This is a genomic window from Zeimonas sediminis, assembly GCF_023721795.1.
Classification (GTDB): domain Bacteria; phylum Pseudomonadota; class Gammaproteobacteria; order Burkholderiales; family Burkholderiaceae_E; genus Zeimonas; species Zeimonas sediminis.
In genome coordinates this window covers 501912-605679 of sequence record NZ_JAMQYE010000002.1, presented here as the reverse complement: position 1 = coordinate 605679, position 103768 = coordinate 501912, and the positions used below count along the sequence as shown (strand labels likewise).

At 70.7% G+C, this 103768-nt stretch carries 89 protein-coding genes and 1 pseudogene (1 of these 90 running past the window's edge); 50 read left to right on the top strand and 40 right to left on the bottom strand.

Translation table 11 applies throughout. The annotated features are described in order from the left end of the window. Positions 1-158: 158 nt before the first annotated feature. Complete coding sequence (locus M6I34_RS18185; RefSeq protein WP_272487217.1) at positions 159-1148, bottom strand: LysR family transcriptional regulator; 990 nt, start codon at positions 1146-1148, stop codon at positions 159-161. A 448-nt stretch (positions 1149-1596) separates the two neighbouring features. On the opposite strand from M6I34_RS18185, the gene M6I34_RS18180 reads away from it, so the two are divergent. Continuing rightward, the gene (locus M6I34_RS18180) at positions 1597-3714 is read left to right on the top strand and encodes an acetoacetate--CoA ligase (RefSeq protein WP_272487216.1); all 2118 of its coding nucleotides are present in this window, start codon (positions 1597-1599) and stop codon (positions 3712-3714) included. A 143-nt stretch (positions 3715-3857) separates the two neighbouring features. Here the strand turns inward: M6I34_RS18180 and M6I34_RS18175 are convergent, their stop codons facing one another. After that, positions 3858-5165, bottom strand: a complete 1308-nt coding sequence (locus tag M6I34_RS18175; RefSeq protein WP_272487215.1) for a D-amino acid dehydrogenase — start codon at positions 5163-5165, stop codon at positions 3858-3860. 211 nt (positions 5166-5376) lie between these two features. Between M6I34_RS18175 and M6I34_RS18170 the strand changes: the two genes are divergently transcribed. Together M6I34_RS18170 and M6I34_RS18165 are read left to right on the top strand one after the other, a co-directional pair. After that, complete coding sequence (locus tag M6I34_RS18170; protein WP_272487214.1) at positions 5377-5880, top strand: winged helix-turn-helix transcriptional regulator; 504 nt, start codon at positions 5377-5379, stop codon at positions 5878-5880. Between the two features lie 38 nt (positions 5881-5918). Continuing rightward, entirely contained in the window at positions 5919-7070 is a 1152-nt protein-coding gene (locus M6I34_RS18165) for an LD-carboxypeptidase (protein ID WP_272487213.1), read from the top strand. Between the two features lie 60 nt (positions 7071-7130). Here M6I34_RS18165 and M6I34_RS18160 read toward each other — a convergent pair whose 3' ends face one another. From M6I34_RS18160 to M6I34_RS18130, 7 genes are all read right to left on the bottom strand, one after another. After that, a complete protein-coding gene (locus tag M6I34_RS18160) occupies positions 7131-8189 on the bottom strand; it encodes an ABC transporter ATP-binding protein (RefSeq protein ID WP_272487212.1) in 1059 nt (352 codons plus the stop codon). Positions 8190-8205: 16 nt separating this feature from the next. Next, positions 8206-9192, bottom strand: a complete 987-nt coding sequence (locus M6I34_RS18155; protein WP_272487211.1) for an ABC transporter ATP-binding protein — start codon at positions 9190-9192, stop codon at positions 8206-8208. Next, on the bottom strand, positions 9189-10118 hold the full coding sequence (locus M6I34_RS18150; RefSeq protein ID WP_272487210.1) for an ABC transporter permease: 930 nt from the start codon (positions 10116-10118) through the stop codon (positions 9189-9191). The genes M6I34_RS18155 and M6I34_RS18150 overlap by 4 nt, the downstream gene beginning before the upstream one ends. Further along, a complete protein-coding gene (locus tag M6I34_RS18145) occupies positions 10115-11701 on the bottom strand; it encodes an ABC transporter substrate-binding protein (protein ID WP_272487209.1) in 1587 nt (528 codons plus the stop codon). Before M6I34_RS18145 ends, M6I34_RS18150 begins: the two co-directional genes overlap by 4 nt. 48 nt (positions 11702-11749) lie before the next feature. Further along, entirely contained in the window at positions 11750-13012 is a 1263-nt protein-coding gene (locus M6I34_RS18140; protein ID WP_272487208.1) for a M20 aminoacylase family protein, read from the bottom strand. Positions 13013-13080: 68 nt separating this feature from the next. Continuing rightward, positions 13081-14064, bottom strand: a complete 984-nt coding sequence (locus M6I34_RS18135; protein WP_272487207.1) for an ABC transporter permease — start codon at positions 14062-14064, stop codon at positions 13081-13083. 49 nt (positions 14065-14113) lie between these two features. Continuing rightward, complete coding sequence (locus M6I34_RS18130) at positions 14114-15304, bottom strand: M20 aminoacylase family protein (RefSeq protein WP_272487206.1); 1191 nt, start codon at positions 15302-15304, stop codon at positions 14114-14116. 113 nt (positions 15305-15417) lie between these two features. Between M6I34_RS18130 and M6I34_RS18125 the strand changes: the two genes are divergently transcribed. The 3 genes from M6I34_RS18125 to M6I34_RS18115 are packed head-to-tail and all read left to right on the top strand — an operon-like array spanning position 15418 to position 20418. Next, positions 15418-17556 carry a molybdopterin-containing oxidoreductase family protein gene (locus M6I34_RS18125; protein WP_272487205.1) on the top strand — a complete coding sequence of 713 codons (2139 nt, stop codon included), beginning with the start codon at positions 15418-15420 and terminating at the stop codon, positions 17554-17556. A 5-nt stretch (positions 17557-17561) separates the two neighbouring features. After that, a complete protein-coding gene (locus tag M6I34_RS18120; protein ID WP_272487204.1) occupies positions 17562-18686 on the top strand; it encodes an aminopeptidase in 1125 nt (374 codons plus the stop codon). 31 nt (positions 18687-18717) lie between these two features. Continuing rightward, a complete protein-coding gene (locus M6I34_RS18115; RefSeq protein ID WP_272487237.1) occupies positions 18718-20418 on the top strand; it encodes a long-chain fatty acid--CoA ligase in 1701 nt (566 codons plus the stop codon). A 42-nt stretch (positions 20419-20460) separates the two neighbouring features. Here M6I34_RS18115 and M6I34_RS18110 read toward each other — a convergent pair whose 3' ends face one another. The 3 genes from M6I34_RS18110 to M6I34_RS18100 form a co-directional block, all read right to left on the bottom strand. Further along, complete coding sequence (locus M6I34_RS18110) at positions 20461-21414, bottom strand: alpha/beta hydrolase (RefSeq protein ID WP_418953567.1); 954 nt, start codon at positions 21412-21414, stop codon at positions 20461-20463. Positions 21415-21709: 295 nt separating this feature from the next. After that, entirely contained in the window at positions 21710-22783 is a 1074-nt protein-coding gene (locus M6I34_RS18105) for a porin (RefSeq protein WP_272487203.1), read from the bottom strand. Positions 22784-23090: 307 nt separating this feature from the next. Then, positions 23091-24131, bottom strand: a complete 1041-nt coding sequence (locus M6I34_RS18100) for a porin (RefSeq protein WP_272487202.1) — start codon at positions 24129-24131, stop codon at positions 23091-23093. Between the two features lie 217 nt (positions 24132-24348). On the opposite strand from M6I34_RS18100, the gene coq7 reads away from it, so the two are divergent. Continuing rightward, complete coding sequence (gene coq7, locus M6I34_RS18095; RefSeq protein WP_272487201.1) at positions 24349-25011, top strand: 2-polyprenyl-3-methyl-6-methoxy-1,4-benzoquinone monooxygenase; 663 nt, start codon at positions 24349-24351, stop codon at positions 25009-25011. A gap of 50 nt (positions 25012-25061) precedes the next feature. On the opposite strand, the gene M6I34_RS18090 is transcribed toward coq7, so the two are convergent. Further along, positions 25062-25484 carry an OsmC family protein gene (locus M6I34_RS18090; protein ID WP_272487200.1) on the bottom strand — a complete coding sequence of 141 codons (423 nt, stop codon included), beginning with the start codon at positions 25482-25484 and terminating at the stop codon, positions 25062-25064. Positions 25485-26093: 609 nt separating this feature from the next. On the opposite strand from M6I34_RS18090, the gene rplM reads away from it, so the two are divergent. The 4 genes from rplM to erpA all read left to right on the top strand — a co-directional run bounded on the left by rplM (position 26094) and on the right by erpA (position 28593). Then, positions 26094-26522, top strand: a complete 429-nt coding sequence (gene rplM / locus M6I34_RS18085) for a 50S ribosomal protein L13 (protein ID WP_272487199.1) — start codon at positions 26094-26096, stop codon at positions 26520-26522. A gap of 4 nt (positions 26523-26526) precedes the next feature. Further along, positions 26527-26919, top strand: coding sequence for a 30S ribosomal protein S9 (rpsI, locus tag M6I34_RS18080; RefSeq protein WP_147704316.1), 393 nt, complete (start codon positions 26527-26529; stop codon positions 26917-26919). Between the two features lie 189 nt (positions 26920-27108). Next, positions 27109-28170 carry an N-acetyl-gamma-glutamyl-phosphate reductase gene (gene argC, locus M6I34_RS18075; protein WP_272487198.1) on the top strand — a complete coding sequence of 354 codons (1062 nt, stop codon included), beginning with the start codon at positions 27109-27111 and terminating at the stop codon, positions 28168-28170. A gap of 72 nt (positions 28171-28242) precedes the next feature. Next, positions 28243-28593 (top strand): iron-sulfur cluster insertion protein ErpA, encoded by a 351-nt coding sequence (gene erpA / locus M6I34_RS18070; RefSeq protein WP_272487197.1) that lies wholly within the window; start codon positions 28243-28245, stop codon positions 28591-28593. Here erpA and M6I34_RS18065 read toward each other — a convergent pair. Together M6I34_RS18065 and M6I34_RS18060 are read right to left on the bottom strand one after the other, a co-directional pair. After that, positions 28583-29746, bottom strand: a complete 1164-nt coding sequence (locus tag M6I34_RS18065; RefSeq protein ID WP_272487235.1) for an anhydro-N-acetylmuramic acid kinase — start codon at positions 29744-29746, stop codon at positions 28583-28585. The two genes, erpA and M6I34_RS18065, sit on opposite strands and share 11 nt — an antisense overlap. A gap of 29 nt (positions 29747-29775) precedes the next feature. Next, a complete protein-coding gene (locus M6I34_RS18060; RefSeq protein ID WP_272487196.1) occupies positions 29776-31086 on the bottom strand; it encodes a peptidoglycan DD-metalloendopeptidase family protein in 1311 nt (436 codons plus the stop codon). Positions 31087-31225: 139 nt separating this feature from the next. Here M6I34_RS18060 and tyrS point away from each other — a divergent pair, with 139 nt between their 5' ends. The 6 genes from tyrS to nrdR all read left to right on the top strand — a co-directional run bounded on the left by tyrS (position 31226) and on the right by nrdR (position 36230). Then, positions 31226-32509, top strand: coding sequence for a tyrosine--tRNA ligase (gene tyrS / locus M6I34_RS18055; RefSeq protein ID WP_272487195.1), 1284 nt, complete (start codon positions 31226-31228; stop codon positions 32507-32509). A 28-nt stretch (positions 32510-32537) separates the two neighbouring features. Continuing rightward, positions 32538-33002, top strand: coding sequence for a D-aminoacyl-tRNA deacylase (gene dtd / locus M6I34_RS18050; protein ID WP_272487194.1), 465 nt, complete (start codon positions 32538-32540; stop codon positions 33000-33002). An 81-nt stretch (positions 33003-33083) separates the two neighbouring features. Continuing rightward, positions 33084-33716, top strand: a complete 633-nt coding sequence (locus M6I34_RS18045; protein WP_272487193.1) for a YbhB/YbcL family Raf kinase inhibitor-like protein — start codon at positions 33084-33086, stop codon at positions 33714-33716. Then, positions 33713-34375: a histidine phosphatase family protein gene (locus M6I34_RS18040; RefSeq protein ID WP_272487192.1), complete on the top strand. Its 663-nt coding sequence runs from the start codon at positions 33713-33715 to the stop codon at positions 34373-34375. Before M6I34_RS18045 ends, M6I34_RS18040 begins: the two co-directional genes overlap by 4 nt. A gap of 66 nt (positions 34376-34441) precedes the next feature. Further along, positions 34442-35689, top strand: a complete 1248-nt coding sequence (gene glyA, locus M6I34_RS18035) for a serine hydroxymethyltransferase (protein WP_272487191.1) — start codon at positions 34442-34444, stop codon at positions 35687-35689. Positions 35690-35759: 70 nt separating this feature from the next. Then, on the top strand, positions 35760-36230 hold the full coding sequence (gene nrdR, locus M6I34_RS18030) for a transcriptional regulator NrdR (protein WP_272487190.1): 471 nt from the start codon (positions 35760-35762) through the stop codon (positions 36228-36230). Positions 36231-36457: 227 nt separating this feature from the next. Here the strand turns inward: nrdR and M6I34_RS18025 are convergent, their stop codons facing one another. Continuing rightward, the gene (locus tag M6I34_RS18025) at positions 36458-38164 is read right to left on the bottom strand and encodes a thiamine pyrophosphate-binding protein (RefSeq protein ID WP_272487189.1); all 1707 of its coding nucleotides are present in this window, start codon (positions 38162-38164) and stop codon (positions 36458-36460) included. A 138-nt stretch (positions 38165-38302) separates the two neighbouring features. Between M6I34_RS18025 and ribD the strand changes: the two genes are divergently transcribed. After that, on the top strand, positions 38303-39439 hold the full coding sequence (gene ribD / locus M6I34_RS18020; protein ID WP_272487188.1) for a bifunctional diaminohydroxyphosphoribosylaminopyrimidine deaminase/5-amino-6-(5-phosphoribosylamino)uracil reductase RibD: 1137 nt from the start codon (positions 38303-38305) through the stop codon (positions 39437-39439). A 13-nt stretch (positions 39440-39452) separates the two neighbouring features. Next, positions 39453-40070 (top strand): riboflavin synthase, encoded by a 618-nt coding sequence (locus M6I34_RS18015; protein WP_272487187.1) that lies wholly within the window; start codon positions 39453-39455, stop codon positions 40068-40070. A gap of 52 nt (positions 40071-40122) precedes the next feature. Here the strand turns inward: M6I34_RS18015 and M6I34_RS18010 are convergent, their stop codons facing one another. Beyond that, on the bottom strand, positions 40123-40620 hold the full coding sequence (locus tag M6I34_RS18010; protein WP_272487186.1) for a DUF7931 domain-containing protein: 498 nt from the start codon (positions 40618-40620) through the stop codon (positions 40123-40125). Between the two features lie 125 nt (positions 40621-40745). On the opposite strand from M6I34_RS18010, the gene ribBA reads away from it, so the two are divergent. The 16 genes and pseudogenes from ribBA (at position 40746) to M6I34_RS17935 (ending at position 54670) form a co-directional block, all read left to right on the top strand. Beyond that, a complete protein-coding gene (gene ribBA, locus M6I34_RS18005; RefSeq protein WP_272487185.1) occupies positions 40746-41879 on the top strand; it encodes a bifunctional 3,4-dihydroxy-2-butanone-4-phosphate synthase/GTP cyclohydrolase II in 1134 nt (377 codons plus the stop codon). Between the two features lie 2 nt (positions 41880-41881). Further along, positions 41882-42391, top strand: a pseudogene (gene ribH, locus M6I34_RS18000) (6,7-dimethyl-8-ribityllumazine synthase); the annotation flags it as partial. A gap of 83 nt (positions 42392-42474) precedes the next feature. Further along, the gene (nusB, locus tag M6I34_RS17995) at positions 42475-42954 is read left to right on the top strand and encodes a transcription antitermination factor NusB (RefSeq protein ID WP_272487184.1); all 480 of its coding nucleotides are present in this window, start codon (positions 42475-42477) and stop codon (positions 42952-42954) included. Then, on the top strand, positions 42951-43919 hold the full coding sequence (gene thiL / locus M6I34_RS17990; RefSeq protein ID WP_272487183.1) for a thiamine-phosphate kinase: 969 nt from the start codon (positions 42951-42953) through the stop codon (positions 43917-43919). The genes nusB and thiL overlap by 4 nt, the downstream gene beginning before the upstream one ends. Beyond that, positions 43897-44433, top strand: coding sequence for a phosphatidylglycerophosphatase A family protein (locus M6I34_RS17985; protein WP_272487182.1), 537 nt, complete (start codon positions 43897-43899; stop codon positions 44431-44433). Before thiL ends, M6I34_RS17985 begins: the two co-directional genes overlap by 23 nt. 21 nt (positions 44434-44454) lie before the next feature. Continuing rightward, positions 44455-45003, top strand: a complete 549-nt coding sequence (locus M6I34_RS17980; RefSeq protein ID WP_272487181.1) for a CinA family protein — start codon at positions 44455-44457, stop codon at positions 45001-45003. Positions 45004-45097: 94 nt separating this feature from the next. Next, complete coding sequence (gene recA, locus M6I34_RS17975) at positions 45098-46150, top strand: recombinase RecA (RefSeq protein ID WP_418953566.1); 1053 nt, start codon at positions 45098-45100, stop codon at positions 46148-46150. Positions 46151-46175: 25 nt separating this feature from the next. Next, the gene (gene recX, locus M6I34_RS17970; protein ID WP_272487180.1) at positions 46176-46703 is read left to right on the top strand and encodes a recombination regulator RecX; all 528 of its coding nucleotides are present in this window, start codon (positions 46176-46178) and stop codon (positions 46701-46703) included. A gap of 270 nt (positions 46704-46973) precedes the next feature. Then, positions 46974-48140, top strand: coding sequence for an ADP-forming succinate--CoA ligase subunit beta (sucC, locus tag M6I34_RS17965; RefSeq protein ID WP_272487179.1), 1167 nt, complete (start codon positions 46974-46976; stop codon positions 48138-48140). 16 nt (positions 48141-48156) lie between these two features. After that, positions 48157-49038, top strand: a complete 882-nt coding sequence (gene sucD, locus M6I34_RS17960; protein ID WP_272487178.1) for a succinate--CoA ligase subunit alpha — start codon at positions 48157-48159, stop codon at positions 49036-49038. A 19-nt stretch (positions 49039-49057) separates the two neighbouring features. Beyond that, entirely contained in the window at positions 49058-49774 is a 717-nt protein-coding gene (locus M6I34_RS17955) for a TerC family protein (protein WP_272487177.1), read from the top strand. A 133-nt stretch (positions 49775-49907) separates the two neighbouring features. Then, positions 49908-50699: an FHA domain-containing protein gene (locus M6I34_RS17950; protein ID WP_272487176.1), complete on the top strand. Its 792-nt coding sequence runs from the start codon at positions 49908-49910 to the stop codon at positions 50697-50699. Between the two features lie 13 nt (positions 50700-50712). After that, positions 50713-52809, top strand: a complete 2097-nt coding sequence (locus M6I34_RS17945) for a CHASE2 domain-containing protein (protein ID WP_272487175.1) — start codon at positions 50713-50715, stop codon at positions 52807-52809. 26 nt (positions 52810-52835) lie between these two features. Continuing rightward, entirely contained in the window at positions 52836-53600 is a 765-nt protein-coding gene (locus M6I34_RS17940; RefSeq protein WP_272487174.1) for a 3',5'-cyclic-nucleotide phosphodiesterase, read from the top strand. Positions 53601-53654: 54 nt separating this feature from the next. After that, the gene (locus tag M6I34_RS18295) at positions 53655-53981 is read left to right on the top strand and encodes a type II toxin-antitoxin system prevent-host-death family antitoxin (RefSeq protein WP_418953573.1); all 327 of its coding nucleotides are present in this window, start codon (positions 53655-53657) and stop codon (positions 53979-53981) included. A 251-nt stretch (positions 53982-54232) separates the two neighbouring features. After that, positions 54233-54670: a pilin gene (locus tag M6I34_RS17935; protein ID WP_418953565.1), complete on the top strand. Its 438-nt coding sequence runs from the start codon at positions 54233-54235 to the stop codon at positions 54668-54670. 177 nt (positions 54671-54847) lie between these two features. Here the strand turns inward: M6I34_RS17935 and thiE are convergent, their stop codons facing one another. Further along, positions 54848-55582, bottom strand: coding sequence for a thiamine phosphate synthase (gene thiE, locus M6I34_RS17930; RefSeq protein ID WP_272487173.1), 735 nt, complete (start codon positions 55580-55582; stop codon positions 54848-54850). Positions 55583-55775: 193 nt separating this feature from the next. Between thiE and M6I34_RS17925 the strand changes: the two genes are divergently transcribed. From M6I34_RS17925 to M6I34_RS17900, 6 genes are read left to right on the top strand one after another with little or no spacing between them, the layout of a single operon-like run. Beyond that, complete coding sequence (locus M6I34_RS17925; protein WP_272487172.1) at positions 55776-55964, top strand: rubredoxin; 189 nt, start codon at positions 55776-55778, stop codon at positions 55962-55964. 1 nt (position 55965) lies between these two features. Further along, positions 55966-56424 (top strand): response regulator, encoded by a 459-nt coding sequence (locus tag M6I34_RS17920; RefSeq protein ID WP_272487171.1) that lies wholly within the window; start codon positions 55966-55968, stop codon positions 56422-56424. A gap of 23 nt (positions 56425-56447) precedes the next feature. After that, a complete protein-coding gene (locus tag M6I34_RS17915) occupies positions 56448-56810 on the top strand; it encodes a response regulator (protein WP_272487170.1) in 363 nt (120 codons plus the stop codon). Positions 56811-56832: 22 nt separating this feature from the next. Continuing rightward, positions 56833-57381: a chemotaxis protein CheW gene (locus M6I34_RS17910; RefSeq protein WP_272487169.1), complete on the top strand. Its 549-nt coding sequence runs from the start codon at positions 56833-56835 to the stop codon at positions 57379-57381. Positions 57382-57400: 19 nt separating this feature from the next. After that, positions 57401-59632 carry a methyl-accepting chemotaxis protein gene (locus M6I34_RS17905; RefSeq protein ID WP_272487168.1) on the top strand — a complete coding sequence of 744 codons (2232 nt, stop codon included), beginning with the start codon at positions 57401-57403 and terminating at the stop codon, positions 59630-59632. 14 nt (positions 59633-59646) lie between these two features. Further along, on the top strand, positions 59647-65274 hold the full coding sequence (locus M6I34_RS17900) for an Hpt domain-containing protein (protein ID WP_272487167.1): 5628 nt from the start codon (positions 59647-59649) through the stop codon (positions 65272-65274). Positions 65275-65340: 66 nt separating this feature from the next. Here the strand turns inward: M6I34_RS17900 and M6I34_RS17895 are convergent, their stop codons facing one another. Then, positions 65341-66915, bottom strand: coding sequence for a cryptochrome/photolyase family protein (locus tag M6I34_RS17895; protein ID WP_272487166.1), 1575 nt, complete (start codon positions 66913-66915; stop codon positions 65341-65343). An 86-nt stretch (positions 66916-67001) separates the two neighbouring features. Between M6I34_RS17895 and M6I34_RS17890 the strand changes: the two genes are divergently transcribed. The 6 genes from M6I34_RS17890 to M6I34_RS17865 all read left to right on the top strand — a co-directional run bounded on the left by M6I34_RS17890 (position 67002) and on the right by M6I34_RS17865 (position 71683). Continuing rightward, positions 67002-67571, top strand: coding sequence for a YqgE/AlgH family protein (locus tag M6I34_RS17890; RefSeq protein WP_272487165.1), 570 nt, complete (start codon positions 67002-67004; stop codon positions 67569-67571). Then, positions 67564-67974 (top strand): Holliday junction resolvase RuvX, encoded by a 411-nt coding sequence (ruvX, locus tag M6I34_RS17885; RefSeq protein WP_272487164.1) that lies wholly within the window; start codon positions 67564-67566, stop codon positions 67972-67974. Before M6I34_RS17890 ends, ruvX begins: the two co-directional genes overlap by 8 nt. Positions 67975-68008: 34 nt before the next feature. Further along, positions 68009-68512 (top strand): bifunctional pyr operon transcriptional regulator/uracil phosphoribosyltransferase PyrR, encoded by a 504-nt coding sequence (gene pyrR, locus M6I34_RS17880; RefSeq protein ID WP_272487163.1) that lies wholly within the window; start codon positions 68009-68011, stop codon positions 68510-68512. 3 nt (positions 68513-68515) lie between these two features. Beyond that, positions 68516-69481, top strand: coding sequence for an aspartate carbamoyltransferase catalytic subunit (locus M6I34_RS17875; protein ID WP_272487162.1), 966 nt, complete (start codon positions 68516-68518; stop codon positions 69479-69481). Between the two features lie 63 nt (positions 69482-69544). After that, positions 69545-70858, top strand: a complete 1314-nt coding sequence (locus M6I34_RS17870) for a dihydroorotase (protein ID WP_272487161.1) — start codon at positions 69545-69547, stop codon at positions 70856-70858. Between the two features lie 15 nt (positions 70859-70873). Further along, complete coding sequence (locus M6I34_RS17865; protein WP_272487160.1) at positions 70874-71683, top strand: lysophospholipid acyltransferase family protein; 810 nt, start codon at positions 70874-70876, stop codon at positions 71681-71683. Between the two features lies 1 nt (position 71684). Here the strand turns inward: M6I34_RS17865 and M6I34_RS17860 are convergent, their stop codons facing one another. The 10 genes from M6I34_RS17860 to M6I34_RS17815 all read right to left on the bottom strand — a co-directional run bounded on the left by M6I34_RS17860 (position 71685) and on the right by M6I34_RS17815 (position 83989). Beyond that, positions 71685-72524, bottom strand: coding sequence for a symmetrical bis(5'-nucleosyl)-tetraphosphatase (locus tag M6I34_RS17860; protein WP_272487159.1), 840 nt, complete (start codon positions 72522-72524; stop codon positions 71685-71687). A gap of 19 nt (positions 72525-72543) precedes the next feature. Next, positions 72544-74454: a polysaccharide biosynthesis protein gene (locus tag M6I34_RS17855; RefSeq protein ID WP_272487158.1), complete on the bottom strand. Its 1911-nt coding sequence runs from the start codon at positions 74452-74454 to the stop codon at positions 72544-72546. 84 nt (positions 74455-74538) lie between these two features. Further along, on the bottom strand, positions 74539-75582 hold the full coding sequence (locus M6I34_RS17850; protein ID WP_272487157.1) for an MraY family glycosyltransferase: 1044 nt from the start codon (positions 75580-75582) through the stop codon (positions 74539-74541). Positions 75583-75608: 26 nt separating this feature from the next. After that, entirely contained in the window at positions 75609-76589 is a 981-nt protein-coding gene (locus M6I34_RS17845) for an NAD-dependent epimerase/dehydratase family protein (protein ID WP_272487156.1), read from the bottom strand. Continuing rightward, positions 76580-77419, bottom strand: coding sequence for a glycosyltransferase family protein (locus tag M6I34_RS17840; RefSeq protein ID WP_272487155.1), 840 nt, complete (start codon positions 77417-77419; stop codon positions 76580-76582). Before M6I34_RS17840 ends, M6I34_RS17845 begins: the two co-directional genes overlap by 10 nt. Positions 77420-77426: 7 nt before the next feature. Continuing rightward, entirely contained in the window at positions 77427-78347 is a 921-nt protein-coding gene (gene rfbD / locus M6I34_RS17835) for a dTDP-4-dehydrorhamnose reductase (RefSeq protein ID WP_272487154.1), read from the bottom strand. 19 nt (positions 78348-78366) lie between these two features. Further along, entirely contained in the window at positions 78367-79320 is a 954-nt protein-coding gene (locus M6I34_RS17830; RefSeq protein ID WP_272487153.1) for a glycosyltransferase family 2 protein, read from the bottom strand. Beyond that, on the bottom strand, positions 79307-80377 hold the full coding sequence (locus tag M6I34_RS17825) for a CgeB family protein (RefSeq protein ID WP_272487152.1): 1071 nt from the start codon (positions 80375-80377) through the stop codon (positions 79307-79309). Before M6I34_RS17825 ends, M6I34_RS17830 begins: the two co-directional genes overlap by 14 nt. Before the next feature lie 4 nt (positions 80378-80381). Continuing rightward, positions 80382-82892 carry a glycosyltransferase family protein gene (locus M6I34_RS17820; protein ID WP_272487151.1) on the bottom strand — a complete coding sequence of 837 codons (2511 nt, stop codon included), beginning with the start codon at positions 82890-82892 and terminating at the stop codon, positions 80382-80384. Beyond that, positions 82889-83989: a glycosyltransferase family 2 protein gene (locus M6I34_RS17815; protein ID WP_272487232.1), complete on the bottom strand. Its 1101-nt coding sequence runs from the start codon at positions 83987-83989 to the stop codon at positions 82889-82891. The genes M6I34_RS17820 and M6I34_RS17815 overlap by 4 nt, the downstream gene beginning before the upstream one ends. A 117-nt stretch (positions 83990-84106) precedes the next feature. Between M6I34_RS17815 and M6I34_RS17810 the strand changes: the two genes are divergently transcribed. Continuing rightward, positions 84107-85597, top strand: coding sequence for a glycosyltransferase family 2 protein (locus tag M6I34_RS17810; protein WP_272487150.1), 1491 nt, complete (start codon positions 84107-84109; stop codon positions 85595-85597). Here the strand turns inward: M6I34_RS17810 and M6I34_RS17805 are convergent. The 11 genes from M6I34_RS17805 to rfbB form a co-directional block, all read right to left on the bottom strand. Further along, positions 85592-85927 carry a hypothetical protein gene (locus M6I34_RS17805; RefSeq protein ID WP_272487149.1) on the bottom strand — a complete coding sequence of 112 codons (336 nt, stop codon included), beginning with the start codon at positions 85925-85927 and terminating at the stop codon, positions 85592-85594. The two genes, M6I34_RS17810 and M6I34_RS17805, sit on opposite strands and share 6 nt — an antisense overlap. Then, on the bottom strand, positions 85927-86958 hold the full coding sequence (locus M6I34_RS17800) for a glycosyltransferase (RefSeq protein WP_272487148.1): 1032 nt from the start codon (positions 86956-86958) through the stop codon (positions 85927-85929). Before M6I34_RS17800 ends, M6I34_RS17805 begins: the two co-directional genes overlap by 1 nt. Next, a complete protein-coding gene (locus M6I34_RS17795) occupies positions 86958-89099 on the bottom strand; it encodes a glycosyltransferase (RefSeq protein WP_272487147.1) in 2142 nt (713 codons plus the stop codon). Before M6I34_RS17795 ends, M6I34_RS17800 begins: the two co-directional genes overlap by 1 nt. 10 nt (positions 89100-89109) lie before the next feature. After that, positions 89110-90207: a non-hydrolyzing UDP-N-acetylglucosamine 2-epimerase gene (wecB, locus tag M6I34_RS17790; RefSeq protein WP_272487146.1), complete on the bottom strand. Its 1098-nt coding sequence runs from the start codon at positions 90205-90207 to the stop codon at positions 89110-89112. After that, positions 90204-93965, bottom strand: a complete 3762-nt coding sequence (locus M6I34_RS17785) for a glycosyltransferase (protein ID WP_272487145.1) — start codon at positions 93963-93965, stop codon at positions 90204-90206. Before M6I34_RS17785 ends, wecB begins: the two co-directional genes overlap by 4 nt. 52 nt (positions 93966-94017) lie before the next feature. Then, on the bottom strand, positions 94018-96324 hold the full coding sequence (locus M6I34_RS17780; RefSeq protein ID WP_272487144.1) for a methyltransferase domain-containing protein: 2307 nt from the start codon (positions 96322-96324) through the stop codon (positions 94018-94020). After that, entirely contained in the window at positions 96321-97808 is a 1488-nt protein-coding gene (locus tag M6I34_RS17775) for an ABC transporter ATP-binding protein (RefSeq protein ID WP_272487143.1), read from the bottom strand. The genes M6I34_RS17780 and M6I34_RS17775 overlap by 4 nt, the downstream gene beginning before the upstream one ends. Further along, a complete protein-coding gene (locus M6I34_RS17770) occupies positions 97798-98625 on the bottom strand; it encodes an ABC transporter permease (protein WP_272487142.1) in 828 nt (275 codons plus the stop codon). Before M6I34_RS17770 ends, M6I34_RS17775 begins: the two co-directional genes overlap by 11 nt. A 64-nt stretch (positions 98626-98689) precedes the next feature. Continuing rightward, the gene (gene rfbC, locus M6I34_RS17765; protein ID WP_272487141.1) at positions 98690-99238 is read right to left on the bottom strand and encodes a dTDP-4-dehydrorhamnose 3,5-epimerase; all 549 of its coding nucleotides are present in this window, start codon (positions 99236-99238) and stop codon (positions 98690-98692) included. Continuing rightward, a complete protein-coding gene (rfbA, locus tag M6I34_RS17760; protein ID WP_272487140.1) occupies positions 99235-100152 on the bottom strand; it encodes a glucose-1-phosphate thymidylyltransferase RfbA in 918 nt (305 codons plus the stop codon). The genes rfbC and rfbA overlap by 4 nt, the downstream gene beginning before the upstream one ends. Continuing rightward, a complete protein-coding gene (rfbB, locus tag M6I34_RS17755) occupies positions 100149-101231 on the bottom strand; it encodes a dTDP-glucose 4,6-dehydratase (RefSeq protein ID WP_272487139.1) in 1083 nt (360 codons plus the stop codon). The genes rfbA and rfbB overlap by 4 nt, the downstream gene beginning before the upstream one ends. 212 nt (positions 101232-101443) lie before the next feature. On the opposite strand from rfbB, the gene M6I34_RS17750 reads away from it, so the two are divergent. Together M6I34_RS17750 and waaC are read left to right on the top strand one after the other, a co-directional pair. Then, complete coding sequence (locus M6I34_RS17750; RefSeq protein ID WP_272487138.1) at positions 101444-102832, top strand: phosphomannomutase/phosphoglucomutase; 1389 nt, start codon at positions 101444-101446, stop codon at positions 102830-102832. Between the two features lie 8 nt (positions 102833-102840). Next, positions 102841-103768 carry the 5' portion of a lipopolysaccharide heptosyltransferase I gene (waaC, locus tag M6I34_RS17745; protein WP_272487137.1) on the top strand. Its footprint extends 50 nt past the window's final position, so 928 of the gene's 978 nt are visible here — the first part of the coding sequence; its start codon is at positions 102841-102843; its stop codon lies off the right edge, out of view.

The window sequence follows — 103768 nt, the reverse complement described above, 5'->3', positions numbered from 1 at the left end:
AGTAGGACATCGTCAGGCACTCCTCTCCGACGCAAAAAAGCCACCCCACAGGGTGGCTTTTTTGCTTTCCGGGCGCGGCAGGGCGTGGCGTCGTAGGCGGCGTCGGCGCGGGCAACGGGCCGATTGGGCCCCGAAGGGCCTCGGCCTGGCCCCTGTCGTCAGGTAGCGGCCGACACCCCGGGCTTCACCGCCGCGTAGGGGGGCGTGGTGCCTCGCGCCGCAGCGCGCCTGACCGACTCGCAGAGCCAGTCGTGCCCGGGGCGGGTCGCCCTGCGGCGATGCCAGAGCATGTCGACGTTCACTCGGGGCAACTGGAAGGGCACCGGACGGGTCTCGAACGCGTAGCCCATGCCGGTCGATGCCAGGAAGTGGGCGGGAAGCACCGTCAGGAGGTCCGAGTTCGCGACCACCATGCCGGCGGTGAAGAACTGGTTGACGGTGAGCACGACGCGGCGCCTCCGGTTCAACGCGGCGAGCGCTTCGTCGACGAAGCCGACCGGGCGACCCGAGAAGCTCACCAGCAGGTGGTGTGCGTCGCAGTAGGCGTCGAGCGTGAGCTCGACCGAGGCGAGCGGATGGTCGCGACGCATCACGCAGATGTAGTCGCTGCTGTAGAGCTGCTCGGTGCCGAACTGGGCGAGCGCCTCTTCCTGCGACTCCACGGAGCCGATGGAGGCGATCGCCGCCGGGAAATAGCCGATCGCCAGGTCGATGTCCTGGGTCTCCAGCAACTTGCGCGGGTCGCGAGTGGTGAGCGGCAGGACCCGAAGCGAAACGCCCGGTGCCTCGCTCTCGATGATCGAGACCATCGCCGGCACGAGGAGCGCGGCGGTCGCGTCTGCCATCGCGATCGTGAAGCTCGCGCGCGATTCCGCAGCGACGAACTCCCCCGGGGCGAAGGTGTTGCGCAACTGCGTGAGCGCCTCGCGCACTGCCGGCCACCACTGGCGCGCCGCGGGAGTCGGCTCTACGCCATGGCCGGAACGCACGACGAGTTCGTCGCCGAGCGCGTCACGCAGGCGGCGAAGCGCGTTGCTGACCGCAGGCTGGGTCATGGCGAGATTGTGGGCCGCCCGGGTCAGGTTCCGCTCGGCCATGATCTCGTCGAAGACCCGAAGCAGGTTCAGGTCGAGAGTCCGGAAGTTCATCGGTGGCCCCAAAACATTCACCGAGGGAATGAATTATATGCCAAACATCAATTGGAAATATGGCCGGGGATGCCGATAATAGCGTCATACCGCAGCGCAACATTTCGGTCTCCGGCGCGGAAAGCCCGGATAGATCGAAGCGCAGCGAAGGAATTCGAACGGCGGCCGAGCCGACGTTCACCCGGTGTCTCCTCCTCCACCTCCTCGGTGGATTAAGCCCGAACCCCGAAAGCGGTTCGGGCTTTCTTTTTGTGCGGCCGGAAAGTGCCGACGGCGCTCCGATGCACTCCCGTCGTCGGCGCGGTGGCCTGCGGGCGCCGGGGCCGCATCGGCGCGCGGGCGGCGCAGCAAATGGGGCAGGAGCGGGGGCAGGAGCGGGGGCAGGAGCGGGGGCAGTGGCGGAGGGCTCGGCTCCGCTATAGTCTCGTTTTGCGTCGGATCGACGAAAATGAAGGAGACTTCCGCGATGAACGCCCCCGAGCCGCTCTGGCGGCCGACAGCCGAACGGATCGAGAACGCCGGGATCACCCGCTATCTGAGGTGGCTCGAGGCCGAGCGCGGCCTGGAGTTCGCCGACTACGAGTCCCTGTGGCGCTGGTCGGTCACGGACCTCGAGGCGTTCTGGGACTCGATCCGCGAGTTCACTGGGATGATCCTGCACACGCCGGCCAGCAGGGTGCTGGTCGAGCGCAAGATGCCTGGCGCCGAGTGGTTCCCGGGGGCGACGCTGAACTACGCGGAGCATGCGCTGCGCTCGGCGACCCGGCCGGATGCCGGGGAGCGGGTCGCGATCGTGTTCGAGTCCGAGCTGCGGCCGCGCACCGAGATCACCTGGAGCCGTCTCGCGGGCGAGGTCGGTGCGATGATCGAGGCGCTGCGCGAGCTCGGCGTGCAGCCCGGCGACCGCTGCGTGGCCTACCTGCCGAACATTCCCCAGGCCGCGGTGGCTGCGCTCGCAACGATGAGCCTGGGCGGCATCTGGTCCAGCACCTCGCCGGAGATGGGGCCGGTCAGCGTGCTCGACCGCTTCCGCCAGATCGCGCCGAAGGTCCTGTTCGCGGTCGACGGCTACCGGTACGGGGGCAAGGACTTCGACCGGCGCGAAATCGTCCGCCAGCTGGTCGCGCAATTGCCGTCGGTCGAGGCGGTCGTCTTCGTTCCCTACCTCGATCCGGGAGCGGAGCTCGACCTCACCGGCATCGAAGACCAGGGCGGCGCGTCGCGCGCCGTCGCGCAGCGCCGCTACGACGAAATCGTGGCCACGCTGCGTCCGCCCGCCTTCACGCCGGTGCCGTTCTCGCACCCGCTGTGGATCGTCTACTCGTCGGGCACCACCGGCATGCCCAAGCCGATCGTGCACGGACACGGCGGCACCGTGATCGAGTCGCTGAAGGGCGCGACGCTGCACACCGACATCGACGCCGACGACCGCTTCTTCTGGTTCTCGTCGACGAACTGGATCATGTGGAATTTCTGGCTGTCCACATTGATGACCGGCGCGACGATGCTGCAGTTCGACGGCAATCCCGGCTACCCGGACCCGACCACGCTCTGGCGGCTGGCGGCCCGCGAGAAGCTGAGCTTCATGGGCATCTCGCCGGCCTTCATCGGGCTGTGCATGAAGGCCGGCCTGAAGCCGCGCGAGCAGTTCGACCTGTCGGCGCTGCGCACGATCGGCTCAACCGGTTCGCCGCTGACCGAGGACGCCTATCGCTGGCTCTACGAGAACGTCGGCGACGACCTGCTGATCGCCTCGATCTCCGGCGGCACCGACCCGGGCACCGCGTTCCTGACGGCCTGCCCGACGCTGCCGATCTATCCGGGCGAAATGCAGTGCCGCTGCCTGGGCTCGGCGGTCTACGCCTGGAGCGACGACGGCAAGCCGCTGATTGGCGAGGTCGGCGAACTGGTGTGTACCGAGTCGATGCCGTCGATGCCGCTCTACTTCTGGGGCGACGACGACGGCACCCGCTACTTCGAGAGCTACTTCGACACCTACCCGGGGCCGCCCAACGTGTGGCGCCACGGCGACTGGCTGAAGCTGATCGAGCGCCCGGAGTCGGTCACCGGCGTGATCTACGGCCGCTCGGACTCGACGATCAACCGCTACGGCATCCGGATGGGCACCAGCGAGCTGTACCGGGTGGTCGAGGAGTTCGGCGAGATCGCCGATTCGCTGGTGATCGACCTGGAGTATCTCGGTCGCGAGTCCTTCCTGGCGCTGTTCGTGGTGCTGCGCGAGCCGGGCAGCGGCATCGCCGGACCGGGCTCGAAGGGGCCGGCGCCCGACGGCGCGACCGCGGCGAGGGGCGACACCGGCGTGGCGCCCGATCTGCGCAAGCGCCTGCTCGACGCGATCCGCACCAAGCTGTCGGCGCGCCATGTCCCGAACGAGGTCTTCGCGATCCCCGAGGTGCCGCGAACGATGTCCGGCAAGAAGCTCGAGGTGCCGGTCAAGAAGATCCTGCTCGGCCACCCGGTCGAGAAGTCGGTCAACAAGGACTCGATGGCGAATCCCGGGTCGATCGACTGGTTCGTGGCGTTCGGGATGGCGCGCGGAGGCTGAACGGCGGCGGCGCGGAGGCCGAACTGCGGCGGCGCAGAGGCCGAACTGCGTCGCGGAGGTCGCCGCCGCGGCGGCCTTCCCGGCGTGTGCCGGTCGGCGGGCTGCCCTCGGTACGCTTTCAGCGAGCCAGCCCGGGTGCCCCTTCAGTGTGCCGGACGGGGGCGCCACGCGGGGCGACTGCCTGCGCGCCGCACGCCACGCGCATAGCGCTCCGGCCCCAGGCCTTCCGGGCTGATCTCCGGCCGCTTGCCGGCGATCTGGTCGGCCAGCAGGCTGCCCGAGCCGCAGGCCATCGTCCAGCCCAGCGTGCCGTGGCCGGTGTTCAGCCACAGGTTGCGTTGCGGGGCCCGGCCGACGATCGGGGTGCCGTCCGGTGTCATCGGCCGCAGGCCGGTCCAGAAGCTGGCGGCCGGCAGGTCGCCGGCACCTGCGAACAGGTCGCCGACGACCATCTCGAGGGTCGCGCGGCGCTTCGGGTTCAGCGACAGGTCGTAGCCGGCCACCTCGGCCATGCCGCCGACGCGGATCCGGTCCTCGAAGCGGGTGATCGCGATCTTGTAGGTCTCGTCCATCACGGTGGACACCGGCGCGCGTGTGGCGTCGACGATCGGCACGGTCAGCGAGTAGCCCTTCAGCGGGTAGACCGGGAGCGACAGCCCGACGTCGAGCGCCAGCCGGCGCGACCAGCTGCCCAGCGCCAGCACGTACTGGTCGGCCCTGCGCAGCGCGCCGTCGACCACGACGCCCTCGATGCGGTCGCCGCCGCCGACCAGCGACTCGATCGTGCGGCCGTACTCGAAGCGCACGCCGGCCTCGCGGCACATGTCGGCCAGCCGGGACGTGAACAGCTGGCAATCCCCGGTCTCGTCGCCGGGCAGCCGCAGCGCGCCGACCAGCCTGTCGCGAGCGGCCGCGAGTGCCGGTTCGGCGCCGGCGATGCCCTCGGCGTCGAGCAGCTCGAAGGGCACGCCAACCTCCCTGAGCACCTCGATGTCGCGCTGGGCGGCCTCGAGCTGGGCGGGCTTGCGGAACACCTGCAGCGTGCCGCGCTGCCGCCCTTCGTAGGCGATGCCGGTCTCGGAGCGCAGTGCGCGCAGGCAGTCGCGGCTGTACTCGGCCACGCGCAGCATTCGCTCCTTGTTGACCGCGTAGCGATCGGCGCTGCAGTTGGCAAGCATCTGCGCGAGCCACTGCAGCTGGAACAGCGATCCGTCGGGGCGAACGGCCAGCGGCGCGTGCTTCTCGAAGAGCCAGCGAAGCGCCTTCATCGGGATGCCTGGCGCCGCCCAGGGCGTCGAGTAGCCGGGCGAGATCTGGCCGGCGTTGGCGAAGCTGGTCTCGAGCGCGGCGTCCGGCTGGCGGTCGACGACCGTCACCTGCATGCCGGCCTTCGCCAGGTACCAGGCGCTGGTCACGCCGATCACGCCGCTGCCGAGAATCATCACCTGCATCGTCGACTCCATCAGTGCACGTTGCGCGGCCGGCGGGAGAGGGGATCGCCTCCAAGGGACAGAGGGCTGCCGCCTGGGGAGGGCTGCCCGCGTGGGGCGAAGGAAGCCGCGAGTGCTGGAAATTCTGCGGCATCGCCAGCAGAAAGAGTTAACGTATTTCCGGATCGCACTAGAATGTTTCAGGAATAAGCTCGAAAGACAGGAAAATTTCTTGCGAACGAGAACCCAGCTGGTCAAGGACCTGGACAGGATCGATCGCCGGATCCTGCGCCTGCTGCAGGCCGACGGCCGGATGTCGATGACCGAGCTGGCCGACAAGGTCGGTTTGTCGGTCACGCCGTGCAGCGAGCGGGTTCGCCGGCTCGAGCGCGACGGTTTCATCGCCGGTTATCACGCACGGCTGAATCCGCACTCGCTGGGCCAGCAGCTGCTGGTCTTCGTCGAGATCCGGCTGGCGGCCAAATCGGGCGCGATCTTCGACGAGTTCCGGCGCGAGGTCCGCAAGCTGCCCTGGGTGCTCGAGTGCCATCTGGTGTCGGGCGATTTCGACTACCTGATCAAGGCGCGCATTCCCGGCATGGACGCCTACCGTAAACTGCTCGGCGACATGCTGCTCGCGCTGCCCGGCGCCCGCGAATCCCGAAGCTACATCGTGATGGAAGAGATCAAGGAAAGCCTGGAGCTGCACCTGCCGGAGCCGGGGGCGAATCCGTGAGCGCGCCTCGAGCCGGGAGCGGGGCCGGGCGAGCGGCGGTGCCTGGCCTCGACCACGAGCCCTCCCGCGCCGCCCCGGCGCGGCGCCGCATCGACGTGATCGCGCCGTCGGGCGCGCTGCTTTCTCGCGCCGATTTCGAGGTCGGGATTACCCGGCTCGCCGGGCTGGGCTGCGAGCTTCGGAACCGTGTGCCCGATGCGCCCTGGCTGCGCTTTGCCGGAACCGACGAGGCGCGGCTCGCACAGATCCACGATGCCGCTCGCGATGAGGACGTCGACCTGGTCATGATCGCGCGCGGCGGCTACGGACTCTCGCGACTGCTCGACCGGATCGACTGGAACCTGGTGGCCGGGTCGGTTCGTCGCGGCACGCGCTGGGTCGGCTTCAGCGACTTCACCGCGTTCCAGCTGGCGCTGCTCGCGGAAACCGGCGCGCCGAGCTGGGCGGGCCCGTCGGTGTGCGGCGACTTCGGCGCGGCCGAGCCCGATCCGTGGATGCTCGGGCAGTTCGAGCAATTGCTGGGGGGCGAGGCGCCGGTGGTCGAGTGGCTGCCGGAGCCGGGGCCGGAGCCGGAGCCGGAGCCGGAGCCGGGGCAGCAGCAGGGGCAGCAGCAGGGGCAGCAGCAGGGGCAGGGGCAGGGGCAGGGGCAGGGGCAGGGGCAGGGGCAGGGGCAGGGGGCGGAGTCTGGGCAGGCGAAGGTCGGCGGCGTGACGGCAGGGCGCTCTGCGCTCGAAGGCACGCTGTGGGGCGGCAACCTGGCGATGATCGCGAGCCTGGCCGGTACCCGCTGGATGCCCGTCGTGGAAGGAGGCCTGCTGTTCGTCGAGGACGTGGCCGAGCACCCTTACCGCGTCGAGCGGATGCTGCTGCAACTGCTGCACGCTGGCGTGCTGGCCCGGCAGCGGGCGATCCTGTTCGGCCGCTTCACCGGCTGGAAGCCGGCGCCGCAGGACAACGGCTACGGGCTCGGCGAGGTCGCCCGGCTGATCGAGGAAAGGGCCGGCGTGCCGGTGGTGCGCGGCCTGCCCTTCGGTCACGTGCCGCGACGGGCGGTGCTGGGCGTGGGGCTGCGCTATCGGCTCGAGCGGCTCGCGACCGATCGCTGGCCCGCGCCGGAAGTCGGCTGCAGGCTGGTTCCGCTCGAGGGGCCGCCGGGCGGACGGGCGGGCGGACCGGCAGCGGGAGCATGAGCGGGAGAGCCGGCGCGGGGCGCGCAGCCTTCCGGCTGGCCCCGGGCCGGTTCCGGCTCCTCAGATCCGTCCTTCCTCCACCGCGTGGCAGGCCACCTGGCCGCCCTCGGCGGTGGCGAGCAGCTGCGGCGCCTCGCGGCGGCAGCGATCGTTCGCGTGCGGGCAGCGCGGATGGAAGGTGCAGCCCGACGGCGGATTCAGCGGGTTGGGCACCTCGCCGGCTACCGGCGTCCGGGCCCGGCCGGTCATGCCGATGTCGGGAATCGCGTCGAGCAGCATCCGGGTGTACGGATGGCGCGGCGTCTCGAACAACGTGCGCTTGGGCGCGAGTTCGACGATGCGGCCCAGGTACATCACGCCGACCCGGTCGGCCACGTGGTGGACCACCGCCAGGTTGTGCGAGATGAACAGGTAGGTCAGGCCGTCCTGCTTCTGTAGCTCGCGCATCAGGTTCAGCACCTGCGCCTGCACCGACACGTCCAGCGCCGACGTGGGCTCGTCGCAGACAAGGAACTCGGGCTGCGAGGCCAGCGCGCGGGCGATCGAGATGCGCTGGCGCTGGCCACCGGAGAACTGGTGGGGGAAGCGGGCCGCGTCGGCCGGCGACAGGCCGACGTGCCGCAGCAATTCGCCGACCCGCGCCGCGATCGCGGACTCGTCGTCGAGCAGCCGGTGCACCCGGATCGGCTCGGCGATGATCTCGGCGACCTTCCAGCGCGGGTTCAGGCTCGCGTACGGATCCTGGAAGATCATCTGGATCCGGCGGCGCAGCGCCTGGCCAGAGGGGCCCGACAGCTCGGCGAGGTCGTGCCCGTCGATCCTTACCGAACCGCGCGTGGGCCGGTAGAGCCCGACCAGCATCCGCGCCACGGTCGACTTGCCGCAGCCGGACTCGCCGACCAGCGCCAGCGTTTCGCCGCGCCGGATCGTGAACGACACGCCGTCGACCGCGTGCAGCAACAGCTTCGGCTTGCGCTCGAGCACCCGGTTCAGCCAGGGCGCCGAAACGTCGAAGACCTTGGCGATGCCGTCGACCTCGACCAGTGGGGGCTCGGACGGCGAGGGCCCGGCCCCCGGCGCGGTCGGGCCCTTCTCGACCAGTTTCTCGATCGTGTTCATTGCGCTCGCGCCGCCCTCATCGTGCATCCGCCAGCACGGCGGCATCGTGCAGCCAGCAGGCCGCCCGGGAGGCGCCGGTGTCGATCAGCTCCGGCCGGCGCTCGCGGCAGACCGGCATCGCGCTCTCGCAGCGCGGGTTGAACGCGCAGCCGAGGGGGATCGCGTTGAGCCGTGGCATCGCGCCGTCGATCTGGGCCAGGCGCGCCTTTTCCTCGCCGATGGACGGGATCGATCCCATCAGGCCCACCGTGTAGGGATGCTTCGGTCGGTGGATCACGTCGGCCACCGGGCCGATCTCGGCGATCCGGCCCGCGTACATGACCGCGACCCGGTCGGCGGTCTCGGCGATCACGCCCATGTCGTGCGTGACCAGCATCACCGCGGTGCCGTGCTCCCGGCAGAGCTTCTTCAGCAGCGTGATGATCTGCGCCTGGATCGACACGTCGAGCGCGGTCGTCGGTTCGTCGGCCACGACCAGCTTCGGGTCGGCGGCGAGCGCCAGCGCGATGACGACCCGCTGGCGCATGCCGCCGGAAAACTGGTGCGGATAGTGGTCGATCCGCGCCTCGGCCGCCGGGATGCCGGTGGCCTTGAGCAGGTCGATCGCCCGCGTGCGCGCCTGCGCGGCGGTGAGCGGCAGGTGGGTCTGGATCGTCTCGACCAGCTGGCGGCCCACCGTGTACAGCGGGTTCAGCGAGGTGAGCGGATCCTGGAAGATCGCGCCGATCTCGCGGCCGCGCACCTTGCGCATCTCGGCCGGCGGCAGGTTGTCGATGCGGCGACCCGACAGCAGGATCTCGCCGCCGGCGACGCGCCCGGGCGGCTCGAGCAGGCCGATGATCGCGGCGCCGGTCAGCGACTTGCCGGCGCCCGACTCGCCGACCACGCCGAGCACCTCGCCGGGCGCGATCGAGAACGAGATGTCGTCGAGCGCGAGCAGCGTGCCGCGGCGCGTCGGGAACTCGACGCGCAGGTTGCGAACTTCGAGAAGGGCTTCGCTCATTGCAGCTTGGGGTTCAGCGCGTCGCGCAGCCAGTCGCCGAGCAGGTTCACCGACATGCACAGCAGCACCAGCGCGAGGCCGGGGAACATCACCAGCCACCACTCGCCGGAATACAGGAAGTTGTTGCCGTTGTTGATCATCGTGCCGAGCGACGGCGAGGTCGGCGGCACGCCCACGCCCAGGAAGGACAGCGTGGCCTCGGTGATGATCGCCTGGGCCACGTTGATCGTGGCGATGACCAGCACCGGCCCGAGCACGTTGGGCAGCACGTGGCGGATCATGATCCGCCAGGGCTTCACGCCGATCACCCGGGCGGCCTGCACGTACTCCTTGCCCTGCTCGACCAGCGTGGAGCCGCGCACCGTGCGCGCGTACTGCACCCAGTTCGCCAGGCCGATCGAGCCGACCAGCACGCCGATCGCGAGCCAGTCGGTGTGAACGTCGCGCGGCAGCAGCGCGCGCGCCGAGCCGTCGATCAGCAGCGCGATCAGGATCGCCGGGAAGGACAGCTGCACGTCCGCCACGCGCATGATGAAGGCGTCGAGCCGGCCGCCCACGTAGCCGGACAGCAGGCCGAGGCTCACGCCCAGCACCATGGCCACGGCCACCGAGGCCAGGCCCACCAGCAGCGAGATCCGCGAACCGTAGAGGATCGTGGACAGCACGTCGCGGCCCTGGTCGTCGGTGCCCAGGAAGAAGCCCATCTGCCCCTCCTCCATCCAGGCCGGAGGGAGCAGCGAGTCCATCAGCGACAGCGTCGCCAGGTCGAAGGGCTGGTGCGGCGCCACCCAGGGCGCGAACAGCGCCCCGACGATCATGACCGCCGCGACCAGCGCCGCCCCGACCGCGACCGGGCTGGTACGGAAGCTGTACCAGAGGTCGCTGTCGAGGAAGCGCCGCAGCGCCGAAGGCGCCGCTGCCGTCACTTGATGACCACCCACTTGAACTGGTTGAAGTTGTCGGGCAGCTGGACCAGCGACACGTTCTTGCGCGTGCCCCAGGCGAGCGCCTGCTGGTGCAGCGGCAGGTGGCCGACGTCGTCCTGGTGGATCTTGAAGGCCTCGGAGATCATCGCGTTGCGCTTGGCCTCGTCGGTCTCGGACGCGATCTTCGCGGTCAGCTCATCGAGCTTCGGGTTGCTGTAGCTGCCCAGGTTGAACTGGCCCTGGCCGCCGGCGCCCGGCGTGGCCATCAGCGCGTTCAGCGGGTTGTGCGAGTCGTAGGTGCCGGGCGTCCAGCCGAGCAGGTAGAACGAGGTGTTGCGCGACAGGATCTTCGGGAAGTAGGTCGCCTTGCTCTCGGCCTCGAGGGTCACCTTGACCCCGACGCGCGCGAGCATGCCGGCCACCGCCTGGCAGATCTCGCCGTCGTTCACGTAGCGGTCGTTCGGGCAGTTCATCTTGACCTCGAAGCCGTTCGGGTAGCCGGCGTCGGCCAGCAGCTTCTTGGCGGCGTTCGGGTCGTAGGGCAGGCGCTTGTTCAGCGCCGGGTCGAAGCCCTTGATGCCCGGGGCGACCATCAGCGCGGTGGGCGTGGCCGCGCCGCGCATGATCCGGCTCTTGATCGCCTCGATGTCGATCGACTGGTAGAAGGCCTGCCGCACCCGCTTGTCCTTGAACGGGTTCTTGCCCTTGACGTTCGAGAAGAGCAGCTCGTCGCGCGCCTGGTCCATGCCCAGGAAGATCGTGCGCAGCTCGGGCCCCTGCATGATGTTCAGGTTGGGGTTCTGCTTGAGCCGGGCGACGTCCTGCACCGGCACCGGCTGCATCATGTCGATCTCGCCCGAGATCAGCGCGGCCACGCGGGTGGCGTCGCTGCCGATCGGCGTGAAGACGACCTCGTCGACGTTGGTCTCGACCTTGTCCCAGTAGTTCAGGTTGCGGACCAGCACGGTGCGCACGCCGGGGTCGCGCGAGCGCAGCCGGAACGGGCCGGTGCCGTTGGCGCGGAACGAGGCCGCGTTCTCGACGCCCTTGCGCTTGTCGACCGGCCGGGTCGCGTTGTTCTCCTCCGCCCACTTCTTGCTCATGATGTACACGAGCGAGATCACGTCGGGCAGGATCGGGAACGGCGACTTGGTGATGATCTCGATCGTGTGGCTGTCGATCTTCTTCACCTCGGCGATCGTGTTCGTGTACGAGCGCATGTCGGAGCCCTCGCCGGCCGCTCGCGCGAAGGTGAAGACCACGTCGTCGGCGGTGAAAGGCGTGCCGTCGTGGAAGGTCACGCCCTTGCGCAGGTCGAAGCGCCAGGTGGTCGGGTTGACCTGCTCCCACTTGGTGGCCAGCGCCGGCACCAGGCCGAGCTTCTTGTCGCGCCCGACCAGCGGCTCGTAGACGTTGCCGGTGAACGAGAGCTGCAGCGACTCGTTCAGCGAATGCGGGTCCATCGACAGCGCATCGCCCTGGTCGGCGATCCGGAAGGTCTTGGCGCCCGCCACGCCGGTCAGCGCGACGGTCAGCGCGAAGGCCAGCGCGCTCTTGCGCAGCATCGATTGCTTCTTCTGCATCATCGTTTCCTCTCTCCAGGGGGATGGCGTGCTCTTCGGGCCCGCCGGTCAGCGACTCCCGCCGAGCGGCATCGAGCGTTCGGCCAGCCGCGCGAACAACGCGGCGCCCAGCGGCAGGATCTCGTCGTTGAAGTCGTAAACGGTATTGTGCAGCAGCCGGCCGGCTTCGGCGCCGCCCTGGCCGATGCGGAAATAGGCGCCCGGCCGGGCCCGGAGCATGAACGAGAAGTCCTCGGCGCCCATGCTCGGCTCGAGATCGGTGACCGTGTTGTCGGCGCCGACCAGCTCCTCGGCCACGCGCTGGCCGAACAGTGCCTCGGCGCGGCTGTTGATCGTGGCCGGGTAGATCCGCTCGTAGTCCACGCGCGCCTGCGCGCCGAAGCCAGCGGCCACCGATGAGGCGAGCGCCGACAGCCGCTGCTCGATCATGTCCTGGGTCTCGGGCTTGAAGGTGCGAACGGTGCCGACGATCTTCGCCTCGCGCGGCATCACGCTCATCGCGCCGAGGTGACCGGCCTCGATCGCGCACAGGCTGACCACCGCCGAGTCGAGCGGGCGCACGTTGCGAGACACGATCGACTGCGTGGCGGTGATGATGTGCGCGGCGACCAGCACCGGGTCGATCGTCTGGTACGGATGCGCGCCGTGGCCGCCGCGGCCCTCGACGGTGATCGTGACCCGATCGGCTGCGGCCATCATCGGGCCGGGCCGCACCGCGATGCTGCCCGGCGGCAGGCCCGGCCAGTTGTGCATCGCGTAGACCGCGTCGCACGGAAAGCGCTCGAACAGGCCGTCCTCGATCATCACCCGCGCGCCGCCGAATCCTTCCTCGCCGGGCTGGAAGATCAGGTGCACGGTGCCGTCGAAGTCCCTGGTCTTCGCCAGGTAGCGCGCGGCGCCGAGCAGCATCGCGGTGTGGCCGTCGTGGCCGCAGCCGTGCATGCAGCCGGCCTTGCGCGAGCGGTGCGCGAAGTCGTTCTCCTCCTGCATCGGCAGCGCGTCCATGTCGGCCCGCAGGCCCACGGTTCGCGCGCTGTGCGTGTCGCGGCCGCGGATCACGCCGACCACGCCGGTGCGGCCGATGCCGCGGTGGATCTCGTCGACGCCCCAGCGCGCGAGCTGGCGCGCGACCAGCTCGGAGGTGAAGTGCTCCTCGAAGCCCAGCTCAGGGTTCGCGTGCAGCTCGCGGCGGATCGCGGTGAGCTCGCGGTGCCACGCGCGGATCGCGGCCACGGCTGGATGCCCGCCCAGCCAGGCTTCCCGGGCTTCGGGTTCGCCGGCAGGCGTGGCAAGGGTCTCGCGAACGTTCATCTGTGTTGGCTTGGGGTCGATCTCGACGGGGGCGTGCCGAGGCTGCGGGGTGCCGTCCGGGTGTCGCTTCAGTGCGCTGCGGCGGCGCGGTCCATCCGCAGCCGCGGGTCGACCGCGAAGTACAGCAGGTCGACGACCAGGTTGATGACCACGAAAACCAGCGCGATCAGGCACAGGTAGGCCGCCATCACCGGGATGTCGGCCGACTGCACCGCCTGGATGAACAGCAGCCCCATGCCCGGCCACTGGAACACGGTCTCGGTGACGATCGCGAACGCGATGATCGAGCCGAGCTGCAGGCCGGTGATCGTGATGACCGGGACCAGTGTGTTCTTCAGCGCGTGGCCGAAGTGGACCGCCTTGTCCGACAGCCCACGGGCGCGCGCGAACTTGATGTAGTCGGTGCGCAGCACCTCGAGCATCTCGGCGCGCACCAGCCGCATGATCAGCGTGAGCTGGAACAGGCACAGCGTGATCGCCGGCAGGATCAGGTGCTGCAGCCCCTTGGCGGTGAACAGCCCTGACGACCACCAGCCGATCATCACCGTGTCGCCGCGGCCGTACGAGGGCAGCCAGCCGAGCACGACCGCGAACAGCAGGATCAGGAAGATGCCGATCAGGAAGGTGGGCAGCGAAACGCCGATCAGCGACACCGCGAGGAAAAGGTTGGACAGGAAGCCCTTTCGCCGCAGCGCGGTGTACACGCCCAGCGGAATGCCGATCGCCAGCGCCAGCAGGCCGGCGGCCAGCGACAGCTCGAGCGTGGCCGGGAAGCGCTCGACGATCAGCGCGGACACCTTGCGCCCCTGCCGGTACGACAGGCCGAACTCGCCCTGCACCGCGTTGCCCAGGAAGTGGCCGAACTGCACGTAGAAGGGCCTGTCCAGGCCGAGCGAGCTGCGCAGCTGCTCGCGCTCCTCGGGCGTGGCGTCCTGGCCGACCATGGAGAGCACCGGGTCGCCGACGTACTGGAACAGCGAGAACGCGATGAACGCGACGACCAGCATGACCACGACGGCCTGGAACAGCCGCCGGACGACGAAAGCGAGCATCTGCTGGGGAACCCCTGGGTAGGCGCGCCGGTGGGCCTTGCGCCGCGGCTCAGCGGGCGGCCAGCCAGCGCTCGGCCAGCCTCACCCAGTAGCTGGCGCCGATCGGGATCAGGTCGTCGTTGAAGTCGTAGTTCGGGTTGTGCAGCACGCAGGGGCCCAGGCCGTGGCCGGCCTCGCGGTGCCCGCCCTCGCCGTTGCCGATGACCACGTAGCAGCCGGGCTTCTCGAGCAGGAAGTAGGAGAAGTCCTCGGAGCCGAGGGTGGGCTCGAACTCGAACACGTTGTCGGCGCCGACCACGTCCTTCATGACCTCGCGGCAGAAGTCGGTCTCGGCCGGGTGGTTGATCGTGGGCGGGTAGTTGCGCACGAACTCGAAATCGACGGTGCAGTCGAAGGCGGCCGCGGTGTGCTCGGCGATCGCCTTCATCCGCTGCTCGACCAGGTCGATCGCCTCGACCGTGAAGGTGCGCAGCGTGCCCTGGATCTCGGCGAAGTCGGGCACCACGTTGGTGGCCTCGCCGGCGTGGATCATCGTGACCGACAGCACCGCGGTCTCGATCGGGCGCTTGTTGCGGGTGATGATCGTCTGGAAGGCCTGCACCATCTGGCAGGCCACCGGCACCGGGTCCACGCCGGTGTGCGGCATCGCCGCGTGCGCGCCCTTGCCGTGGATGCGGATGCGGAACTCGTTGGACGAGCCCATGACCGGGCCGGCCTTCAGCGCGAACTGGCCGGCCTTCAGGCCCGGCCAGTTGTGCATGCCGAACACCGCTTCCATCGGGAACTTCTCGAAGATGCCGTCCTTGATCATCTCGCGGGCGCCGCCGCCGCCTTCCTCGGCCGGCTGGAAGATCAGGTAGACGGTGCCGTCGAAGTTGCGGTGCCTGGAGAAGTGCTTCGCGGCGGCCAGCAGCATCGCGGTGTGGCCGTCGTGGCCGCAGGCGTGCATCTTGCCCTCGTGCCGCGACGCGTGCGCGAACTTGTTGAACTCGGTCATCGGCAGCGCGTCCATGTCGGCGCGCAGGCCGATCGCCCGGTGCGACGAGCCGGCCTTGACGATGCCCACAACGCCGGTGCCGCCCAGGCCCCGCACGCAGGGGATGCCCCATTCCTCGAGCTTGCCGGCCACCAGGTCGGCGGTTCGGAACTCCTCGAACTTCAGTTCGGGATGGGCGTGGATGTCGCGACGCAGGGTGCGGATCTCGGCGTGCTGGGCGATGATTTCTTCGACGAGCTGCATGGCTTTGCGGAACCCCGGAAAATGGCCGAAACTCAGACAAATGCTTGGTCTGCTAGCTTAGCATCGAGAATTGTGCGAACGCGCGCCCGGAGGGCGCCTTCTGCGGGTATCCGATGGACATTTCACAGGCTTCCCTGACCTCGACGTCCGGCGCTCCGGGGCCGGCCCCCGGACCGGCCGCGGCCGACGCGGCCGAGACCGTCGTTCGCGGCGCCTGCCCGCACGACTGCCCCGACACCTGCGCGCTGCTGGTCACGGTGCGCGACGGCAAGGCGGTGAAGGTGGCAGGCGATCCCGATCACCCGGGCACCCACGGCGCGCTGTGCACCAAGGTGTCCCGCTACACCGAGCGCACCTATTCGCCCGACCGGATCCTCACGCCGATGCGCCGGGTCGGCCGCAAGGGCGAGGGGCGCTTCGAGCCGGCCACCTGGGACGAAGCGCTCTCCGACATCACGAGCAGGCTGAAGGCGATCGCCGCCCGCGACCCGCAGCGCATCCTGCCCTACAGCTACGCCGGCACCATGGGCTGGGTCCAGGGCGAGGGCATGGGCAGCCGCTTCTTCCACCGGCTGGGCGCCTCGCAGCTCGACCGCACGATCTGCTCGTCGCCGGGGATCGCCGGGCTCACCTACACGCTGGGCGGGGCGGTCGGCATGGACGTCGAGCGCTTTGCCGACTCGGGGCTGATCCTGATCTGGGGTTCGAACTCGATCACCTCGAACCTGCACTTCTGGACCTTCGCGCAGCAGGCCAAGCGGCGAGGCGCCAAGCTGGTCGCGATCGACCCATACCGAAGCGACACCGCGCTGAAGTGCCACCAGCACGTGGCGCTGATGCCAGGCACCGACGCGGCGCTGGCGCTCGGCATGATGAACCTGCTGATCGCCGAGGACCGGCTCGATCGCGACTACATCGAGCGCTACACGCTGGGCTTCGAGGCGCTCGCCGAGCGGGCCGCGCAGTACCCGCCCGAGCGGGTCGCCCAGATCTGCGGCATCACCGTGGAAGAGGTCGTCGGCCTGGCGCGCGACTACGCCACGACGCGGCCGGCCGCGATCCGGCTGAACTACGGGATGCAGCGCACCCACGGCGGCGCCAACGGGGTGCGCGCGATCGCGTCGCTGCCGGCGCTGATCGGCGCCTGGCGCGACCCGGCGGGCGGCATGCTGCTCAGCTCCAGCCACATGGTGCCGGTCACCCCGGGCCGGCAGGTCCGGCCCGAGCTGATGCCCGGCTGGCCCGAGAAGCCGCCGCGCACGATCAACATGGTGCAGATCGGCGACGCGCTGCTGTCGGCCGACCCGCCGATCGAGGCGGTCGTCGTCTACAACTCGAACCCGGTCGCGGTCGCGCCCGAGTCCGAGAAGGTGATCGCCGGATTCGCGCGCGAGGACCTGTTCACCGTGGTGCTCGAGCACTTCCAGACCGACACCGCCGACTACGCGGACTGGCTGCTGCCGGCCACCACCCAGCTCGAGCACTTCGACGTCCACAAGACCTACGGCCACTGGTACGTGCTGGCCAACAACCCGGCGATCGCGCCGCTCGGCCAGGCCCGCCCCAACAGCGACGTGTTCCGCGAGCTGGCGGCCCGGATGGGCTTCGACGAGCCCGCGCTGCGCGCCAGCGACGAGGAGATCGTCCGCGACTCGATGGACTGGAACTCGCCGCAGGTCGGCGCCTCGCTCGAGCAGCTCAGGCGCGAGGGCTGGACCAAGATGCGCCACGCGCCGGCGCCCTTCGCGCAGGGGGGCTTCCCCAGCCCCTCGGGCCGCTGCGAGTTCTACAGCCAGCGGCTGGCCGACCAGGGGCTCGATCCCTTGCCCGACTGGGTGCCGCCCTACGAGTCGGCGGCCTCCAACCCGGCGCTGGCCGCGCGCTACCCGCTGGCGATGATCTCGCCGCCGGCGCGCACCTTCCTGAACTCCAGCTTCGTGAACGTGCCCAGCCTGCGGGCTTCCGAGCGCGAGCCGGCCATCGAGATCCATCCCGAAGACGCCGCCGCGCGCGGCATCGCCGACGGCGACTTGGTCGAGGCGTTCAACGACCGCGGCCGCTTCCTGGCGAAGGCCAGCGTCAGCGACCGGGCCCGCACCGGCGTGGTCGTCGCCTGGGGCATCTGGTGGCACAAGCTCACCCAGGGCGGGCGCAACGTCAACGCGGTGACCAGCCAGGCGATCACCGACCTGGGGCGCGGCCCGACCTTCTACGACTGCCTGGTCGAGTTGCGGCGCGCGCCGGCGGGCTGACGGCCATGACGCGCGGGCGCTGGCTGCCCCTGCTGCTGGCGACGCTGCTGTCCGGCTGCGCCGCCTGGGACGACGGCCCGCGCTACTGGTGGCAGTCGGCGGCCGGCCATCTCGACCTGATCCGTCGCGCCGAGCCGGCGGCCGCGCTGATCGCCGACCCGGCCACCGACCAGCGACTGCGCGAGCGGCTGAGGCTCGCGCTCGAGATCCGCGCCTTCGCATCGCGCGAGCTCGCGCTGCCCGACAACGACAGCTACACCCGCTACGTGGCGCTCGACCGGCCCTTCGTGGTCTGGAACGTGTTCGCCGCGCCGCCGCTGTCGCTGAAGCTGCGTCAGTGGTGCTTCCCGGTGGCCGGCTGCGTCGCCTACCGCGGCTACTTCGACCAGGACGATGCCGAGGCCTTCGCCGAGCGCCTTCGGGCGGACGGCTACGAGGCCTTCGTGACCGGCGTGCCGGCCTACTCCACGCTGGGCTGGTTCTCCGATCCGCTGCTGAGCACCTTCGTGAACCGTCACGAGGTCGAGCTCGCCCGGCTGGTCTTCCACGAGCTTGCCCACCAGCGTGTGTACCTGAAGGGCGACTCGACCTTCAACGAGTCCTACGCCACCGCGGTCGAGCGGGCCGGCGTCGAGCGCTGGCTCGAGACACGGATCGCGGCGGGCGGCGATCCGGCGCTGCGCGAGGCCTGGCGGCAGCACTCGGCGCGCCGGGCCGATTTCCTGGCGCTGCTGCGCCGGCACCGCGAATCGCTGGAGCGCCTGTTCGCGTCGGCCCTGCCCGAGGCCGACAAGCGCGCCGGCCGCGACGCGGTCTTCGACGCCCTGCGGGCCGACTACGCGGCCCTGCGCGAGCGCTGGGGCGGCTTCGCGGGCTACGACCGCTGGTTCGCCCGTCCGCTGACCACCGCGCACCTGGCCTCGGTGGCGGCCTACAACGACCTGGTGCCCGCCTTCAGCGCGCTGCTCGCGCGCGAGGGCGGGAACCTCTCGCGCTTCCACGACGCGGCCTCGGCGCTGGCGAAGCTGTCGGCGCCCGAAAGGGCGCAGGCGCTGGCGGGGCTCGCCGGGGAACCGGGCGTCGCTCCGGGTAAGATTGCCGCGACCGCCGCGACGACGGCGGAACGATGACACGGAGACGACGACCAAAATGGACACGAAGATCGAGCGCTTCTGGCTCAAGAGCTACCCGAGCGCGGTGCCGGCCGACATCGACTGGAAACAGTACTCGTCGCTGGTCCACCTGATCGAGGAGGCCTTCGAGAAGTACCGCGACCGCAAGGCCTACGTGGGCTTCGGACGGGAGATCACCTTCGGCGAGGTCGACGAGAAGTCGAAGGCGCTGGCCGCCTTCCTGCAGGGCAAGGGCCTGCAGAAGGGCGACCGGGTGGCGATCATGATGCCCAACGTGCTCCAGTACCCGGTCGCGATCGCCGGCGTGCTGCGCGCCGGCCTGGTGGTCGTGAACGTGAATCCGCTGTACACGCCGCGCGAGCTCGAGCACCAGCTGAAGGACTCCGGCGCGAAGGCGATCGTCATCCTCGAGAACTTCGCCCACACGCTGCAGCAGGTCGTCGGCCACACGCAGGTCAAGGAGGTCGTGCTGGCCTCGATGGGCGACATGCTCGGCTTCGCGAAGGGCAACTTCATCAACTTCGCGGTGCGGCACCTGAAGAAGATCGTGCCGCCCTTCGAGCTGCACAACGTCACCCGTTTCAACGACGCGCTGGCCGAGGGCGAGCGCCAGGCCTTCCGCAAGGCCGAGATCGGTCACGACGATCCGGCCTTCCTGCAGTACACCGGCGGCACCACCGGGGTTTCCAAGGGCGCCACGCTGGTCCACCGCAACGTGATCGCCAACGTGCTGCAGTCCGAGGCCTGGATGCAGCCGGCGCTGCACGACCCGAAGCGGCCGGCGCCGCCCGAGCAGCTGGTCACCGTCTGCGCGCTGCCGCTGTATCACATCTTCGCGCTGACCGTCTGCTGCCTGCTCGGCATGCGCACCGGCGGCCTGAACGTCCTGATCCCGAATCCGCGCGACATCCCGGCGCTGATCAAGGAGATCCGGCCCTACAGGATCAACACCTTCCCGGCGGTCAACACGCTGTACAACGCGCTGGCGCACAACGAGGAGTTCGGGAAGCTCGACTTCTCGGGCCTGCGCGTGTCCAACGGCGGCGGCATGGCGGTGCAGAAGGCGGTGGCCGACCGCTGGCTCGAGATCACCGGCTGCCCGATCTGCGAGGGCTACGGCCTGTCGGAAACCTCGCCGTCGGCGGTCTGCAACCCGACCGACACCGACGAGTACTCGGGGACGATCGGACTGCCGCTGCCGTCGACCGAGATCGCGATCCTCGACGACGACGGCAACCTGGTGCCGCTCGGCGAGCGCGGCGAGATCGCGATCCGCGGCCCGCAGGTGATGGCCGGCTACTGGAACCGCCCCGAGGAAACCGCCAAGGTCATGACCGCAGACGGCTTCTTCAAGTCGGGCGACGTCGGGGTCATGGACGAGCGCGGCTACGTGAAGATCGTCGACCGCAAGAAGGACATGATCCTGGTCTCGGGCTTCAACGTGTACCCGAACGAGGTCGAGGAAGTCATCGCGATGCACCCCGGCGTGCTCGAGGCCGCGGTCGTCGGCGTGCCCGACGAGAACTCGGGCGAGGCGGTCAAGGCCTTCGTGGTCCGCAAGGACCCGGGGCTCACCGAGCGCGAGCTGATGCAGTTCTGCGCCGAGAACCTGACCGGCTACAAGAAGCCCAGGCACATCGAGTTCCGCACCGAGCTGCCGAAGACCAACGTCGGCAAGATCCTCCGGCGCGAGCTGCGCGACGAGGCGCTGAAGAAGAAGGCTGCCTGAGGCGCGCGCGTCGGGCCCGGTGGCTGGTTCCGGCCGCGGGCCTCACCCGCGGGCGGCAGGCGGGCGGCGCAGCAGCCCGCTCGCCGCCTCCACGAACTCCCGCACCGCGCGCTCGTAGGCCTCGCCGCCCGAGCGGCTCACGCCAGAGTGCGAGGCGCCCTCGACCTTCAGCAGTTGCTTCAGCCCGCCGCGCACGCCGTTGGCCGTGGCGTGCAGCCGGTCGCTCATCTCGTGCGGCACCACCCTGTCGCCGGTGCCGTGGATGAACAGCAGTGGTTCGTCCACTTTGGCGACACGGTCGAGCGAATCGAAGCGCTGCGTGACCAGCCATCCGAGGCCCGGCAGCCAGCCCCACTTCGTGCCCTTCGCGAGCTCCGCGATGCTGGTGAAGCTCGACTCGACGACCACGCCGGCCAAAGCGCCGGGTCCAGGCGAGACCGGGCCGGGCGACTCCCGATCCGCTTCGTAGGCGTCGCGCGACAGCAGGCGCCCGTTCTCGGCCGCCAGCCGGATCGCCAGGGCGCCGCCCAGGCTGTGGCCGTAGACGAAGCGCTTCGACGGGTCGGGCTGGCGGCGCTGCAGTTCGTCGAAGCCGGCCAGCACGTCCTCGAAGGCGCTGTCCTCGCTGGGCAGCAGCGGCGTGCTGTCGCCGAAGCCGCGGTAGTCGATCGCCAGCATGTTGAAGCCGAGCTCGTGCCAGCGGCGCAGCCGGAACACACTGTTGTGCAGGTTCCAGCGCGAGCCGTGCAGGTACAGCACGGTCGGCGCGCCATCGGGATCGGAGGCCGACGGCAGGTACCAGGCGTGGACCCGGTGGCCGTTCTCCAGCAGCAGGTCGAAGCGCTCGGTGCCGGGCGGCGGCTCGCTGTACCAGCGGGTCTGTGCGTGGCCGACCTGGAAGATCGCTTGCCGCTGCCAGTTGTCCAGCGTGGCGCAGCCGCCGGCCGCGGCCAGCAGGGCCAGCGCGACCGCCAGGCTTCGCCAGCGGCGGATCACGGCAGGCGGCGCGCCCGGTGACGGGGCGCGATGTCCGGCGAAGAACGGGTCTGCATGGGGAAGGCGGTCGCCCGGAAGGGGCAATCCTTTCCCGGAGGGGAGGCGCCCGGCGGACTGCGGGGACCGCTTTCGGGTCGGGACGGCTGTTTGCGGCGCAGGCTGGAACGGGCCTTTGCGACGCGGGCAGGCTCGTCCGCCGACAGACATGAAAAAAAGCGCCGGGTTGCCCCGGCGCTTTGACTCTTCGTCGGCCACCGCCGTCAGGCGGTGGCTGCAGGGCAGAGCCTGCGTCGACTCAGAAGAAGTGGCGGACGCCGACCGCGAAGGCGCTCGGGTCGCGATCCACGCCGCCGGCACCGACGACCGACTGCGAGTAACGCAGACCGAAGTTGGCGCCGTTCTTGTTGTCGAGCTGGCCGTACGTGGCGTACACGTTGGTGCGCTTCGACAGCGGGTACACGTAGCCGACGCCGATCGACGTGGCCTTCGGCGTGCCGGCGGTGTTGACTTCCTGCTGGATGTAGTTGACCAGCAGCTCGCCGCCGCCCAGCTTCACGCCGGCGCCCAGACCCATGCCCTCGTGCTCGACGCCGTCGTCACGCTTGGCCATGCCGTAATTGAACGCGACGCGGAACATGCCGGCCACGTACTGGGCACCCGCGCCGTACTGGTCGTCGTTGCCAGTGCCGTTGTCGGTCGACTGGAAGTAGGCCTGGACCGTCAGCGGGCCGCCTTTGTACACGCCGGCCAGACCGTACATGTCGCCAGTGTTGTTGCCGGTCGGATCTTCGCCGGTGGCGTACATCGCACGGAAGCTCAGACCGCCGCCGAACGCGCCGCACTCGGTCGGGGCCGGGGTGGCCGCGCACTTGGTGTTGCCGAAGGTCGGGCTGGTGTAGTGCAGACCGTTGCTGGCACGGGTCGTGATACCCAGGTTGCCGGCTTGGGCGGTGAAGGTCAGCCAGTTGCCGAACAGGCCATAGCCCATCACGTCGGTGGCGCCCGCCGCGCTAAAGCCGGGGGTGTAGTCGCGGCCGAGGCGCAGTTCGCCCCAGCTGCTGGCCACGCCGACGACGGCGCGACGCTGCCAGAACACGCTGTCGGCGGCACCGGTGTCCCAGTTCACGCCGGCTTCGATGTTGAACAGGGCCTTCAGGCCGCCGCCCAGATCTTCCGTGCCGCGGATGCCGAAGCGGCTGGTCGACTGGACGCCCGAGAAGACGTTGACGTACGAGTCGCCACCGACCGCGTCGTCGTCGATCATGCCGATGCCGGCGTCGGCGATACCGTACAGGGTGACGTTGGTCTGCGCAGCGGCGGCACCGGCGAAGGCGCCGAGCACGGCCAGAGCAAGCAGGGATTTCTTCATTGATCAATCTCCTAGGTTTCTGGAAATCGGCGGCCTCCACGCCACCGCACCCCCCCGGACCAGCCAGTGGCCATCCCCGGACAGAAGTTGGCTTATTCTCGCCAAATTCGGGGGGCAGGCAAACAGTCGCGGCCATCCGGTGACCGGATTCACGGATTTCTGTCGCGGGGGCGCAACAGCGGGGCGTCTGTCCCGGAACTCGATCTTGCGACCCTGTCGGAGTCCCTGGGCCGGGGCCGGCCGGCACACCGGATCCGGTGAGAGCCGCCGGCCTGGGCCTGGGCCGGCGGCCGCGCCCGGTCCGCGGTCAGAAGCGGTGACGCACGCCGACCGCGAAGGCCTTCGGCGTGGTGTCCGCCGCGCCGCCCACGCTGCCGCTGGCCTTGGCCAGTTCGAAGGCGGCGCCGCCCTCGTTCTTCAGCTGACCGTAGGTCGCGTACAGGTTCGTGCGCTTGGACAGCGGATGCACGTAGGCGATCGCGAAGGACTTCGCTTCGGGGTCGCCGGCCGCGTCGACTTCCTGCCGGATGTAGTTGAACAGAAGTTCGCCCGAGCCGAGCTTCGCGCCCAGGCCGAGACCGATCGCCTGGTGCTCGACACTGCCGCCGGCCGGCTGGTCGGTGTCCGCCATGCCGTAGTTCAGCGCCACGCGGATGCCGCCGAAGCGGTACTGCGCGCCCAGGCCGTACTCGTCCGCGCTATCGGTGCCACCGGTGCCGTTGTCGAACTCCCGGCTCTGGTAGTAGCCCTGCACCGTGAGCGGACCGCCTTCGTAGACGGCCGACACTCCGACCATGTCGCCGTCGCCCGAGGGTGTGCTCACGTTGTCGGCCTCGCCGCTCGCGTACATCGCCCGCAGCGTGACGCCGCCGAACTTGCCGGTGTAGTGCAGGCCGTTGCTCGCGCGGCTGGTGACGCCGCCGTTGTCGCTGAAGGTGAGCCAGTTGCCGAACAGGCCGAGGTCCATCACGTCGGTCTTGCCGATCACCGAGCGGCCCGGGGTGTAGTCGCGGCCGAGGCGGATCTCCCCGAAGCCGCCGGCCAGGCCGACGACCGCGCGGCGGCCCCAGAACCGGCTGCTGGCGGCGCCGGTGTCGTAGTTGACCGCGGCCTCGATGTTGAACACGGCCTTCAGGCCGTTGCCGAGGTCTTCCGAGCCGCGGATGCCGAGCCGGCTGCTCGACTGCACGCTGTCGAACACGTTGACCGCGCTGTCGCTGCCCGGCCCGTCGGTGTCGGCCATGCCGATGCCGACGTCGGCGATGCCGTACAGGGTCAGGTTGGCCTGGGCCGCGGCGCCGCCGGCGAAGGCGCCGAGGATCGCGAGGGCGAGGAGGGATTTCTTCATCTTGAGCTCCTGGATGCGCTGTAAACGCCGGCCGCGCGGATGCGGGCCGGCGTGGACTCAAGGTATGTTTGGACAATTGCAGATCGGTGACGTCCGCCCGCCGCGGATACGGTCTGCCCGCGCCGCGGCGGCTTTCGCCGCGCTTCGACGCTATGATGTCGCCACCACGCAACACTTCGAGCGCCCGCCCCCTTGGGCGCCTCACCCGGAGTCGGCCATGTCCGCGAACCCGTCGTCCGCCTTCCGCCGCGAATCCGCCCTGGATCGATCGCTGGCCGGCCTGGGCCGCGCCATGGCCACGCTGGCCGACGCAGTGCCGGCCACCCGGCCGAACCCGGCCGCCGGCCTTGCCGACGACGGACCGGCCAGTCCCGACGATCGCCGGCTATCGGGCGCGCTGATGCGGGTGAACCACGTCGGGGAGGTCTGCGCGCAGGCACTCTACGAGGGGCAGGCGGCCACCACGTCCGATCCGGCGCTCGCTCGCCAGTTCAGGCAGGCCGCGGTCGAGGAGGGCGATCACCTCGCCTGGACGCGCCAGCGGCTCGACGAGCTCGGCGCCCGGCCGTCGCTGCTCAATCCCCTCTGGTACGCGGGCGCCTTCGCGCTGGGGATGCTGGCCGGCCGCGCCGGCGACCGGGTCAGCCTCGGTTTCATGGCCGAGACCGAGCGGCAGGTCGAGGAGCACCTGGCCGGCCACATGGACAGGTTGCCTGCCGACGACCGGCGCTCCAGGCTGATCGTCGACCAGATGAAGGAAGACGAGGTGAGGCACGCCGAGGACGCGATGCGGCTCGGTGGCGCCGAGCTGCCGCTGCCGGTGCGGCTGGCCATGCGGATGGCCGCCAGGGTGATGACCGGCACCGCGCACTACCTCTAGAGGGAAGACTGGCGCGATCGCGGCCGGCGCATGCGGCGCCCGCCGACCGGTCAGTCCTCGACGATCTCCCAGTCCAGCGTCATCTCGGCGGTCTTGCCGATCATTGCCGACGCCGAACAGTACTTGTCGTGCGACAGCTTGATCGCCCGTTCGACCAGGTTCGGCTTCAGGCCGCGGCCGCGCACGACGAAATGGAAGTGGACCCGGGTGAAGACCTTCGGGTCCGTTTCAGCCCGCTCGGACTTCAGCTGGACCTCGCAGCCGCGGATGTCCTGTCCGCTCTTGCGCAGGATCACGACGACGTCGTAGGCGCTGCAGCCGCCGGTCCCGAGCAGCACCATCTCCATCGGCCGGGGGGCGAGGTTGCGGCCACCGCCCTCCGGGGCGCCGTCCATCACCACCGCATGGCCGCTGCCGGTTTCGGCGACGAAGCTCATGCCGCTCAGGCCGGTCCATCTGACCGTGCATTCCATTCTCGGGGCTCCTGTCGGGACGATTCGAACGATCGCGATTGTACGGGGGCGCCGCATCGCGACCGGCCCGCCGGCCGGCGTTCCGTTTTGCGACGCAATAAATCGCGCGGATTCCGGTTCCGCGCGTCGGTTTCCGTTTTCGAATTGTGGGAATCACGTAGGCGGCTGGCGGCGCCGCATCGCCGGGTGGTCTGTAATCTATTGAATATTTTCGAGTTTCTTGTATTCCGGGGCCGTTCGTCGGCCTCGGTCGGCCGGACAGTCGGGAGCCGGCTACCGATCTTGCATTGCACAATAAGCTTCGCTATAGTGCAGCCATCGGTCGTCGACGACGACCCCCGATGTCTCCTCCACCCTCCTCCTTTGGTGGATTGAGCCCGAACCCTAGAGTTCGGGCTTTTTTTTGGCTTCGCGCCACGTGCGGGGCGCGTCGACAGGGGCGCCACGGTTGCCCGAACGCAGGCCTTTGACGCGGCGGCCGGTTCGCCGCTATAATTTAAAGCTTTCCGCCGTCTGGGCGGCTGAATTCGACTCGCAGCGCGGCGGGTTCCGCGGGCACAAGCCCGGCGGGGCCCGGGGCGCGCCGGCGGGTTCCCCGAGAGAGAAGTCATGAAGACGTTTTCCGCCAAGCCGCATGAAGTGAAGCGCGACTGGTTCGTCATCGACGCCAGCGACAAGGTTCTCGGCCGCCTGGCCGCCGAGATCGCGCTCCGCCTGCGCGGCAAGCACAAGCCCGAGTACACGCCGCACGTCGACACCGGCGACTTCATCGTCGTCGTGAACGCCGGCAAGCTGCGCGTCACCGGCGCCAAGACCGAAGACAAGAAGTACTACCGCCACAGCGGCTACCCCGGCGGTATCACCGAAACCACGTTCGGCAAGATGCAGTCGCGCTTCCCGGGCCGCGCGCTCGAGAAGGCGGTCAAGGGCATGCTGCCGAAGGGCCCGCTCGGCTACGCGATGATCAAGAAGCTCAAGGTCTACGCCGAGCCCACCCATCCGCATACGGCTCAGCAGCCGAAGGTTCTGGAGGTTTGACGCGATGATCGGCGATTACTACTACGGCACCGGCCGCCGCAAGACCTCGGTCGCGCGGGTTTTCATCAAGAAGGGTTCGGGCAAGTTCGTCGTCAACGGCAAGCCGCTCGACGAATACTTCGCCCGCGAGACCGGCCGCATGGTCGTGCGCCAGCCGCTCGAGCTGACCGCCAACCTCGAGGCCTTCGACATCAAGGTCAACGTGCACGGTGGCGGCGAGTCCGGCCAGGCCGGTGCGGTGCGCCACGGCGTCACCCGCGCGCTGATCGACTACGACGAAACGCTGAAGCCCGCGCTTTCGGCTGCCGGCCTGGTCACGCGCGACGCGCGCGAGGTCGAGCGCAAGAAGGTCGGTCTGCACAAGGCGCGACGCCGCAAGCAGTTCTCGAAGCGCTGATCGGAGACTTCGGTCTCCGGAAGGGCCGGGCGCTTCGTTTTCGGAGGCGGCCGGTGCTTCGAAGGAAAGCCGCCTCGCTTCCGCAGGCGGCTTTTTTGTTTTCCGGGTGTTTCGTTTGTTGTCCGCTGGTTTCCGGGCGTAGCCATCTGGCCGGGTCTTCGCGGACAATCGACCGAAAAGGAGTCGGCGATGATCAAGGTCGGAATCGTAGGGGGCACCGGATACACCGGGGTCGAGCTGCTGCGCCTGCTCGCCCAGCATCCGCAGGTGGAGCTGGTGGCGATCACCTCGCGCAAGGAGACCGGAATGCCGGTCGCCGACATGTACCCGTCGCTGCGCGGCCGCGTGAAGCTGGCCTTCACCGATCCGGCCAGCGCGCCGCTCGCCGAGTGCGACGTGGTCTTCTTCGCCACCCCGCACGGCGTGGCGATGGCGCAGGCGCCGGAGCTGCTCGCCGCCGGGGTCAAGGTGATCGACCTGGCGGCCGACTTCCGCCTGAAGGACACGGCCGAGTTCGAGCGCTGGTACAAGATGCCGCACAGCTGTCCGGACATCCTGGCCGAGGCGGTCTACGGCCTGCCCGAGGTCAACCGCGACGCGATCCGCAAGGCGCGGGTCATCGGCCTGCCGGGCTGCTACCCGACATCGGTCCAGCTGGGCTGGCTGCCGGTGCTCGATCCGCAGGCGGTCGCCACGGCGGGCGGCGACATCGTCGATCGGAATTCGCTGATCGCCGACTGCAAGTCGGGCGTGTCGGGCGCGGGGCGAAAGGCAGAGGTCCACACGCTGCTGGCCGAGGCCTCGGACAACTTCAAGGCCTACGGCGTGACCGGGCACCGCCATTCGCCCGAGATCGCGCAGGGGCTGGCGGCGATCGCCGGCAAGCCGGTCGCCCTGCAGTTCACGCCGCACCTGGTGCCGATGATCCGGGGCATCCACTCGACGCTGTACGCGCGCCTCACGCCGGCCGGCGCGAAGCTCGACTTCCAGAGGCTCTACGAAGAGCGCTTCTCCGGCGAGCCCTTCGTCGACGTGATGCCTGCGGGCTCCACGCCGGAAACGCGTTCGGTGCGCGCCTCGAACATGGTCAGGATCGCGGTCCACCGGCCCGCGGGCACCGACCTGCTGATCGTGCTGGTCGTCGAGGACAACCTGGTCAAGGGTGCGTCGGGCCAGGGCGTGCAGGTGATGAACCTGATGTTCGGGCTGCCCGAGGACACCGGACTGACCCAGCTGCCCGTCCTGCCCTGAACGGCTGACCCACTTCGGTGGCGGGGTTATCGCGCCGCCACTACAATTTCCGACACTCACGGAGGTGATCGAATGAATGCTGTTGCCGAGATGCCGGCTCCCCTGTTGTTCACCGACAGCGCGGCCGACAAGGTCCGCCAGCTGATCGAGGAAGAAGGCAACGACAACCTGAAGCTGCGCGTGTTCGTGCAGGGCGGGGGCTGCTCGGGCTTCCAGTACGGTTTCACGTTCGACGAGGAAACCAACGACGACGACACCGTCATGCAGAAGAACGGCGTCACGCTGCTGATCGACGCGATGAGCTACCAGTACCTGGTCGGCGCCGAGATCGACTACAAGGAAGACCTCGAGGGCGCCCAGTTCGTCATCAAGAACCCGAACGCGACCACGACCTGCGGCTGCGGGTCTTCGTTCAGCGCCTGATCGGGTTCCCGCCGGCCGGCCACCGCGCCCCCAGCAGGCGAGGGCCGCCGGCCCCCGTCACGGAGGGCAGGTTCCCCGGCAACCCGGCAAGGTGCCGGTGCGCCAGCCACGCGAAGGCCATCGACTCGACGGCCTGGGGATCGATCCCCAGACGGCCGGTATCCGCCAGTGACACGCCCGGCAGCAGCGCGGCGAGCCGGCCCATCAGGTGCGCGTTGCGCGCGCCTCCTCCACACACCCAGACTTCCCTTGCCGCGAACTGCCGGCAAGGCTCGGCCACGGTGATCGCGGTCAGCTCGGCCAGCGTCGCCTGCACGTCGCGCGGCTCGGCGCCGCCCGCGCCCGACTCGGCCAGCTTGCGCTCGAGCCAGCGGGCATCGAAGAGGTCCCGCCCGGTGCTCTTGGGCGGCGCGATCCGGAAATAGGGCTCGTCGAGCAGACTCTCGAGCAGGCCGTCGAGTACCCGGCCGCCCGCTGCCCATTTCCCGTCGAGGTCGAAGGCCTGTCCGGTGTGCCGCTCGCACCACAGGTCGAGAAGCGTGTTCGCGGGGCCGGTGTCGAAGCCCAGCACCGGGGCAGCGGGCACGGACCCGGTGGTGTCGAGCCGGCCGTCGAAGACTTCCGACGCCTCGAGCAGGCTCACGTTGGCGATTCCGCCCAGGTTGACGATCGCCCTTCGAAGCCGGGGATGGGCGAACACCGTGGCATGGAAGGCCGGCGCCAGCGGCGCACCCTGTCCGCCGGCGGCCACGTCGGCGCTGCGCAGGTCGGCGACGACTGCGATGCCGGTCAGCTCGGCGAGGCGCGCCGGGCTCAGCAGCTGGATCGTGTAGCCCAGTTCCGGCCGGTGGCGGACCGTCTGGCCGTGCGCGCCGATCGCGGACACGTCGGAAGCGGCGGTGCCGGCCGCTTCGAGAAGGTCGCCGACGACCCCGGCATAGAGGTCGGCCAGCGCATTGGCTGCTAGCGCGGCGCGGCCCAGCTCGTCGTGGCCCGGTGCCTGCAGGGCCTGCAGCTGCCCGCGCAGTGGGGCGGGAAACGGGCGCGAACGGAAGGCGAGGGTACGCGGCAGGGCCGTGCCGGCTGCCACGGATGAATCGAGCGGGAACTCGACCAGCGCGCCATCGACCCCGTCGACGCTGGTCCCGGACATCAGCCCGGCGCAGAGCCGGACCGGCGGACTCACTCGAAGCGGGCTGCGATGCGAAGCGGATCGAGCTGGGCCAGCTGCACCGCCACCTGCTCCGCGTGGGAAGCGAAGCGCTCGCGCTCGGCAGCCTCGAGTGGCTCGGACTCGGGCATCGCGACCTTCATCGGGTCGACCTGCCGGCCGTCCACCATGAATTCGTAATGCAGGTGCGGACCGGTGGCCCAGCCGGTCATGCCGACGTAGCCGATCACCTCGCCCTGCTCGACCTTGTCGCCCTTGTTCAGGCCCGAGGCGAAGCCGCGCAGGTGCGCGTACAGCGTCTCGACGCCGTTGCGGTGACGCAGCACGACGACCTTGCCGTAGCCGTTCTGCCAGCCTGCGAAGTCCACGACCCCGGAGCCGGACGCGCGGACCGGCGTACCCGACGGCGCCGCGAAGTCGACGCCCTTGTGGGCGCGCACGCTGCCGAACACCGGGTGAAGGCGGCGATTGGTGAAGCCCGAGCTGACCCGGCTGAACTCGATCGGGTTGCGCAGGAAGGCCTTGCGCATGCCGCGGCCATCGAAGCCGAAGAACTCGCCCTTGCCGTCGTCGCGCTCGAACCAGACAGCCTCGTGGCGCTCGCCGTCGTTGAGCAGCTGCACCGCCAGCACGCGCGTGCCGACCGGGCCGTCGAGGCTGTCGGCCTCGCGCACGGTCTCGTACAGCACCCGCAGCTCGGCGCCGCGGCGCAGGTCGCGGCGGAAGTCGACCTCGCCGTCGAGGATGTCGGCGACCATCGAGGCCACGCGATCGGGGATGCCGGCCGCGTCGGTGGCGGCGAACAGCGAGGAATTGATCGTGACCGCGGCCATCGCGGTGTGGCGGTCCAGCGGCACCGGCTCGTCGACCGCGACGAAGCCTTCGCCCTCGCGCTTGATCGTGAGGCGGGTGGCGTTCTCCTGGCCGTCGATGACCAGGTTGCCGTAGCGGTACTGCAGCGACATCACGCGGCCCAGGCCGTCGATCTCGGCGGTGACCGAACGGCCGGCGTAGAGCTGGAGCAGCTTGCGCGCGGATTTGTCGCTGCTGGCGAACTGCAGGAAGTCGGCGTCTGCCGCGCCGAGCCGCTCGAGCAGCGAGGCGAGGGTCTCGCCGCGGCGGATTCGCTCGGTCTGGACGAAGCTGTCGGGGGTCTCGGCGATTTCGGGCTGGAAGACCAGCGACTCGACGACGGTTTCGGGGGCCGGGAGCTCGGCCTCCCGCAACGGGGCGACGCCGAAGGCGGTGACCGCGGCGAAGGTGAGCGTTGCGGCGACCGCGACGGCGACCTTGTTGAAGCGGGGATCGGAAATTCGGGTCATTGGGCCTGTTCGTTAGAATCCGAACCTTCGGGTCCGTCGACAAAAAACGGCACGAACGATCCCCGCACCGCTGCCCGGACTCGGCAAAGCGGAAATATTACAGGAAACATATCGAAAAATGGGCGACAAGGGCGCGGAAATGGCTCCTGAAAGGCATTCCCTTACGACGGACGGCGGAGAGCGACCGACCGGCAGTGCGGCGCAGGGGCGGCCGGCCGTCAGCGAAAGGGTGCTCGAGGCGCTCGCGGTCACCAGGCGCGGCTGCGACGAACTGCTGGTCGAGTCCGAATGGGTCGCCAAGCTGGCCCGAAGCGAAGCCGACGGCAGGCCGCTGCGGATCAAGCTCGGGCTCGATCCGACCGCGCCCGACCTGCACCTGGGCCACACCGTGGTCCTGAACAAGATGCGCCAGCTGCAGGACCTCGGGCACACGGTCATCTTCCTGATCGGCGACTTCACCGCGATGATCGGGGACCCGTCCGGCCGCAACGCGACCCGCCCGCCTCTGACCCGCGAGCAGATCGAGGAGAACGCGAAGACCTACTTCGAGCAGGCGGCGCTGGTGCTCGACCGCGAGAAGACCGAGATCCGCTACAACTCCGAGTGGTCGGATCCGCTGGGCGCGCGCGGCATGATCCAGCTCGCGGCGAAGTACACGGTGGCCCGCATGCTCGAGCGCGACGACTTCACCAAGCGCTTTCGCTCGGGCGTGCCGATCTCGGTCCACGAGCTGCTGTACCCGCTGATGCAGGGCTACGACTCGGTCGCGCTGAAGTCGGACATCGAGCTCGGCGGCACCGACCAGAAGTTCAACCTGCTGGTCGGGCGGGAGCTGCAGCGCGAGTACGGCCAGGAGCCGCAGTGCATCCTGACCATGCCGCTGCTCGAGGGGCTGGACGGCGTCGAGAAGATGTCGAAGTCCAAGGGCAACTACGTCGGCATCACCGAGGCGCCGGGCGAGATGTTCGGCAAGCTGATGTCGATCTCCGACGAGCTGATGTGGAAGTACTTCGAGCTGCTGTCGTTCCGGCCGATGAGCGAGATCGCCGCGCTGCGCGCCGAGTGCGCGGCCGGCCGCAATCCGCGCGACGCCAAGGTGATGCTCGGCCAGGAGATCGTGACCCGCTTCCACTCGAAGGCGGCGGCCGGGCAGGCGCTGGCCGACTTCGAGGCGCGCTTCCGGCAGGGCGCGCTGCCCGAGGACATGCCCGAGGTGCAGCTGTCGGGCGCGCCGCTGGGCGTCGCGCAGCTGCTCAAGCAGGCGGGGCTGGTGGCGTCGACCTCGGACGCGATGCGCAACATCGAGCAGGGCGGCGTGCGGATCGACGGCGAGCGCATCGAGGACAAGGGCCTGAAGCTGGCCGCCGGCACCTACGTGGTGCAGGTGGGCAAGCGGCGGTTCGCGCGGGTCGAGCTGGCGTAGTGCTCGATTCCGCAGGAGCGCTCGCCTGATGCTCGCGCTGATCCAACGCGTGAGCGAGGCCGCGGTTCGAATCGACGGCGAGACGGTCGGCGAGATCGGCCGCGGGCTGCTCGTGTTCTTCTGCGCCGAGCGTGGCGACGCCGACGCCGACCTCGACCGGTTCGCGGAGCGGCTGCTGAAGCTGCGCTGCTTCGCCGACGAGGCCGGCCGGATGAACCGCAGCGTGCAGGACGTCGCGGGCGGGCTGCTGGTCGTTTCTCAGTTCACGCTGGCGGCGGACACCGCGTCGGGCAACCGGCCCGGATTCTCCGGAGCGGCGGCGCCCGACGACGGGCGCAGGCTCTACGAGGCCTTCGTCGAGCGCCTCCGGTCGAGTCACGGTCCGGTGGCCGCTGGCCGGTTCGGCGCCGACATGAAGGTCTCGCTGGTCAACGATGGTCCGGTCACGCTGTGGTTGCGAAGCCCCGCGCGCGAGGCCGCGCGTGCGGCCTGAGGCCGGAACCCCTCGCCTTGACTGCCGGGAAGCGCTCGGCCTAGTCTGGCGCATCGATACCAACCTCCTGGAGCAGCCCCGATGAAACTGGTCAGCGAGTCCTTCGCAGACGGTGCACAGATCCCGGAAGAGTTCGCCTTCTGCAAGATCGATCCCAGGTCGCGCGTGGCGCTGTCGGCCAACCGCAATCCGCATCTCGCCTGGAGCGATGCGCCGGTGGGCACGCGCTCGTTCGCGATCGTCTGCCACGACTACGACGTGCCGAGCAGCCCCGAAGACGTCAACCAGGAAGACCGCGAGATTCCGTCCACGCTGAAGCGGGTCGACTTTTTCCACTGGGTGCTGGTCGACCTGCCGGTCGGCGTGACCTCGATCGCAGCCGGCGAGTTCTCGGACAAGGTCACGCCCAAGGGCAAGATGGGGCCCGCTGCCCGGCACGGCGCGCGCCAGGGCGTCAACGACTACACCGGATGGTTCGCCAGCGACCCCGACATGTCGGGCGACTACTTCGGCTACGACGGCCCGTGCCCGCCGTGGAACGACTCGATCGTCCATCACTACGTGTTCACCGTGTACGCGCTCGACGTGGCCCGCTTGCCGCTGATGGGCCGCTTCGGCGGTGCCGACGCGCGCAAGGTCATCGACCACCACAAGCTCGGCCAGGCCTCGATCACCGGCACCTACACGCTGAACCCGCGGCTGGCCGGCAAATGAGCGATCGCGGCACCACGATCGTCCTGGTCCGGCACGGCGTCACCGACTGGAACCGCGAGCGCCGCTTCCAGGGCCAGATCGACATCCCGCTGAACGAAGAGGGGCGCCGGCAGGCCGAGCTGACCGGCCGGCGCATCGCTTCCGATCCGCACCGGCACCGGATCGCGGCCGTGCACACCAGCGACCTGTCCCGCGCCGCGCAGACCGCCGAGCCGATCGCCCGGGCGCTGGGCCTGCCGATGCTGAGCGATCCTGCGCTGCGCGAGCGGCACTACGGCGCCTTCGAGGGCCGTACCCACGACGAGCTCGAGCGCGACCAGGCCGAGGCCTGGCAGCGCTGGCGCTCGCGCGAGCCCGATTTCGCGCTGCCGGGGGGCGGCGAATCGCTGCGCGAGTTCCACGCGCGGGTGGAGCGCGCGCTGCTCGGGCTGGCCGCGCGCTACCCGTCGGCCACGGTCGTGGCGGTCGCCCACGGCGGCGTGCTCGACTGCGCGTTCCGGATCGCGGCGGGCCTGCCGCTCGACGCACCGCGCGGCCACGACCTGCTGAACGCGAGCCTGAACCGGATCGCGTTCGACGGCGAGGGCTTTCGCCTGGTCGACTGGGCCGACGTGGCGCACCTGGAGGAGGCGCTCGACGACGTCGAGGCGCGGGGCTGATCGGGGCGATCGCGTAAAATTCCGGGTTTTGCGTCCTTCGGGACGACGCCTTCGAGGAATTCCGCCATGTTCGACCGCAACCACGGCATCGCGCAGACCGACCCCGAACTCTGGAACGCGATCCGGCTCGAGAACCAGCGCCAGGAAGCGCACATCGAGCTGATCGCCTCCGAGAACTACGCGAGCCCGGCGGTCATGGCCGCGCAGGGCTCGCAGCTCACCAACAAGTACGCCGAGGGCTATCCGGGCAAGCGTTACTACGGCGGCTGCGAGTTCGTCGACGTGGCGGAGCAGCTCGCGATCGACCGGATCAAGCGCCTGTTCGGCGCCGAGTGCGCGAACGTGCAGCCGCATTCGGGCGCGCAGGCCAACGAGGCGGTGTTCCTCGCCTTCCTGAAGCCCGGCGACACGATCATGGGCATGAGCCTGGCCGAGGGCGGACACCTCACGCACGGCATGGCGCTGAACATGTCGGGCAAGTGGTTCAACGTGGTGTCCTACGGCCTGAACGAGGCCGAGGAGATCGACTACGACGCGATGGAGCGCAAGGCGCACGAGACGAAGCCCAGGCTGATCATTGCCGGCGCCTCGGCCTACAGCCTGCGGATCGACTGGGCGCGCTTCGCGAAGGTCGCGAAGGACGTCGGCGCGCTGCTGATGGTCGACATGGCCCACTACTCGGGCCTGATCGCCGGCGGCGTCTACCCGAATCCGGTGCCGCACGCCGACATCGTCACGTCCACCACGCACAAGAGCCTGCGCGGCCCGCGCGGCGGCTTCATCCTGATGCCGCCGCAGCACGAGAAGCCGATCAACTCGGCGATCTTCCCCGGCCTGCAGGGCGGCCCGCTGATGCACGTGATCGCCGCCAAGGCGGTGGCCTTCCACGAGGCGCTGCAGCCGGCCTTCCGCGACTACGCGAAGCAGGTGGTGGCAAACGCCAACGTGCTGGCGCAGACGCTGACCGAGCGCGGCCTTCGCATCGTGTCGGGCCGCACCGAGTCGCACCTGATGCTGGTCGACCTGCGCGCCAAGAAGATCACCGGCAAGGAAGCCGAGAAGGTGCTGGGCGACGCGCACATCACCTGCAACAAGAACGCGATTCCGAACGACCCGGAAAAGCCGATGGTCACCAGCGGCATCCGGCTCGGCACGCCGGCGATGACCACGCGCGGCTTCCGCGAGGACGAGGTCGCGCAGGTCGGCCACCTGATCGCCGACGTGCTCGACAACCCGCAGGATTCCGACAAGCTGGCCCGGATCCGCGACAAGGTCGACCAGCTCACCGCGAAGTTCCCGGTCTACGGCGGCTGAGCGCCGGTCGGAAACGGGCAGCGGAAAGCCGTCGGCGACGAGTCCGGACAGGGACGACCGGTAAGCGGCGATGCGCTGCCCCTTCTGCGATCACCCCGACACGCAGGTCGTCGAGACCCGCGAGTCCGACGAGGGGGACAGCATTCGCCGGCGGCGGCGCTGCCTGCACTGCGAGAAGCGCTTCACCACCTACGAGCGGATCGAGCTGTCGCTGCCGGCAGTGGTCAAGCGCAACGGCACGCGCACCGAGTTCGACCGGCGCAAGCTGCGCGCGTCGATGTCGCTCGCGCTGCGCAAGCGCCCGGTCAGCGCCGAGGCGGTCGACGCCGCGATCCACCGGATCGAGGAAAAGCTGCTGAGCCTGGGCCTGCGAGAGGTGGACAGCGAGCAGATCGGCGAGCTGGTGATGCGCGAGCTGAAGAAGCTCGACAAGATCGCCTACGTGCGCTTCGCGTCGGTGTACCGGAAGTTCGAGGACGTCGACGAGTTCGCCGAGGCGGTGCTCGAGGTCAGGGCGCGGCGCAAGCGCGCAAGCGACTGAGTCGCTGGGGCCGGGGGCGGGGTTTCCTGCTCGCGGTCCGGGTGCTGCGGCCCCCGCTGCGCGGGGGCTTCCCTCGTCTTCCTCGTCCGCGGCGGCTCGGGCGCAACTCGCGATCCCTGCGGGATCGCTCGGACAGCGCCCTCGCTGATCGCCGGTCCCTTCGGAAGCACTCGGCTGGCACAAGGACCGCGAGCAGGAAACCCCGCCCCCGGCCCTCCCGTCACCGCTTATCGCTTCGCGCTCCGGATCGCGTCGAGCGTCGCGTTCGGCGTGATCGCCTGCGGGTCGACCTTCAGTTCGATGACCGCCGGGCGGCGCTTCTCCTTCGCGAAGGCCAGCGCGGCCTTCAGCGCGGGCTCGAACTCCTCGGTGCGCGCGACCTGCGCGCCGAAGCCGCCGAAGGCCTCGCCGTACTTGGCGAAATCGGGGTTGGCCAGTGCGGTGCCCAGCACGCGCGACGGGTACTCGCGTTCCTGGTGCATGCGGATCGTGCCGTACATGCCGTTGTTGAACACGATGACCACGAGCGCCCCGTCGTACTGGGCGGCGGTGGCCAGTTCCTGGCCGTTCATCAGGAAGTCGCCGTCGCCGGCGAAGCAGACCACGGTGCGCTCGGGCGCCGCGATGGCCGCGGCCACCGCGGCCGGCACGCCGTAGCCCATCGCGCCCGAGGTGGTCGACAGCTGGGTGCGCAGGCCGGCGTAGGGCCAGAAGCGATGGGCCCAGGTCGCGAAGTTGCCGGCGCCGTTCGTGACGATCGTGTCGGCGGGCGCGACGCGCTTGAGCACCTGCACCATCTCCCACAGGTTCAGCGCGGGCGGCTCCCCGGCCTGCGTGTAGATCGGCGGCTGGCGCTGCCAGGCCTCGTACTGCGCGCGGGCCTCGCCGACGCTGGCCGCCCACGCCGAGGACTCGACTTCGATGCCGCGCAGCGCCGCGGCGATCTCGGGCATGCCGGAGGCGATCATCAGGTCGGCCTGGTAGACGGTGCCGAGCTCGTCGGTGCCGGCGTGCACGTGGACCAGCTTCTGCGCGGGCCGCGGCACCGCGAGCAGCGTGTAGCCCGAGGTGGTCATCTCGCCGAGCCGCGGGCCGATCGCGATGACCAGGTCCGACTCCTTCACCCGGGCAGCGAGCTTCGGGTTGATGCCGATGCCGACGTCGCCCACGTAGTTCGGATGGCGATTGTCGAACAGGTCCTGGTAGCGGAAGGCGCAGGTGACCGGCAGGCGGTTGGCCTCGGCGAAGGCGCGGATGTCGTCGCAGGCCTCGCGGGTCCAGCCGGTGCCGCCCAGCATCAGCAGCGGGCGCTGCGCGGCAGCGAGCATCGTGCGGAAGGACTCGAGCTGCGCCGGCGCGGGCGCGGCGCGCACCGGGGAGTGCGGCCGCGCGTCGGCCACCGCGGCCTGCTGGACCAGCATGTCCTCGGGCAGCGCGAGCACCACCGGCCCCATCCGGCCGCTGGTCGCGACCTGGAAGGCGTGGGCCACGTATTCAGGGATGCGGTCGGCGCGGTCGATCTGGGCGACCCACTTGGCCATCTGGCCGAACATGCGCCGGTAGTCGACCTCCTGGAAGGCCTCGCGGTCCATGAAGTCGGTGCCGACCTGGCCGACGAACACGACCATCGGGACCGAGTCCTGGAAGGCCGCGTGGATGCCGATCGAGGCGTTGGTCGCGCCGGGTCCGCGCGTGACCATCAGCACGCCGGGCTTGCCGGTGAGCTTCGCGTAGGCGTCGGCCATGAACGCGGCGCCGCCCTCTTGCCGGCAGATCACGAAGCGGATGCTGTCGCGATGCGGGTACAGGCCGTCGAGCACGGCCAGGTAACTCTCGCCGGGCACGCCGAACACGGTGTCGACGCCGTGCACGGCGAGGGCGTCAGCGAGGATCTGGCCGCCGGGGCGGGCGCTGGGGGCGGTGGTCGCGGTCACTGGGGCTCCTGCGCGCAGGCTCTGCTGCGCCGATGTTCGATTGCCGGGATCGCCCCGATTCTAGCCTCGCCGGCAGGGGCATCGCCGCGACTGCGGCGATAATCCGGCATCGCAACGATCCATTCCGGGGCCTCGCGGATGTTCACCGAAGCCGATCACCAGCACATGTCGCGCGCGCTGGAGCTCGCCGCGCTCGGCATGTGGTCCACCACGCCGAACCCGCGGGTCGGCTGCGTGATCGTTCGCGACCGGCAGGTGGTCGGCGAGGGCTGGCACCGCCGCGCCGGCGAGCCCCACGCCGAGGTGCTCGCGCTGGCCCAGGCCAACGGCGCCGCCCGCGGCGCCACCGTCTACCTCACGCTGGAGCCCTGCAGCCATCACGGCCGCACGCCGCCCTGCGTGGACGCGCTGCTCGAGGCGCGCGTGGGCCGCGTCGTGGTGGCGATGGAGGACCCGAACCCGCTGGTCAGCGGCCGCGGCCTGGCGAAGCTGCGCGAGGCGGGCGTCGACGTGCGCTGCGGCCTGCTCGGGAACGAGGCGCGCGAGCTGAACATCGGCTTCGTGTCGCGGATGACCCGCCAGCGGCCGTGGGTGCGCATGAAGATCGCCGCCAGCCTCGACGGCCGGACCGCGCTGCCCGACGGCCGCAGTCAGTGGATCACCGGGCCGGCGGCCCGCGACGACGGCCACGCGTGGCGCGCGCGGGCCTGCGCGGTGCTGACCGGCATCGGCACGGTGAAGGACGACGACCCGCGGCTCACGGTGCGCGCGGTGGACACGCCGCGCCAGCCGCTGCGCGTGCTGGTCGACTCGCGGCTCGAGGTCGGCCTCGACGCGAACATCGTCCGCGGCGGCAACCTGCTGGTCGCCTGCGCGCGGTCGATCCCGGCCAAGGTCGACGAGCTGAAGGACCGCGGCTGCGAGGTCGTCGAGATCACCAACGCGCAGGGCAAGGTCGACCTGCCGGCACTGCTGCGCGAGCTCGCGGCGCGCGGCGTCAACGAGCTGCACGTCGAGGCCGGCCACCGGCTGAACGGTTCGCTGCTGCGCGAGGACTGCGTCGACGAGTTGCTCGTCTACCTGGCGCCGGTGCTGCTGGGCAACGCGACCGGCATGGCCGAACTGATGCCGCCGGCCGAGCTCGAAGCGGCGCGGCGCCTGGAGTTCCGCGCGGTCGACCGGGTCGGCGACGACGTCCGGCTGCTGGCGCGGCTGCCCGACCGCCTGCCGGCGGCCCCCACCGGCGGTGCGGCCGAGCTGCATCCCAATTCGTAGAGGAAGCGACAAGGTGTTCACCGGAATCGTCGCGGCGATCGGCCGCATCGAGAAGATCGAGCCGCTGGCCGGCGGCCCCCGGGCCGGCGTCAGGCTCACCGTCGATGCGGGGTCGCTCGACCTGTCCGACGTCGCGATCGGCGACTCGATCGCGATCCAGGGCGCCTGCATGACCGCGGTGGCGATCGAAGGCGGGCGCTTCGCCGTCGACGTTTCCCGCGAGAGCCTGTCGAAGACGGCGGGCCTGGACGCGCCCGGCGAGGTCAACCTGGAAAAGGCGCTGAGGCTGGCCGACCGGCTCGGCGGCCACCTGATGTCGGGCCACGTCGACGGACTCGGCGAGGTGGTGCGCTTCGAGCCGGTCGGCGAGTCGTGGCTGCTCGCGGTGCGCGCGCCGGCGGCCCTGGGCAAGTACCTCGCCTACAAGGGCTCGATCACGGTCAACGGCGTGAGCCTGACGGTCAACCGGGTCGAGGACACTGCCGAAGGCTGCGTCTTCGAGATCAACCTGATCCCGCACACGATCGAGGTCACCACGCTGAAGGCGCTCGCGCCGGGCGCGCGGGTGAACCTCGAGGTCGACCTGATCGCGCGCTACGTGGAACGGATGCTGTCGCAGGAGCGGCAGTAGGCGCGGCGAGCGGCTCGCCGCCCGGGGCGCGCGCCGTGCCGCGCGCTGCGCGTCAAAGGCCGGTCACGTTGACCGACAGGCTGGGGAGGGCGCCGTCGAGCAGCTCGTCGAGCAGTTTCCCGGCGGCCGCGACCTCGGCCTCGTCGAAGTCGAGGAAAGCGCGCGACCTGCCGAAGCTCGGCCGGCGCAGCACCACCGTGTCGTCGACGACGACGAAGCCGCGCTCATAGGCGCGCACCGCCGGGTCGGCCGGCGCGATCCGCAGCCGCGGCGCGTGCGTGCCGAGCAGCGCGAGCAGCCTCGGGCAGTGGCGCTCGACGAAGCCGGTGTCGTGCAGCACGATCGCCACCGAGGCGTCGCGGTCGCGATCCAGCAGCGCCTTCACCGCGTCGGCGAAGGCCTTTCGCTCCAGGCCCCAGAACTCTCCGTTGTCGTCGAAGATCCTGAGCGAGCGGCGCGCCCGCGCGAGGCAGCGGTCGAAGGCCTCGCGGGCCGGGCCGCGGGCCTCCAGCCGGCGGTAGCCTTGCAGGTCGATCGGGTCGATGTCCATCGTCGGGGCTCCCTCCTGCCGGGCGCAGGCCCGGAACGCGGGCAGTCTCGCCCGGCGGGCGCCGGCCGGTCGAACGCCGGCGGCCGGGCGGCGGCTGGGGCGGTCGGACGGCGTAAAATGCCGCCATGTCACTCGCCACCACCCCCGAGATCATCGCCGAGCTCAAGGCCGGCCGCATGGTCATCCTCGTCGACGAGGAGGACCGCGAGAACGAGGGCGACCTCGTCCTTGCCGCCGACTTCGTCACGCCCGAGGCGATCAATTTCATGGCGCGGTTCGGGCGCGGCCTGATCTGCCTGACGCTCACCGAGGAGCGCTGTCGGCAGCTCCGGCTCCCGCTGATGGTCTCGGCCAACGGCACGGTGCACGGCACCAACTTCACCGTTTCGATCGAGGCGGCCGAGGGCGTGACCACCGGCATCTCGGCGGCCGATCGCGCCCGCACGATCCAGGTCGCGGTGGCGCGCGATGCGAAGCCCGACGACATCGTCCAGCCCGGCCACATCTTCCCGCTCAAGGCCCAGCCGGGCGGCGTGCTGATGCGCGCCGGCCACACCGAGGCGGGCTGCGACCTGGCCCAGCTGGCCGGGCTCACGCCGGCCGCCGTCATCTGCGAGATCCTGAAAGACGACGGCACGATGGCGCGCCTGCCCGACCTGATCGAGTTCGGTCGCGAGCACGGCCTGAAGATCGGCACGATCGCCGACCTGATCCAGTACCGCAACGCGAACGAGAGCCTGGTCGAGCGGCTGTCGCAGCGGCCGATCGAGACGCCGTGGGGGGCCTTCACGCTGACGGCCTACCGCGACAAGCCGGGCGGCGCGCCCCATCTCGCGCTCAGCCTCGGCGAGATTTTTCCCGACCGCGAGACCCTGGTGAGGGTGCACGAGCCGCTGACCGTGCTCGACCTGCTCGACGCCGGGGCGCACGGGCACTCGTGGCCGCTGCCGCGCGCGATGCGCCGGATCGCCGACGAAGGCTGCGGCGCGGTCGTGCTGCTGAACTGCGCGCAGCCGGCCGACGTGCTGTTCGCCGAACTGGCGGCCGCCGCCCCGCAGGGCGAAGCGGAAACGGCCGCATCGACCCGGCGCAGGGTGGGCAAGGTCGACCTCAGAACCTACGGCATCGGCGCGCAGATCCTGAAGGACCTGGGCGTCGGGCGAATGCGGCTGCTCTCGCAGCCGCGCAAGATCCCCAGCATGGCCGGCTTCGACCTCGAGGTGGTCGGATTCGAGCCTGGGCCACAGGAGAATCGGTAATCATGGAAATCGGCGTGTTCCAGTCTGACCTAGACGGCGCGGGCCTGCGGATCGGCATCGTGCAGGCCCGCTTCAACGAGCCTGTCTGCAACGCTCTGCGCGACGCCTGCCTGCAGCAGCTGGTCGACCTCGGCGTCGACTCCGACGACATCTTCGTCTGCACCGTGCCGGGCGCGCTCGAGATTCCTCTCGTGCTGCAACAGCTGGCCGCCTCGGGCGGCTTCGACGCGCTGATCGCGCTCGGCGCCGTGATCCGCGGCGAGACCTACCACTTCGAGGTGGTGTCGAACGAGAGCGCGGCCGGCGTGAGCCGGGTGGCGCTCGACTTCAACCTGCCGATCGCAAACGCGATCCTCACCACCGAGAACGACGAGCAGGCCGAGGTCCGCGCCGCCGAGAAGGGCGCCGACGCGGCCCGGGTAGCGGTCGAGATGGCCAACATGTCGCTGTCGCTGTCCACGCTGGCGGGCGACGACGAGGACGACGAAGACGACGACTTCGACGAGGACGAGGTCGGGGAGGAGGACTTCGACGACCTCGACGACGATCTCGACGACGACGAAGAGGGCGGCGCCGGCAGCCGCAAGGCGCACTGATGGCCACCGGGCGCCCGGCGGCGCGCGGCGGGGCGGGCGGCACCGCGCCGAAGAACGCGCGGCGCCGTTCCCGCGAGCTCGCGGTGCAGGGCCTGTACCAGTGGCTGCTCTCGGGCGAGGACGCCGGCGCGATCGAGGCCCACGTGGCCGCCAGCAGCCCGGGCTTCGAGAAGGCCGACCAGGACCACTTCAAGCTGCTGCTGCACGGCACGATCGAGGCGGCCGCCGAGCTCGACGAGGCGATCGCGCCGCACCTCGACCGCAAGACGACCGAGCTGAGCCCGGTCGAGCACGCGGTGCTGCTGCTCGGCGCCTACGAGCTCGCGCGCACGCCCGAGGTGCCCTACCGGGTCGTCATCAACGAGGCCGTCGAGCTGGCCAAGACCTTCGGCGGCACCGACGGCTACAAGTACGTGAACGGCGTCCTCGACCGGGTGGCCGCGAAGCTCCGGCCGGTCGAGGCGGGCGCGCGGCAATGAGCCCGGCCGGCGGGCTGGGCGAGTTCGAGCTGATCGGCCGCTTCTTCGACCGCGGCCCGGCCCGCCATGCGCAGCTGGGCATCGGCGACGATTGCGCTCTGCTCGGCGCGCCGGCGCCCGGGGAGAGCCTGGCGATCGCCACCGACATGCTGGTCGGTGGCCGCCACGCCTTCGACGACGTCGCCCCGGCTGCGCTGGGCCACAAGGCGCTGGCGGTCAACCTCTCCGACCTGGCCGCGATGGGCGCGCAGCCGCTGGCCTTCACGCTCGCGCTGGCGCTGCCGAGCGCCGACGAGGCCTGGCTGGCCGAGTTCAGCCGCGGGATGTTCGCGCTGGCCGACCGCCACGACTGCGAACTGATCGGCGGCGACACCACGCGCGGGCCGCTGAACGTCTGCATCACGGTGATCGGCCGGGTGCCGGCGGGCGCGGCCTTGCGGCGCGACGGCGCGCAGCCCGGGCACGACCTGTGGGTGTCGGGCGAACTCGGCGCGGCGGCCTTCGCGGTCGAGGAGCGAAAGCAGGGCCGGCCGCTTGCGGAGGAGGATCCGGCGCGAATCCGCCTCGACCGCCCCGAGCCGCGGGTCGCGCTGGGGCTGGCGCTGCGCCACCTCGCCAGCGCGGCGATCGATCTTTCCGACGGGCTGGCCGGCGACCTCGGCCACGTCCTGGAGCGCTCGCGCGTCGGCGCGAAGCTGGTCTGGCCGCGCGTGCCGGTGTCCGGGCCCCTGCGGGCCTTGCCGCAGGAGCGGCGGATGCGGTTGGCGCTCGCCGGCGGCGACGACTACGAGCTGCTGTTCGCCGCCGCGCCCGAGAACCGGATCGCGATCGAGGCGCTCGGCGAGCGGCTCGGCCTGCGCCTGACCCGGATCGGCGAGTTCGACGCCGGCGACGCGGTCCGGATCCTCGACGAGCGCGACCGCCCGATCGCCTGGGCTGGCCATGGTTTCGACCATTTCGCCTGAGGGCGAGGCGCGGCAGCCGGTCCGCCCCTCCGCGCGCTTCATGCGGGCGCGGGCTTCGCGCTGGATCGCGCTGGGCTTCGGCAGCGGCCTTTCGCCGCGCGCGCCGGGCACGGTCGGCACCTTGTGGGCCTGGCTGGTCTTCGTGGCCTTCGACCCGCTGCTCTCGCCCGTGCTCTGGGCGGTCGTGCTGGCGCTGGCCTTCGCGGTCGGCGTGCCGGCCTGCGAGCGCACCGCGCGCGACCTCGGCGTGGCCGACCACGGCGCAATCGTGTGGGACGAGGTCGTCGCCTTCTGGCTGGTGCTGCTGTTCGTGCCGGCCGGCTGGCAGTCCCAGCTGGCGGCTTTCGTCCTCTTCCGCTTCTTCGACATCGTCAAGCCGCCGCCGATCAGGCATTACGATGCGAAGCTGAAAGGCGGGTTCGGGGTGATGCTCGACGACCTGCTCGCGGCGCTGTACACGCTGTTCGTGTTCGCGCTGTTCGATGCCTGGGTCGGCGGCGCCCCGGCCGGCTGAACCGATTCCCGGAGGAAACGGATGGAGGCAGCGCAAACGCGCGGCGAAGAGATCGCCGACCTGGAGCACGAGGTGGTCGAGGCGGCCGTGGCCCTTGGCCACGCGCTTCGCGACCGCGGCTGGACGATCGCCTGCGCCGAGTCCTGCACCGGCGGCCTGGTCAGCCGGGCGCTGACCGAGATCGGCGGCTCGAGCGACTGGTTCGAGCGCGGTTTCGTCACCTACAGCAACGCCGCCAAGGCCGACCTGCTCGGGGTCTCAGCCGACACGCTGAAGGCGCACGGCGCGGTCAGCGAGGAAGTCGCCCGGGAGATGGCCGACGGCGCGCTGGCGCGCAGCCGGGCCCAGCTGGCGCTGTCGATCACCGGCATCGCCGGCCCGGGCGGCGCGGTGCCCGGCAAACCGGTGGGCACCGTCTGCTTCGGCTGGTCGGCGCTCGATGCCGAGGCGCGCACCGAAACGGTCCGCTTCCCCGGCGACCGGAGCGCCGTGCGGGCCCGGGCGGCGCTGCACGCGCTCAGGCGCGCGCGCGAGCGGCTGATGGAGATCGGGCTGGACGCCGGCGCCTGAGCGGGCGGCCTAGGCCGAAAGACTGATTGTTTATACAGTATCGCTGTGCAATAATCCGGACCATCGAATCCCGATCCGGACGAGGGCCAGCACCATGGAAAAAGTCATCGACATGAACGACGCGAAATCCCGCACCGAGCGCGGCAAGGCACTCAGCGCCGCCCTGGCCCAGATCGAAAAGCAGTTCGGCAAGGGCGCGATCATGAAATTCTCCGACGCCGAGGTCGAGCGCGACATCCAGGTCGTCTCCACCGGCTCGCTCGGGCTGGACATCGCGCTGGGCGTCGGCGGCCTTCCGCGCGGCCGGGTCGTCGAGATCTACGGCCCCGAGTCCTCGGGCAAGACCACGCTCACGCTGCAGGTCATCGCCGAAATGCAGAAGCTGGGCGGCACCTGCGCCTTCATCGACGCCGAGCACGCACTGGACGTCCAGTACGCCTCCAAGCTGGGCGTGCAGCTCGAAGACCTGCTGATCTCCCAGCCCGACACCGGCGAGCAGGCACTGGAAATCGCCGACGCGCTGGTGCGTTCGGGCTCGGTCGACCTGATCGTCGTCGACTCTGTCGCGGCCCTCACCCCCAAGGCCGAGATCGAAGGCGAAATGGGCGACTCGCTGCCCGGCCTGCAGGCGCGGCTGATGTCGCAGGCGCTTCGCAAGCTGACCGCCACGATCAAGCGCACCAACTGCCTGGTCATCTTCATCAACCAGATCCGGATGAAGATCGGCGTGATGTTCGGCAATCCCGAAACCACCACCGGCGGCAATGCGCTGAAGTTCTATTCGTCGGTCCGCCTGGACATCCGGCGCACCGGCTCCATCAAGAAGGGCGACGAGGTCATCGGCAACGAGACCCGTGTCAAGGTCGTCAAGAACAAGGTGGCGCCGCCGTTCAAGCAGGCGGAGTTCGACATCCTCTACGGCGAAGGCATCTCGCGAGAGGGCGAGATAATCGACCTCGGCGTCAACTGCAACATCGTCGAGAAGAGCGGCGCCTGGTACAGCTACGGCGGCGAACGCATCGGGCAGGGCAAGGACAACGTGCGCGAGTACCTGCGCGAGCATGCTGAAATGGCCCTCGACATCGAGAACCGCATTCGCGAGCATTTCGGCGTCGCCGGTCGCGGTTCCGCCGAGCAGGCGGCCTGATCGGCGGCCGGTGCCGCGCCGGGCAGTGAGCGACGCGTCGGGCTCGCCGCAGCGAAGGCGTCCGCAGCTTTCGCTCAAGGGCCGGGCCTTGCGCTTCCTGTCGCGGCGCGAGCACAGCCGGCTCGAGCTGCAACGCAAGCTGGCGCCGCATGCCGAGTCGCCCGAGGCGCTCGAGCGGGTGCTCGACGAGCTCGAGGCTGCCAGGCTGCTGTCGAACCAGCGCTTCGCCGAGTCGCTGGTGCATCGAAAGGCCGAGCGCTTCGGCTCGGCGCTGATCCGGCACGAACTGCGCTCGCATGCGGTCGAGCCGGCGCTGGTCGAGCGGGAGGTGTCGGAGCTCGAGAAGAGCGAACTGTTTCGTGCGCGGGCCCTCTGGCAGCGCCGGTTCGGCGCGCCGCCCGACTCTCCGCAGGCCCGTGCCAGGCAAATCCGTTTCCTGATGTCGCGCGGATTTCGCGCAGACGTCGTCCGCCGCGTCGTCGGCGGTCGTTCCGATCCCGACGAGGCCGAGCCCTTCGACCCGGCGGACGACCCCTTCGATCCGGCCGGCTAGTTACGCTCGCGCAGACGCCGTCCGCAGGCTGCGGCGGGCCTTGCCGCACCGCAGCGCGCACCTGGTCGCGTGCTAAACTCCGAGGCTTTTCCGCCGGCCGTTCGGTCGGCTTCCCGAGGTCGAACCGATCGATGTCAGTCCTTGCCACACGCCGCTGCACAGCGGCGTGCGTCCGTGTGGCGAGGTGAATGTCTGCTATCAACCGTGTTGGCGTCGGCCTGCCGATGTCGTCCTTGCACAAGAAAACCGAGTCGAATTGGGGGAAGAGTCGTGAAGATCCATGAGTACCAGGGCAAGGAAATCCTGAAGAAGTACGGTGTCGCGGTGCCCCGCGGCATTCCCTGCTTCTCGGTCGACGAGGCGGTCAAGGCTGCCGAGGCCCTCGGCGGCCCGGTCTGGGTCGTCAAGGCGCAGATCCATGCGGGCGGTCGAGGCAAGGGCGGCGGCGTGAAGCTCGCCCGCTCGATCGACGAGGTCCGCAAGCTGTCGAACGAGATCCTCGGGATGCAGCTGGTCACGCACCAGACCGGCCCCGAGGGCCAGAAGGTCCGCCGCCTGCTGATCGAGGAAGGCGCCGACATCCGCAAGGAGCTCTACGTGGGCCTGGTCGTCGACCGCGTCACGCAGCGCGTCGCGCTGATGGCCTCCAGCGAAGGCGGCATGGACATCGAGGAGGTCGCCGAGAAGACCCCCGAGCTGCTGCACAAGGTCTTCATCGACCCGGCCGCCGGGCTCACCGACGCCGAGGCCGACGAGATCGCCACGAAGATCGGCATCCCGGCCGAAAGCCTGCCGCAGGCTCGCACCGTGCTGCACGGGCTGTACAAGGCCTTCTGGGACACCGACGCGTCGCTGGCGGAGATCAACCCGCTGATCCTCACCGGTGACGGCAAGGTCGTCGCGCTCGACGCGAAGCTGAACTTCGACTCGAACGCGCTGTTCCGTCACCCCGAGATCGTCGAGCTGCGCGACCTCGACGAGGAAGACCCGGCCGAGATCGAGGCCAGCAAGTTCGACCTGGCCTACATCCAGCTCGACGGCAACATCGGCTGCCTGGTCAACGGCGCCGGCCTGGCCATGGCCACGATGGACACGATCAAGCTGTTCGGCGGCGAGCCCGCGAACTTCCTCGACGTGGGCGGCGGCGCCACGACCGAGAAGGTCACCGAGGCCTTCAAGATCATGCTGCGCAACCCGAACCTGAAGGCGATCCTCGTCAACATCTTCGGCGGGATCATGCGCTGCGACGTCATCGCCGAGGGCGTGATCGCGGCCAGCAAGGCCGTCGGCCTGAAGGTGCCGCTGGTGGTCCGCATGAAGGGCACGAACGAGGACCTGGGCAAGAAGCTGCTGGCCGAATCGGGCCTGCCGATCATCTCGGCCGACACGATGGCCGAGGCCGCCCAGAAGGTCGTGGCCGCCGCGGCCGGCAACTGACAACGAGGATCACCCGATGAGCATCCTGATCGACAAGGACACCAAGGTCATCACGCAGGGAATCACCGGCAAGACCGGCCAGTTCCACACGCGGATGTGCCGCGAGTACGCCAACGGCAAGGCCGCCTTCGTGGCCGGCGTGAACCCGAAGAAGGCCGGCGAGGACTTCGAGGGCATCCCCATCTACGCCAGCGTCAAGGAAGCCAAGGCCGAGACCGGCGCGACCGTGTCGGTGATCTACGTGCCGCCGGCCGGCGCCGCCGCGGCCATCCAGGAGGCGGTGGACGCCGAGCTCGACCTGGTCATCTGCATCACCGAGGGCATCCCGGTGCGCGACATGATCGTGGTGCGCGACCGCATGCGCAAGGCGAACAGCAAGACCCTGCTGCTCGGCCCGAACTGCCCCGGCGTGATCACCCCCGACGAGCTGAAGATCGGCATCATGCCGGGCCACATCCACCGCAAGGGCCGCATCGGCGTCGTTTCGCGCTCGGGCACGCTGACCTACGAGGCGGTCGCGCAGCTCACCGAGCTGGGCCTGGGCCAGTCGTCGGCGGTCGGCATTGGCGGCGACCCGATCAACGGCCTCAAGCACATCGACGTGATGCGCATGTTCAACGACGATCCGGACACCGACGCGGTGATCATGATCGGCGAGATCGGCGGCCCCGACGAGGTCAACGCGGCGCGCTGGGTCAAGGACAACATGAAGAAGCCGGTGGTGGGCTTCATCGCCGGCGTCACCGCACCCCCGGGCAAGCGCATGGGCCATGCCGGCGCTCTGATTTCCGGCGGCGCCGACACCGCCGATGCCAAGCTCGAGGTCATGGAAGCCTGCGGCATCAAGGTCACGCGCAATCCGTCCGAGATGGCCCGCCTGCTCAAGAGCGTGCTCTGAGCCCGGAGGACCGCGCCCGATGGATTCCGCGATCGAGTTCCTCACCACGCTCCACTGGGGCGCGGTCTTCCAGATCATCCTGATCGACATCCTGCTCGGCGGCGACAACGCGGTCGTCATCGCGCTGGCCTGCCGCAACCTGCCGCAGCACCAGAAGATGAAGGGCATCCTCTGGGGCACGGCAGGCGCGATCGTCCTGCGGGTGATCCTGATCGCGTTCGCGGTCACCCTGCTGCAGGTGCCCTTCCTGAAACTGATCGGCGGCGCCCTGCTGATCTGGATCGGCATCAAGCTGGTGGCGCCGGGCGACGAAGACGGCCACGGCAACCTGGAAGGCGGCAGCACGCTGTTCGCGGCGATCAAGACGATCATCGTCGCCGACCTGGTGATGAGCTTCGACAACGTGATCGCGATCGCCGGCGCGGCCAACCAGGCCGATCCCGACCACCAGCTCGGCCTGGTGATCTTCGGCCTGCTGGTCAGCATCCCGCTGATCGTCTGGGGCAGCACCCTGGTGCTCAAGCTGATCGAGCGCTACCCGCTGGTGGTCACCGCCGGCGGCGCGCTGCTCGGCTGGATCGCGGGCGGGATGATGATCACCGACCCGGTCGCCGTCGGGCAGATCGGCGAGCCTTCGTCGGCGCTGAAGTACGGTGCCTCGATCGTCGGTGCCATCGTGGTGGTCGGCTGGGGCATGGCGATCGCCCGGCGTCGCCCGGCGGGGGCCGCGCACTGACCGGCGGCAGCGCGCAGCCGCCGCCCGGCGGCAGCGCGCGGCCGTTCATGACATAGTTCCTCCGGGCGGCCGGCGAGTGACGGTAGGCTTCGCGAATCGTCGAACTCCGATCTCCGTTTGCCGCAGGCGGCCCGTGTCTGACCAAGGAAACCCCGCTTCCGCCCCGCGCGGACTCGTCCCCACGCTGCGGCTCTACCTCGCCGCCGGCGCGGTGGAGCTGCGCACGGTCGCCATCGTCGCCAACATGCTGACGATAGGGCGGCGGCCGTACAACGACGTCCAGCTCGACGACCTCACGGTCAGCGGCGAGCACGCGCTGGTCCGCGTGCGCAACGGCGAGGTCGCGATCCACGACCTCGGCAGCCGCAACGGCACGATGGTCAACGGCCTGCCGATCAAGCAGCGCACCCTGGTCGACGGCGACATCGTCGACATCGGCATCTACCGCCTGCGCTTCGAGGCGGCCCGTTCGTCCGCCGCCGAGGCCGGCGGGTCCGCGCCCGGCCAGCAGGGCCGCAGCGACCTGGCGCACGCCGGCGCGCCGGCCGAGGGCGGGCTGCCCGACCTCGCAGCCGGCTCGGCCGTGCCCGATTCCCACGGCGCGTCGCGCGGTACGCAGTCCGCCGGCGATCCGCTCGCGGCGGCCGACGCCGAGCCCGTCCAGCCCGGCCGGGTCGAATACCTGAGCGGCACGCAGGCCGGGCAGTCCCAGCCGCTGGATCAGGCGATCTGCCGGGTCGGCGGGATCGCCGGCCAGGTGGCGGTGATCTCCCGGCGCCGCGGGGGCTATTTCATCACCCACCTCGAGGGCCTGACCTTCCCGCAGGTCAACGGCGAGCCGATCGGCCTGACCGCGCACCGGCTGGCCGACGGCGACCTGATCGAGCTGGCCGGCACGATGCTGCGCTTCAGGCTGGGCGCGTGAGCGGTCGCCCGCGATGACGGCGCTGCGGCGGATCCGCCTGCTCAGGGCCCTGAACGGGCTCGCCTACGTCCTCCTGCTCGCTGCCCACGACGCCGGCGTCCAGCCGGTATCGATGCTGACCGGCATCGACCGGCATGTCTACGACAGCCGCCAGCAAGCGGCGTCCCCGAAGCAGGATCCGCGCATCGTGATCGTCGACATCGACGAGCGCAGCCTGGCCGAGCGGGGCCGCTGGCCCTGGCCGCGCGAGACGGTCGCGGCGCTCAACGACGCGATCTTCGAGCGTGGCAAGCCGGCGGTCGTCGGCTACGACATCCTGTTCGGCGAGCCCCAGCGCGACGGCGGCGCCGGGGACGCGGCGTTCGCGCGCTCGCTGGCCGGACGCCCGACCGTCCTCGGCTACTACCTGACCAGCGACCGCAGCGGCAGAGCCAGCGGCATGCTTCCGGCGCCGGTCTTCGGGCGCGGCGCCGTGGCCGAGACCGGATTGCTGGACCTGATCGACGCCGACGGCTACGGCAGCAACCTGCCGCTGCTGGCCAGGGCGGCCGCGGCGCAGGGCTTCTTCAACCCCTTCATCGGCGCCGGGATCGACGTCGACGGCACGATCCGGGCCCTGCCGATGCTGGCCTCGTACGGCGAAGTGGTCCACGAGTCCTTCGCGCTGGCGGTGCTGCGACAGTACCTCGGCGCGGGCGCGGTCATCGTCGACGGAGACCTGCTGAGGCTGGCAGGCGAGCGGGGCGACGTCTCGATCCCGGTGTCGGTCGGCTACACGGCCATGGTCCCCTTCGCGGGGCGGGGCGGCGCCTCGGGCGGACGCTTCCGCTACGTCTCGGCCGCCGACGTGCTCGACGGCCGGGTCGACTGGTCGGTGATGCGCGACCGGATCGTCCTGGTCGGCACCAGCGCGCCCGGCCTCACCGACCTGCGCGCGACGCCCGTCAACGAGGTGTTTCCGGGCGTCGAGATCCACGCCTCGCTGCTGGCCGGGGCGCTCGACGACGCGGTCCCGCGCAGGCCTCTCGAGGCCGGCATCGGCGCGGCGCTGGTCACGTTGCTGGTCGGAGGGACGCTGGCAGTGCTGCTCCCGATGCTCGGCCCGATCGGCACCGTCGCCGCGAGCGGCGCCGCGCTGGTCCTGGTGGTGGGCGGCAATTCGGCGGCGTACTGGACCCTGGGCCTGGTGCTTCCGCTGGCCGGGCCGATGGTCGCGATCCTCGTGCTGGCGGTGTTCAACCTGCTGCTGGGCTACATGGCCGAGGGCCGGGCGCGGCGCGCGGTGGTGCGCCTGTTCGGGGAGTACCTGTCCCCGACGCTCGTCGAGCAGATGGCGCGGGATCCGGTGCGCTGGCGGGCGGGTGAGATCGAGAACCGCGAGATCACGATCCTGTTCGCCGACATCCGCGGCTTCACCCGGATGGCCGAGTCGATGGAGCCTGCGGCCCTTCGCGAGTACCTGAACACCGTGCTCACGGCGATGACGGACGTCGTGCACGAGCACGGGGGCACCGTCGACAAGTACATCGGCGACGCGGTCATGGCGTTCTGGGGCGCCCCGATGGAAGACCCGAATCACGCGGAGCACGCCGTCGCCGCGGCCCAGGCGATGCAGGAGGCGGCGCGCCGGCTCTCGGCGGACTTCATCATGCGCGGCCTGCCGGCGCTGTCGATCGGCGTCGGCGTGAACACCGGCTTCGCGCAGGTCGGCGACATGGGCTCCGCGGCGCGGCGCACCTACACGGCGATCGGCGACGCGGTGAACCTGGCGTCGCGCCTCGAGACCTTGACCAAGCACCATGAAGTGCCGATCATCGTCGGCGAAGCGACTGCAAGGGCCTGCACGGGCCGGCGGTTCGCGGAGCTCGGTCCGGTCCGGATCCAGGGGCGCTCCGACGCGGTGCGGCTCTTCGTTCCGCTGCCGGCTGGGCGGTCCGGGGTCCGAGCGGATGCCCCGGCGCTTGTGCAGCCCGAGGCCGGGCGGCTGGAAGGCGCGGCGGACCTTGCCGGCGATTCGCCGGCCTGGCCGGAGACGGCGGCAGGCGTCGAGCCGCCGCCGATCCGGGCGGGCCGCACGGAGTCGGCGCCGCTGGCTCAAGCCGACCGATGACAGATGCCGACGCCGAGGAGCGTTCGATGAAGGTACGGGTTCTCGGGTGTAGCGGCGGGATCGGCGCGCGCGCCCGGACGACCTCGTTCCTGGTCGACTCCGACATCCTTCTCGATGCCGGCACCGGGGTCGAGGACCTCACGGTCGAAGAGCTTGCCGCGATCGACCACGTCTTCCTCACGCACTCGCACCTGGACCACATCTGCGCGCTGCCGCTGCTGGTGGACTCGGTGGGCGGGCTGCGCAAGAAGCCGATCACCGTGCACGCGCTGCCCGAGACGATCGACGCGCTGCGCACTCACATCTTCAACTGGGTGATCTGGCCCGACTTCACCGAGATCCCGCACTACGACCGGCCGTGGATGAAGTTCGAGCCGCTGTCGATCGACCAGACTGTGCACGTGGGCACCCGCTCGGTGCGCAGCCTGGCCGCCACCCACACGGTGCCGGCGCTGGCCTTCCACGTGCACTCGCGCAACGGCTCCTTCGTGTTCTCCGGCGACACCGGCCCGAACGACGAGTTCTGGCGCCAGGTGAACGGCGTCGAGGACCTGCGCTTCCTGATCATCGAGACCGCCTTCGCCAACCGCGACCAGGACCTGGCCACCACCGCCAGGCATCTCTACCCGATCCAGCTCGGCGAGGAGCTCGCCAAGCTGCGCCGCGAGCCGCAGGTGCTGATCACGCACCTGAAGCCGAGCGACCGGGTGACGATCGAGCGCGAGATCGAGGCCTGGGCGGGAAGGTTCTCGCCGCGGGTGCTGGAGCGGGGAGAGGTGCTGGAGGTCTGAGCGGCGGCCCGGCATCTTCTTCCGTCACGAGGAAGGGGCACGAAGGCCGTCGGCATCGGACAACCGCAGAACGATCCGTCCGCGGTGCTCCGAATGGCGCGGACGGACTTCGTCGTCGTGACCCGCCGGAATCATCCCGATGCGGTGCTCGTGCACCTGGACGACGAAAAGATCCTCGATCGTTCTCGCCGACGCCAGCCCGCTGACTTCGCTGGCGGCGGTCGGCGGCCTCGAACGGGCTTCACCCTCCGTGCTGCGCCGTGTCTCGGCGGAACTGATTGGCGCGGCGCTCTAGGGGTGGGGCGAGCACCGAGCCCGGCGGTCGAAGGAGTGCGCCGGCTGGCGCCTAGATGCACCGGGGCAGGGACGCCGCGCAGTTGACGTACATCGTCACCCGAAGGTGACGCAACGCGTCACTCGCCAAGTGCCTCGCGTGACGCGATGCGTCGCTTGCGAGGCGGGTTCCTCGTCCTGCGGCCCTCGGCCGCGTGACCTTTTTCACGCTCTCGTTCGCCGCCGACCGTTCGTCGGCCGCCAGCCGCCGCAACCGGGTCCTGGCACACCCCCTGCACATACATCCGCGAGCCGACAGGGATCGGCCCGAACCCAGATTCTCAACAGGAGCAGATGAAATGATGAAGTTCCAGAAAGTTCGCAAGCAGGTCCAGAAAGGCTTCACGCTGATCGAACTGATGATCGTCGTGGCGATCATCGGCATCCTGGCGGCGGTGGCGCTGCCGGCGTACTCCGACTACTCGAACCGCGCGAAGGCCTCGGAGATCGTGCTGGCCGCCAGCAGCGCCCGCACCTGCGTGACCGAGATCGTTCAGTCGGCAGGCGCCGCCGGCGACCTGACGACCTGCGACGACAGCTTCACCGCCACCCAGTACGCGAAGAGCATCGTGGTCGACGCCCAGGGTGTGATCGAAGTGACCGGCGACATCGTGGCGGCTGGCGACACGGTCGTCACGCTGACCCCGACGTTCGACAACGCGGCGACCCCCACCGCCGTCGTTTCGTGGGCCTGCACCGGCACGCCGGCGCAGTGGATGCCCGGCAGCTGCAAGTAAGCTTGCGCTGAACTGGCAGGGCACGAAGCTGCCCTCGCCAGGGGAACCACCCGAAAGGGCCGCCTTGGCGGCCCTTTCGCTTTCGGGGCGTCGCGGAGCGTGGCATGCCGGAGGCGACATCGAAGCCCGGTCGGCCGGACGGGAGCGACGGTCCGACCGAATCATTGGCACGGAGCGTCATCGCGGAAGAACCGCCCGTACCGCTCGGGCCGCTTCCTCGATTGCCTCCGCGGCGCCTCGGCCAGTACCGAACACCGCGGTGATCACCGCCACGGCATCCGCTCCCGCCTCGATCGCCAGCCGCGCGTTCGAAGCATCCACCCCCCCGATCCCCACCACGTTCCACCCCCGCGCCCTTGCGCGGGTCAGCAGCTCGAGCGGCGCGCGCACCGCCCCCGGCTTCGTGCTCGACCCGAACAGGCTGCCGAAGGCCAGGTTGTCGGCCACTCCCGCATACTGCTCGGCCCGCTCGAACTCGTCGTAGCAGGACACGCCGACGATCGCGTCCGGCCCCAGTCGCCGGCGGGCGTCGAAGGGGTCGTCGTCGTCGCGGCCCAGGTGCACGCCGGCGGCGCCGGAGGCGATCGCCATGTCGACCGAGTCGTTGACGATCAGCGGCACGCCGCGCGCGTGGCACAGCTTCATGAGCATCCTCGCCTGGCGCAGCCGGGTCGTCGCGTCCGCGGTCTTGTTCCGGTACTGCACCGCGCTCGTGCCGCCTGCGATCGCGGCGGCCACCGCCGCGGCCAGCCATTCGTCGTCGTCGGTGTCGGGCGTCAGCACGTAGAGGCCGCGAATCGGCGCCTTGGGCGGCGGCGGGGGCAGGGCTTCGCCGGAATCGGTCGCGGCCGTGTGGGAACCCGGCGCAGCGGCGTTCACGACCGCCTCGCCGGCCTTGGATTCTTCGGGCAATTCGCGCTCCTGTGCGTTCGTCGCAACATCCTCGCCACTGGTCGGTGCCGGCCGGTGGCGCTTCGGGGCCGAGGTTAACATCGGCTCACAGGGAAGAGGCCCGCGCGGGCGAGGGCGGATCGCGGTCTGAACCGCGGCGTTGGATCCTCGCTCCGCGGGTCCCGATTCGAACCTTCAGCCAGGGAAAACGAGGATGAGCGACGCAGCGAACGCGGGTTTTCGTAGTTGGATGTGCCTGATCTGCGGCTGGATCTACAACGAGGAAGAAGGCCTGCCGGACGAGGGCATCCCTCCCGGCACGCGCTGGGAAGACATTCCGATCAACTGGACCTGTCCCGAATGCGGCGCCCGCAAGGAGGACTTCGAGATGGTGGAGATATGACATGAGCCAAGCCGGACTGTCGGGCCTGCGCGTCCTGGTGATCGACGACAGCAATACGATCCGCCGCAGCGCCGAGATCTTCCTGAAGCAGGCGGGCTGCGAGGTGCTGCTCGCCGAGGACGGTTTCGACGCGCTGGCCAAGGTCGCCGACCACGAGCCGCACCTGATCTTCTGCGACATCCTGATGCCGCGGCTCGACGGCTACCAGACCTGCGCGCTGATCAAGAAGAGCGTCCGCTATCGCGACATCCCGGTCATCATGCTCTCGAGCAAGGACGGCCTGTTCGACCGCGCCCGCGGCCGGATGGTGGGCTCGGACCAGTACCTGACCAAGCCCTTCACGAAGGACGGGCTGATCCGCACGGTAGGGGAGCACCTGAACCGGCACGCGACAGGCGCGACGGCGCACGCCGAGAGCGGTGCCCAGGAAGCCTCGTTCTCCTTCGCCCCGATCGTCTGAATCGTGATCGCAGTCCCCCGTCCATGAAGATCCTGGTCGTCGACGATTCCCCGACCGAGCGCTGGTTCCTGACCGACCTGCTGCTCAGGAACGGTTACCAGGTGGCCACCGCCTCGAACGGCGAGGAGGCCCTGAAGAAGGTGCAGCTCGAGCGTCCGCTTCTGGTCGTGCTCGACGTGGTGATGCCCGGGCAGAGCGGCTTCCAGATCGCCAGGGCGCTGTCGCGCGATCCGTCCACGAAGGACATCCCGATCATCCTGTGCTCGAGCAAGAGCGCCGAGACCGACCGGATCTGGGGCCTGCGCCAGGGCGCCAGCGATTACCTGACCAAGCCGGTGCGTCCGGAAGAGCTGCTGCAGCGGGTCGCGCAGCTCGCGCACGCCTGAGCGCCGCCGAACCGGAGAAGCCGTGGAAGCGCAGACCAGCACCGACCGCAAGAAGAACCTGCGCGAGTTCCAGGCGCGACTGTCCGAGCGCCTGCGCCAGGCGGCGTCGGGCGCCGCGCCCACCGCGCGGCTCGGCGTGCAGGTGGGTGCGCGCCGGCTGCTGGTCGAGCTGTCCGAGGCCGGCGAAGTCGTGCCGGTGCCGGCCACGATCGCCGCGGTGCCGCTCACGCGCGACTGGTTCCGCGGCCTGGTCAATCTCCGGGGATCGCTGTACGCGGTTTCGGACCTGGGGCGCTTCGTCGGCGATTCCTTCGCGCCGGCCGGCCGCGACGCGCGGCTGATCGCGTTCGCGCCGCGGCTGGGCCTGAACGCGGCGATCGTCGTCTCCCGGATGCTCGGGCTGCAGAACGTGGAGGCGATGACGCCGGCCGAAGCATCCGCCGAGGCAGCCACCGAGGCGCGCCCGGGCTGGCTGGGCGCCGACTGGCTCGATGCGGAAGGGCGCCTGTGGACCGAACTGAGCCTCGCGAGGCTCGCCGTCGACGACCGTTTCATGACGGTTGCCCGCTGACGCGAGGACCAAGAAGATCATGATGAAGATGTCCCTGAAGCTGCCCGGTTTCGCGACCCCGAAGGCGCACGCGCCGGCGGACGCCGCGCCGGACACCGCGCTGATCGAGACGCTGCTGCCCGACGACGACGGCGGGCCGACCGTCGACGAAGCGCGGGACGCCGCCGCCGCCGAGGCCTTCGCCGGGTCGTCGGCGCGTCGCCGCAAGCGCTTCACGATCCCCCTGGTCGGCCACCTGCCGATCCAGAAGCAGCTGCAGGTGTGGCTGCCTGTGCTGGTGCTGTCCGCGCTGCTCGGCGTGGCCTTTCTGTGGCTCGACGCGCGCCAGACCGCCGAGACCGCGCGCTCCACGCAACTGCTCGGCGACGCGTTGACCCACTCGCAGCGCCTGGCCAAGGCCGCGCCCAATGCGATCGCCGGCAACGTCGACGCGTTTCGGCAGCTCGCCGAGAGCCGCCAGGTCGTCGACCGCTCGCTCAGGCAACTGGTCGATGCCGGCGTGGCGGCACCGGCCGGCGTCGGCGCGCCCAGCGCGGTCGCGCTGCTCGAGGCCTGGCGCCCGAGCGACGCCGCGGCAGGGGCGCTGCTCGCGCAGCAGTCGCTGCTGGTGGCCCTGGCCGAGTTCCGCCAGCAGGTCGCGAAGACCAATCCCCAGTTGCTGGCCGCCACGCAGGTCGTGGCGACGCAGCGGCTGCAGGCGGGCGCGTCGTCGCGCGAGGTGGCCGCGGCCGGCGAGCTCGTGGCCCTGTCGCAGCGGATCGCCCGCGACGCCGGCACGCTCGGCATTGCCGACGTCGTCGACGTCGACGGCCTGCGCCAGGCGGTCGCGTCGTTGCGGCAACTGTCGGATGCGCTGCTCAACGGCAGCGACCGGATGCGGATCTCGCCGGTCGGCGACGGCGAGGCCAGGCGTTCGCTCGAGTGGCTGCGCCAGGCGAGCACCGCGACCGAAGCCTCGCTGGCTTCGGTGATGACCGGCATCCAGGGCCTGCAGCAGGCGCGCGCCGCCGAACGACGGATCTTCGCGGACAGCGAAACCGTGCGCGGCAGGCTCGAGTCGCTGCGCGATGCGTTGCGCGGCGGCGGCGGGCTGGCCATGTGGAACAAGTGGATCGCCGCGGGCTCGGGCTTCATCGCGCTGCTGGCGCTGTTCGGGTTGTTCCGCGCCTTCCTGTCCGACAGCGAGCAGCGCGCCGAGGAAGCCGAGCGCCAGCGCGCGGTCGCCGAGCGGCTCGAGCAGGAGGCCAAGCGCGCGAACGACCAGAACCAGTCGGCGATCCTGCGCCTGATGAACGAGCTGCAGGAAGTCGCCGACGGCGACCTGACGATCCAGGCCACCGTGTCCGAGGACATCACTGGCGCGATCGCCGACTCGGTCAACTACACGGTCGAGGAGCTGCGAAGCCTGGTGTCGCGGATCAACGCGACCGCCGAGATGGTCAACGAGGCCTCGTCCAAGGCGCAGATGACCGCGTCCAGCCTGCAGGCGGCCAGCGAGCAGCAGTCGCGCGAGATCCGCGAGACCGGCGAGGCGGTGCTGCGGATGGCGCAGCAGATCAACGAGGTGTCGGCGCGGGCCGCCGAATCGGTGCAGGTGGCCCGGCACTCGCTGGCGGCCTCCGAGGACGGTTCGCGGGCGGTGGACAACGCGATCAGCGGCATGAACGGGATTCGCGACCAGATCCAGGAGACTGCCAAGCGGATCAAGCGGCTCGGCGAGTCTTCGCAGGAGGTCGGCGAGATCGTCGAGCTGATCTCGGACATCACCGAGCAGACCAACGTGCTGGCGTTGAACGCGGCGATCCAGGCCGCGTCGGCCGGCGAGGCGGGCCGCGGTTTCACGATCGTCGCCGAGGAGGTCCAGCGGCTGGCCGAGCGTTCGGCCGAGGCGACCAAGCAGATCGCGGCGCTGATCCGCACGATCCAGACCGACACGCAGGACGCGGTCGCGGCGATGGAGCGCAGCACGCAGGGCGTGGTCGAGGGCACGCGGCTGTCCGACGAGGCCGGCCGCGCGCTGGGCGAGATCGGTCGCGTGTCCCGGCACCTGGCCGAGCTGATCGAGGACTTCTCGAACACCACCTCCAAGCAGGCCGCTTCGGCCGGCACCGTCGCGCAGTCGATCCAGCGCATCCTGCTCGTGACCGAGCAGACCAGCGAGGGCACGCTGCACACCGCCGGCTCGATCCGGCAGCTCTCCGAACTCGCGCAGGAACTGAAGAGCTCGGTGTCGCGCTTCAAGGTCGGCTGACGATGGGGGCGGCCATGGACGAAGTCCAGCAGTTCGACGCAGCGCCCGACCTTTCGGTGCTGTCCTGGTGCGCGGCCGAGATCCGGCAGTCGCTGCAGAATTCGGTCGACTCGCTTCGGCGCCAGCTGGCCGCCGGCCCCGACGACGCGAGCGCGCTGCGCGCCGCGCGCACCGGCGTGCACCAGGCGCACGGCGCGCTGGCGATCGTGGGCCTGTCGGGCGTTCCGGCGCTGACCGCCGAGGCCGAGCGCTTCATCGATGCGATCGAGCGCGGCGCGGCCTCGCTCGACGAGGCTGCGGTCGAGGCCTTCGCCGGCGCCTGCGGCGCGGTCGCGGAATACCTGGACGGCCTGCTCGCCGGCGATGCGCACCAGCCGCTCTACCTGTTTCCCTACTACCGCGACCTTCTGGCCGCGCGCGGCGAGAGCCGGATCCAGGCCTCCGACCTGTTCGTGGTGCCGGCGCCGGCCGGCCCGATCGTGGAGCCGCCGCCGATCCGCGTGACCGACGGCGGCCAGCTCGCCGCTGCCCGGGCGGACTTCGAGCGCGGCCTGCTCAAGCTGATGCGCGATCCGGCCGACCGCGCCGCCCTCGACGCGATGCGCGCGGCGGTCGACACGGTCCTGCACTCGGAGCGCGGCGCCAGGCAGGCGGTGTTCTGGCGGGCGGCGCTCGCCTGCTTCGAAGCCTGGGCCGGCGGCAGCCTGCCGCTGGACGTTGCGGCCAAGCGCTTGCTCGCGCGAATCAACCTGCAGATCCGGCAGACGGTCAGCGAGCTGCTGCCGGTCGGCGAGCGCCTGCTCGCCGAGACCCTGTTCCTGCTGGCGGGCGCCGGCGCCGGCTCGCAGCGGGTGGCCGAGGTCCGCGAGGCGTTCCGCCTCGACGGCGCGATACCGTCCGACTACGAGGTCCGGCGTTTCGGCGGCACCGACCCGGCTGCGCTCGACGCGGCGCGCGCCGCGCTCGCGACCGCCAGGCTGCGCTGGGACGCCGTCGGCGCGGGCGCCGCTGCCGCGCGGCTCGAGGCGTCCGAGGCCTTCGCCGATGCGGTGGGCAGGCTCCCGTCGGCCGGCCTGCAGCGCATGGCAGCCGGTCTGGTGGAGTGCGCGCGGGCTGCCTGCGCGCCGGAGCGGCAGGCCGAGGAGGCGCTCGCGCTCGAGGCCGCCAGCGGCCTGCTGTTCGCCGAGCAGTTCCTCGAAAGAGGCCCCGGCCGGACGGCCGACCTGGAGTCGCATGCCGCCGAGCTCGGCGAGCGCCTGAGCGTGGCCGCGAAGGCCGCCGGCGAACTGCCGCCGCTGCCCGACTGGATGCGCGCGCTGGGCCAGGCCGCCCAGGAGCGGGTCACGATGTCGGCGTTCGTGGCCGAAACGCGCGCGACGCTGAACCAGGTCGAGCAATCGCTCGACGCCTTCTTCCGCGATCCGGCGCAGCGCGAGGGCCTTCCCGGCGCGGTGCGACACTTGCGCCAGGTCGGCGGGGCGCTCAGGCTGCTCGGTCATGCGCAAGCCGGCGATGCCGCTGACGCGGTGGCCGGGCAGGTGGAGGGCTTCGCCGCCGCCGCGCTGCCGGCGACGGGCGAGGCCGCCGACGAGGCCGACACCCGCGTGCTCGAGGAGACGGTCGCCGTGCTCGATCCGGCGCGCTTCGAGGACGTGGCCGCGAGCCTGGGCGCGCTGGGATTCTTCGTCGACGGCCTGCTGGCGCCCGAACGTGCCGGCATCGGCGTCGTGTTCGATCCCGATACCGGGCGGATCGAGGCCTCTGTCCATGGAAGTTCCGACGCCGCCGGCCCGAGGCGGCAGGGGGTGTCGGCGGCATCGAAGGCGTCGGCGGTGTCGGCCGCGGCCGAGGCGGGCACTGGCGAGGCGCCTGCCGCGGGCCCTCGCGTCGACATGGCGCACGCCGCGGGCGGGGCGACGATCGTCGAAGCGACTTCATCGGGCGACGCGGCCGGCGTGCCGGCGGCGCCGCAGCCGCAAGCGACCGAATCGCCGGACCCGGAACTGCTCGAGATCTTCCTCGGCGAGGCCGCCGAGGTGCTCGACGCGATCGAGCAGGCGGTCGGCATGTCGCGCGAGGCGCCGTCGGACCCGGACGCGATGACCGCGATCCGTCGCGGCTTCCACACGCTGAAGGGCTCGGGCCGCATGGTCGGCCTGGTCGAGCTCGGCGAGGCGGCCTGGTCGCTGGAGCAGACGATGAACCTGTGGCTGGCCGAGTCGCGGGCCGCGACCCCCGAGCTGCAGGACCTGATCGAGCTGGCCGCGGCCCTTTTCCGCGGATGGATAGGCGCGCTGGCCGACGAGCCCGGCGCGAGGATGGATCCGACGCCGGTCGTCGAGGCGGCCGAGGCGATCCGCGACGGTCGACCGTCCGGCGAGTCGCTGGCCCGCCTGGTCGCCGCGGGCACCGGCTTGGCCATCGCTGCTGCCGACGAGTCGAACGCGCCCGATGCAGCCACCGATCGCCCGGAGCTCGGACTCGACGAGACAGTCGAGATCGAGGCCGCGATCGCCGTGCTCCCCGACGAGGGTGAAGGGGGATCGCAGGACGCGAGCGATTTCGTCGAGGTCCTGGACATCGGTGAGCCCATCGACGTCCGCGACGCCGACGAGGTCGTCGAGGAACCGGAAATCGTCGAGGTCGTCGAGGTGCCGGAAACCGTCGAGGTCGTCGAGGTGCCGGAAGCCGTCGACGCCGTCGAAGTCGTAGAGGCCGCGGATTTCGTCGCAATCGAGGAGGGCGACGCAACTGCTGCTTCGGCCACGCCGGATCTCCAGGCGGAGAGCGTGGCCCCGGTCGAGGTGCCGGCCGAAAGTGCCGCCCCGTCCGAGGCGGCCGACGAGGTCCGGATCGGCGCGCTGGTGCTGAGCCGTGCGCTGTACGAGATCTTCCTCAACGAGGCCGACTCGCTGATCGCGACGCTGCTGGCCGACGCGGACGCCTGGGCCGCGATGCCCGCGCGCGCGGCCACCGACGAGGCCCAGCGGGCCGTGCATTCGCTGAAGGGCAGCGCTGCGGTGGTGTCGCTGCGGCCGGTGCAGGCGATGGCCGACCGGCTCGAGGCCTTCCTGCTGGCCCAGCGCGCGAGCGGTCGCGCGGTCGGTCCCGAAGACATCGCCGATTACGCGCAGGCGATCGAGGCGATGCAGGCGATGCTCCGCCGGTTCGCGGCGGGCGCGATGCCCGGCGACGAGCCGGCTGCGCTCGCGCTCGCGCATCAGCTCGCGGCGCGCTGGGAGAGCTCGCGCGGCGCCCAGCGGCGATCCGGGACCGCCGAGTCCGGCGAGCTCGACGCCGACCTGTTGCCGCTGTTCATCGAGGAAGCGACCGACATCCTGCCGCAGATCGGCGAGAACCTGCGGCGCTGGCAGGCCCAGCCGGCCGATCGCGCGCTTCAGCAGCTGCTGATGCGCCAGCTGCACACGGTCAAGGGCAGCGCCCGGATGGCCGGCGCGATGGTGCTGGGCCAGCGCGTGCACGAGATGGAAACGCGGGTCGAAGCCGCCAGCGGCCTCACCGTGGTGCCGACCGCGCTGATCGACGAGCTCGTCGCCGAGCACGACGAGGTGGTCGGCATGTTCGAGGCGATCCGCGAGCGCGGTGTCGCCGCGCCGCCGGCCGCGGCGCCGGCTTCGTCTGCCGGCGAGGATTTGCCCGCTCCGGCAACCGGGGAGGGCGCGCAGCGCGACGACCTCGCCACCGGGAGTCGACTGCCCGAAGCGGCGCCGTTTTCCGAAGCCGAGCCGCCGGCCGCGCTTGCCTCGCCTGCGGCCGTGCCGGCACAGGCTGCTCAGGCCGGCGCCCAGGCGCCGGCCAGCGGCCTGGTGCGGGTGCGCGCCGATCTGCTGGATCGCCTGGTCAACGAGTCCGGCGAGGTGTCGATCGCGCGCTCGCGACTCGACAACGAGTTGTCGCAACTGCGACAGTCTCTGCAGGACCTGACCGAGAACGTCGGGCGGCTGCGCGGGCAGCTGCGCGAGATCGAGATCCAGGCCGAGTCGCAGATCCAGGCCCGCAACGCGCAGCGCCGCGACAGGGACAGCGAGTTCGACCCGCTCGAGTTCGATCGCTTCACGCGCTTCCAGGAGCTCACGCGGATGCTGGCCGAGTCGGTCAACGACGTGGCCACCGTGCAGCAGAACGCGATGCGCAGCCTGGATGGCGCCACCCAGGACATGCACCGGCAGGCCCAGGTGCTGCGCGAACTGCAGCAGAACCTGATGCGGATGCGGATGGTCCAGTTCGGATCGATCTCCGACCGTCTCTACCGGGTCGTCCGCCAGGCCGCGAAGGAGCTCGGCAAGCGGGTCAGCATGGACCTGCGCGGCGCCTCGGTCGAGATCGACCGCGGCGTGCTCGAACGAATGGCCGCGCCGATCGAGCACCTGCTGCGCAACGCCGTGGCCCACGGAATCGAGAAGCCGGCGGCGCGCGTCGCCTCGGGCAAGGCCGAGGCCGGCGAGATCCGGCTCGAGGTGCGCCAGGAAGGCAACGAGGTCGTCCTGGTGTTCGCCGACGACGGTGGGGGGCTGGACACGGCGCGCATCGTCGCCAAGGCCAGGGCGAGCGGCCTGCTTGCCGAGGGCCGGGATGTCTCCGACGCCGAGGCCCGCGAGCTGATCTTCCTGCCCGGTTTCAGCACCGCCGGTTCGGTCGACGAGATCAGCGGGCGCGGCGTCGGGCTAGACGTGGTGCGCACCGAAGTCGCGTCGCTCGGCGGCCGGATCGACATCGAGTCGGCGCCGGGCGCCGGCACGCGCTTCGTCGTCCACCTGCCGCTCACGCTGGCGATCGCGCAGGTCGTGCTGGTCACGGTGGGGCCGCTGAAGTACGCGATCCCGTCGTCGAGCGTCGAGCAGGTGCTGCAGCTCAGGCCTCAGGTGCTGGCCGACGCCTACGATTCGGGCAGCATCGACTGGCAAGGCGCGCGGGTGCCGATGCACTACCTGGGCACGCTGGTCGACGCGCGCGACCTGCAGCCGGTGGCCCAGCACCAGTCGCCGGTCGTCGTGATCCGCTCCGGCAACCAGCGTCTCGCGCTCCACGTCGACACGGTGAGCCCCACGCAGGAGGTCGTCGTGAAGAACGTGGGCCCGCAAGTGGCCCGGGTGCGCGGCATCGGCGGAGCCACGGTGCTCGGCAACGGCGAGATCGTGCTGATCCTCAATGCGGTGCGGCTCGCGCAGGCGGTGCTGGGAGATGCCTGGCTGGACCGCGGCGCCTCGGGCGGCACGAGCGCGTCGCTCGCAGAGGTGCCGCCGACCGTGATGGTGGTCGACGATTCGCTGACGGTGCGCAAGGTGACCCAGCGGCTGCTCGTGCGCGAGGGCTACGACGTGATGCTGGCCAAGGACGGCGTCGACGCGCTGCGCCAGCTGCAGGACCGCCGGCCCGACGTGATGCTGGTCGACATCGAGATGCCCCGGATGGACGGCTTCGACCTGACCCGCAACCTGCGCGGCGACGAGCGCTATCGCGACATCCCGATCGTGATGATCACTTCTCGCACCGCCGACAAGCACCGCAACTACGCGATGTCGCTCGGCGTGGACGTCTACCTCGGCAAGCCGTATCGCGACGACGAGCTGCTCGGCCACGTCGCAGCGTTCACGCGGGGGCGCGCGGCCCGGGCCGGCTGAGCCGGCCTGGCCCGGCCGGCGGGCAGGAGATCCAGGCGCGAGAACGCCGAGGCCTCGCGCCTGCCCTCAAGCCGCGCGCGCCGCCGCGAATCGCCCGAGCGTCGCCTCCCGCGCCGCCGCGTGGTCGACGATCGGCAACGGGTAGTCGACGCCGAGCCGCACGCCCGCCCTTTCCAGCTCGGCCGCCGGCGCCAGCCAGGGCGCGTGGATCGCCTTGTCGGAGAGATTTGCCAGCTGGGGCAGGTAGCGGCGGATGAACTTCCCTTGCGGGTCGAACTTCTGCGACTGCGTGACCGGGTTGAAGATCCTGAAGTACGGCTGCGCATCGCAGCCGGTGGAGGCTGCCCACTGCCAGCCGCCGTTGTTCGCGGCCAGGTCGTAGTCGTTGAGCTGGTCGGCGAACCAGCGCTCGCCGCGCCGCCAGTCGACGCCCAGGTCCTTGACCAGGAAGGAAGCCACGATCATCCGCAGCCGGTTGTGCATGTAGCCGCTTCGGCGAATCTGCGCGATCGCGGCGTCGACGATCGGATAGCCGGTGCGCGCCTCGCGCCAGGCGTCGAACAGCGCGTCGCCCGCGACGCCGTCGACCCAGCGGATCGCGTCGTACTCGGGCCGGAACGCGCGATCCACGACGTGCGGGTGGTGGTGCAGGATCTGGAAGTAGAAGTCGCGCCAGATCAGCTCGTTGAGCCAGGTCGATGCGCCCTCGGCGGCGCCCGGATCGGCGCGCATCGTCTGCAGCGCCAGCCGAGCGGCGGCGCGGATCGACAGCGTGCCGAAGCGCAGGTGAACCGACAGGTACGAGGGGCCGCGCACCGCGGGGAAGTCGCGCGCCTCGCGGTAGCGACCGATCCGGTCGGCGAAGTCGGACAGCGCGCGGCGGGCGCCGGCCTCGCCCGGCTCGATGCCGAGCGCGAGAAGGTTGGTCCCCGCGAAACCGAGCGATTCCAGCGCGGGCAGCGAGGGCGCGTGCGCGGCCGGCGCGAGCCGGGCCGCCAGGGCGACCGGCCGCTCGGCAAGGTCGATGTCGCTCAAGCGCTTCATCCATGCGTTGCGGTAGGGCGTGAAGACCGAGAACGGCTTGCCCTGGCCGGTCAGCACCTCGTCGCGTTCGAAGACCGCCTGGTCCTTGAAGGTCCGGAACTCCCGGCCGTCCGCGGCCAGTGCCGCGCGCACCGCTTCGTCGCGGGCGATCGCGGCCGGCTCGTAGTCGTGGTTCGCGTACACCGCCGCCACTTCCAGCCGCGCGGCGAGCGCGGGGATCGCCTGGCGCGGCCGGCCGTGGACCACGTGCAGCGCGCCGCCGAGCTCGCGCAGCCGCGCATCGATCTCGGCGATCGAGCGCCAGATGAACTCGACGCGGCGGTCGTGGCGCAGGTCGCCGTGGCCGCCGGCGGGCTGCGCGCTCGCCGGCGCGACCCCCTCTTGCGCCGGGCCGGCAGGCGTCGCCGACGGACCATCGGGCGGAAGCGCTTGTTCCTGTCCGGGCAGCGGGTCGAGGATGTCCCGGTCGAACATGAAGACCAGGTGGACACGCGAGAAATCGTCGAGGGCCGCCGACAGCGCGGCGTGGTCGCTCAGGCGAAGGTCGCGGCGCAGCCAGACGAGCGCCGTCTCGGAACCGGGAGGTGGGGTGGTCATGGGGTGTCGGGGGTGTCCGGAAGCGCGCCTCGGGGGCATTCAGCGGCCGATTGTGCCGGCGCTCGCGGCCCCTTTACAATGAAGCCATGCTTCCCGAGTCCGCTTCCAGCCTCGCCAACCACTTCCTGATCGCCATGCCCGACATGGGCGATCCGAACTTCGGCGGCGCCGTCGTGTTCCTGGCCGAGCACGGGCCCAAGGGCGCACTCGGCCTGGTGATCAACCGGCCGACCGACCTCGACCTCGGCACGCTGTTCGAGCGGATCGACCTGAGCCTGTCGGAGCCCGGGCAGGCGCGCGAGCCGGTCTACTACGGCGGTCCGGTCCAGCGCGATCGCGGCTTCGTGCTGCACCGGCCGGTCGGGCACTGGAATTCCACCGTCACGGTCTCCGACGAGATCGGCCTCACCTCGTCGAAGGACGTCCTCGAGGCGGTCGCCGAGGGCAGCGGCCCGGAAGGCATGCTGGTCACGCTCGGTTACTCGGGCTGGGGCCCGGGCCAGCTCGAGGACGAGATCGCCCGCAACGCCTGGCTCACCGTGCCGGCCACCGCCGAACTGATCTTCGACACGCCGGTCGACGAGCGCTTCCTCGGCGCGTTCCGGCTGCTGGGCATCGACCCGACCTTCCTGGCGTCTTCCGCCGGACATGCCTGAGAGCTCGCGCGCGGTGTTGCCGCGCGACGCGGTCCTGCTCGGCTTCGACTTCGGCACCCGCCGCATCGGCGTGGCGGTGGGCAATACGCTGACCGCCTCGGCACGGCCGCTGTGCATCGTCGCGGCCGAGCCGGTCGATGCGCGCTTCGCCCGGATCGGCGAGCTGATCCGCGAGTGGCAGCCGGCGGCGCTGGTGGTCGGGCGCCCGCTGCACGCCGACGGCAATCCCAATGACACCACGCCGAAGTGCGAGCGCTTCGCCCGCCAGCTCGGCGGGCGCTTCGGGCTGCCGGTGGCGATGGTCGACGAGCGCTACTCGAGCGTGGCCGGCGACGCCGGCGAGCCCGGAAACGACGCGGAAGCCGCCGCCACAATCCTGCGACAATACCTGTCCGGCGGCTGATCCCGGGCGCCGGACCGACTTCGACCGAAACGCCATGAAAACCCTAGACGCCGAGGCGATCTACGCCTCGCTGCTGACCGCGCTGCGCAGCGGCATCGCCGGGCGCGACGTCGCGCTGGTCGGCGTGCACAGCGGCGGCGCCTGGATCGCCGAACGTCTGCACCGCGACCTCGGCCTGGAAAGGCCCTGCGGCTTCCTGTCCAGCGCCTTCCACCGCGACGACTACGGCCGGCGAGGCCTGCCGGCCGAGATGAAGGCCACCGAACTGCCCTTCGACGTGAACGGCGCCGACATCGTGCTGGTCGACGACATCCTGTTCACCGGCCGCACCGTGCGGGCGTCGCTGAACGAGATCTTCGACTACGGCCGCCCGGCCCGCGTAGAGCTGGCGGTGCTGCTCGACCGCGGCGGGCGCGAGCTGCCGGTCGCGGCGAGCTACTGCGGCGCGGTGCATCCGCTGCCGGCCGAGCGCAATTTCGTGCTGTCGCGAGGCGAAGACGGGCGCTTCGACCTGAGAATCGAAGAAGGCGAGGGCTGACCGATGGCGGCGCGTCACCCGCAACTGAACGAGCACGGCGAGCTGCGGCACCTCCTCACGATCGAGGGGCTGTCCCGCGAGATGATCCATTACATCCTCGACACGGCGGCGACCTTCGTCGGCGTGTCGGATCGCGACGTGAAGAAGGTGCCGCTGCTGCGCGGCGTGTCGGTCTTCAACCTGTTCTTCGAGAGCTCGACCCGCACCCGCACCACCTTCGAGATCGCCGCCAAGCGGCTGTCGGCCGACGTGGTGAACCTGAACATCACCACCTCGTCGACCAGCAAGGGCGAGTCGCTGCTCGACACGATCGACAACCTGGTGGCGATGCACGCCGACATGTTCGTGGTGCGCCATGCCCAGAGCGGCGCGCCCTTCCTGATCGCCGAGCACGTGAACCGCACGCGCGGCTCCGACGTGCACGTGATCAACGCCGGCGACGGCAGGCACGCGCACCCCACGCAGGGGCTGCTCGACATGTACACGATCCGCCACTTCAAGCAGGACTTCACGAAGCTGCGGGTGGCGATCGTCGGCGACGTGCTGCACTCGCGGGTGGCCCGGTCGGACATTCACGCGCTGACCACGCTGGGCGTGCCCGAGCTTCGGGTGATCGGCCCGCACACGCTGCTGCCGGGCGGTCTCGAGCAGATGGGCGTGCGCGTGTTCACCGACATGCGCGAGGGCCTGCGCGACGTCGACGTGGTCATCATGCTGCGCCTGCAGAACGAGCGGATGCGCGGCGCGCTGCTGCCCTCGGCCCAGGAGTACTTCAAGCACTACGGCCTCACCGAGGAGAAGCTCGCGCTGGCGAAGCCCGACGCGATCGTCATGCACCCGGGGCCGATGAATCGCGGCGTGGAGATCGACTCGGCGGTGGCCGACGGCCCGCAGGCGGTGATCCTCGACCAGGTCACCTTCGGCATCGCGGTGCGGATGGCCGTGATGAGCATCCTGGCCAAGTCGTGAGCGGGCCCCGTACACGCCCTTCTCAAGAACGAACCTTCAGCGCCTGAACGGATGAACGCGCCGATGAAAGTCTCGATCCTCAACGGCAGGCTGGTCGATCCGGCCAGCGGCCTCGACCTGGCGGCGGGTGCCGCCTCGGCGCTGCACGTTGCCGACGGCCGCGTCGTCGCGATCGGCGATGCGCCTGCAGGCTTCGCCCCCGACCGCACGATCGACGCCGCCGGCTGCGTCGTGGCGCCCGGCCTGCTCGACCTGGCCGCGCGGCTTCGCGAGCCGGGCTACGAGTACAAGGCCACGCTGGAGTCCGAGATGCAGGCCGCGATCGCCGGCGGCATCACCGGCCTTGCGTGTCCGCCCGACACCGATCCCACGCTCGACGAGCCGGGCCTGGTCGAGATGCTCAAGTATCGTGCCCGCGGCATCGAGGGCACCCGGCTGTTCCCGGTCGGCTCGCTGACCACGGGGCTGAAGGGCGAGGTGATCACCGAGATGGCCGAGCTCGCCGAGGCCGGCTGCGTCGGCTTTTCGCAGGCGATGGCACCGATCACCGACACCCAGGTGCTGATGCGGGCGATGCAGTACGCGCGCACCTATGGTTTCACCGTTTGGCTGCATCCGCAGGACCCTTACCTTGCGCGCGGCGGCGTGGCCCACGCCGGCCCCTACGCGAGCCGTCTGGGCCTGCCCGGCGTGCCGGTGATCGCCGAGACCGTGGCGCTGAACACGATCTTCGACCTGGTGCGCGTCACCGGCTGCCGGGTGCACCTGTGCCGGCTGTCCTCGGCGGCCGGCCTGGAACTGGTGCGCCGCGCCCGGGCCGAGGGCCTGCCGGTCAGCTGCGACGTCGCCGCCCACCACATTCACCTGATCGACCTGGACATCGGCTTCTTCGACGCCAATTGCCGGGTCGACCCGCCGTTCCGCTCGCAGCGCGACCGCGACGCGATCCGCGCGGCGCTTGCCGACGGCACGATCGACGCGATCTGCTCCGACCACACGCCGGTCGACGACGACGCCAAGCAGTTGCCCTTCGGCGAGGCCGAGCCGGGCGTGACCGGCCTGGAGCTGCTGCTGCCGCTCACGCTGAAGTGGGCGAACGAGGCCGGCGTGCCGCTCGCCACCGCGCTGGCCAAGATCAGCAGCGGGCCTGCGGCGGTGCTCGGCGTGCCGGAGGCGACCGGCCGGCTCGAGGTCGGAGGGCCTGCCGACCTGTGCGTCTTCGACCCGCGCGAGGCCTGGACCGTGTCGCGGGCCACGCTGCTCAGCCAGGGGGCGCACACGCCGTACGTGGGCCGCGAGCTGGAAGGGCGGGTGCGGATGACGCTGGTCGGCGGGCGGGTCGCCTGGGAACGAACGGCCGGCGCTCGCTCGGCCTGACGCGCGCGGCCCTCGATGAATCGCATTGCGCGGACGCTCCGGATAGCGTTCCGGGCGCCGCTCGCGATCGCGTTGCTGATCGCCGGGCTGGCGATCGTCATCCTGGTGTTTCCGCGAATCGGCTACCCGAAGCGCGACCGGATCGTCGCGCGCTGGTCGGCACTGCTGTTGCGCGTGTGCGGCGTGCGGCTCTCCGAGCGGCCGGCGCCCGGGGCGGCGCCGCTCGGCCAGCTGCGCGGCGGCGCGCTGCTGCTGGCCAACCACATCAACTGGATCGACGTCTTCCTGGTGCTGTCGGTCTCCCCGTCGCACTTCGTCGCGAAGATGGAGGTGTCGCGCTGGCCGGTCGTCGGCGCGCTGGTGGCCGGCGTGGGCACGCTGTTCGTCGAGCGGGGGCGGCGCCGCGCGGTGCACCAGCTGAACGACCGGATCGAGAACATGCTGCGCGCCGAGCGGCGGGTGGCAGTGTTCCCCGAAGGCACCACCAGCGACGGGCAGCGCCTGCTGCAGTTCCACGGCAACCTGGTCGAGCCGGCGCTGCAGGTCGGCGTGCCGGTCGTGCCGGTGGGCGTGCGCTACACCGGGCTGCGCGGCGAGCCCACCGATGCGATGAATTTCGTCGGCGAGATGACCCTCGGCGAGTCGGTGTCGCGGCTTCTCGGGGCGCCAGGGGTGCTGGCCGAGCTGCATCCGTTGCCGCCGGTGACCGGCCACACGCGGCAGGAAGTCGTGGCGCGCGCGCGGCAGGCGATGGCCGAGCGGCTGGGCTTGCCGCTGGACGACGAGATGTCGGAAACGCTGAGGAAGGCGCGGGGGGGCGGCTGATTCACCAGGGCGCGAGCCCCTGCGGGCACTGCACCTGCATCACGGCCCGATCCGACAGCCGCACCGCGGTCAGCTTCCGGCCCCACAGGCAGCCGGTGTCGATCGCCAGCAGGTCGGGCCGGTCGATCAGCCCCAGCGCCGACCAGTGGCCGAACACGATCGGCGCGCCGGCGGTGGCGCGGCCCGGCACCTCGAACCACGGGTAGTGGCCTTCGGGCGCGCCGCCGACGCCCTCCTTGGTGGCGAACTCCATCTCGCCGTCGGCCGTGCAGAAGCGCAGCCGGGTCAGCGCGTTGACGATGACCCGCAGACGGTCGTGGCCGGTCAGCGAATCGCTCCAGCGGGCCGGCTGGTTGCCGTACATCTCGCGCAGGAAGTCCATCCAGCGCGGGCCGGCCAGCACCGCGCGCACCTCCTCGGCCAGCTCCAGCGTACGCGCCACCGACCACTGCGGCAGCACGCCTGCATGGACCATCAGCCACCCGCTTTCGAAGTGGGCCAGCGGCCGCGAGCGGACCCAGTCGATCAGCGCGTCGCGGTCTGGCGCGGCCAGGATGTCGGCCAGCGTGTCGGTGCGGTGGGCCTTGCGGATGCCGGCGGCCACCGCCAGCAGGTGAAGGTCGTGGTTGCCGAGCACGGTGACCAGGCGCTCGCCCTGGGCCATCGCCCAGCGAAGGCTGTCGAGCGAGCGGGGGCCGCGGTTGACGATGTCGCCGGTGAGCCAGACGCGGGCGGTGCGGGGGAGCCGGGCCTCGAGTTCGAGCAGGCTGTCGAGGCAGCCCTGGACGTCGCCGATGGCCCAGGTCTCGGGGGGGGCGGGGCGAGAGGTCGCAGTGAGCATGCCGAGAGCGCGGCGACTTTCAGGCCTTGCGGACTTCCTTGCCGAACGGGATGACGTTCGGGGCCGCCGTGGGGCGGGGCGCCTCGCCGCCGTAGGGCATGTACTCGGGAATGAAGCGGGCCAGGGCCGCGCGCACCTCGCCGTCGCTGCGCGGCTGGGTGCTCTCGAGCCAGTCCATCACCTCGCGCTCCCAGGCCTCGCCCGGCGCGGAGTTCGCAGACGAGATCCGCAGCTTCGGGTGCCGCGTCGGCAGCGTGGTCTCGGAATCGGCGAGCAGTTCCTCGTAGAGCTTCTCGCCCGGCCGCAGGCCGGTGAAGGCAATGGGAATCTGCTCTTCCGTGAAGCCGGACAGACGGATCAGGTCGCGGGCCAGATCGACGATCTTGACCGGCTCGCCCATGTCGAGCACGAACACCTCGCCGCCGTTGCCCATCATCGCGGCCTGCAGGACCAGCTGGGTGGCTTCCGGCACCGACATGAAGTAGCGCCGGATCTCGGGGTCGGTGACCGTGACCGGGCCGCCTCGCGCGATCTGCTCCTTGAACTTCGGCACGACGCTGCCGGTCGAGCCGAGGACGTTCCCGAATCGCACGGCGACCGTCTGGGTCGGCACTCGCCGGTTCCACTGCAGCAGCAGCAGTTCGGCCAGCCGCTTCGAGGCGCCCATCACGCTGGTCGGGTTGATCGCCTTGTCGGTCGAGATGAAGATCACCCGGCGAACCGGATGCCGCGCGATCGCCTGCATCAGCCGGACCGTGCCCAGCGCGTTGTTCTGCACCGTCTGCCAGGCGTTGGAATTCTCCATCAGCGGCACGTGCTTGTAGGCCGCGGCGTGGAAGACGACGTCCGGCGCGCAGCGCGCGAAGATCTCCTCGAGCCTGACGGCGTCCTTGACGTCGCCGATGAAGGGAATCAGCGAGACGCCGGGAAAGCGGTCGGCCATCTCCTCCGAGATCGTGTACAGCGCGTACTCGCTGCTGTCGAGGAGCACGATCTGCCGGGGCGCGAATCGCGCGATCTGCCGGCACAGCTCGGAGCCGATCGTGCCGCCCGCTCCGGTCACCAGCACCGTGCTGTTGGCGAGCATCTGGGTGAGCCCGGTGACGTCGAGCTGCACCGGATCGCGCCGCAGCAGGTCCTCCACCTGGAACTCCCGGATCGACGACACCCTGACCTGCCCGCCGATCAGCTCGTCGATGTCGGGCAGCACGAGAAGGCGAACGCCGGCCTTCTCGCAGAGATCGAAGGCACGCCGCCGGGTCGTGTGGTCGGTGCCGCGCGCGGCGAGGATCGCGTGCTGCGCGCCGGTGGAGGTGGCGATCGCGCCGATCTGGTTCCAGCGGCCGAGCACCGGGGAGCCGTAGACCTCCCGGCCGATCTTCCGGCCGTCGTCGTCGAGCAGCCCCACGACCGACCACGCTTCGCTGCGAGACAGCTGCATCACCAGCTTGTAGCCCGCGTCGCCTGCCCCGAGGATCAGCACCGGCTTGCCGAGGTGGCGGATGCGCTCGTAAGGGCGATGCTCCTTCCACCAGCGGTAGAAGATCCGCCCGCCGATCATGAAGAAGAGCAGCAGCAGCGGGTTCAGCACCAGCGCGGAGCGCGGCGTGAGCTCGGCGCGGCTCCACATGAACAGGACCGAGGTCACGACGAGCGAGGAGATGATGACCGCGCCGGCGATCTGGCGGAAGTCGTGGAAGCTCGCATAGCGCCAGATGCCGCGATAGAGCCGGAAGGCGACGAACGCCCCGACGTGCACGGCGAGCACCACCGGCAGGGTGGTCCACAGCACGCGCCAGGCATCGGGCAGCACCGCGAAGCCGTAGCCGAGCAGGAAGCTGGTGACCCACGCGAGTCCGGTGGCGATCGTGTCGTAGGCGATGGCGATCGCCTTCCGGAGGTCGACGAGGAAGCGGTCTTGGATCGACACTAGGGGAAAACCTTGACGGCGAATTGCAGGATTATCCCCGAAACCGCCCTTGCCGGGCGGGCGGGGCACGGACTGTTGCCGACCTTACGCCTTGTCCGACCCGGCGTCGGGGCGGCCGGCGCCGAGCGCCAGCGCGAGCGCCGACAAGGGGCCCAGCGCCGCCGCGGCGACCGGCAGCGACCACCCCGGGAAGCGGGCGGCGAGCCACGCGAGCGGAAGCAGCCACAGCAGGTCGATGGCGATCACGGCGACCGTGACCGGGCGGTGGCCGCCGAAGCGGCGAGCCGCACGCTGGTAGGCGTGGCTGCGATGGGCCTCGTGTATCCGATCCCCCCGCAGCAGTCGCACCAGCAGGGTGGCGGTAGCGTCGGACAGGAAGACCCCCAGCAGGACGATCGCGGCGCCGATCGGCAGGTCGCCGGCCGCCTGCTGGGCCAGCAGCAGGCCGGCGAGCGCCAGGCCCAGGAAGCCGCTGCCGACGTCGCCCATGAAGATCCTGGCCGGCGGCCAGTTGAAGACGAGGAAGCCGGCGCTCGCGGCGGCCAGCGCCAGCAGCGGCACGAAGGCGGCCGAGCCGGGGCCGCCGAGCATCGCGGCGGCGAGCGCCACGAACACCGCCTCCGAGGCGGCGATGCCGTCGATGCCGTCCATGAAGTTGTAGAGGTTCAGGCACCAGACCGTGCCGACGATCGCCAGCGCCGTGCCCGCGGCGCCCAGGTAAAGGGGGCCTGCGGGCAGGGGTATCGCGGGCAGGCCGCCCAGCATGCCCACCGCCCAGGCCGCCGCAACGAAGTGGGCCAGCAGCCGGAGCCGGGCCGAAAGGGGGCGGTGATCGTCGACGAAGCCCACGCAGGCGACCAGCAGCGCGGGCGGCACCAGCGCGAGCCAGAGCTCGCCGGCCCGGGCGTCTCCGCTCGCCAGCGTCCAGCCCGTTGCGGCCAGGGCGAAGCCGGCGACGATCGCGATGCCGCCGCCGCGCGGCGTGGGAACGGTGTGCGAGCTGCGCTCGTTCGGACGGTCGAGCAGCTCGCGGCGCAAGGCGTATCCGCGCATCGCCCAGGTTCCGAGCAGGCCGACCAGCCCCGCGAGCGCCACCGTCGCGATGAGCGCGATCTGCCCTTCAGGCATCGCTCCGACGGATGCAGCCGCCGCGCTCATCGGTCCTCGGTGCCCCCGGCGCTCGGCCGGCGTCGGTACCAGTCGGCAGTGGCGGCCAGCCCCTCGACCGACGAGAACGGCGGGCGCCAGCCGAGCAGCGTCGTGGCCGCGCTCGGGTCGACCTGCAGCGACCCGAGCAGCCGGTCCGCAGCGGCCCGCCGGCCGAGCAGCGCCGCAGCGGCCCGCAGCAGGGCGGGGGGGCAGCGCCACAGCCTGGGTTCGACGCCCAGCGCGAAGGCGATCCGCGAGATCAGGGCCGGCGTCGAGAGATCCTCGCCGTCGCTCGCCACGAAAGTGCGGCCCGCGGCCGCGGGATGGTCGACGCAGCGGACGACGAGGTCCGCGAGGTTGCCCACGTAGACGAGGCTGCGCCGGTTCCGCACCGATGCGAGCGGCAGCGGAACGCCGCGCTCGACCAGCCCGAGCAGTCGCAGGAAGTTCGCGCCGACCCCGGGCCCGTAGACGAGGGGCGGACGCACGATCGCGACCTGCATCGCCGACCCGGCCTCGATCTCCCGCAGCGCCTGCTCCGCGGCCAGTTTCGACTCGGCGTAGGCGTCCGAGGGCGCCGGGGTGCAGTCGGCATCGAACGGCAGGTTCGTCGTGGCTTCGCCGCAGACCTTGATCGTGCTGACGAAGACCAGCCGGGCGACGCCGGCATCGGCGGCGGCGCGGGCCAGCGCGAGCGTCGCGTCGCGATTCTCGCGCAGATAGGCCGAGCGGGCAGCCTGCGGGTCCTCCGCTAGGCGATGCACGCGCGCGGCAAGGTGGATCACCGCGTCGTGGCCGGCGACGATCCGCTGCCAGTCGGCCGCCTCGATCGGGCCTGTCGGACGCAGGGTGGCGCCCGGCACCGTCCGGCGGTCGGCGCTGCGCACCCCGGCGGTGACCGCGCGGCCGTCCTCGATCAGGCGGGCGCAGACGGCCCTTCCGACGAAGCCGCTGGCGCCGGTGACGAGGATGCGCTTCAGAACCATCGCCAGCCGTGCTTCGAGAAGAACGCGCGCGCCGATCTCGCAAAGAGCCCGATGTGGCGGAACCCCTTTCTCGCCGCGTGGCCGCCGTGGTGGACGATGCGCACCGAGGGAAGGTAGGCCAGCCGGGTGATCCGGCCCGCGCGCAGGCTCAGGTCGAAGTCCTCGAAGTACAGGAAGAAGCGCGGGTCGAAGCCGCCGAGCCGGCGGAAGACGTCGCCCCGGAACAGCATGAAGCAGCCGGAGGCGATGGGCGGGTCCCAGACCACGCCGTCGCCGATCAGGTCGCGCATTTCGTAGCGATCGAGCCTCGCCGCGAAGGCACGGCGCAGGAACTGCGGTGCGAAGCCGCGCAGGAGCAAATCCAGCACCGTGGGATACCGCTTGCACAGGAACTGGCGCTGGCCGTCGTCGCCGAAGGCCGACGGGGAGACGAGGCCGCACTCGGGGTGGGCGTCCATGAAGTCGAGGGCCTCGGCCAGCGCTTCCTCGTGGATCTCCACGTCAGGGTTCAGCACCAGGTGGTAGCGTCCGAGGCGCTCGAGAAGCCGATTGTGGCCCGCGCCGAAGCCGGGATTCGACGGGTCGGGCACGACGCGGACCGGCTCGCCGAACCAGCGAGCGGCTTCCCGTTCCAGCTGCGCGGCGCGCTCGCCGCCGGCGTCCGGCGAGTGGTCGACCAGTGTCAGCGACGCAGCCGCCCCGCCCCGCATGGCGCGGGCGGCCCGCCCGAGGGAGGCGATGGTCGCCTCGAGCATGCGCGGATCGGACCGGTACAGGACGATGGCGGCGCTCAGCGACGCCGGCTCCCGGTCGCCTTGCGGCAGAGCCATCTTCCGGTCAGGCCATGGCCGGCGCAACGCGCCGCACGCAGGCCTCGACGTCCTCGCGCCAGTCGGGAAAGCGGAAGCCGAACTCCCGCTCGAAACGCGACGTGTCGAGCAGCGAGTTCAGCGGGCGCGCGGCCGGCGTCGGGTATTCGGCGGTCGGGATCGGCTCGATCCTGTCGGCGCTGACCCGGAGGCGCTCCCGTACTCCCGGGATCGTGGCGGCGGTCTCGACGACCGCCCGCGCGTAGTCGCACCAGTTCGTCTGTCCCGCAGCGCAGGCGTGGTACAGCCCGCCCTTGCTCTCGAACCAGGCGAGAGGATCGGGCTGCCCGTCGGCCAGATCGACGATGTGCCGCACCGCCTCGGCGAGCCGGCCCGCCCAGGTCGGCGCCCCGCGCTGGTCGCAGACGACCCGCAGGCGCTCGCGCTCCATCGACAGCCTGAGCATCGTCTTCAGGAAGTTGCCGCCGTGGTCACCGTAGACCCAGGTGGTCCTGAGCACCAGTGCCGCCGCGCCCGACTCCATCACCGCGCGTTCCCCGGCGAGCTTCGAGGCGCCGTAGACGTTCAGGGGATGCGGCTCGTCGGACTCGACGTAGCGCCCGGGCTTCGCGCCGTCGAACACGTAGTCGGTGGAGAAATGGATGAGCGCCGCGCCGATCTCGCGGCAGACTCGGGCGATCGCGGCGGGGGCGTCGGCATTGACGCGGAAGGCGGCGTCGCGCTCGGTCTCGGCGCGGTCGACGGCGGTGTAGGCGGCAGCGTTGACGACCACCGCCGGACGAAGGCCGCGCAGCGTCTTCTCGATGGCGTGCGGCTCCGCGAGGTCGAGCGCATCGCGGTCCAGCATGACCACCCGATCGGCGGCCCGCATGCGCCTCGCGAGCTCGTAGCCGAGTTGCCCGGACTTCCCGGTGACGACGATGTCCATGGGAACCCTCGGCTCCCGCTCAGGCCAGCCGGCCCGAGCGGTTGCGCAGCCCGTGGCCGATGCCCTTGGCGATCATCGCGAGCCGCGCGAGCCGTCGGGGCGCGAACAGCATGAACACGAGAAAGGACGCCGAGAGCCTGAAGAGATTGTTGGCACGCCAGGCAGCCGGCGGATAGGGGCGTTTCATCAGCAGCACGCTGTTTCGGAAGACGTAGTAGTGCCTGAGCGGCGAGTGTACCGGGATGTTCCGGTTGCCGAGCAGAGGGAGCCGGATCGTCTCATTCCCCAGGCTGTGCCGCATCTCCGCGGCGCAGACCCCGAAGGACGAGAAACCGAGCGAGCGGGCACGCAGGAACCACTCGGTGTCGACGTGGTCGATGAAGAGGGCCTCGTCCATGCCGCCGATCGCGTCGAGGGCGTCGATCGAAATCAGGGCGCCCGACGAGATCAGGAAGTCGGTCTCTATCAGGCGCTCGCTCCCGTCGCAGAAGATTCGCCGGAAAGTGAGCAGGCCGAAGCGCACGAAGTAGGAGGAGAACCCGCGCTCGCGGTCGACGTAGCGGGGGCCGACGGCGGAGACGCGCCGCCGCCGGCTGGCCTCGACGTGGGCCTCGAGGAGCGACTGCACCATGCCGGGGGCCGGCTCGCTGTCCTGGTCGAGCAGAAGCACGTAGCCGAACCCCTGCCGTCGCGCCCAATCGATGCCCCGGTTGTGAGCGGCGGCGACCCCGAAGTTGTCGCCCAGCGCGAGCACGGTGCGCCGCCCGGCCCCCGGGAGACGGTCGATGGCTGCAACACCCGCTGCGGTCGAACCGTTGTCGACGACCACGACCCGCGAGACCTGCGGGGCGAGCGCTGCGAGCGCGCACTCGAGCACTGCGAGGTCAGGATGGAAGGTGACCACCACCGCGCAGACTTCCCGCGTTGCGTCGGGCGCGCGCGGCGCTGCGAGATGCGTGTCAGGCGCCGGCATCGACGCTCGCGGCGGGCCGGTCGGCGCCGCCGGCGTCGGGTTCGAAGCCGAGACAGGTCCGCAGGATCCGCTCGGCGCGTCTGGCGTAGGTGTGGTCCCTCAGTGTCCTGCGCTGGGCGGCAAGCCCGACCGCGGCCGCCCGGTCGGGCTCGGCGAGCAGGGAGTCGAGGAGGCTGGCGAAGTCGCGGGGGGAGTCGAACAGGAAGACCTCGGAACCGGGTTCGTAGTACTCGCAGATCTCCAGCCCGGTCGCGAAGTAGGCCTGGGCCGCGCCGGCCATCGCGGCTTCGAAGGTGCGCGGGCCGGGCGTCGAGGGGTCGAGGCGGTAGCGGTCGTTGGCGAAGTGCAGGCTGCGCCCCAGGTTCAGCACCAGCAGCGAGGCGGCGCACCCGTCCGCGACCTCCTCGTTCGAAAGGTGGCGGTCCTGAGCGAAGGGCAGGGACTTCGTCGGCCAGTCGCTGCCGGTGACCAAGGTGTTCACGCGCCGCAGGGTCTCGGCGAGGTCCGAGACGACATGCTTGCGGTTCTCGAAGGCGACTCCGCAGAAGAAGACGTCGAATCGGCGGCGTGCGGGCCGCTGCCTGAAGTGGGCGGTCGGGCTCGCTGCCAGCGGCAGGTGCGCCGCGCGGGGATGGTCCATGTGGAGCGCCGCCCAGCGGTCGTTCGAGAAGAGGAAGTCGGCCACGCGTGCCGCTCGGTAGTGGAAGTCGAACTCGTAGGGATCGTCGTGCAGCCAGAACGCGAGGATCGCGCCGGTCCGGTCGCACGCGCGCCGCAGCGCCGAATAGTCGCTCTCGTCGGGCATGCAGGAGCCGAACGAGACGACGAGGTCCGGTCGCCACTGCTCCACGGCCCGCGCGGCGAGTTCGACGCGCGCCTCGCGGGCGTTCTCGCGACCCAGCACTTCGGCGAAACCCTCCACGACGAAGCTTCGCAGCACCGCATTCCGGTTCAGCCGGTCCGGCGACGCGCCGGCGACGAGCACCCTCGGGGCCGTGCCTCGCGGCGCGCGCGGCGCGGGCTCGGACCGCGCTCCGGTGGAGGGCAGATCGTGCATTGCGTCAGCGCGCCCTTCCGGCACGAAGCCGTCTGATCTCGTGACCGATGCGCGCCGCCGTCCGGCGGAACCCGTGAAGGCGGTAGAACCTCAGCGCCTTTTCCAGGGCGCCGCCCATGGCCACGGGCGCCGGCAGCGCAACGAAGTGCGGACGGGCGTCTTCCCCCGCCCAGCGCGGATTGGCGAGCGTGACGCCGCAGGCCCACGCCGACAGCCCCTTTTCGCGGGCGGCGTCGGCAGGCTTGCGCGCGATCGCCGCCTTGGCCAGCGACGCATAGAGCTCGCCCATGTCCGCAAGATGCTCGGCGAAGCCCCGGCGCGGCGACGCCGCGGCACCCGTCCGCAGGCGGGCGAGCAAGTCGGGCGAATCGGCCAAGGCGCGCAACGCTCGCACCAGCTCACCGGGATCGTCGCGGCGGATCTTGAGGCCGTCGACGCCGTCGGCCACTCGCTCGCCGAGCGCGCCGATGTCCGAGACGACTGGCACCAGCCCCGCCTGCCAGGCTTCCGAGAGCGCGAGACAGAAGGTTTCGGGCCAGATCGACGCGTGGACCGAGACGTCGAAGCCGCGAATCAGGGAGCTGGCCATCCCGGCCTCGTACGGGCCGGCGATCTCGAGATTCCGGAGCGACGCGCGCGCGAGCCGCGAGCCGAAGGGCTCGTCGACCCTGCCGAAGACCGTGAAGTCCATCGGCTCGTCGCGCAGCAGTTCCAGGGCCCCGAGGATCGTTTCCGCCCCTTTCTGCGCGGTGAAGTTGCCCAGGATCGCGACCTTGAGCCGCCGAGGGCGGCCGCCGGCGCCGCTCGCCGCTTCGGGCGCCTGCGGCTCGGGCAAGGCATCCGGCGTCGCGGGCGTGGCGACCGGCGACAGGAAGGGGGGCCTGTCTTCGAACAGCCCGGGAAAGACCGACTCCGCGATGCCGGCGGTGCCCCTGGTGGACGCGTGCACCACGTCGACGCTCTCGAGCACGGCTCGCATGAAGGCGCGGCGACGCGCCTGGCTTCCCGGCAGGAATCCGTGCGACTCCCTGAGGCAGACGTCGCAGTACTCGAGCGACCGGGTCGGGGCGTCGCAGTAGTCGCCGCGGTGCCCGACCAGGGTGAATTTCTCGCAGACGGTGTAGTAGTCGTGCAGCGTGAGGACCGACCGGACGCCCAGCGCACGCGCGACCATCGGCAGCGACAGCGGATGGCCGAGCAGGTGCTGGAAGTGAACGATGCTCGTCCCGGTCCGGTCGAGAAGCCTGGCGAACGCCTCCTCGCGGCGCGGCTCGCTGGCCGTCTGCGGCGGCAGGTCGTCCGGGAACTCGAGCGTTTCGACCACGCGGCGGGAAACGTCCTGCAGCTCGTAGCGTCTGCCCGGTGCCGCCTTGCGGGAGGGCACGAAGAAGAGGTGTTCGAAGCGATCGTCGAGGTGGCGCGCGATGGCGTCCTGGTAGATCTCGACGCCGCCGAACGGCGGGACCCCGGCGACGTTGTGCGTGACGTGCAGGATGAGGGGTCTCGATGGGCTCGCGTGTCCGGCCGCGAGCAGGGGCGGTCGGCGGGCAGCGGGGGCGATCGCCGTCATTTCGTCGAGCAGGCGGGCGACCCGGTGCGAATAGGTGTGCTCGCGCAGTGCGCGGTCCTGGGCCCCCTGCGCGAGCGTGGCGCGCAGGCCCGGGTCGGCGAGCAGGGCGCCGATCCGTGCGACGCACTCGTCCTCGCTGCGGAAGCCGGCGATCTCGGTTCCCTCGTCGAAGCAGTCGAGCACCTCCGGAAGGCCCAGATCGACGACTTGCGCGGTGCCGGCCAAGGCCGCCTCGAATACGCGTGGGCCCGGCGTGCGGGCCGACGGCGCGTTCCCCGACGACGAGAACGTTCGATGCAGGCCGAGCACGACACGGCTGGCGTTGCAGAACCTGACGAAATCGGCGTTGTTCGTGCGCCATGCATAGGCGCTGCGCGCCACCGGAAGATCGGGTTCCGGAAGGAAGGGGTTCGACGCGAGCGCGACCTTGATCCTCGCGCCGGGGAAGGCGGTCAGGACGCGCCTGAGCAGAGGAACACGGTTCGGCCACGGCGTGCCGGCGAAGAAGAGGTCGTAGCGAAGGTCGGCGTCCTCGCGGACGTCGAGGCGGTGAAGCAGGGGGCTGCCCGCCAGAGGCAGGTGCCTTCCCTTGGCGCCATACGCGGCCACCGAGCCCGAATCGTTGGTGAACACCAGATCGAAGCCGTCCGCGTTGGCGACGTTCGCCGAGACCTCGTAGGGATCCTCGGTGACCCACAGCGCCGCGTGTCCGCAGAGCGAGGCCAGCCGCGAACAGACCGCGGGAACGAGTTCCTCGCCGTCGAACGCGATCAGGAGGTTGGCGCCGATCCGCCTGGCCGTGTCGATCGCGTTGCCGTAGTGCACCCGCTCGGCCGCCTCGACTCGCGCGTCCGCGCGCAGGGCGTCCAGCACGCCCAGGACCAGATAGTGGTTCGGGTTGCTCGGCTTGGTGTCGAGCAGGACGACGCGCCAGCTTGGGCTCATGCGCCGAGCAGGCGTTTCAGCCAGCGGAAGGGGGCGCGCGAGGAGATCGCCCTGGCGCGCTCGACGGCCTCGCGAAGCGGCGCCACCTGCACTTCGATCCTGGCGATCTCCTGGCGGATCTCGGCAAGGGCCTTCAACTGCGCCTCGGCGCGGGCCGCGCCCGACTGCTCGATCAGGCCCCGCAGGTGCTCGAGCTGCGCTGCGTTGGACCGCTCGATCAGCGCCCTCGCGTAGTCGATCTGCTCCGCGCTGGCGAACAGGCGGCCCGTCGACGTATCGGGATCGCCCATCGCCCGGCGGATCGCGCGGTTCACGATCAGCGAGCGGATCCGATCGTGGGGGCGGTCGGGGCCCTGGAACGAGTTGTCGAGCTCGCTGCCGACCGCGGATTCGCGGTGGTGCCAGCAGGCGAGAATCTCGGGCAGCACCTCGATGTCGAAGCCGCGCGCGAACCGAAGGTTGAAGTCCCAGTCCCCGAGCACCGGCAACGACTCGTCGAAGGGGCCCGCGCGCTCGTATGCCCGGCGGGAGAACAGGAAGGAGATCGGCGGGAAGAGGTTGCCGCTCGCGAGCCGCGCAAGGCTGATGGTGGCCAGTTCGGGATTGAACGGTCTGCGTCCGATCTCGACGATGCGATCGCCGTCGATGACTTCGGTCACGATTTCCGAGTGGCAGACGGCGCCCTGTACGGTCGGCGCGCCCGCTTCGCCGAGCCGCGCCAGGAGCCGCTCGAGGAAGGCCGGATGCCAGCTGTCGTCGTCGTCGTGGATCGCGATGAATCGCGAATCGCAGGCCAGGATTCCCGCGTTCGACGCGGCCTCCATGCCCAGGCAGCGTTCGTGGTGAACGACGATCGCCCGCCCGGCGTAGCGATCGGCGTGTTCGGCGACCAGCGAATCGATCGGGGCCGGGTCCCCCCCATCGTTGACCAGCACGTGCACCCAGTCTTCGGCCGTCTGGCCGAGCACGCTGGCGATCGCCCGCCGCAGCAGCATCGGCCGGTTCTTCGTCCGGGTGATGACGGCAACCGAGGGGACTGTCACTGACGGGCGGGACAATGTGGTGGAGTCTGCAGGTCGGCGGGCCGGCGAAGGCATCGCCGTGGGGCTCATCGAGACTAAGATCGGGGAGTTTCCCGGTCGACGGCGGCGGCATCGGCAATCCGCGGTGCACGCTCTCCGACCTGATTTTCAAGTGGGCGGATTTTACGACAAATGTCTCGAGGCATCGAACCGGCCGAACCCCTCCGACTGACCGTCGTCATGAACGGCCACCGGGAAGGGCGCCTCGCCCACAAGACCCTGCGCAGCGTGGTGCGCGCTGCCGACGCAGCGCTGGCCAGGGGCGTCGCCTGCGAACTCGTCGTCGTTCTCGATCGGCCTGACCGGGCCACCGCCGAGTTTTTCGAGGAGCAGTCCGAGCTCGTGGATCGCATCGAGACGGTCGACTTCGGCGATCCCGCCCCTGCCCGCAATCATGGCGCTCGCGTGGCAAGCGGCGGGCTCCTCGCGTTCATCGACTGCGACGACCTCGTGTCCGGGAACTGGCTTGCCGAGGCGGTGCGGGCGAGATCGGAGCTCGATCCCGGGGCGCCGGTGGTCCTTCATCCGGAGTGGAACGTGGTCTTCGACGCGGCGCACGTGCTGTCGCGGCACGTGTCGCCCGACGATCCCTGCTGGCGTGCCGAGAACTTCGTCGAGCACAACTACTGGACCGCACCGGTCGTCGTGGACCGCGAGACGATGCTGAGGTTTCCGTACCGCCCGCACGCCGAGGGCTCGGGTTTCGGATTCGAGGACTGGGACTGGAACCTGGTCACGCTCGCGTCGGGTGTCCGGCACCGCGTCGTGGCCGGGACGAGGGTCTACATCCGCCGCAAGCACAGCGGCTCCAGGATGCTGCGCGAGATCGCCGACTCGGCGATCGTGCGGCCCTCGGCCGGATTCGATTGGATCGCCGATCGCGTGGCAGCCGCCGCGGGAGGGGCGGACCGCGTCTGTCCGCCCCCGCTGGACGATGCGGCGTATCTGGACCAGGCGTTCTCGGATCCGGCCTTCCTCGGGGACATGACTGCCGTGGCCTCGATCGAGCCGCTCCTGGAGCCCACCGCGCAGCGCGTGCGAGAGTTCGTGCCCTGGGACTGGGCCCGCGTCTTCTCCCCGCTTGGGCGGGCCTTCTGCGAAGCGCTCGCCCGCTGGCCGGCCGGCGTTCCGCAAGTCGTCGTCTGCGACGCGGATCCGGCTGCGCCGGGGGCGGCACGGGCCGCGCGCGCGTACGCGGCCTTGCGCGAGAAGGGCGCGGCCGCGATCGTGCTGGGCGTGAGCGCGACCGGCGCCAGCTGGCCGCTGCGCCTGAACCAGGGCGGCGAGGAGCGTCGGTGGGCGATCGAGGTCGGCGACGTCGACGCCTGGCGCCGGCCGCTCCTGGTCGCGCGCCTGCTGCTTCAGAGGCCGCCGGCGATCGTGCACCTCTTCGGCGGCGGCCTCGTCCTGGACGTGCTGGCCAGGCACGGCGTCGCGCTCGCCTCCGGGGCGCGCCTGTTCCTGCACGCCGACGGAACGGACCTTGCCGAGGCGCTTGCGCTCGCCGAGAGACTCCCGCAGGGAACGCTCCGCGTGCTCAGCGAGGAGCCGGGCAGCGAGGGCATTGCGCAGCCGCCGGCGGACGCCCTGCGGGCCGTCTCCGGCCCTCGTGGCCTTTCATGAGCGGCCCGCGAGCCGCCTGATGGCGGTCGTCGCCGCGCGAAGCGGTTGCGTCAGCCACGATCGGCTCGCTCGCATCGCCTCGAGTTCGCTTCGCAGGGTCGAGACCTCCGCCTCCAGTCGCCCGACCCGTTGCCCGAGCTCCGCTTCGGCCGCGCGAGCCCGGGCGGTCGCGCCCAGCTCCCGCGCCACGAGCTCCCCGTTCGCGAGCTCGGCCCGTTCCAGGGACTCCTGGCAGCGGCGCAGCGCGGCGGCGAGCCGCTCGCGCGCCGGCGAACTCGCCTCGGGCTGCCCTTCCTCGCCGTCTTCCGGCGGTTCTCCTGCGGAATTCATCAATAGACCTCGACCAGTCTGGGATCGTTCGGCGCCGCCTGCCCGGGAAAGACCGGAAGCCGGCCCGCGCAGAGTGGGGCGGCGCTCGATCCGCGCGGCGCTTCGATCAGCCGTCGATCGGGCAGCAGCGCGCGCAGCGGATCGATCGCGTCGGCCGGCAGGAGCCAGGAAGCCGGGCGATGCTTCCAGATGCGCGTGGCTGCCAGCCCGGCCCCGATCGCATCGACGCCCAGGGCCCGCCCCAGCGCGCGCACGTTGCCCGGGCAGTCCGCCAGGCCGGTGTGGGCGCGAAGCGCGTCGAGCGTCGCCTGCGTGGCAGCGGCCTGGGCCTGCGCGTGCACGCTGGACACCGAGCCCGCGCTCACGCGGTACTCGTACAGGCATTCTTCGATCATGGCAGGTTCGAAGAAGCGGATCCAGCGCGCCCACAGGTCGAAGTCCTCGGCGTGACGCACCGCTGCCGAGTGCGAATACCCGCCCAGCGCGAGGTAGACGTCCCGCCGGGCGAGCACGCTGCCGTGCGGGAAAGGGCAGCCGCGCTCGACGGCGAAGCGGAGTATCTCCGGCCAGCCGTCCCGACGGATGTCGTCGAAGGGCGGTGCGCCCGAGTCGAACACGACGCGCATTCCCGTGGCGACCAGCGTCAGGTCGGGGTTGCGCGCGAAGCGGGCGAGCTGGCGAGCGACCTTCCCGGGCATCCAGGCGTCGTCGGCGTCCAGCCGCGCGACGAGGTCGAAGCGGGCGTTCGCGAGGCCCGCGTTCAGCGCGTGGACCAGGCCGCAATTGGCCGCCATCCTAACCGTCCGCAGCCGCGGGTGCCGCCCGGCGGGCGCCCCTGAGAGCAGGTCCCGGACCGGCACGGGACTGCCGTCGTCGACCAGGACGATCTCCCACTCGGACGGATAGTCCTGCTCGATCGCGGAGTCCAGCGCGCGCAGCAGCAGTCGCAGGTCGCGTGCGTCCGGGCCGCCAAGGTAGACGGGCAGCACGACCGACACCGTGGGTTCCAGCGGGCTTGCCGGCCGGCGCATCAGCGGGCTCCGAGGGCCGGCGCGAGCGAGGCCTTCAGCTTCCCGGCCAGCCGCTCGGCGTCCGGACCGTCGATCTCCTGGAGCGGTGCATCGAGCATGTGGCGGCAGACCGCGTCGAGGCCCATTGCGCGCGCGGCCTCGACGGCCGCGGGCCCGAGGGCGTCTGCGCCCGAGTCCCCGCCGCTCGCTGCCTCGCCACCGTCCGCCCAGCTCTCGGAGAGCGTGTCGGAAAGGAAGAGGAAGCGGCGATCGGCCGCCAGCAGGCCGAGCAGCAGCCCCCTCGGCGAGCGCCCGTCATCGCCGCGCCGCGCGGTGTCGAGCTGCTTCAGGGCTGCCAGGCGGATGCAGGGCGCGGTGGGCGGTGTGCACTCGCGCAGCAGCATCAGGGCGCTCGGGAAGGTCGACGCTCCCGCCTGGGCGTGCCGGCCCTCGCGCCGGGTGTTGCCGCGGGCGCAGATCACGTCGGCGTCGGTGGCCGCGAGCGCCTCGGCCATCGCCGCCCCGAAGCCGGGGTACAGCACGTCTCCGCAGCGCAGCGGCACGATCCCCGTGGCCTCAGGCAGCGCGCCCGCGACCCGCGCGTCCGAAAGGGCAGCGAGCCACGCGGCGTCCGCCGGCATGTCCGGCGCGGCAACGAGTCGAACAGCGCCGGCGAGCTCCGCTGCAAGGTCGCGGCGCACCGCCTCGAGCGCCGGTTCGCCGCCGGCCACGACCACGACGCACTCGAGTCCCGACCACTGCAGGAGGGCGGACGACACCGAGCGCCGCAGGCCGGCGGCGTCGCTGCCGTCGGTCGCCACGATCGCGAAGATCCGGCACGCGGCGACTTCGCCATCCGCGGCGCCAGCCGCGGCGCCGGGTGCGGCCTGCGGCGGCGTGGCTGCAGGACTCGCGACGCCCCCCGCCGCGCGTTGCAGGAAGAATCGTTGCAGGATCACCTCCGTGGTGAGCTCCTGGCGAAGGTTCTGCGAGACCGATTGCGTCCGCGAATGCCAGCGATAGGCGTAGAGAAAGTCGGGCAGGAAGAGGAGTTCCTCCCGCTCGGACATTCTCAGGGCCAGCTCGTAGTCCTGGCACCCGTCGACGCCTTCGAGGAAGCGGTACTCGCGCAGCGCGTCGGTGCGGATAGCCTTGAGATGACCCGCCGTCATGCCGAGCGAGAGCAGGCTCTCCGGGCCGACGGTCCGGCGCCGGTAGCGGAACACGTGGCCGTGCTCGTCGATGTCGATCATCGCCGAACTCAGGTATCGCGCCGTCGGCTCGCGCGCGATCCGGTCGCCGAGGACCTCGAGCGCGTGCGGCATGACCAGGTCGTCGCAGTCGAGGAAGACCGTCCATTCGCCCGCAACCAGGTCGATGGCCTGGTTGTGCCGGCGGGCGATGCCCAGGTTTCGGCCGTCGGAAACCAGGCGCGCGCGAGGGCGCAGCCGGGCAGGGATCCGGGACAGCAGTTCCCCGGGCGAAACCCCGGGGTCGTCGTTGACGACGAGCCACTCGGCGAAGGCGTCCGGGCTGCGGGCGGCCAGCAGGTCGACCGAGCCCGCGCAGGCCTCGAAGTGCCCGAGGTGCCGGAAGAACAGCGTGAGGATCGAGAATCGCGGGCTGGCCGACGAGGCGGCCGCGCCCGTCTCGAGCGGGCCCTCGCGCCAGGGCGCGTCCTGGCAGGCGAAGGCACGCGCCCGAGTGACCCGGGGCAGCTTCGGCAGCGTTTGTCCGAGGTAGGCGACGAAGCGCGCGTCGTCGACCGCCTCGAAAGCGTCGGCTTCCGGACCGGCCGCAGCGAACCAGGCGGCCGCCCGCGCCGCCTTCGACAGGCTGCGCCGTCCCGGCTGGGGGCACAACGCGGCGCCGAGCCGCGCGCGATGGCGCGCATACGCCGCCCAGGGGATCTCCCCCCGCTCGGGAGACGGGAAGCCGGCCAGCGAGGCGTCCAGCGCCTGCCGTCGCGGCCGCAGGCCGAGCAGGGTCTCGACGTTCTCGCGGGCGAGCCACCAGTTCCGGTACATCCGGATGGCCGGCAGAGGCGCCGGCAGGGCCGAGAAGACCGCGGACTTCAGGCGCCACTTCAGCGCTGCGGGCAGCGGCAGCGCCCGTGCGGCACCAGCGATCGCCCGAGCCAGCGCGAGGGTCGGCGCCCGCATCGGAACCCGGTCAGCCGAGGTGCTCGCGCAGCACGCCGACGATCCGTCCGGCGGCGTGCCCGTCGCCGTATGGCGACACGCCGCGCGCCATCGCCGCGTAGGCCGCCGGATCGTCGAGAAGCCGCTGGGCTTCGCCGACGATCCGGTCGAAGTCGTGCCCGACGAGCCGGACGACGCCGGCCTCGACGGCCTCGGGCCGCTCGGTCTCCTGCCGCAGCACGAGCACCGGCTTGCCCAGCGCCGGCGCCTCTTCCTGGACGCCGCCGGAGTCGCTGAGGATCAGGTAGGCGCGCTGCATCGCGCCGACGAAGGGCAGGTAGTCGAGCGGCGGGCAGAGCACGATCCGGGGATGGTCGCCGAGCGTCCGGTGGGCCACGGTCTGCACGTTCGGATTCGGATGCACCGGGTAGAGGACCTGCACGTCCTCGTTGCGGTCGGCGATCTCCCGGACCGCGCGACAGATCGATTCGAAGGGGGCACCGAAATTCTCGCGCCGGTGCGAGGTGACGAGGACCAGGCGCTTCGAGTCGTCGATCGGCAGCCCGGTGTCCGGCTGCATGTCCGCCACCGACACCAGCGCGTCGATCACGGTGTTTCCGGTGACCCAGACTTGCGAATCACTGACGCCTTCCCGCAGCAGGTTCTGTCGGGCGCTCTCGGTGGGCGCGAAATGCCAGCGCGCGAGCCTGCCTGCCACGACGCGGTTCATTTCCTCCGGGAACGGGTTCGACAGGTCGCCGGTTCGCAGGCCCGCCTCGACGTGGCCGAACGGGATCCGGTGGTAGAAGCACGCGAGCGCAGCCGTCATGACCGTGGTGGTGTCTCCCTGCGCGAGCACGACGTCGGGCTTCTCCGCGAGGAGCACGCCGTCGAGCTCGAGCAGCAGTCGCGCAGTCAGCGTCGCGAGACCCTGGTTCGGACGCATGATGTCCAGGTCGATGTCGGGCTCGATGCCGAAGACCCTGAGCACCTGATCGAGCATCTGCCGGTGCTGGGCGGTGGCGAGCACGCGCACGTCGAATCTCGGCTCGGCCGCGAGCGCGCGGATGACGGGAGCCATCTTGATGGCCTCCGGGCGGGTGCCGACGATGCAGATTACCTTGGTCATTCTCTGTATTCCGCGAGCCGGACGGGCCAGCCCTGGCGCACGGACGCGCCGGGCGTCTCGCGTCCCGCGAGGAAGGCGTCCACCAGCTCGATGTACATGCGGTACGCGTTTCGCCGGTCGAAGCTTTCAATGACGTCCTCCGGCAGGTCCGGACGCTGCCTCTCCCGCCATACCCTGACCATTGCGGCGGCCGTCATCGATTCGGTCTCGGGCGAGGCGCGCATCTGCGTGATGTGCCCGCGGTAGGCGAAGACGTCCAGGTGTGGCGGCACCAGGTGGATGCCCCGCAGGCCCCTGAAGTGGCCCGCGAGGCCGGTCTCGACGGCCACGACCGGGAGGTTCGCGGCAATGGCTTCCAGAAGCGCGAGGGGGCCGCCCTCGAAGAACGCCGAGTGAACGAAGGCGTCCGCCATCGAGTAGTACTCGGCGGGCCTGGCCACGCCCCCGGGAAAGAAGACGCGGTCGGAGATGCCGTTGGACGCCAGGTAGGCCGTCATCTCGTCGAGGAGCGCCTTCTCGTGCACCGGGCCGAGAACCACCAGCCGGGCGTCCGGGCACTCGCGCAGGCAGGCGCGGAACGCGCGGACCGTGGAAAGGTGGTTCTTCTGGTGGTTGACCGAGCCGACGCTCAGGAAGACGAAATCGGTGCTGCCGAGCCCGAGTGCGGCGCGAAGCCGCTCGCGGTCCGACGAAGCGCCGGACGCCGCGAACTGGCCCGTATCGATCCCGTTCGGGATCACCACGCACTTCTCGTCGGGCATGCCGAGACGCTGCACGCTATAGCGCCTGGCAAAGTCGGACACGGCGACGAAGCACGCCGTGTGCTCGGCAGCTCGCGCGAAGTCCGCGCGCTGCGCGTCGTCGAGCCACATGTAGACGTTGTGGATGACCTGCACCAGCGGAATCCGCGACTCGCCGCACGCGGCGGCGCCCTCGGTCGAGTAGTGGCTCATGACGAGGCGCGGCGCCGCGGTCCGAAGCCAGTGACGGTAGGCAGCGTCGGAATACGAGGCAACGCACACCGGCACGCCCTGTGCCCGAGCCGCTTCGACGGCCGCTCCGGCCTCGCCCAGCACGAGCAGGCTGACCCGGTGGCCTGCATCGCGGAGCGCCAGGTTGAGGTCGAGCACGACGTTCTCGAGGCCGCCGCCGGTGAAGTTGCCCACCTGGACGAGCACGTCGCAGGGTGCGAGCTCGGTGGGGCTGGCGGCAGCCGTCTCGGCCGCCGGTGCCGGCCTGGCGCCGGGCGCGCCGCGAAGCGTTCTCCACAGCCGGCGCGCCGCCCGGCCCCGGATCGTGCCGGCGGGCAGCAGCGACCGGGCTAGCCCGGCCGCCGCCGCCCTCGCCCGACCGAGTCCGGCCCCGTCGGCGAGCACCTGCCTGAGCCTCGCGGCCCCCGACTCGCGCTGCGCCCGAAGGCGCTCGTAGACGTCGAAGTTCTCACTGGCCATCCCTGCGCGGGTCGCCTCGTCGGGTATCCGGCCCGCGACGAAATCCGCCAGCCGAACGAACCGCATGCCGAGTTCCCTGAAATCGCCGATGTCCTCGCAGTCGACGATCGGCACGATGCCCATCGCGAGGTACTCGATCAGCTTCGTCGGGCACGCGACGTGGTTGACGACGATGTCGTCGCGCAGGATGAAGCCGTAGTGGCACTCGGCATAGCGGCGCAGCAGCTCCTCGTGGGACTTGCTTTCGACGGTCACCGAGCCGGAGTCGCGCGCCGCGTCCGGGATCATCCGGAGCACGGCCGCCGGGTCCGGGCAGTAGAACCGGTGCAGGCAGGATCGGTAGGTGCGGCCGATGGCGTCGACCATCTTGGGCACCTGCTGCCACTTGTGCAGCCCGCCGGCGTAGACGACGACGGGCTTGCCGTCGACGTAGGGACGCGCCTCGCGGAACGGCGCCAGGCCCGGGAAGATCGGCAGCGCGATCGCCTCGCCGCGGAAGGCGTCACGGTACTTCTGGCGCAGGTAGCGGTTCATCGCCTCCGTGACCACGATGACGCAGTCGGCCTTCCGAACCGCCAGGCGCTCGTGGGCCTCGAACAGGACCGCGCTGTAGAAGTCGTTGTAGAGACGGAACTCCTCCGGCACCACGCCGTGCACGTCGATCACCTTCCTGATGCCGGGCCACCGCATCAGGCGCCCGAACCGGGATTCCTCCATGCGCAGCACGCTGTGGAAGTAGATCGCGCGGCAGCGAAGCGCGCACAGCATGACCAGCGCCTTCACGAACAGGCGGCGCTTTCGCCCGCCGGTCATCCTCAGCACGAGAGTCCGCGGGGCAGGGAGGTCGAACCACAGGTTCTGCCCCTCGAGGGGATGCGAATCGACGTAGATCCGCCACCGGTCGTCGAACAGTCGGTCGATCGCGCGGATCCGCTGGAAGTACCCGTCGTTCTCCCGTTCGGGATAGGGATAGCCGCCGAAGAACACGATGCCCCGGAGCTTCAGCAGGAAGGGAAGGCCGTTGCGCAGCAGCCAGAGAGCCTTGCGCAATCGGCCCGGCGGCCGGCCCGTGAGGGCCGCCGGCGCCTGCGGCTGGGCGGAAAGATGGGCGTGCATCGCCAGGTTGCAGCTCGCGAGGCGGTGCACGCCGTCGGCGAGGGCGTCCATGCGACGGCCGACCGACTCCCGCAGGGCCGGGGGGCAGGGCGCGGAGGCCAGCCCCGCGCCGACGTCGTCGAGCACGCTTCGCCACAGGCTGCCGAGCTCCGCGTGCCCCTCGACCGCGGCGATCTCGCGCGCGAGGTCCTCGGCCGGCGCGACGCCGCTGCGGGCGATGGCGGCGCTCATCCTCGCGAACTCGTCGCGATGGTGGGCGAGCAGACGATCGAGGCTCTCCGTGTAGAGGGCCACGAAGCCGGGCTGGAGCGACCGGTCGCCGCCCCCCGCGAGCGCGTGGGCGACGTCCTGCGCGAACGACACGAAGGGCTTCTCCGGTCGGCGCTTCCAGGTGAATCCGTGCTTCTGCTCGAGATAGCGCTTGTTGCGCGCGGCGTTCTCGCTGAAGTACTCGTAACGCAGTTGCCCGAACGACGCGGAACCCCAGTGGTGGATGAAGACGTCGCGGGCAAGGTGCACCGGAATGCCCGCCGCGCGCGCCCGCGCGCAGTAGTCGTCGTCCTCGAACCCGCCCGGAAAGAAGGTCTCGTCGAGCAGCCCGATCCGCTCGATCGCGCGGCGGCTCAGCAGGACGCAGAAGAAGGTCGCGTCGCAGTCGAGGAGATTCCCCCGCCAGGCCCGGTGCCAGCGCTGCGAGAAGTCGTCGACCGTCTCGAAGACGCCGGCGGCCAGCGATTCGTTCGGCTCGTCGAGGCAGCGATCGAGCCCGATCGCGTAGTCGACCGGCACGCACTGCTCGCTGTCCGCCTTGTTGGTGACCGCGCTGACGATGTCCTTGCCCGCTGCCACGAGCCGGTCGAGCCAGCGGTCGGAAACGATGACGTCGCTGTTCAGCAGGCACACGTGCGTGACCGCCGGGTCTTCGAGGAAGGCGCGGATGCCGACGTTGTTCCCGCCGGAGAAGCCGAGGTTCCTGGGCTCCTGCAGGTAGCGCCACGGCAGCCCCGCCTCCGAGGCATGCCGCTCGAGCGCACCTCGGAGCCTGGGGCGCTCATCGTCGCGCGATGCGTTGTCGACGAGGATCACTTCGCTGGCGACTTCGTTCTTCGCCCGGCGCAGGCTCGCCAGGGTCGAACGGACCGCGGGCGACGCGTTGTAGGAAACGATGACGATGCCGATCTTTTCTTTCATTGTCCGATCTCGAATGGCCGACGAGCCATCGGGCGCCTGCCCGCCGCGCCGGTCATTTTCCCGCGCCGCGAAGCATTCGGCGCAGGCGCCGGACGAGCGCGCCGGCGGCCGTGCGCGGATCGCGAAGGCGCGACGCCAGCCTGGCGGCCGCGGTCGCGAGCGGGGCCGCCATCGCGTCGCGCCGCTGGATCTCGCGGGCGAGCGACTGTGCGTGCGCGTCCTGCCGGACCACTTCGGCGGCCAGCTCGTGGGTGCGCGCTTCCTTGGCGATCAGCTCCCGCGCGAGCTCGTCGATCCTGGCCGTCAGGCGGGACACTTCGCGCACCAGGGCCTCGTTGCCCTCTCGCAGCGCGGCCAGGTCGGCGTCCTTGAAAGCGAGGAGCCGCTCGTGGAAGCCTTGCGCTTCCGCGGCGAACACGGCCGGCCGGGTCGCGCCGGAATCCAGCGCGGCGAGCGCGTAGGCTGCCCGGCTCGCCTTGTCCAGGAGCTGCGAGAGCTCGGCCAGCCCGAACGGCAGCGGCCGGTCCGGGGCGCCTCGCACGTTGAGCCACGACCCGGAGCAGAGGCGCTCGGCCTCCGACACGCTCCGGGCGAGGAGCGCGCGCGCCCGGAGCGCATCGCCGTCGTCCATCGCGAACGCGGCGAGCCGAAACAGCGCGTCCAGGGTCCGGTTGCCCAGCAGCGGGCTGTAGGCCGACGTGTCGATGGCGGCGCACCGCTCGTAGAGTTCGCGCGCCGTCGCCCGGTCGCCTCGCTTGCGCGCGAGTTCGCCGCCTGCGAAGAGCAGGGAAACCTGCCAGCGCAGCCGGTGGGGGCCGGAATCGGGCAGCGCAGCGTACGCCCGTATCCGCTCCAGGGCCTCGAGCGCGGCCGATGCCTCGACGAAAGGCTCGGCCAGGAGCGAATAGACGTGGCCGCACAAGGCTGCGCCGTGATCCACGGAATCCGGCGGCTCCGTCCGCATCACTTCGGCCTGCATCGCGCGCAGGACTTGCGGCGACTCGCAGCGCGAGCCGAGCGCGACCATGCCCTTGACGAGCCACGGGTTGCGGTAGTCGCGCGCGAAGGCCGAGACATGGAAGTCGGCATCAGTCGGGACCGGCCACGTGCTCTCCACGTACGGGACGTCGGCGCCGGCCAGGGGGTCCGACATGGCGAGCAGGATGATCCACTCGGCTTCCCGTTCCAGCGGCGCCAGAGGCACCTCGGCCCAGGCCCTCGGCGAGTGGTGGCACTTCATCGCCCCGCCGGCGGTCTGGACGAATCCCTTCTCGAGCAGGAAGCGCGCCCCGACCTCGTCCCTCAGCCGGTCCCAGGTGTAGACGTGCAGGTGATGCGGGTTCGGATCCCTGCCGGTCTCGTCGGTCCAGTCGTTCGGCGCGCAGATCATCAGGCGCCCGGAAGGCTTGAGAACGCGCTGGAGTTCGTCCAGGTAGGCGTCCGGATCGGGCAGGTGCTCGATCGTCTCGAAGCTTGCGATGAAGTCGACGCTGCGGTCCGCCAGCGTCGAGAGATCCTGCGCGTTGCCGCATTCGAAACGGACCGCGCCCTCCAGACCGTAGTTCGCTTGCGCGTACGCGATGCCGGACTCGCTGAGGTCGATGCCCAGCACCGATCGGGCGAGCGAGTTCTGGAAGAGGATGTGGCTTCCGTAGCCGTAGCCGCAGGCCAGGTCCAGCACGACATCGCCGGGGCGTATCCAGGCGGCGGCCATGTGGTACCGGATGCAATGGGCGTCGGCCCGCCTGCCGGGTTCCCGCAGCATGTCCATGTGCAACAGGCGCTCGTCCTCGAGCGCCGACAGCGGGTAGCTCGCCAGGGTCTCGGGCCGAACCTTCTCGAGCGGGATCAGCGCGTGGTCGCCGTCGTCGTTGAGCGCAGCGTACGGATTGACCCTGTAGTAGGCGGCGTGCTTGCGGAAGCCGGCCTCGAAGCACCGCTTCTCCCACCAGGCCCGGTCGCGGGGCGGCCCGGCAGGATCGGGGGCGTGCGGCGACTGCATCGGAACGCGCAGAAAGACGTACCGGGCGCAGGCGCGGTACATCTCGGCCAGCGCGATCGGGACCTCCTCGTCGGCCAGCCCCTCGATCCATCCGGCGCTGACCACGGTGTCGAACTCGCCGTCGCCGCAGGGAAGCGGCAGGCCCGCGTGCCGACGAAAGCGCCCGGGAAAGCGGGCATTGCCGGCCGCGACCGCCATCTGCGAATCGTCGAGGCCGAATGCGTCCCCACCTTGTGCGAGCAGCGCGCCCACGAGCGCGCCATCGCCCGCGCCGATCTGCAGGACTCTCCGCGTACCGCAGGCGGCGAGCACCTTGCGGGCGAACGCCGCTCGGTCGAAGACGTTCGATCCGCTCATTCCGCCTCCCGCCAGCTGGCCTTCATGCGCAGGTCGGCGATGCCGCCGAAGAAGTACTCGGTCTGCCGCATCGCGACCTGGAAGAATGCCGCTTCGTCTCGCCAGTGCAGGAGCCGCTGCGCGGTGTAATCGGGCTTTGCCTCGTAGGCGACGGAGGCCTGGATCTCGTACAGGTTCGGGCCGAGGGGGCAGTCGCATTCGAGCCAGACGTCGAAGCGCTCGCCCGCCTTGACCGGGCGCTCCCAGAAGACCGGAGCCTGCGCCCGGCCGGCGAGCACTTGCATGTCCTGGTTCAGGGTGCCCCATGAGTAGATCTTCACGCCTTCCTTGTTGCGTATGCGGACGCCTACGTTGAGGTGATCGGTATCGACTTCCGACAGGCAGGTGATGCGTATCCGGAGCGCGTCCCCCGGGTAGAAGACGGAGCAGGGCTCGCCGGCCGCGTCGCAGGTCTGCACGTCGGCGATCGTCACGCCCCCGTCGCCGAAGGACATCGCCGCCGAGCGCCCGGCCGGCTGCAAGCCGGCACCGACGGGTTCGGCGGGCGGCGCCGCCGGCGGTGTCGCGGCTTCCGCCATCGGGGGGCCGGCTTCGGCCACGTTTTCGGTGCCGACCTCGGCCTCCGCCCGGACCGGCGCGGCCGCGGCGGGCTGCTCGGGTTGCCCGGCGCCGCCCTTGGACTTCAGCCGGCGCGTCACCTCGGCGAAGTACGCGGACTCCTCGTCGTGCAGCAGCTTCCTGTAGGCGAGGATCACCTCGGAAGAGCTCGCGCAGAGCACCGGGCCGCCGTTCTTCAGGAGCAGCGAGCGGCGAGTGAGCGTGCGCACCGATTCCTGGTCGTGCGACACGAACATGAGGGTCACGCCGTCCGACAGGAGCCGCTCGATCCGCTCGTAGCATCGCTTCTGGAAGAGAGCGTCGCCGACCGCGAGTGCCTCGTCGACGATCAGGATGTCCGGCTGCATCTGGACCTGCACGGCGAAGGCGAGGCGCACGATCATTCCGCTCGAGTAGGTCTTGATCGGCTGGTCGATGTGCTCGCCTATGTCGGCGAAGGCCGCGATCTCGTCGAACCGGTCCTCGATCTCGCGCCTCGTGAGGCCGAGGACCATGCCGTTCAGGAAGACGTTCTCGCGCCCGGTGAACTCCGGATTGAAGCCGGAGCCGAGTTCCAGCAGCGCCGCGATGCGTCCCTGCGTGAGCACCGACCCGGTGGTCGGCGACAGGGTCCCGGTGATCAACTGCAGGAGCGTGCTCTTGCCGCTGCCGTTGCGGCCCACGACGCCGAACGCCTCCCCCTTCCGGATCTCGAAGGAAACGTCGCGAAGCGCCCAGAACTCGCGGTAGAACTGCCGCGGCGCCATGCCCAGCGCGCCGCGAAGGCGCGGAACCACGAACTGCTTGAGCCGGTCCCGCGGGCTGTCGTAGATCTCGTAGCGCTTGCCGAGGCCTTCGACGCGAATCGCAATTTCGTCAGATGACATCCGCGAAGCCTTTGCGGGTCTTCTGGAAGAAGCTGAATCCAAGCCAGGCGACGAGCGCTGCGATCAGCGTGAACGCGGCCCATGCACCCGGGTCCAGCGGGCGGCCCCAGATCATCACGTCCCGGATCTGCTCGACGGTGAGCGTCAGCGGACTCGCGAGCATGGCCGGCCGGATGGCCGGCGGCAGGGCGTCGACCTGGTAGAAGATCGGCGACATGAACATCAGCACGGTGGTGAGCACGCCGACGATCTGGGTGACGTCCCGGAGGAACACGCCGAGCGAGGCGAGGAACCAGCACAGGCCGAGCGTCAGCAGCGCGAAGGGAAAGATGACCAGGGGCAGCAGCAGCAGCGTGGGCTGCGGAAGTCCCATCGTCACGACGTAGAAGATCACCCAGACGCCCAGGCTCACGAGCATGTGGAACATCGCCGAGCCGAGGGTGACGACAGGCAGGATCTCGAGCGGGAAGACGACCTTCTTCACGTAGTTCACGTTGCCGAGGACCAGGGCCGGCGAGCGATTGACGCACTCGGCGAACAGGTTGAATACCAGCAGTCCGGCGAACAGGACGAGCGCGAACTCGGTCTTGGAGCCGGTTCCCCCGATCCAACGCGACTTGAAGACGAAGCTGAACACGAAGGTGTAGACGGCCAGCATGAGGATGGGGTTGAACAGCGACCACAGGATCCCGAGCATCGAGCCTCGGTAGCGGCCGACCACCTCTCTCTTGACGAGCGTCGCGATCAGGCCGCGGTTCGCGACCAGGGACGCGACCAGGGCCCGGGGCGACGCGCTGGGCGGCGTGTGGGGCGTCATGCGAGCTCCGGCGGTTGCCGCCGCGCGCCGCCGGCGGACCTCGCGCGCGCCATCGTGCTGCGGATCATGGATAGGTCTCTGCCCGCTCCAGCGTCGGCGCAGCCGCATCCTTGGCCGACAGCGACGGCGGCACGCCACCCAGCGGCCAGTCGACGGCGATGGCCGGGTCGTCCCAACGAACGCAGCGTTCGTGGGCAGGAGCGTAGTAGTCGGTCGTCTTGTAGAGGAAGTCCGCGCTGTCCGACAGGGTCAGGAACCCGTGGCCGAAGCCGGGCGGAACCCAGAGCATGCGCTTGTTCTCCTCGGAGAGCCGGGTTCCGAACCACTTGCCGAAGTGCGGCGACGACCTGCGCAGGTCGACCGCGACGTCGAAGACCTCGCCGGCGACGACGCGCACGAGCTTGCCCTGAGCCTGCCGGATCTGGTAGTGGATGCCGCGAAGCACGCCCTTGCTCGAGCGGGAGTGATTGTCCTGGACGAAGGGCTCGCGCACGCCGGTCGCTTCGGCGAAGTCCCTCGCGTTGAAGCTCTCCATGAAGAAGCCCCGCTCGTCCCCGAATACCTTCGGCTCGATCAGCAGGACGCCCGGGAGCGTGGTCTCGACGACTCTCATCGGGATCCCCCGGCCGGATTCGAGGGCAGCACTCGCTCGCCCAGTATGCGCAACAGATACTGCCCGTACTCGTTCTTCGCGAGCGGCCCGGCCAGCCTCTCGACCTGTGCGGCGTCGATCCAGCCGCAGCGGTAGGCGATTTCCTCGGGGCACGCCACCTTGAGCCCCTGCCGCTTCTCGATCGTGTGGATGAAGGACGACGCCTCGAGGAGGGATTCGTGGGTGCCGGTGTCGAGCCAGGCCATGCCGCGACCCATGATCTCGACCGACAGCGCGCCCTGCCGGAGGTATTCGCGGTTGACGTCGGTGATCTCTAGCTCGCCGCGCGCCGAAGGGCGGATCCCGCGCGCGATCTCGACGACGCGGTTGTCGTAGAAGTACAGGCCCGTGACGGCGTAGTTCGAGCGCGGCCGCGCCGGCTTCTCCTCGAGGCTCACCGCGCGGCCTGCCGGGTCGAACTCGACGACGCCATAGCGCTCCGGGTCGTGCACGTGGTAGGCGAACACGGTGGCGCCCTCGGCGCGCGCGTTGGCGCGCTGCAACTGCAGGGCGAGGTCGTGGCCGTGGAAGATGTTGTCGCCGAGGATCAGCGCCGCCGGGTCGCTGCCCACGAACTCGCGGCCGATGATGAAGGCCTGCGCGAGTCCCTCCGGCGCCGGCTGCACCGCGTACCGGATGGAGATGCCCCACTGCGAGCCGTCGCCGAGCAGCTCGGCGAAGCGGGGCGTGTCCTGCGGCGTGGAGATGAGCAGCACGTCGCGGATGCCGGCGAGCATCAGCGTGGTGAGGGGGTAGTAGACCATCGGCTTGTCGTAGACCGGCAGGAGCTGCTTCGACACGGCCTGCGTGACCGGGTACAGCCGGGTGCCGGAGCCGCCGGCCAGCACGATGCCCTTGCGCCCGGGCGCGCTCATCGGTCAGCCCCTTCCGCCGCCGCGCGCCGGCCGTACTGGCGATCGATCCACTCGCGGTAGCGTCCGTCGCGCACCCGCGCGATCCATTCGGCGTTGTCCAGGTACCAGCGAACGGTCTTGCGGATGCCGGTCTCGAAGGTCTCCGCCGGCTGCCAGCCGAGCTCCGACTCGATGCGCGTGGGGTCGATCGCGTAGCGGTGGTCGTGGCCGGGCCGGTCCTTCACGAAGGTGATGAGCCGCTCGTGGCTGCCCGCCGGGTCGGGCCGGAGCTCGTCGAGGATCGCGCAGAGCGTGCGGACCACGTCGATGTTGCGGATCTCGTTCTTGCCGCCCACGTTGTAGGTTCGGCCAGGCCGTCCGAGCTCCAGCACGCGCTCGATCGCCCGGCAGTGGTCCTCGACGTGAAGCCAGTCGCGGACGTTCGAGCCATCGCCGTACACGGGCAAGGGCTTGCCGTCGAGAGCGTTCAGGATGACGAGCGGAATCAGTTTCTCGGGGAACTGGTACGGGCCGTAGTTGTTGCTGCAGTTCGTCGTCAGCGTCGGCAGCCCGTAGGTGTGATGCCAGGCGCTCACCAGGTGGTCGGAAGCGGCCTTCGAGGCAGAGTACGGGCTGCGCGGCGAGTAGGGTGTCGTCTCGCTGAATGCGGGGGCGCCGTCGTCGAGCGAGCCATAGACCTCGTCGGTGGACACGTGCAGGAACCGGAAGGCATCTCGCTCGACCGGGGGCAGCGACGACCAGTATGCGCGCGTCGCTTCCAGAAGCTCGTAGGTGCCCTGCACGTTGGTGCGGATGAACTCCCCCGGGCCGTCGATCGAGCGGTCGACGTGGCTCTCGGCGGCAAAGTGCAGGATGGCCCGGGGGCGATGGGTAGCGATAGCGCGCGCGACCTCCGACCGGTCGCAGATGTCGATCCGCTCGAACGAGAAGTCGGGCCGCTGGGCGACCGAGGCCAGGTTGTCCAGATTGCCCGCGTAGGTCAGCTTGTCGACGACGGCGACCGCCTCGTCGTGGCCCGCGAGCCAGTGATGCACGAAGTTGGAGCCGATGAAGCCCGCTCCGCCGGTGATCAGGATCATTTGATGTTCAGGTCACGGACCACGGCGCCCCGGCTCGCGGGGGCCGGGAGGATCGCCCGGTGTCTTGGTGGCAAACCTCGATTATCGCCGATCGCCGGGGCGGGCGCGAAAGAAGGCCAGCGGCTCGGCGCAGCAGGTGCCGGGCGTCACGATCCGCCGCAGTGGCGCTCCCTTAGAATCACCGGATCCCCCGCACCCGAACGGACTTCCCCGTGCAGACCATCTCCCCTTCCATCTTCAAGGCCTACGACATCCGCGGCATCGTCGACCGCACGCTCACCGTCGACGCGGTGCGCGCGATCGGCCTGGCCCTCGGCACGAAGGCCCGCCAGGCCGGCGCCACCGAGACCGTGATCGGCCGCGACGGCCGCCTGTCCGGCCCGGCGCTGTCGCAGGCGCTCGCCGACGGCTTTCGCGCCGCCGGCGTGAGCGTGGTCGACATCGGCATGGTGCCCACGCCGGTCGTCTACTACGCCACCTTCGAGCTCGGCACCGGCACCGGCGTGGCAGTCACCGGCAGCCACAACCCGCCCGACTACAACGGGCTGAAGATGGTGGTGGCGGGGGACGCGATCTACGGCGAAGCGATCCTCGGGCTGCGCGACGCGATCGAGGCGGGCAGCCTGGAGGAAGTCCCGCCGGCCGAGCGTGGCGGCTATCGCACCGCGGACCTCGGCCAGCGCTACCTCGACCGGATAACGGGCGACGTGAAGCTCGCCCGCCCGATGAAGATCGCGATCGACTGCGGCAACGGCGTGGCCGGGGCGCTCGCGCCGCAACTGTTCCGCGCGCTCGGCTGCGAGGTCACCGAGCTGTTCTGCAAGGTGGACGGCAACTTCCCGAACCACCATCCCGATCCGGCGCACGTCGAGAACCTGCAGGACCTGATCCGCTGCCTCCGCGAGACCGACGCCGAGATCGGCCTGGCCTTCGACGGCGACGGCGACCGGCTCGGCGTGGTCACGAAGGAGGGCAACATCGTCTGGCCCGACCGCCAGCTGATGCTGTTCGCGCAGGACGTGCTGTCGCGCAACCCGGGCGCCGAGATCATCTACGACGTGAAGTGCAGCCGAAACGTTGCCGCGCACGTGCGCGCGCACGGCGGCCGCCCCACGATGTGGCGCACCGGCCACTCGCTGGTCAAGGCCAAGCTCAAGGAGAGCGGGGCGCCGCTGGCCGGCGAGATGAGCGGGCACGTGTTCTTCAAGGAGCGCTGGTACGGCTTCGACGACGGGCTCTACACCGGCGCGCGCCTGCTCGAGATCCTGTCGCGCCACGCCGACCCCAGCGCGGTGCTCAACGCGCTGCCCGACTCGCCGGCCACGCCCGAACTGCAGCTGAAGACCGCCGAGGGCGAGAACTTCGCGCTGGTCGAGGCGCTGAAACGCGAGGCCAGGTTCGACGGCGCCACCGAGGTGATCACGATCGACGGCGTGCGGGCCGAGTACCCGGACGGCTTCGGGCTGGCCCGGCCGTCGAACACCACGCCGGTGGTCGTGATCCGCTTCGAGGCCGACACGCCCGAGGCGCTGGCGCGGATCCAGGCCGAATTCCGGCGGGCGATCCTGGCGGTGAAGCCGGGGGCGCAATTGCCGTTCTGAGCCGCCGGATGAGGCTCGCCCTGATCAAGACCTCCTCGATGGGCGACGTGATCCACGCGCTGCCGGTCGTCACCGACATCGTCCGCGCGATCCCGGGCGCGCGGATCGACTGGGTCGTCGAGGAGTCCTTCGCCGAGCTGCCGGCGCTGCACCCGTCGGTCGGCGAGGTGATACCGGTCGCGATCCGGCGCTGGCGCAAGTCGTTGTTCGATACCGGCACGCGCCGCGAGATCGCGGCGGTTCGCGCCCGCTTGCGCGCCGCGCGCTACGACCTGGCGCTCGACCTGCAGGGCCTGGTCAAGAGCGCCTGGGTGGCCAGGATGACCGGCGCGCCGGTCGCCGGCTTCTCGCGGCGCTGCGCGCGCGAGCCGCTGGCCGCGCTCGCGTACCGCCGGCGATTCGACGTCGACATGAAGCTGCACGCGATCGAGCGGCTTCGCTTGCTGGCCGCGCAGGCGCTCGGTTACCGGGTCGAGGGCCTGCCGGCGTTCGGATTGTCGCCGCCCGACGAGCCGGTGCCCGGGCTGCCCGAGCGGCCGTACGCGCTGCTGCTGCACGCGACCTCGCGCGCCGAGAAGCAGTGGCCCGACGATCGCTGGCGCGAGCTGATCGCGCGGCTCGCCCGGCAGGGCCTGGCGGCGGCGCTGCCCTGGGGAAGCGCGGCCGAACGCGAGCGGGCGCAGAGCCTGGCGGGCGCGCCCCCGGCCGTCGTGCTGCCGAAGCTAACGCTGCGCCAGTGCGCGGCGGCGATCGCGCGCGCCGAGCTCGTCGTCGGCGTCGACACCGGCCTCACGCACCTGTCGGCCGCGCTCGACGCGCCGACGGTGGCGCTGTTCGCGGCCACGCCGGCCTGGCGCTTCGGACCCTACTGGACGCCGCGGGCCGAGAGCCTCGGCGAGGACGGTCGATGGCCCGACGTCGACGCGGTGCTCGCCG

What these genes read in the sequence shown, in the direction of transcription:
- M6I34_RS17920 (WP_272487171.1), top strand. Translation starts at nt 55,966, where the DNA reads ATGAGCCAAGCCGGACTGTCGGGCCTGCGCGTCCTGGTGATCGACGAC.
- glyA (WP_272487191.1), top strand. Translation starts at nt 34,442, where the DNA reads ATGTTCGACCGCAACCACGGCATCGCGCAGACCGACCCCGAACTCTGG.
- M6I34_RS17815 (WP_272487232.1), bottom strand. Translation starts at nt 83,989, where the DNA reads ATGCCTTCGCCGGCCCGCCGACCTGCAGACTCCACCACATTGTCCCGC.
- M6I34_RS17870 (WP_272487161.1), top strand. Translation starts at nt 69,545, where the DNA reads ATGAAAGTCTCGATCCTCAACGGCAGGCTGGTCGATCCGGCCAGCGGC.
- erpA (WP_272487197.1), top strand. Translation starts at nt 28,243, where the DNA reads ATGAATGCTGTTGCCGAGATGCCGGCTCCCCTGTTGTTCACCGACAGC.
- coq7 (WP_272487201.1), top strand. Translation starts at nt 24,349, where the DNA reads ATGTCCGCGAACCCGTCGTCCGCCTTCCGCCGCGAATCCGCCCTGGAT.
- M6I34_RS17940 (WP_272487174.1), top strand. Translation starts at nt 52,836, where the DNA reads ATGAAGGTACGGGTTCTCGGGTGTAGCGGCGGGATCGGCGCGCGCGCC.
- M6I34_RS17800 (WP_272487148.1), bottom strand. Translation starts at nt 86,958, where the DNA reads ATGCGCCGGCCGGCAAGCCCGCTGGAACCCACGGTGTCGGTCGTGCTG.
- M6I34_RS17945 (WP_272487175.1), top strand. Translation starts at nt 50,713, where the DNA reads ATGACGGCGCTGCGGCGGATCCGCCTGCTCAGGGCCCTGAACGGGCTC.
- thiL (WP_272487183.1), top strand. Translation starts at nt 42,951, where the DNA reads ATGAGCCCGGCCGGCGGGCTGGGCGAGTTCGAGCTGATCGGCCGCTTC.
- M6I34_RS18155 (WP_272487211.1), bottom strand. Translation starts at nt 9,192, where the DNA reads ATGAGCGAAGCCCTTCTCGAAGTTCGCAACCTGCGCGTCGAGTTCCCG.
- M6I34_RS17770 (WP_272487142.1), bottom strand. Translation starts at nt 98,625, where the DNA reads ATGACGCCCCACACGCCGCCCAGCGCGTCGCCCCGGGCCCTGGTCGCG.
- M6I34_RS18130 (WP_272487206.1), bottom strand. Translation starts at nt 15,304, where the DNA reads ATGCAGCTCGTCGAAGAAATCATCGCCCAGCACGCCGAGATCCGCACC.
- M6I34_RS18140 (WP_272487208.1), bottom strand. Translation starts at nt 13,012, where the DNA reads ATGAACGTTCGCGAGACCCTTGCCACGCCTGCCGGCGAACCCGAAGCC.
- M6I34_RS17840 (WP_272487155.1), bottom strand. Translation starts at nt 77,419, where the DNA reads ATGGCTCTGCCGCAAGGCGACCGGGAGCCGGCGTCGCTGAGCGCCGCC.
- M6I34_RS17925 (WP_272487172.1), top strand. Translation starts at nt 55,776, where the DNA reads ATGAGCGACGCAGCGAACGCGGGTTTTCGTAGTTGGATGTGCCTGATC.
- recA (WP_418953566.1), top strand. Translation starts at nt 45,098, where the DNA reads ATGGAAAAAGTCATCGACATGAACGACGCGAAATCCCGCACCGAGCGC.
- M6I34_RS17900 (WP_272487167.1), top strand. Translation starts at nt 59,647, where the DNA reads ATGGACGAAGTCCAGCAGTTCGACGCAGCGCCCGACCTTTCGGTGCTG.
- ribD (WP_272487188.1), top strand. Translation starts at nt 38,303, where the DNA reads ATGTTCACCGAAGCCGATCACCAGCACATGTCGCGCGCGCTGGAGCTC.
- pyrR (WP_272487163.1), top strand. Translation starts at nt 68,009, where the DNA reads ATGAAAACCCTAGACGCCGAGGCGATCTACGCCTCGCTGCTGACCGCG.
- rfbA (WP_272487140.1), bottom strand. Translation starts at nt 100,152, where the DNA reads ATGAGCGCGCCCGGGCGCAAGGGCATCGTGCTGGCCGGCGGCTCCGGC.
- M6I34_RS17825 (WP_272487152.1), bottom strand. Translation starts at nt 80,377, where the DNA reads ATGCACGATCTGCCCTCCACCGGAGCGCGGTCCGAGCCCGCGCCGCGC.
- M6I34_RS18065 (WP_272487235.1), bottom strand. Translation starts at nt 29,746, where the DNA reads ATGTCCGGGACCAGCGTCGACGGGGTCGATGGCGCGCTGGTCGAGTTC.
- M6I34_RS18100 (WP_272487202.1), bottom strand. Translation starts at nt 24,131, where the DNA reads ATGAAGAAATCCCTCCTCGCCCTCGCGATCCTCGGCGCCTTCGCCGGC.
- wecB (WP_272487146.1), bottom strand. Translation starts at nt 90,207, where the DNA reads ATGACCAAGGTAATCTGCATCGTCGGCACCCGCCCGGAGGCCATCAAG.
- M6I34_RS17780 (WP_272487144.1), bottom strand. Translation starts at nt 96,324, where the DNA reads ATGAGCGGATCGAACGTCTTCGACCGAGCGGCGTTCGCCCGCAAGGTG.
- M6I34_RS17980 (WP_272487181.1), top strand. Translation starts at nt 44,455, where the DNA reads ATGGAGGCAGCGCAAACGCGCGGCGAAGAGATCGCCGACCTGGAGCAC.
- ribBA (WP_272487185.1), top strand. Translation starts at nt 40,746, where the DNA reads ATGTCACTCGCCACCACCCCCGAGATCATCGCCGAGCTCAAGGCCGGC.
- M6I34_RS18090 (WP_272487200.1), bottom strand. Translation starts at nt 25,484, where the DNA reads ATGGAATGCACGGTCAGATGGACCGGCCTGAGCGGCATGAGCTTCGTC.
- M6I34_RS18135 (WP_272487207.1), bottom strand. Translation starts at nt 14,064, where the DNA reads ATGCTCGCTTTCGTCGTCCGGCGGCTGTTCCAGGCCGTCGTGGTCATG.
- M6I34_RS17860 (WP_272487159.1), bottom strand. Translation starts at nt 72,524, where the DNA reads ATGCTCACTGCGACCTCTCGCCCCGCCCCCCCCGAGACCTGGGCCATC.
- M6I34_RS17775 (WP_272487143.1), bottom strand. Translation starts at nt 97,808, where the DNA reads ATGTCATCTGACGAAATTGCGATTCGCGTCGAAGGCCTCGGCAAGCGC.
- M6I34_RS17820 (WP_272487151.1), bottom strand. Translation starts at nt 82,892, where the DNA reads ATGAGCCCAAGCTGGCGCGTCGTCCTGCTCGACACCAAGCCGAGCAAC.
- M6I34_RS18105 (WP_272487203.1), bottom strand. Translation starts at nt 22,783, where the DNA reads ATGAAGAAATCCCTGCTTGCTCTGGCCGTGCTCGGCGCCTTCGCCGGT.
- M6I34_RS17935 (WP_418953565.1), top strand. Translation starts at nt 54,233, where the DNA reads ATGATGAAGTTCCAGAAAGTTCGCAAGCAGGTCCAGAAAGGCTTCACG.
- M6I34_RS18120 (WP_272487204.1), top strand. Translation starts at nt 17,562, where the DNA reads ATGACGCGCGGGCGCTGGCTGCCCCTGCTGCTGGCGACGCTGCTGTCC.
- argC (WP_272487198.1), top strand. Translation starts at nt 27,109, where the DNA reads ATGATCAAGGTCGGAATCGTAGGGGGCACCGGATACACCGGGGTCGAG.
- M6I34_RS18125 (WP_272487205.1), top strand. Translation starts at nt 15,418, where the DNA reads ATGGACATTTCACAGGCTTCCCTGACCTCGACGTCCGGCGCTCCGGGG.
- M6I34_RS17905 (WP_272487168.1), top strand. Translation starts at nt 57,401, where the DNA reads ATGATGAAGATGTCCCTGAAGCTGCCCGGTTTCGCGACCCCGAAGGCG.
- rplM (WP_272487199.1), top strand. Translation starts at nt 26,094, where the DNA reads ATGAAGACGTTTTCCGCCAAGCCGCATGAAGTGAAGCGCGACTGGTTC.
- rpsI (WP_147704316.1), top strand. Translation starts at nt 26,527, where the DNA reads ATGATCGGCGATTACTACTACGGCACCGGCCGCCGCAAGACCTCGGTC.
- M6I34_RS17895 (WP_272487166.1), bottom strand. Translation starts at nt 66,915, where the DNA reads ATGACCACCCCACCTCCCGGTTCCGAGACGGCGCTCGTCTGGCTGCGC.
- dtd (WP_272487194.1), top strand. Translation starts at nt 32,538, where the DNA reads ATGCTCGCGCTGATCCAACGCGTGAGCGAGGCCGCGGTTCGAATCGAC.
- M6I34_RS18060 (WP_272487196.1), bottom strand. Translation starts at nt 31,086, where the DNA reads ATGACCCGAATTTCCGATCCCCGCTTCAACAAGGTCGCCGTCGCGGTC.
- M6I34_RS18160 (WP_272487212.1), bottom strand. Translation starts at nt 8,189, where the DNA reads ATGAACACGATCGAGAAACTGGTCGAGAAGGGCCCGACCGCGCCGGGG.
- M6I34_RS18040 (WP_272487192.1), top strand. Translation starts at nt 33,713, where the DNA reads ATGAGCGATCGCGGCACCACGATCGTCCTGGTCCGGCACGGCGTCACC.
- M6I34_RS17785 (WP_272487145.1), bottom strand. Translation starts at nt 93,965, where the DNA reads ATGAAAGAAAAGATCGGCATCGTCATCGTTTCCTACAACGCGTCGCCC.
- M6I34_RS17845 (WP_272487156.1), bottom strand. Translation starts at nt 76,589, where the DNA reads ATGGTTCTGAAGCGCATCCTCGTCACCGGCGCCAGCGGCTTCGTCGGA.
- ruvX (WP_272487164.1), top strand. Translation starts at nt 67,564, where the DNA reads ATGCCTGAGAGCTCGCGCGCGGTGTTGCCGCGCGACGCGGTCCTGCTC.
- M6I34_RS18185 (WP_272487217.1), bottom strand. Translation starts at nt 1,148, where the DNA reads ATGAACTTCCGGACTCTCGACCTGAACCTGCTTCGGGTCTTCGACGAG.
- M6I34_RS17810 (WP_272487150.1), top strand. Translation starts at nt 84,107, where the DNA reads ATGTCTCGAGGCATCGAACCGGCCGAACCCCTCCGACTGACCGTCGTC.
- M6I34_RS17805 (WP_272487149.1), bottom strand. Translation starts at nt 85,927, where the DNA reads ATGAATTCCGCAGGAGAACCGCCGGAAGACGGCGAGGAAGGGCAGCCC.
- M6I34_RS17795 (WP_272487147.1), bottom strand. Translation starts at nt 89,099, where the DNA reads ATGCGGGCGCCGACCCTCGCGCTGGCTCGGGCGATCGCTGGTGCCGCA.
- M6I34_RS18180 (WP_272487216.1), top strand. Translation starts at nt 1,597, where the DNA reads ATGAAGGAGACTTCCGCGATGAACGCCCCCGAGCCGCTCTGGCGGCCG.
- M6I34_RS18175 (WP_272487215.1), bottom strand. Translation starts at nt 5,165, where the DNA reads ATGCAGGTGATGATTCTCGGCAGCGGCGTGATCGGCGTGACCAGCGCC.
- nusB (WP_272487184.1), top strand. Translation starts at nt 42,475, where the DNA reads ATGGCCACCGGGCGCCCGGCGGCGCGCGGCGGGGCGGGCGGCACCGCG.
- M6I34_RS17850 (WP_272487157.1), bottom strand. Translation starts at nt 75,582, where the DNA reads ATGCCTGAAGGGCAGATCGCGCTCATCGCGACGGTGGCGCTCGCGGGG.
- M6I34_RS17830 (WP_272487153.1), bottom strand. Translation starts at nt 79,320, where the DNA reads ATGCCGGCGCCTGACACGCATCTCGCAGCGCCGCGCGCGCCCGACGCA.
- M6I34_RS18045 (WP_272487193.1), top strand. Translation starts at nt 33,084, where the DNA reads ATGAAACTGGTCAGCGAGTCCTTCGCAGACGGTGCACAGATCCCGGAA.
- M6I34_RS17915 (WP_272487170.1), top strand. Translation starts at nt 56,448, where the DNA reads ATGAAGATCCTGGTCGTCGACGATTCCCCGACCGAGCGCTGGTTCCTG.
- rfbD (WP_272487154.1), bottom strand. Translation starts at nt 78,347, where the DNA reads ATGGACATCGTCGTCACCGGGAAGTCCGGGCAACTCGGCTACGAGCTC.
- rfbC (WP_272487141.1), bottom strand. Translation starts at nt 99,238, where the DNA reads ATGAGAGTCGTCGAGACCACGCTCCCGGGCGTCCTGCTGATCGAGCCG.
- M6I34_RS17890 (WP_272487165.1), top strand. Translation starts at nt 67,002, where the DNA reads ATGCTTCCCGAGTCCGCTTCCAGCCTCGCCAACCACTTCCTGATCGCC.
- M6I34_RS17955 (WP_272487177.1), top strand. Translation starts at nt 49,058, where the DNA reads ATGGATTCCGCGATCGAGTTCCTCACCACGCTCCACTGGGGCGCGGTC.
- M6I34_RS18145 (WP_272487209.1), bottom strand. Translation starts at nt 11,701, where the DNA reads ATGCAGAAGAAGCAATCGATGCTGCGCAAGAGCGCGCTGGCCTTCGCG.
- rfbB (WP_272487139.1), bottom strand. Translation starts at nt 101,231, where the DNA reads ATGATCCTGATCACCGGCGGAGCGGGCTTCATCGGCTCCAACTTCGTG.
- M6I34_RS17865 (WP_272487160.1), top strand. Translation starts at nt 70,874, where the DNA reads ATGAATCGCATTGCGCGGACGCTCCGGATAGCGTTCCGGGCGCCGCTC.
- tyrS (WP_272487195.1), top strand. Translation starts at nt 31,226, where the DNA reads ATGGCTCCTGAAAGGCATTCCCTTACGACGGACGGCGGAGAGCGACCG.
- nrdR (WP_272487190.1), top strand. Translation starts at nt 35,760, where the DNA reads ATGCGCTGCCCCTTCTGCGATCACCCCGACACGCAGGTCGTCGAGACC.
- M6I34_RS18010 (WP_272487186.1), bottom strand. Translation starts at nt 40,620, where the DNA reads ATGGACATCGACCCGATCGACCTGCAAGGCTACCGCCGGCTGGAGGCC.
- M6I34_RS17985 (WP_272487182.1), top strand. Translation starts at nt 43,897, where the DNA reads ATGGTTTCGACCATTTCGCCTGAGGGCGAGGCGCGGCAGCCGGTCCGC.
- sucD (WP_272487178.1), top strand. Translation starts at nt 48,157, where the DNA reads ATGAGCATCCTGATCGACAAGGACACCAAGGTCATCACGCAGGGAATC.
- M6I34_RS17875 (WP_272487162.1), top strand. Translation starts at nt 68,516, where the DNA reads ATGGCGGCGCGTCACCCGCAACTGAACGAGCACGGCGAGCTGCGGCAC.